Source organism: Nocardioides pollutisoli (assembly GCF_040045055.1).
Lineage (GTDB): Bacteria > Actinomycetota > Actinomycetes > Propionibacteriales > Nocardioidaceae > Nocardioides > Nocardioides tweenelious.
Map to the genome: position 1 here is coordinate 2,378,754 of NZ_JBDZDU010000001.1, position 109,383 is coordinate 2,488,136.

Genomic DNA, 109,383 nt, shown 5'->3' on the forward strand with positions numbered 1-109,383 from the left:
GGACGGCCTGTACGCCGTCGGTCCGCCCCGCAAGGGCACGCTCTGGGAGTCGACCGCGATCCCGGAGATCCGCACCCAGGCGGCCGAGGTCGCCCGCGTCGTACTCGCTCGCGAGCACGCGACCAACCGCTGACCAACCCCGCGCACCTAGCGTGCGCTGCATGACCCGGATCACACTGACCGTCGACGGCGCGAGCGTCAGCGACGACGTCGAACCACGACTCCTCCTGGTGCAGTACCTGCGCGAGAAGCTCGGCAAGACCGGCACCGTCATCGGTTGCGACACCAGCAACTGCGGCGCCTGCACGGTCCACCTCAACGGAACCAGCGTGAAGTCCTGCAACGTCCTGGCCGTCCAGGCCGATGGCGCGGAGGTCACGACGATCGAGGGACTCGCGCAGAACGGCGAGCTGCACCCCGTGCAGAAGTCCTTCCGCGAATGCCACGGACTCCAGTGCGGCTTCTGCACGCCGGGGATGATCATGCAGAGCGTCGACCTGCTGAACAACAACCCGAAGCCCTCCGAGGAGGAGATCCGCCTCGGGCTCGAGGGCAACCTCTGTCGCTGCACGGGCTACCACAACATCGTCAAGGCAGTGCAGCACGCTTCCGGTCAGGAGATGCACGCATGACCGCCACCCAGGAACGCCCGTCCGACGCCGTCGAGATGGAGATCGGCCGCGACCGGCGCCGCAAGGAGGACCAGCGGCTGATCACCGGTCGCACCCGCTGGACCGACAACATCACGCTGCCCGGGATGCTCCACCTCGCGATGGTTCGCAGCCCCTTCGCCCACGCGAAGATCGCCAGCATCGACGTGAGCGCAGCCAAGGCCTCGACCAACGTCGTCGACGTGCTGACCGGCGCCGACTTCGGTGAGGAGCTCGGTGCCTGCATCAACGCGTGGCCGATCACTCCCGACCAGGTCACGCCCGGCCACTCGCCGATGCCGGCCGACCGGGTCGCCTTCGCCGGCGAGATCGTCGCCGTGGTCATCGCCCGTACGGCGGCCGAGGCGCGCGACGCGGCCGAGCTGGTCGACGTCGAGTACGACGAGCTGCCGGCCGCCCTCGACCTCAAGAAGTCGGCCGCCGACGAGGTGCTCGCCCACCCCGACCTCGGCACCAACAAGTCGGCGCTGTGGGTCTTCGACTCCGGCGAGGCCGGCACCGGCGGCAACGTCGAGGACGCGATCGCGAAGGCCCGCACCGACGGCATCGTGATCGAGCGCGAGTACCGCCAGCAGCGCCTGATCCCGGCGTTCATGGAGCCACGGTCGGTGGTCGTCGACCCGACCGGCGAGCAGCTGACGATGTGGTCGGCCACCCAGATCCCGCACATCGTGCGGTTCGCGCTGGCCGCCACGACTGGAGTGCCCGAGTCGAAGATCCGCGTGATCGCGCCCGATGTGGGCGGCGGTTTCGGCGGCAAGCTCCAGGTCACGCCCGAGGAGTGGATCGCCTGGGCCGTCGGGCGCCGCCTCGGCAAGCCGGTGAAGTACACCGAGACCCGCTCCGAGTCGCTCATGAGCGCCCACCACGGCCGCGACCAGTGGCAGAAGCTCACGCTCGCGGCCGAGAAGGACGGCACCGTCACCGGTCTCAAGGTCGAGCTGCTCGCCGACCTCGGTGCGTACGTCGCCATCGTCGGCGGCGGCGTCCCGGTGCTGGGCGCCTTCATGTTCAACGCCATCTACAAGTTCCCGGCCTACCACTTCGCCGTCCAGACGGTGCTGACCAACAAGGCCTGGACCGACGCCTACCGTGGCGCCGGCCGCCCGGAGGCGACGTACGCCATCGAGCGGCTCATGTCGGAGCTCGCCGCCGAGGTCGGCGTCGACCCTCTGGAGATCCGCGAGAAGAACTGGATCAAGCACGAGGAGTTCCCGTTCACCACGGTGGCCGGCCTCGAGTACGACTCCGGCAACTACGAGGCCGCGACCGCGAAGGCCAAGGAGATGTTCGGCTACGACGAGCTCCGGGCCGAGCAGAAGCAGCGCCGCGACGCGGGTGACCCGGTCCAGCTCGGCATCGGCATCTCGACGTTCACCGAGATGTGCGGCCTGGCCCCGAGCCGGGTGCTCGGCCAGCTCGACTACGGCGCCGGTGGCTGGGAGCACGCCAGCGTGCGGATGCTCGCGACCGGCAAGGTCGAGGTGGTCACCGGTGCCTCGGCGCACGGCCAGGGTCACGAGACGGCCTTCAGCCAGATCGTCGCCGACCGGTTGGGCGTGGCCTTCGAGGACGTCGAGGTCCTGCACGGCGACACCGCGATCTCCCACAAGGGCCTGGACACCTACGGATCGCGCTCGCTCGTCGTCGGTGGCGAGGCCCTGGTCAAGGCGGCCGACAAGGTGATCGAGAAGGCCAAGCCGATCGCGGCGCACCTGCTCGAGGCCTCGGTCGACGACATCGAGTTCTCGGCCGGCCGCTTCTCGGTCCGCGGCACCGACCAGGGGATGGCGATCGGCGAGATCTCGACGGCCGTCTTCGCCGCGCACAACCTGCCGGACGGGGCGGAGCCGAGCATCGACGCGGAGGCGACGTACGACCCGGTCAACTTCAACTACCCGCACGGCACCCACCTCTGCGCGATGGAGGTGGACACCGAGACGGGCGCGGTGAAGATGCGCAAGTACGTCTGCGTCGACGACATCGGCAACATCGTCAACCCGCTCATCGTCTCCGGTCAGGTGCACGGCGGCCTGGTGCAGGGGATCGCGCAGGCGCTGTGGGAGGAGGCGGTGTACGACGACGCCGGGACGCTCGTGTCCGGGTCGTTCGTCGACTACCTGCTGCCGACCGCGGCCGACACGATCAGCTTCGACGTCGAGCACACCACGACCCCGTCGCTGACCAACACGCTCGGCACCAAGGGCGTCGGCGAGGCCGGGACGATCGCCTCGACGCCGGCCGTGGTCAACGCGGTCGTCGACGCCGTACGCCACCTCGGGGTCGACGACATCCAGATGCCGTGCACGCCCGAGCGGGTGTGGAAGGCGATCAACGGTCCCGGGTCCGGAGGCGCGACCGAGGGCGCGGCGATGCCGCACTTCGACGAGTCCGAACCCGGTCAGTCCTCCACGGAAGGAGCGGGCGCATGATTCCCGCAGCGTTCGACTACGTGGCGCCGACCTCGGTCGAGGAGGCGCTGGCAGCGCTGGCGCAGTACGGCGACGAGGCCAAGATCATCGCCGGCGGGCAGAGCCTGCTGCCGGTGCTCCGGATGCGGCTCAACGCGCCGGAGTGGATCATCGACCTCGGCAAGATCGAGTCGCTGCGGGGCGTCCGTGACGACGGTGACGCGATCGTGATCGGCGCGATGACACCGCACGTCGTGGTCGGCTCCGACGCACTCGTCGCCGAGCACGCGTCGCTCATCTCCAAGGCCGTGGAGCACCTGGCCGACGCCCAGGTGCGGCACCGCGGCACCTTCGGCGGCGCGCTCGCGCACGCCGACCCCGCGGGCGATCTCGGGGCGCCCGCGCTGGCGCTCGGCGCGGAGTTCGTGATCCAGGGACCCGGTGGCTCGCGGACCGTCGCGGCCGACGACTTCTTCGTCGACCTCTTCGAGACCGCGATCGGCGAGGACGAGATCCTCACCGAGGTCCGGATCCCGAAGCGGACCGGCTGGGGTTCGACGTACGAGAAGTTCGTGCGAGTCGCCCACCAGTGGCCGATCGTCGCGGTCGCGGCGACCGTGCGGGTCGAGGGCGGCACCATCGCCGAGGCGCGGATCGGGCTGACCAACATGGGCAACACGCCCCTACGGGCGCGGGCCGTCGAGGACGCGCTCGTGGGGCAGCCGGCCACGGACGACGCCGTACGCGCTGCTGCGGCGCACGCCGCCGACGGCACCAACCCGCCGTCGGACCTCAACGGTGACGCCGACTACCGGCGGCACCTCGCGACGGTGCTCACCCGGCGAGCGGTGCTCGCGGCGGCTGGCTGATGGACCTCACCCACCGCTTCACCGTCCCGACCTCGGTCGACGAGACCTGGGCGCACTTCCAGGACATCGCCTCCGTCGCGGAGTGCTTCCCGGGCGCCACGGTCACCTCGGCCGAGGGCGACACCTTCGCGGGGTCGGTGAAGGTCAAGCTCGGTCCGATCGCGCTGGTCTACAACGGCTCCGGGACCTTCGTGGAGAAGGACGAGGCGGCGCACCGCTTCGTCGTCGACGCGAAGGGCAAGGACAAGCGCGGCAACGGCACCGCCGGCGCCAAGGTCACGCTGACGATGACGTCTGCCGACGGCGGCGCGACCGACGTCGAGGTGATCACTGACCTGGCGATCACCGGCAAGCCGGCCCAGTTCGGCCGCGGCGTGATGCAGGACGTCTCCGACAAGCTGCTCGGCCAGTTCGTCGCCTGCCTCGAGCAGCGGCTCTCGGGTCCGGCTGCGCCGGAGGAGGCCGTCGTACCTGACGTAGATGTCGTCCCTGAGCCGAAATCGGAACCCGTACGTCAGGTGCGTGCGGACCCCCCGGCAGCCCCGGCCGCCCCGGCAGCCCCGGCGCAGGACGACGCGCTCAACCTGGGCTCGGCGGTGCTGCCGGTGCTGGCGAAGACCTACTGGAAGCCGGTGGCCGGCGTCGTCGCCGTGGTCGCGCTGGTCATCTGGTGGGTCAGTCGGTCTTAGGCGTCGGGAGGGGTACGGCGTCGGGGTCGGCCACGAGCTCCGGCTCGTGCACCCCGTTGACGCCGGCCGGCAGCTGCGGCTCGAGCCGCGCGACGGCGAGCACGGCGAGCAGGAGGCAGCCCGCGACCAGGGTGCCGATGTAGACGCTGTCGAGGTGGTGGCCGATCAGGAAGCCCGCGATCGGCGGCGCGATGATCTGCGCCAGCTGGAAGGCCGCGGAGCTCGCCGCGTTGTAGCGACCGCGCAGGTGGTCGGGCGCCAGGTCGTTGACCAGCGCCGGGATCGTCGGCTGGAGCAGGGTCTCGCCGAACGCGAAGACCGAGGCGCACGCGGCGACCAGCATCGTCGCGCCCCAGGTGCCGGACACCAGCCCGCTGGCGCCGAGCAGCAGCCACGACACGGCCCACACGCCCCCCATCACGGCGATGATCCGGGTCCGACGACGCCCCTCGATGCGCTGCAGCACCACCAGCTGGAGCAGCACGATCACCAACGTGTTGGCGGCGAACGCGAACCCGAGACCCTGCGTCGAGATCTCGCCGACCGAGCGGGCGTACGCCGGCATGCCCGCGTTGAGCTGGGAGTAGCCGACGTACGACGACACGAAGCTCAGCGCCAGCATCGAGGCGACCGCCGGCCGGCGTACGACGTCGAGGTAGCCGACCTTGGCGGCGGCCTCGGCGTGGTGCTCGACGCGTCCGGCGACGTGACGGAGCGGGACGAGCATCAGGAAGAGCGCGGGGAGGTAGCTGACGGCGTCGCCGAGGTAGATGAGCTGGAAGGTCGCGACGTGGTCGACGCGGACGATCACGCCGGCGACGAGGCCGCCGATGCCGATGCCGAGGTTGAGCAGGGTGAAGTTGACGCCGAAGTAGCGCTGGCGCAGCTCGGAGGGGATCACCGCCGCGATGAACGCCTGGAACCCCGGCCACGAGACCCCGAACGCGACGCCGCTGAGCAGGAGGGCCACCGCAGCGGCCGCCGGTGTGGAGGCGAAGGCCAGGATCACGTTGCCGATGACCTGGAGGACCAGCGCGCCGACCAGGATCCGCCGGGCTCCCCACCGGTCGATCGCGGTGCCTCCGGGGCCGACCACGAGGAAGCCGACCAGCGGCGGCAGTGCGAGCAGCAGGCCGGCGTCGCTGAGCGCGAACCCGCGCACCTCGTGGAGGTAGACGATGTTGAACGGCAGGACCAGGCCAGTGCCGATGAACTCGAAGACCACCACCGAGAGCAGCAGCTTGCCCTCGCGGGGCAGGTCGTGCCAGAAGGAGCGGAGCGTGAGGGGACTGGTGGTGTTCGACATCGCCGTGAGTGTCTCAACGGCCACCGACAGTGGGCGAATCCTTATTCGGCACTTCGCCCGGCCCGCGGAGCCCTAGGCTCCGGAGCATGAAGCGTCTGGTCGTGACCGTGGTGAGCCTGATCGTGGTGATCCTGCTCCTGCTGGCGCCGGGTCTGGTGTCGGACACCTCCGGCAGCACCACGGACTCCGACTTCACGATCTCGTCGTACAAGGCGGTCATGGACGTCGACGACAACGGCGATCTCAGCGTCGACGAGGTCCTCAAGATCGACTTCGTCGTCAGCGGGAAGCACGGCATCTTCCGGTTCTGGGACCGCAGCGACCCGTCGGCCTCGCACGCGCGACGCAACCCGCACGACGTCACGGTCACGATGGACGGCCAGGAGGTGCCGGTCGCCCTCTCGCACGAGGACTCCGGCCGCTACCTCGTCGCGAAGGTCGGGGACCCCGACCGCACCCTGACGCCCGGCGTGCACACCTACAACATCCACTACGAGATCGACGGCATCCTGGAGCCCGGCACCAACGGGCACGAGACCCAGTTCTACTGGAACCTGGTGCCCGACGGCCCGGAGATCGCGAAGGCGAACGTCGTCGTCAACCTCCCCGTCGAGGCCCAGGACGTCCAGTGCGCCCAGGGCGCCGGAGCGGCCAGCGGCTGCACCGCTACGGGCGAGGGCACCAAGACTCTGCAGGTGCAGACCGGCCCGCTGGCGCCCCACACGCCGGTGACCGTCAAGGCCGGCCTCGACATGCCGACCCCGCCGCCCGGCGACGAGCTCCCGTGGACCGCGAAGTGGGACCCGGTCTTCGGCACCAACGTGTTCCTGCTCGCGCTCGTCCTGCTGCTCAGCCTCGGCGCCGCGGTGCTCGGCTACGTGCTGGCCCGCCGCACCTGGGAGCGGGCCCCGCAGTTCCCGCTCATGTACACCCCGCCCGAGGGCGTCGGACCCGCACAGGCGGCCTACATCGTCAACGAGAAGGTCGATGACGAGCAGTACGTCGCCACGCTGATGTACGCCGCCGAGCACGGTGCCATCGACCTCGCCAACCAGGACAAGACCTGGACGATCACCGACAAGAACGGCGCGGCAGGCTGGGCCGGGCTGGACCCGGTCACGTCCGGCGTCGCCCACCTGCTCGGCGGACCCGGCACGTCGTTCACGGCCTCACCCAAGGACGTCGAGGCCGGGAAGCGGCTGAAGTCCGAGATCGACAGCTTCGAGTCGAGCACCACGTCGTGGGCCTCGAGCGAGGGTCTGATGACCTCCAGTGGCCTCGGAGGCCTCGGCAGCCTCGTGATCATCGGCTGCTTCATCGCGGTCCTCGCCTTCTCGTTCCTCAACCCCCTCAACATGTCGGCCATCGGTCTCATCCCCGGCGCCTTCGCGATCGCCGGTGGCTCGCTCGCGGCCCGTGGAGCCGGGACCAAGCGCACCAAGGCCGGACGTGACCTCTGGTCGAAGGCCGGAGGCTTCAAGCGGATCCTGTCGACGTCGTCGGCCGAGGAGCGTTTCGACTTCTCCGGCCGCAAGGAGCTCTACACCGCCTACATCCCGTGGGCTGTCGCGTTCGGCTGCGCCGACGAGTGGGCCGAGAAGTACCGCCTCGAGACGGCGTCCGAGCCGCCCGTCCCGTCGTACCTCGGTGGCTACTACGGAGGCGCCTACGCCGGCACGGCCATCAGCTCGATGGTCGACGACTTCCACTCGACCGTCAGCTCGGCCGTCTCCTCCTACGAGGCCACCCAGAAGTCGTCGTCCGGTGGCGGCGGTGGGGGCGGCTTCTCGGGTGGCGGCGGTGGTGGCGGTGGCGGAGTGGGCTCCTGGTGACCGCTGTACCTTTCCTGCACCTATGAACTGAGGAACTCACATGATCATCGCCATCATCGTCATCGTGGTGCTCGTCGCCCTGGTGGGCTTCGTCATCGTCGGCTTCAACAAGCTGCGCACCACCGACATCGGCGCCCAGGAGGCACTCGGCGGCATCGACGTGCAGCTGACCCGGCGCGCCGACCTGATCCCCAACCTGGTCGAGACCGTGAAGGGGTACGCCGCTCACGAGAAGGGCGTCTTCGAGGAGGTCACCAAGGCCCGCGCCGCGGTGAGCGCTGCCGCCAAGGGCGACGACGTCCCGGCCAAGGCCGCGGCCGACGCCGAGCTCAGCCAGGCCCTGGTCAAGGTCAACGCCGTGGCCGAGGCCTACCCCGACCTCAAGGCCAACCAGAACTTCCTCGAGCTGCAGTCGCAGCTGGCCGAGACGGAGAACCAGATCTCCTTCGCCCGGCAGTACTACAACGACGCCGTCGCCACGCTCAACAAGCTCACGCAGACGATCCCGTGGATGTTCCTCACGGGCATCGCCAACGTGCACAAGCGCGACTTCTACGAGGCCCCCGACGGCCAGGACGTCGCCCCGACCGTCCAGTTCTGAGTCGAGTCGGCGCAGTGTCAGGCTGACACTGCGCCGACTCGGCGGTCAGACGAGTGCGCTGAGCGCCTCGAACTCCTCGTCGGTCAGCTCGATGCCGGCCGCGGCGGTGTTGGACTCAAGGTGGTCGACGCTCGACGTGCCGGGGATCGGCAGCATCACCGGCGAGCGACGCAGCAGCCAGGCGAGCGCGAGCTGCGACGGGGTCGCGTCGTGGTGCTTGGCGGCCTCGGCGAGCGGGCCGTCCTCCTTGGAGAGCTCGCCGGTCGCGAGCGGGAACCACGGGATGAAGCCGATGCCCTCCGCCTCGCAGTAGTCGAGGACGTCCTCGGAGCTGCGGTTGCCGAGGTTGTAGAGGTTCTGCACGGTGGTGATCTCGGCGATCTCGCGAGCGGCCTTGATCTGGTCGACGCTCACCTCGGACAGTCCGATGTGGCGCACCTTGCCCTCGTCCTGCAGCTTCTTGAACTCACCCACCTGGTCCTCCAGCGGGTAGTTCTCGTCGATGCGGTGCAGCTGGTAGAGGTCGATCGTGTCGACCCCGAGCCGGCGCAGGCTGAGCTCGGCCTGCTGGCGGAGGTACGGCGGGAAGCCGAGCTGCGTCCAGACACCGGGTCCCTGCCGGGTGAGGCCGGACTTGGTCGCGATCACGACGTCGTCGGCGTACGGGTGCAGGGCGTCCTTCAGCAGCTGCTCGGCCGTCTCGGGGCCGTAGGAGTCCGCGGTGTCGAAGAAGGTGATCCCGAGCTCGACGGAGCGCCTCAGCACGGCCATCGCGGTGTCGTGGTCCTTGGCCGGCCCCCACACGCCCTCGCCGGGCAGCTGCATGGTGCCGTAGCCGAGGCGCACGACCGGGAGGTCGCCGCCGATCTGGAAGGTTCCGGAGCGGACTGCGATGTTGTCGGTCATGCCTGGCCCAACCGGGCTTGGCGGCGAGGCATTCCTTCGTCGTTGGTCGAGCAGCGAGCGCCAGCGAGCGTATCGAGACCCCTGGTGGGTCTCGATACGCCGGTCGCGACCTCGTTCCTCGGTCGCGCGGCTACTCGACCTGGCTGCTGGATCGTGGCCCTCGCGAGCTCGGGCCACGGCAGCTCAGAACACGTTGAGCGGGCGGAACTGCACCGAGATCCGCGGCCCGGCGTGGGCGACCTTCGGCACGGCGTGCTCCCAGGTGCGCTGGCAGGAGCCACCCATCACGACCAGGTCGCCGTGGCCCATCTCGACCGAGATCGAGGCACCGCCGATCCGCGGTCGCAGCGCCAGCCGGCGCGGGTCGCCGAGCGAGACGATCGCGACCATCGTGTCCTGGGTCCTGCCGCGCCCGATGGTGTCGCCGTGCCACGCGACGCTGTCGCGGCCGTCGCGGTAGTAGCAGCAGCCGGCCGTCACGAACGGCTCTCCGAGCTCGGGCCGGTAGTGCGCCGACAGCGCACCGCGGGCCCGGGCCAGACCCGGGTGGGGGAGCGGCTCGCCGACGCCGTACGTGTGCAGCAGCCGGGGTACGTCGACCTCGCGGTCGTACATCTGGCGCCGCTCGGCCCGCCACGGCACGTCGCGCAGCATCGTGGCGAAGACGTCGTCCGCCTCGGGGAGCCAGCCGGTCACCACGTCGACCCAGGCCCCGCGGGTCAGCACCCGTCGCTCGACGCCGTCGAATGTCGGGGTGCCGACCGGTGGTGCCTCGAAGAGCGAGCCCTGGATGTCCATGACGCGCATCCTACGCCGAGTTCGAACAGATGTTCGAGACCTATTCCGAGGCGATCGCGTCCAGCACGTTGAGCCGCGACGCCCGGACCGCCGGGAGGATCGCGGCGAGCACGCCGACCACGACGGCGATCACGAGGAACACCAGCAGCTGGCCGAGGGGCAGCCCGAGGCTGGTGAGGTTGCCCTTGAGCGACTGCCGCAGCAGTACGCCGATCACGAGGCCGAGCGCCATGCCGAGGACGGCACCGAGGACGGCGATCGCGACCGACTCCAGCGTGATCATCCGCCGCAGGCGGGACCGGCTCATGCCGATCGCGCGGAGCAGCCCGATCTCGCGGGTGCGCTCGATGACGGAGAGGCCGAGCGTGTTGACGATGCCGATGACCGCGATCACGATCGCCAGCGCCAGCAGGCCGTAGATCATGTAGAGCAGCTGGTTGACCTGGTCGCGGATCGACTCGGCGAACTCCTGCTTGTCGTAGACCGCGACGATCGGCGTCGACTTCACCGACTCGTCGAGCGCCTTGCCGACCGCCGCCGCGTCGGCGCCCGGGTCGAGCATGATGCTGAGGCTGGTGTCCTGGCGCGGCACGCCCGCGTCGGCGAGCAGGTCGAGCGGGACGCTGACGGTGCCGGTGGTCTGGCTGCCGTCGACGATCCCGGCGACCTTCAGGTCGAGGGCCTTCCCGGCGAGGAACGTCAGCTCGAGGGGGGACCCGACCTTCAGGTCGTGGTCGTCGGCGAAGCCCGTGCTCACCAGTGCCTCGTTGCCCTGCAGGGCCTGGTGGCCGTCGACGACGTCGAGGTCGTAGATGTCGTTGAAGGCGTCGTCGTTGCCGGTCACCAGGACCGTCGATCCGTCCACCTGCGCGCCGGTGTACTGCTGGCGACTCACGGTGGCGACGCCGTCGACCTTCGCCAGGTCGTCACCGACCGCGGTGGTGAACGGCAGGAAGTTGCTGCTCTGCACCAGGAAGTCCGACGTGAACTGCTCGTCGACGACGTCGTCGACCGACGCGTTGAGCGACGCGGCGAGCACGCCGATGCAGGAGACCAGGGCGAGGCCGATCATCAGTGCTGACGCCGTCGCGCCCGTACGGCGTGGGTCGCGCAACGCGTTCTCGCCGGCGAGGCGCCCGGTCGTGCCGAAGAGCCTGCTGAACAGGCCCCGGCAGACGACCAGCACGGGTCGCCCGATCACCGAGCTGATCGCGGCCGCGGTGAGGATCCAGATCCCGGCCGCGATGCCGATCCAGACCGAGTCGGGACCCGGGCCGCCCAGGACGCCGACGACCGCGAACACGACGCCGACGGCCATGATCACGCCGCCGATGATCGTGCGACGGCGCAGCGAGTCGCCCACGGGTGCCGAGTCCGCGCGCATCGCCGCGACCGGAGCGACCTTCCCGGCCCGCCGGGCGGGCAGGAAGGCGGCGACCAGGGTCACGCCGACGCCGACGGCGTAGCTGATGACCACCGACGAGACGTCGAGCGTCAGGGCGTCGCTGGAGATGTCGAGCCCGACGGCCCGGAACAGCGCGGCGAGGGCGCGCGCGAGCAACCACCCCAGGCCGATCCCGACCGTCGCCGCGACCGTCGACATGACGACCGCCTCGAGCAGCACGGACTGCGTGACCTGCCGGCGCGACGCCCCGAGGGCGCGCAGCAGCGCGAGCTCGCGGCTGCGCTGGGCGACCAGGATCGTGAAGGTGTTGACGATGATGAAGCCGCCCACGATCACCGCGATGATCGCGAACACCAGTAGGAACGTGGAGATCACGTCGAGGAACTGGCCGACGGCGTCCTGCGACTCCTCGGCGACCTGGTCACCGGTCACGGCCTCGAAGCCGTCGGGCGCGACCGTCGCGGCCGCCGCGGCCAGCTGCTTCTGGGAGACGCCGTCGGCAGCGGTGAGGGAGACCTGGTTGTAGGCGTCGGCGCCGTCCAGGAAGAGGTCCTGGGCGCCTTCGGTGCTGAAGACGAGCAGCGTCGCCCCGGCCGTACCACCGCCGTTGAACTCGGCGGTCCCGACCAGGGTGGCCGTGCGGTCGGGCTTGCCGAACGGTGCGAGCAGCTTGACCTCGTCGCCCAGCTGGTAGTCGCCGTTGTCCGCGGCGTCGTCGTCGAGGACGATCTCGTCCGGTGCCGTCGGCCACCGACCGCTGGTCAGGTCCATCGGCGACTCGCCCGCCATGTTCGGGCCACCGTTGTGGTTGAACGCGAGGGTCGGTGCGCCCGTGCCGCCCACGAGCGTGCCGTCGGAGGCGAGCAGGCTCATGCCCACGCCCTGCACGTCGCCGTCGGCGCGCGCCACCTCGGGCAGCGCGGCGAGCTGGTCGACCACCTCGGGCGAGATGGTCTGGTCGGTCTGCGTCGGGGCGGAGTCGAACGACGCCGACTGCTCCGCGCGCACGACGCCGTCCGGAGTGGAGCTGTAGATGATGCTGTCGAAGGTGGACGACAGGCCGTTGCTGAAGACGAGGACGCCGGACAGGAACGCCACGCCCAGCACGATCGCCAGGCCGCTCATCACCAGTCGCACCTTGCGGGCGAACAGGTTGCGCAGGGTCAGCTTGAACACGCCGTCCCCCTAGGCCTGGGTACGGCGAGCAGCGGCCAGGTCCTGCAGGCGGGTCATGTGCTCGAGGATCTGGTCGCGCTGGGGCTCGCGGATCTCGTCGACCACCAGCCCGTCGGCGAGGAAGACGACGCGGTCGCAGTAGGACGCCGCGACCGCGTCGTGGGTCACCATCACGACCGTCTGGCCGAAGTCGTCGACGCTGCGCCGCAGGAACGACAGGACCTCGGCCCCCGACGTGCTGTCGAGGTTGCCGGTGGGCTCGTCGGCGAAGACGATCGAGGGCTTGCTCGCCAGCGCGCGGGCGCACGCCACGCGCTGCTGCTGTCCTCCCGAGAGCTCGGTCGGACGGTGGCCGAGGCGGTCGCGCAGCCCCACCGCCTCGATCACGGTGTCGAGCCACTCCTGGTCGGCCTTGCGGCCGGCCAGGTCCAGCGGCAACGAGATGTTCTCCGCGGCGGTGAGCGTCGGGATCAGGTTGAAGGCCTGGAACACGAACCCGATCCGCTCTCGCCGCAGCGCGGTCAGCTCCTTGTCCTTGAGCCGGCTCAGGTCGGTCCCGCCGACCTCGACCGCGCCGGCCGACGGGGTGTCGAGCGCGGCCATGCAGTGCATCAGCGTGGACTTGCCCGAGCCGGACGGGCCCATGATCGCGGTGAACTGGCCCGCCTCGAGGTCGAGCGTCACCCCGGCCAGGGCGTGCACGGCGGAGTCGCCGGCGCCGTAGGTCTTGCGCAGGTCGATGGCGCGCGCGGCGGGAGCGGCGGGGGACGGCGAGACGGTCATGGCAGCAGCCTGCCGGACTGTGCCGACAGCCGCCATCGGGAACACCCCTGAGGCACCCCGACGTGCGCCGTACGATTTCGACGGGCTGAGTCTGAAATACACGGCGCGGCAACCGATTTCCTCAGGACGTCAACGCTTCGGTCGATTTGGGGACGCGGAGGTCTATACCTGCCTACAGTTCGACTCGTGGACGAGTTGCTGGTGACTGAGGGGCGTGCGCTCAAGCACGTCCAGGTGCGCGAATACGTGCGCACTCTCGTCACGGGGGCGGCACCCGGTTCACCGGCACCTTCTGAGCGTGAGCTGGTGCATCGGTTCGGGGTCGCCCGCATGACGGTGAGACAAGCGATGGATGCCCTCGTGGTCGAGGGCCTGTTGGAGCGCATTCCCGGGCGGGGCACCTTCGTGGCCCGCCCTCGACGCGCTGCGAGCCGACTGACGAGCTACACCGAGGAGATGTCGCGCCGCGGACTGCTGGCCGAGTCCCAGACCTTGGTGGCGCGCCGCGAGCAGGCCGGGCCGGGAGTGGCGCGGGCGCTCAACCTCACGGAGGGCGACGCGGTGATCCACTGGCGTCGGCTGCGGCGTGCCGACAGCACGCCGATGTGCGTCGAGGACGCCTACCTCAACGAGGTGCTGATCCCCGGCTTCCTGCAGAGCGGCATGCCGACCAGCCTGTACGACGCCCTCGAGTCGCGCGGCCTGCGACCGACCTGGGCCGAGGACTCCATCAACGCCGACGTCGCGAACGCGGAGGAGGCGGAGCACCTCGAGATCGCCGCCGGCGCCCCGGTGCTGCGGCACTCGCGTCGTGGGCTCGCCGGCGAGAAGGTCGTCGAGGTGTCCCGCACGGTCTACCGCGCGGACCGCTTCACGATGTGGCTGCAGGTCGGCTCGGAGAGCTAGAGCCCACCGAGGGGCGCGACGACGTCGCCGCTCTCCTCGCAGACCCACACCGGGTCAGGACCGCCGAGGTCCGGCTGGATGTACAGCGCGTGCACCGGTGCGTCGTCACCGCAGTCGAGGCAGACCGGCCACCGGCCGATGCTCTCGAACAGGGCGTCCTGGACGTCCTGGGCGACCAGTCCCGCGATGTACTGCGCTCCCTCGGGCCACTGCTCCGCCCACCACTTACGCTGCGCGACGGCGTCCTCGAGGGCTGAGACCGCGGCCGGGCTCGCGTGCTGACGGGCCTGCAGGTCGGCCAACACGCGGGCGCGCGCGTCGAACAGCAGGGTGTTGTCCATTCCCCCATCATGCCTCGCGGGCAAGGCGCGGCTCCCGCCTGCGGCGTACCTCCCGCCCTACCATCGGGACATGAGCACGGCGCTCCTCGAGGTGACCGTCCTCGGCCCGCGTGACGTCCCCGGCGCGGAGGAGGGCGGTGCCGACCGTCTGCACCTGGTGGCCACCGGGCCGGCAGTCGCACTGTCGCCCGAGCCCGCCGTCGTGTCGTCGGTGTGCCGCGAGACCGAGCTGCCGGTCTTCGTCCTGCTGCGGCTCAACGACACCTGGTCGACGACCGGGGGCGAGATGGCGCGGCTGGTCGGCCTCGCCGAGAGCTACCTCGGCTGCGGTGCCGCCGGCGTCTCGTTCGGCTTCCTCGACGGCGACCTCGAGATCGACACCGAGGTCTGCGCCTACCTCTGCGGGCTGCTGCCGGGGGTGCCCTGGACGTTCGGCAGGGCCATCGACGACACGCTCGACCCGCGTCGCTCCTGGCGTCGCCTGACGGACCTCACCGGGCTGGTGGGGGTGCGCTCCGCGGGCTCGCCGCGTGGACTCTCCGTCGGCTACGACGACCTGCTGGCCACCGCAGCCGATCCCCGGGTCGCCGCGCTGCTGATGCCCGGCGGGGGACTGCTGGCCGAGCAGGTGCCGTGGTTCGTGCGCTCGGGGGTCCGACAGTTCCACCTCGGTGCGCAGGCGCGCCCGGGGGCGTCGTACAAGGCCTACGTCGATGCCGCGCACGTCCGGTCCTGGCGGCTCCTGCTCGACGACGCGGTCGAGCGCGTGGCGCGCAGCGCTGGATGACGATCCTCATCGACCCGCCGCTGGTCCCGTCCCGCGGCCGCCTGTGGTCCCACCTCGCCAGCGACACGTCGTACGACGAGCTGCACGAGTTCGCCGGCCGTCTCGGCATCCCCGAGCGCGGCTTCGACCGCGACCACTACGACGTCCCGTCGGAGTGGTACGACGCCGTGGTCGATGCCGGTGCCGTCCCCGTCTCCTCCCGCGAGCTGGTCGCCCGGCTCATCGCGGCGGGCCTGCGCCGGCGGAAGGGGTCGGCGCCGTCGGGGTAGTCACGGACGTTGTGGTTGTGAAATCGGCCGCGGAACCACCAGAACGTCCGTGACTACCCCGCCAGATCGGGCCAGAGTCCCCGAGCCCGGCGAGCGAGATCGCGGCGCAGTTCGGTGAGGTCGGCGCCCACGAGGTGACCGTCGCGGACGACGTACTCCCCACCCACGAGCACGTGGCGGGCCGACCGCTCGGGGCCGAGGACCAGCGCGGCGAGCGGGTCGAGCACGTCGCCCACGTCGTCGCCCGGCCACACGACGACATCGGCCTTCAGGCCGGGCGTCAGCGACCCGATGTCCGAGCGGCCCAGGCAGGCCGCGCCGCCGGTGGTCGCGAGCGCGAGTGCGTCGGCGGGGGAGAAGGCGGTGGGGTCCATGGCGCGCTGCCGGGCGAGGTAGAGCGCCTGGCGCATCTTGGGCTGCAGGGTGCCGATCTCGTTGGACGCGACCCCGTCGACGCCGAGCCCGACCGGGGCGCCCGCGGCCACCAGGTCGCGCACCCGTGCGATGCCCGACCCCAGGCGGCAGTTGGACGACGGGCAGTGCGCGACCCCCGTACGCGTCGACCCGAGCCGAGCCACCTCGTCGTCGGAGAAGTGGATGCCGTGCGCCACCCACACGTCGGGCGCGATCCAGCCGAGCTCGTCGAGCAGCTCCATCGGGCGGCGGCCGAAGCGGGCGATGCTGTCGCGCTCCTCGTCGAGCGTCTCGGCGAGGTGCGTGTGCAGCCGCAGACCCAGCGACCGGGCGAGCGCCGCCGACTCGGTCATCAGGCGCGTGGAGACGCTGAACGGGCTGCACGGGGCCACCGTGACGACGATCCGGTCGCCGTCGTGCAGCCGGTCGTGCACGGCCACGGTGGACGCCAGGATCGAGTCCACGTCCTCGACGACCGAGTCGGGCGGCAGCCCGCCGGCCGACGCGCCGAGGTCCATCGACCCACGGGCGATGTGGGTGCGGATGCCGATCCGGCGGGCCGACGCCGCGATGGCGTCGAAGACGCTGTCGTCGCCGCCCGGGACCAGGTAGTGGTGGTCGGCAGCCGTCGTGCAGCCGGACAGCGCGAGCTCGGCGAGCGCCACCGCGCTGGCCGCCTCGACGTCCTCCGGGGTCAGCCGCGCCCACACCGGGTAGAGCGTGGTCAGCCACCCGAAGAGCCCCTCGTCGACCGCCCAGCCCCGCGTCAGCCACTGGTAGAAGTGGTGGTGGGTGTTGACCAGCCCCGCGGTGACGATGTCGCCCGAGCAGTCGACGACGACGTCCCCGTCGCGAGGCGGTACGACGCCCACCTCGGCGATCAGCCCGTCCTCGATCGCCACGTCGCCGGGCCAGCGGGCGCCGCGCAGGACGGTGCGGGTCATCCGAGCTCCGCGAGCTCGGCCTCGACGTTCGCCCGGGCCGCCGACTCCCAGGACGTGCGGGCGTACGCCGTGTGGAAGAGGTACGGCTTCGCCAGCAGGTCGCGCAGCACCTCGGCGCGGCCGAGGGCGAAGAGGTCGTCGGGCACGTGGGCGTACTCCTCCCGCACCGAGGCGACGTACTCCGCGTAGCGCTCGGGAGCGGCCGCGAGGATCGCCAGGTCGGCGTCGGAGAGCACGCACCCGTTGGGGTCGTCGTCCGCGGGCCGGTGCACCTCGGTGAGCAGCACCAGCCGCACCACCTCGTCGACGACGGCCTGGTCGACCAGCGTCGGCAGCGCCTCGGCCGCCCACGCGGCGGATCGCTTCTCGGCGTCCGGCTGCGCGTCGTACACGCTGTCGTGGAACCACGCCGCGAGCAGCACCGCCATCCGGTCGAACTCCACCCCGGCCGCGGACAGCTCGTGCACCCGTTCCAGCACCTCACCGAGATGACGACCGTCGTGGTAGCGCCGGTCCGGGTGGCCGTACGACGCGACCAGCTGGGCGCCGAGCGCTCGGGCCCCCGGGAGCGGCCAGGCGAGCAGCAGGTCCACGCCGCCCATTCAAGCCCATCGGGCGCGGCGGCGGTCGGCGGACGCTACGGTGACCTCAACAAGAACGTGTTCTAGAAATGGAGAAGTCATGGCCGCGAGCAACGAGCGGGTCCGCCAGGTCGTCGACGAGTACATCCGCCTGGTCGCCAACGGCAGTGCCGACGAGATCGTCGCGCTGTACGCCGAGGACGCCACCGTGGAGGACCCGGTCGGCACCGACGTACGCGCCGGGCACGCCGCGATCCGGGAGTTCTACGGCAGCCTCGAGGGGCTCGATGCGTCCACGCGGCTGCTCGCGGCCAAGATCGCCGGCGGGCAGGCCGCCTTCCACTTCGAGATCGCCACGAAGGCCGGCGACGCGACCTACACGGTCACGCCGATCGACGTGATGACCTTCGACGACGACGGTCGGATCACCACGATGCGCGCGTTCTGGGGCGACGCGGACATGGTGGTCTCGTAGGTCACCTCGTGACGGGGTCGCCCACCGGGATGTTGCAGGTACCGGGCGACTTGCGCGAGATCCCCACGACGCCGAGGTCACGCTCGACGTCGGCCTCGAGGACGATGCCGGCGTGCGAGGTCGAGACGTACTGACACGTCGCCGGGGCAACACCCAGGTAGGAGCTCGTGCCGGTCGGCGCGACGACGACGCTCACGCCGGTCTGGGGGAGCAGCTTCTTGTCGATCGTGAAGCTGCCGTCGGCCGCACTGACGGTGGTGCCGATGACGACGCCCTTGGCGTCCTTCAGCTGCACGGTCGCCCCACCGAGCGCAACCGCCTTGTTGGACGCGTCCACGACGGTGCCGACCACCGAGGCCGACGGCTTCGCCGGCAGCTCCAGGTCGCCGAGGTTCTTGGTCTCGCTGACCTTGATCGAGAGTGCGCGCAGCCGCAGCGTGTCGTAGTACTGCATGTTGGCGCCGTCGAAGGCGATCAGGCTGACCGACGTCATCGTGCCGAGGCTGCCGCCCACCCGGAAGGTGCCGTCCGCCGCCGTCGTGGTGACGGCGACGATGTCGCCGGTCGGGGCGTAGAGACGCACGGTGGCCTTGCCGACCGGTGTGCCGTCGTCGCCGGCGACCAGGCGGCCGGTGAAGGCGCCGCCGTGCTGGGTCAGCCGGAAGCTGCCGAACGCCGTACGGCCGGCGTGCACCTTGCCCCGGGAGACGGTCCCGGTCTTGCCGAAGAACTCCTGGTAGCCGGGCACGATCAGCGTGTAGCGACCGGGGTAGACGCCCTTGAACGCGGCGGTCCCGTTGCGGGCCTTCATGGTCCAGAACTGGCCGGTCTTCTTGCTGATCGCGGTGACCATCAGCGTCCCGTTGATCGGGCGGTCCCCGGCGTAGAGGTCGACGAGCAGGTTGCCGGCGCGCTTCTTCAGCTTGATGTCGACGTTCTGCGGGTGGCCGGGCTCGAGCTTCTTCACGAAGGTGCTCTTGGCGACGTAGGTCTTCTTGTGGTCGTAGGTGAAGACCGAGTAGCTGCCCTCGGGGAGGCCGCCGATGGCGAACTGGCCCTTGTCGTTGGCGATCGTCGTGAAGGACTGCTGCGCCTTGTTGGCCGCGGTCACGGTCGCGTGCGCGCCGCTGCCGCCGGCCGTGCGCACGGTCCCGGTGATGGCAGCCCCACGGTGCAGGCGGACGTTGCGGACGGCGGTGCTGCCGGAACGGACGGTGACGGTGGCGTCGGTCGGCGCGAACTTCGTGACGTCGTACGACGGCCGCTTGTCGGTGAACTGCAGCCGGTAGGTGCCGACGGGCAGGGTGAGGCTGTAGGCGCCGTTGCCGGACACCGACTTCGAGCCGAGGTACTTCCAGTCGGTCGTGAACCACGCCATCCGGAGCGGCACGCGGTCGTCGTGGGGAGCGACGACGTAGCCGCGGACGCGGCCAGCGGACGCGGCGTCGGCCGCGGGTGCCTGCAGCAGCACGAGGGCGGCCGAGGCGATCAGGCCGACGACGAGGAGCAGCACGCTGGTGGCGTGACGAGTCGTTCTGGGCATGCCACCAACGCTAGGCAGTCCACCTTGAGGTCCCCTCAAGATGGAACGAGGGTTTCCTCAAGTTCTGCCGAAGGCCTCAGCTGGGCTGGCAGCGCTCCGGTTGCCCGGTCGACCCGTCGTACGGCGCGTGCGGGAGTGGCACGCTGCCCACGTCGGTCTGCTGGCCGATGGTGATCGACACCGGCGTCTGCTCGCCGTGGGTGAACATGCAGTAGTTGCCCGGCGCCGCGGCCTGCATCCACCCGCCGCCGTTGGGGTCCGGGTCGACGGTCACGGTCAGCCCGCTCATCGTCGCGAACTGGCCGCTCAGCTTGAACGCGCCGCTCTGGTCCGTGACGGTGGAGGTGAGCTGGTTGCCGCTGGAGTCGTAGAGGCCGACGGCTGCGGCCTTCATCGGGAAAGAGCTGTCGTTGCCGTCGACGACCTTCCCGGTGATCCACCCGCCGCGCTTGGTGTAGGTGAACGTGCCGAAGTCGGTCTTGCCGGACTTCACCGTCGCGCCCTCGACCGACGCGGTCTTGCCGAACCAGATGCCGTAGCCGTTGGCGACCAGCTTGTACTTGCCGGGGTAGAGGCCCTCGAAGACCGCGTTGCCGCCCTTGACCTTCTTGCTCCAGAACTGGCCCGTCTTCTTGCTGACGGCGGTCACGGTCGGGTTGCCGGTGACCTGCTTCTTCTGGCCGTTGGCGGAGGTGAAGAGGTAGACGCGCAGGCTGCCGGCCTTCTTCCGCAGGTTGATCGCGAGGTTGGCCGACTTCCCGGGCTCGAGCTTGCCGGCGTAGGTGCTCTTGTCGACCCAGGCGTGCTTGTGGTCGTAGCTGAAGAGGGAGTACTTGCCCGCGGGCAGGCCGCCGATCGCGAACTGGCCCTTCTTGTTGGCCGTCGTCGTGAAGGACTGCTCACTCTGGTTGGCCGCCTTGACCTCGGCCTTCTTGGCCACCTTGCCGTGGGCCTTGACGGTGCCGGTGATGAAGGCGCCCTTGGTCATCGTGACGTTCTTGCGGGTGCCCTGACCCGAGTGGACCGTGACCTGGATGTCGGTGGGCGCGTACTTCGACGTGACGTAGGAGTCGCGCTGGTCGACGAACTGCAGGTGGTAGGTGCCGGGCGCGAGGTTGAGGGAGTAGCTGTCGCCCTGGGCGTTGGCGGTGCCGAGGTAGGCCCAGTCCCGGGTGAACCACAGGACCTTGACCTTCGGGCTGTCCTTCTGCGGGAACTTCACCGTCCCGTAGGCGACGCCCTTGGCCGGCGCGGCCTCCGTGGGGAGCGCGGCTCCGACCGTCAGCAGCACCCCGACGAGGCTCGCCAGAGCGGCGACGACGACGGACGTGCGGACGCGAGAACGGAACATGCATCCACTTTAAGCGCCATTGCTGAGCGAGTCCTGATTGTCGCGGGTCGGAGTCATCGCCCAGCGGATGGTGCCCGTCGCGAGGCCCCCGAGGGCGCGGACGACGGTGCGCTCGGACACCGGCAGCCAGGGCAGGCGCAGCGGCCGTCGGGTCCAGCGGGGCATCAGCCCGACCGCGGCGGCCGCGATCACGCCGTACGGCGCGCGTGCCAGCAGGGGCAGCGGCGGTCGGAGCAGGAGGTAGCCGACGGTCGCGCGTGCTTCCGGGGTGCTGCGCAGCTCGGGGCGGTAGGCGGCCAGCGTCGCCACGAGCTCAGCCTCGGTCGTCGGCGGGTCCACGACTCCCAGCCGTCGGGCGACCTCGGCGGTCTGGGCGACGTACTCGTCGCGCTCCGGGCCGACCAGCGGCGTCCGGCCGTAGACGGTGTGGGCGCGCAGGAAGCTGTCGATCTCCGCGACGTGCACCCAGCCGAGCAGGTGCGGGTCGGTGGCGGCGTACGACGAGCCGTCGGGCATGGTGCCGACGACCCGCTTGTGGATCGCACGGACGATGTCGACCGCCTGCTGGGCGTCGTCGGCCGTGCCGAAGGTCGTGACCGCGATGAACCGGCTGGTGCGGGCCAGTCGGCCCCAGGAGTCGTTGCGGAAGTCGGAGTGCTCGGCGACCCCGCGCATCGCTGCCGGGTGGAGCGTCTGCAGCAGGAGCGCCCGCAGGCCGCCGATGAACATCGACGCGTCACCGTGGACGCGCGCGATCGGGCTGTCGGCGTCGAACCAGCGCGGACCCGGCTGGAAGTGGATCCGCTCGGCGTGCTTCGGGCCGTCCGGGCCCGCGACGCGCGCGAACAGCTCAGTTCCGATCCGCTCGCGCACGTTGATCATGAGGCGTCCCAGGTCCTCAGCCAGATGGTGTGCTCGGACTCGGCCAGCTTGGCCAGGGAGTCGGCTGGCAGCGGGTCGAGGGTGTCGGTGACGACGTAGCCCTGCTCGCCGCGCGTCGAGAGGTACTGCCCCGTGATGTTGGCGCCGGAGTCGGCCAGGATCCCGTTGACGCTCGCGAGGACACCCGGGACGTTGACGTGGAGGAAGCCGATCCGGTGGCCGTCGTGCAGCTGCGGCGCGAGCACGGCGGGCACGTTGACCGACAGCTCGGTGCGGCCCTCGAGCGAGAAGCCCGCGAGCTTGCCGGCGACGAAGTAGCCGATCTCCTCCTGGGCCTCCTGGGTGGAGCCGCCGACGTGCGGCGTCAGGATCACGTTGTCGAGGCCGCGCAGGACCGACTCGAACTCGTCGCCCTGGGCCTTCGGCTCGACCGGGAAGACGTCGAGCGCGGCGCCCGCGATGTGGCCCGACAGGATGTGGTCGCGCAGCGACTCGTTGTCGACGACCATGCCGCGCGCGGCGTTGATGAAGATGCTGCGCGGCTTCATCTTCGCGAACTGCTCGGCGCCGAAGAAGCCGGCGTTGCCGGGCCGGCCGTCGACGTGGAGGCTGACCACGTCGGCCTTCGCGAGCAGGTCGTCGAGGCTCTTCATCCGCTGCGCGTTGCCGTGGGCCAGGCGGTCGGCGGTGTCGAAGAAGATGACGCGCAGGCCGAGGGCCTCCGCGAGGTTGGACAGCTGGGTCCCGATGTTGCCGTAGCCGACGATGCCGAGCGTCCGGCCGCGTACCTCGTGGCTGCCCTTGGCCGACTTGTCCCAGACGCCCTCGTGCATCTTCTGGGTCTTCTCCGGCAGGCGCCGCGCGAGCGCGATGATCTCGCCGATCACCAGCTCCACGACGCTGCGCGTGTTCGAGTACGGCGCGTTGAAGACCGCGATGCCCTGGTCGGCGGCCGCGACCAGGTCGACCTGGTTGGTGCCGATGCAGAAGCAGCCGACGGCGAGCAGGTCGCCCGCCGCGTCGAGCACGCGGGGCGTGATGTGGGTGTTGGAGCGGATGCCGAGCAGGTGGACGCCAGGGAGGGTCTCGACCAGCTCGTCCTCGGAGAGCGAACCCAGCCGCAGCTCGACCTCGAAACCTCGAGCCTCGAGGATCTCGACAGCGACCGGGTGGATGTTCTCGAGCAGCAACGCCTTCACGATCGACCAGCCTAGGTCGGCCGTGTGCGTCCGACCGAAACGCCGCCGCAGGGTGGACGGCCCCGGTGGTCGAGGAGGTCGCTCTGCGACCGTCTCGAAACCCCCGCAGCCGACAAGCGACCTCAGGTCAGGGGATCATCCAGTGCGGGTGGGTGTGGTCGCCCTTGCAGACGTAGCGGCGGCCGCGGGCATCCCACCCGCTGTGGCCGTAGCTCGCCTGCGGGCAGAACTGACCGCCCTGGATGCAGCTCCCGCTCGACGTGCGCGTGCAGGCGTGGTGGGGAGCCGCGACGGCCTGGCTGGCGGTGGGGACCGACACGAGGCCCGCGAGGGCGATGGCCAGGGCCGCGATGAACGTGCGCAGAGTCATCTCTGGAACGTAGGCGCGGCCCCGGCGCTCCATCGGTGATCAGACATTTCGGCTCGAGCGGACTGGACCGGCCCGTTGCGCCCCGCGCGCGCCCGCGGGACGGCATGATGCGCGGCATGGGAGCACCTCGCAGGACCGGCTGGTTCGCCGCCGCCGCACTCGTCTCGCTGGCAGCGTCGACGCTGATGCCCACCACCGTCGCGGCCGCGCCGGCCCACCCCGGAGCGGCAGCGTCCGTGATCGCGGTCAAGGGCGACCGCGGTGCCTGGCAGGTGCAGTCGCTCGGCTCAGGAAGGTACGCCGTCTCCTGGACGTCCCCGACGCGGTTCCCCCTGACCTCCGACCGGCCGACGATCGTCGGCCCGGCGGGCCTCGCGCTCGGTGCGCCGACCATCGGCGCCGACGGCCGCACGGTCAGCGCGGTGGTCACGTCGACGACCCGGCCCGACCCGGCCGAGCTCGACGTGCTCCTCTCCGGCGACCGGCTCGACACCAGCGGCGACGACCGGCTCCGCGCCGGGACCGCGCAGCAGAGCGCGCCGCTCGACCTGCCCGGGACCGTGACCCTCGCCGAGGACCCCGCGACGCCCGGTCCCTACGACGTCGTGACCAGTGACTACGAGCTCGCCCCGCTGCCGGTGGACGGCATGCCCGAACCGATCGAGATGCGCGGCCACGTGGTCGAGCCGACCGCGGACTCGGCGACCGGGCCGCGCCCCCTCGTGCTCTTCCTCCACGGTCGGCACGGCGTCTGCTACAAGCCCGGTCACCCGAACGCCTACACCGACACCTGGCCCTGCCCCGCGCCGTTCAAGGAGATCCCCAGCGACCTCGGCTACGACTACATCCAGCAGGTGCTGGCGTCGCAGGGCTACGCGACGGTGTCGGTCCGGGTCAACGGCATCAACGCGCAGGACTACCAGCTCGCCGACGGTGGTGCCGACGCCCGCGCGCAGGTCGTCGAGGCCCACCTCGACCACTGGGTCGGCCTCGCGGCCGCCCACCAGGTCGACCTGGGTCGCGTCGTCCTCGTCGGGCACTCGCGCGGCGGCGAGGGCGTCAACCGCGCCTCGATCCAGATCCCGCTGAGCGCGCCGTACCGCATCGTCGGCCAGGTCCTCATCGCGCCGACCGACTTCGCGAGCCAGACCGCGCCGTACGTCCCGACCGTGACGCTGCTGCCCTTCTGCGACGGCGACGTGAGTGACCTCCAGGGCCAGAAGTTCACCGACACCGCTCGCGACCTCGCGAGCGACGACACGTCGCTGAAGAGCAGCGTGCTGGTCATGGGGGCCGACCACAACTTCTTCAACACCGAGTGGACGCCCGGCATCGCGGCGGCGCCTGCGTCCGACGACTGGTACGGCGACGAGAACTCCACCTGCGGCACCAAGGACCCGGAGCGGTTGTCGCCGCAGGAGCAGCAGAACGTCGGTACGGCGTACGTCTCCGGTGCGGTGCACCTCTTCGCCGACGACGACCAGGCGATGCTGCCGCTCTTCGACGGCTCGCGTGCGCGCGTCGCCTCGCAGGGCTCGGCGCAGACGCTGAGCCACGCGATCGGCGGCGGTCGCGACCTCCGGCTGCCCGGCCTGACCACCGGCCTCTCGCTCGCGAGCGGGGCTCAGACGCGCTTCTGCCAGGGCGACGCGGACCCGCAGAAGATCGCGTCGTGCACGTACGGCGTGAACTACGCGTCGGTGCACCCGCACTGGCCCGAGTCCTACGAGAAGCTGCCCACCCGGCCGTTCTTCCAGATGACGTGGACGGCGACCGGTCAGACGGGTGGCCTGGTCCTCGACGACCCGCTCGACCTCACCGGCCGGAGCCTGGAGCTGCGCACGATCGTCGACCCGCGGTCGACCGACGTCGACCTGCGGGTCCGGGTCACCGACAGCCAGGGCGGCTCGGCGCTGCTCACCCCGGTCGGCGGCGGCACCCTGCCGTCGCTCGGCGACACGTCCGACACCGAGAAGCTGTGGGCGCAGACCCTGGTCGTCGACCCCTCCACCGCGAGCGGGGTCGACCTCACCGACATCGACCAGGTCGACCTGGTCTCGGCCAGCGACAGCGGCCGGATCTGGATCGCGGACCTGGGCTCCGCGCCGGCGACCCTGCCCGCCGTGCCCGGTGAGCGGTTGCCGACCATCGACTTCTCCGACGTCCGCATCGACGAGGGCGACGGCCCCGGCCAGACCACCGCGCGGGTCCCCTTCGAGGTCGTCGGCGACGTCGCGCGTCCGGCTCGCTTCGTGGTGCAGACGACCGGCCAGGCGCCCGGCGACGTCCAGCGGTTCACCGTCGACCTCGCCCCGGGCCAGACGAGCGGGAGCATCCCGATCGGCTACACGGCCGACAAGCGCGACGACTACCAGGAGCTGGTCACGCAGATCGTCGCGTGGCCCCTGCGTGGCGTGATGACCGACGACTACCTCGGCAGCCTCACCATCACCGACGACGACCCGCGCCCGGCCATCACGATCCGCCCGCTCCACCGCAAGGTCGCCGAGGGCGAGCCCGCGACGTGGCGGGTCCGGATCGCGCACAGCGTCGACTACGACCTGTTCGTCAACGGCAAGGTCGTCAAGGGCAGGACGCCGACGGTCAAGGTCGACGACATCGGCGAGAAGTGGATCAGTCTCCACACCGGCCCGGTCGACGAGCACAAGCCGTTGTGGTCCTTCGGGCCGATGGTCTACGAGCAGCTGCGCGAGGGTGCGCGCACCGTCGACATCTCGATCCCCACCCGTCGCGACCACCGCGACGAGCGTGCCGAGTCGTTGACCCTGCGCTTCGGCTTCAACGGCTACCACTCGACCAGCACGGTGAAGGTGGTCGACCCGCGACCGAAGGGCTGAGCGCACAAACGCCTTGCGCACCAGGTTTGGCGGGTGCGTGACTACCGGTCGTGACCCCGACCGCCGACGACTTCCACGCCCTGGCGCGCAGCTCGCCGTGGCGCTGGACGACGCTGCACCTGCGTGCCCGGTCGTCCCGGTGGCACGTCGAGGCGTGGCTGGCCCGGCCCGACGGCGTACGCATCGTCGACCCGGCCGGCGCGCCGGTGACGCTCAACCTCGAGGCGCAGCGCCCGGGCGGCTCGCCGACGCGCCCGTGGGTGCCGGCCTCCGGCGGCGACGGCCTCTACTGGGAGAACTACAGCTGGCTGGCGATGCTCGACCCGGTCGAGCTCAGCCACGACGTCGCGCTCGCCCGCCTGCGCGAGGACGAGGTCGCCGGCCGGCCGGTGTGGCGGGCCGACGTCACGGCCCTGCCCGGCTACGACCCGCGGTGCAGCTGCTGTGCCCTGATCTGGTGCGAGATAGCTGACGTCTACGAGTGGGGTGACACGCCGGGGTGGACGCCGCTCACAGATGCCTACCCGGATCACTACGACGTGGCCCTCGACGTACAGACCGGGATCGTGGTCCGCTGCCTGCCGGTCGGCGGCTCGTCGGACGCGTTCTGGCTCGAGAACGACATCCTCGAGGCGTGCTGACTTCTCGGGCTTTTCCATCGCTTCTCGGGTGTTGCAAACCCCGATAAGCGAGGGAATCCCCGGTGAACCGGGGATTCCGACATCCCCTAGGCCCCCACGTCCTCCGCGTCCACGATCCGGTAGGCGTAGCCCTGCTCGGCCAGGAACCGCTGCCGGTTCTGGGCGAACTCGGCGTCGACGGTGTCGCGGGAGACGATCGTGTAGAAGTGCGCGGTCTTGCCCTCGGACTTCGGCCGCAGCAACCGACCGAGGCGCTGGGCCTCCTCCTGGCGCGAGCCGAACGACCCGGAGACCTGGATCGCGACCTCTGCCGAGGGCAGGTCGATGGAGAAGTTGGCGACCTTGGAGACCACCAGCAGCCCGATCTCGCCCGACCGGAACGCGTCGAAGAGGCGTTGGCGCTCGCGCACCGGCGTCTCGCCCTTGATCACCGGGGCGTCGAGCGCTTCCGCAAGCTCGTCGAGCTGCTCGAGGTACTGCCCGATCACCAGCGTCGGCTGACCCGGGTGCGAGGCCACCAGCGACTTCACCACGTCGATCTTGTGGTGGGTGCACGACGCCAGCCGGTAGCGCTCCTCGGGCTCGGCGGTCGCGTAGGTGATCCGCTCCGACGACGGCAACGTCACCCGCACCTCGACACAGTCGGCCGGCGCGATCCAGCCCTGGGACTCGATGTCCTTCCAGGGGGCGTCGTAGCGCTTGGGCCCGATCAGCGAGAAGACGTCACCCTCGCGGCCGTCCTCGCGCACCAGCGTCGCGGTCAGGCCGAGCCGCCGCCGTGCCTGCAGGTTGGCGGTCATCCGGAAGATGGGCGCCGGCAGCAGGTGCACCTCGTCGTAGACGATCAGGCCCCAGTCCCGGGCGTCGAGCAGCTCGAGGTGCGAGTAGACGCCCTTCCGCTTGGTCGTCAGCACCTGGTACGTCGCGATGGTGACCGGCCGGATCTCCTTGACGGCGCCGGAGTACTCGCCGATCTCCTCCTCGGTCAGGGACGTACGCCGGACCAGCTCGTCCTTCCACTGCCGGGCGGAGACGGTGTTGGTAACCAGGATCAGCGTCGTCGCCTTGGCCTCGGCCATCGCGGCCGCACCGACCAGGGTCTTGCCGGCGCCGCAGGGGAGCACGATGACACCGGAACCCCCGTGCCAGAAGGAGTCCGTGGCCTCGCGCTGGTAGTCGCGCAGGTGCCACTCGGTCTCGTCGAGGAAGATCGGGTGGGCTTCGCCGTCGACGTACCCCGCGAAGTCCTCGGCCGGCCAGCCCAGCTTGAGCAGCGCCTGCTTGAGGTTGCCGCGCTCGGAGGCGTGCACCACCACGGTGTCGTCGTCGACGCGCTCGCCGAGCATCCCCGCGATCTTCTTGGCGCGGAGCACCTCCTCGAGCACCGGGCGGTCGTTGGAGACCAGCACCAGTCCGTGGATCGGGTTCTTCTCCAACCGCAGTCGGCCGTAGCGCGCCATCGTCTCGGCGACGTCAACGAGCAGCGCGTGGGGCACGGCGTAGCGGCTGAACTCCAGCAGCGTGTCGACCACCTGCTCGGCGTCGTGGCCGGCGGCCCGGGCGTTCCAGAGGCCCAGCGGCGTCAGCCGGTAGGTGTGGACGTGCTCGGGTGAGCGCTCGAGCTCCGCGAACGGCGCGATCGCCTTGCGGCAGTCGGTGGCGCGCTCGTGGTCGACCTCGAGCAGCAGCGTCTTGTCCGACTGGACGATCAGGGGGCCGTCATTCACCGGGCAAGCCTACGGACGGCGCGAAGGATCACGTGTAGAGGCAGAACGGGTGACCGTCGGGATCGAGCAGCACGCGCACGGAGTCCTGCGGCTGGTGGGGGTGTACGACGGCCCCGAGGTCGACAGCGTCCTCGACCGCCTCGTCGAGGTCGACGACCTCGAAGTCGAGGTGCATCATCATCTGCTGCTCGCGGCCCTCGGCCGGCCAGACCGGCGGCTGGTAGCTCGGCGAGAACTGGAAACCCAGGTAGGCGACGCCCTCGTCGGGACCGACCGTCACCCAGTGGTCCGTGTCGGTCGCGACCTTCCAGTCGAGAAGGTCGGCGTAGAAGTGCCCCAGCCGCGACGGGTCGGGGGTCTCCAGCACGACGCCCCACCAGTCCGACCGCTCCATCCGGTCGGTGGGCTTGTCGTACTCCGGCCGTCCACGCATAGCGGAACCCTAAGCCCCCGCGACGGCCTTGCGGCGAGCCCGGTAGGCAGCGACGTTGGCCCGCGAGGAGCAGCGCTCGGAGCAGTAGCGGCGGGAGTGGTTGGGGGAGGTGTCGACGAAGGCGTTGGTGCACGGGGCCGAGGAGCAGACCCCGAGCCGGTTGGGCCCCAGGTCGCACACCAGGGTCGCGAGTCCCAGCAGGGACTCGCCCGTGAGCAGCTCGGCCACGCTCGCCGAGTCCGTCGCGATGTGGAGGTGCAGGTGCGCCGCGTCGTGGTCGGAGATCCGCGGCGTGATCGGGTGACGGGCCATCAGCCCGTTGAGGCCGGCGACCACCGCAGACGTGTCCTCGGCCTCGCCGGCCTCGAAGACCGGGCGCAGCTCGCGCTGGAACTTCCGCAGCAGCATGCAGTCGCGGTCGGTCGCCTGCGCCTGCAGCCACGGCCGGTCCTCGAGGTGCGCCACCAGCCCGTCGACCTCGGAGAGGTCGGCGTTCAGGAGAGCCGCCGAGCTCTCGGCGTACCGCAGGAAGTCCACGTTTCAATCCTACGGAGGCCACCGAGCAACACGCTCTGCTGCGCGCCGCGCTGCACGCACGCTGGCGGCGTCCTCGTCGCTCGACGTGGCTCCGCCACGCCTTCGGCTCCTCGTCCTTGCCATCGCACGCACATCGCGACGCTCGCGACGAGCAGTTGCTCGGCGACCTCCTACGGAGCGGCGGTGACCGGCCGGACGGTCGTGATCCGGTGCACGGCGAAGCTGCGCAGGTCGTCGCTGCGGTGGTCGTGCGCGGTGAGCGACCCGGCGTCGAGCGTCAACGGGTCGACCAGCCGCTCGGTGCTGGTGCCGTGGTTGTCCACGTAGCCGATCAGCACGGTCGCGCGGGCGTCGATCGCCTCGCGCAGCGCTGCCATCGAACCGCTGGGGCTGAGCGACTCCGCGGGGGCGAGCGGCCGGCTGCTCGCGGCGCGGTCGCCGGCGCGGATCGCGGTCACGACGTGCGCGACCTGGGCGCTCGCCCGGGCGGAGCGGACCGCGTTGCCGCGGTGCTCGCGCGGCGTGCGCGCCCGGAGCACGTCGGGCCGCGCGACGTGCACCGTGCCGTCGGCGGCCTCGACCACGGGGGCGACGCCGAGGTCGCGCAAACGGGGGAGCAGCACGTCGAGGGGCGTCGAGCTGATCAGCACGGTCGGCGCCAGCCGCCGCAGGCCGAGCGTGCCGGCCTTCGGGTGGTGGAGCAGCTCGGTCAGGGCGGCCTCGTCGTCGGCGCGCAGGAACGCCTCGGCGTGTCCGACCCGGACGGTGCCGAAGGTCCGCGCGGTGTCGTCGACGAGGTAGGTCAGCGGCTGCGGGACCGGCGTCCGTGACACCGACGCGATGAAGTCCTGCACCTCCACGGCCGACCAGCCGGTGTCGAGAGCGCGGCGTACGGACCCGGGCGTGAACCGGTAGACGGTGGCCCCGCCGCGCGACTCCACGTCGGCGACCAGCTGCAGCTGGCGTGCGAGCTGGGACTCGAGCGGCCCGGGCGCGACGGCGGTGAGGTCGGCCTGCAGCAGCACGTGGTCGACCGGAGCCGGAAGCAGGTCGTCCAGCAGCGCGGTCGCGGCCGCCTCGTCGTCGCCGAGCAGGTCGCGGGCGTACGACGCGGCTCCGCCGAGCGCCGCCAGGCCGAGCGCCGTCGCCTCATCGATGGCCCACCCGACCTGGTCGGCCCGGGTGCGCGGGCGTCGCGGGCGCAGCCACTCGATCCGCTGGACCAGCGACGGGAGGCCGGTCCCGGTGGCGAGCACCTCGCCGGACGGGATCGCCAGCAGCTCGGCGAGGGTCATCCGCCGGGTCTCGACCTGGTGCGCGCCGGACAGCTCGGGGGCGAGGGCGTTCCACACCTTGCCGGCCGGGTCGCGCGATCCCACCAGGCCGGGCAGGCGGGGGCTCTCCAGCCAGGCCCGGACCAGCGCGACCCAGCGCTGCGACGTCGACCTGGTCGTCCACTGGTCGTAGGCATCGGTCGGGATCCAGAGCGGGCTGCCGTCGGGACCGGACGCGGTGGCGAGCAGGCCGGCGGCGGAGGCGGTCTCGATGAGCAGGGCGGTGGTCGGCTCGTCGACCTGCAGCTCGGTCGCGGTCGCTCGCAGGTCGCGGATGCCGAGACCGCCGGTGCGCAGGGCCGACGGCGGCTTGAGACCCCAGTGGTCGAGCAGCAGCTCGATCCGGCGTACGGCCTCGAAGGCGGCGCCCGCGGCAGCACGGTCGACGATCTCCTGCTTGCGTCCGGAGGTCGCGAGGGTCGGGGCGAGGTCCGCCGGCTCGGCGGTGGTCCGACCGCCCCGCAGGGCCATGCCCACCTCGCCGGGCAGCACGACGACGCCGCCGCTGCGAGGGACCAGCAGCTTGTGGGCGAGCAGCTCCTCGGCGGGGGTCTCAGCGTCTTCCGGCAGCACGGTGTGCCGGGCGGTGCCGGTCGTGGCGGTTCCACCGGAGGCCAGCACGTGCTCGAGCAGGGCCCGCGCGGGCTCGGACAGCTGGTCGAGGCGACGGCGTACCTCGGCCGGTGCCGGTGGCTCGGGCGACACCGGAAGCAGGCCGCTGACCCCGGGCGTGCCGGGGGTCAGGGCCTCGACCACCGTGCTCAGTGCCCGTACGCCCTGAGGGCTCTCCCAGGCGAGGGCGAGGTCGAGCAGCCGGCCGAGGGCGACGTCCACCGCCTCCGGCTCACCCGCGACGATGCTCGCGAGGTCGGTGGGGCTGGTTTGACCGACGACGACGAGGGCATCAAGGACGCAGAGCTCGAACCGGTTCAGCTGGTCGAGCGCGCGCACAACAGAGGACCGGGTGGCGGCACGAGACGCCAGCTGGCCAGAGTCATGAGGGGCCGGAGTGGCGAGATCGGGGCGTTCGTGGAGCAGGCGCGACAAACGGTCGTCCGGCCAGCTGCGCAGCTGGTCGGCGAGCGTACGGAACCCGGTCGCGGCCATCCCTCCTACGCTACCGGGCCACAGGAAGAGAGCAGTCGGGTGAACGCCGTCGAGCTGCACCACGGCGCCCACACCGACGTCGGCCTGGTGCGCGAGGTCAACGAGGACGCGTTCCTCGCCGCCCCGCCGGTCTTCGTCGTCGCCGACGGCATGGGTGGTCACGAGGGCGGGGATGTCGCGAGCGCGATCGTCATCGAGGAGTTCGGGCGGCTCGCCGAGGCCGGCTACGACCCGCGCGCCGGTGCCGACGTCGTGGCGACCGTGCTGCACACCTGCCAGGAACGCATCGCCGACTACGCCGTCACCCAACGGGCTCACGGCATCGACCCCCGGCGCCACGCCGGCACCACGGCCGTGGTCGCGCTGCTGGTCGAGGGCGACGACGGCCCGCAGTGGCTGCTCGCCAACGTCGGCGACTCCCGGATCTACCGGTTGACCGACGGGATCCTCGAGCAGGTCAGCGTCGACCACAGCCTCGTGCAGGAGCTCGTCGACGCGGGCAGCATCAGCGCCGACGACGCAGCCGTGCACCCGGAGCGCAACGTGATCACCCGCGCGCTCGGCAACGCCCACGCCGTCGAGGCCGACTACTTCCTGCTGCCGCTGCCGTCGGTCCAGCGGCTCCTGCTCTGCACCGACGGGATCAGCGGTCTCATCGACGACGACGCGATCGCCCAGGTCCTGACCGGCGTCCCGGACGCCCAGGAGGCTGCCGACCAGCTGGTGGCCGCAGCCCTGGCCGCGGGCGGCACCGACAACGCGACCGCGGTCGTCATCGACGTCAGGGGCGAGCGGTGACCGACGAGCCCGACCGCACGTGGTCCTACCGGCGAGGCGACTGGTTCGGGATCTTCGGGGCCCGCGCCGTGGTGGTGCTGCCGCCGTCCGAGAAGGCACGGGTGGCCCGGCTCTGGGAGCTCCTCGACGACGGCGCCGGCTTCGACGAGACACTCGACGCGCTGGTCTCCGCGGGACTGCGTGAGCTGCCCGGCTTCGTGCTGGTCAGCGAGCTCGACGACGCCACCAAGATCGTGATCCGCGGTGCCGCCCATGCCCACGTCGAGTCCGCCGGAGAGGTCGTCCACGTGCAGGGTGACCGCTCCACGACCTGGGTCGAACGCAGCCTGCCGTCCGTCACCCGGATCCGGGTGGAGGTCGGCGACGGCGTCGGCGACGACGAGCGTGAGATCGGCTGCGGACTGGTCCGGCTCGCGACCGCCGAGCTCGTGTCCCCGGCGCCGCCGGACGAGGTCGAGCACCACCAGTTCGTGCGCCACCACCCGGGGATCCCGGGACAGCCGCGGGCCCCGCAGGTCACCGCGCGGCCGGTCGCGCGGCTCGTCCTCTCCACCGGCGAGACGGTCGACGTCGACCGCGCCGTGCTCGTGGGTCGCGCCCCCGAGCCTCGACGGGACACGACGACCGAGCAGCCCCGGCTCGTGACCGTCGCCAGCCCCCAGCAGGAGATCTCGTCGACCCACCTCGAGGTCCGCCCCGGTTCGGGCGCCGACCACGGGTCGGCGATCGTCACCGACCTCGGCTCCACCAACGGCACCCAGGTGACCCAGCCCGGGCTCCCGGTCGACCAGCTCACCGCCGGAGTGGCCGTGCAGCTGATCCCGGGTGCGCTGATCGACCTCGGTGACGGCGTGACGATCGAGGTGGTCGACGTATGAGCACCGTCGATCCCGAGGTGACCCGGCCGGTCGCCGAGCTCGATCGACGGTTCTACGCGTTCGCGATCGACCGGGCGATCGCGTGGTCGCTGATCGGGGCGGCGGCGTACGCGTCGTACGTGCTCTTCCTCGAGCCGGGCCAGGTCCCCGGCGGGATCGCCCTGATCGTCGGAGCGGTGCTGGTCGTCGGTGCGGCCTTCGCCGTGCCGATCGGTCTCCGTGGCACGACTCCCGGCAACGCCGCGGTCGGCATCCGCGTCGTCGACGACGAGACCGGCTCGGTGATCGGGATCGGCCCGGCCCTGCTGCGCCAGCTGATCCTCGGCGTCGCCGGGCTCCCGACCTTCGGGCTGGGGGTGGCGACCCTGGCCTGGACCGCCGTGATGGACCCGACCGGTCGCCGCCGCGGCTGGCACGACCACGTGGCCGGCTCCGCCGTCGTCGACATCCGGCCGGTGCCGGTCGAGGAGCCCGAGACCGACCACGGGCCCCGCCACGTCGTGAACCTGACCGCCCTGCGCCTGGTCCCCGCCCCGCGTCGGGCGCCCGTGCCGGCCCCGACGCGGTCGCCCCGCCCGCCCGTCGGTCCGCCGCCGTCGAGCCCGCCTCCGCCTCCGCCAGTGCTGACCCCGGCAGCCGCCCCAGCCCCGGAGCCAGCCCCGGAGCCTGGCCTGGAGCCCGCCCCGGCGCCGGAGCGGCCGCCGGCCACGCCGCCGCGCCAGCAGCTGGGCTACCCGCTCGTCCCGGAGCCGGTGGTCGACCGTTGGCGGATCCGCTTCGACACGGGCGAGTCCTTCGTGGTCGAGGGCCTGGCGCTGGTGGGTCGCCGCCCGGAGGCTCGCCCGGGCGAGGAGGTGCGCCACCTGGTGCCGCTGCGCTCCGAGGACATGTCGCTGTCGAAGACCCACGCCCAGGTCGGGGTCTCCGCCCAGGGTGTCCTCGAGGTGGTCGACCGGGGCTCGACCAACGGCTCCATCCTGGTCCGCCACGGTGTCCCACGAGGTCTCGAGGCCGGTCAGCCCGCCACGCTCGTCGACGGCGACCTGGTCCGGTTCGGCGATCGCGAGATGACGGTCGCCCGCGACCAATAGATTGCCCCCATGACCTTCGAGTACGAGCGCACCGTCACCACCACCGCCTCCCAGGCCGATGTCTGGGCCGTCTGGAGCGACATCGGCACCTGGCACCAGTGGGACCCGTCCATCGAGTCCGTCGCCCTCGAGGGCCACTTCGCCGAGGGCGCCGCCGGCACCATGGGCCTCGTCGGCGGCATCGAGACGCCGTTCGTGCTCGAGATAGTGGAGCCGGGCACGCGCTTCCTCGACAAGCTCACCATCGGTGACCTCGTGATCCGCATCGACCACGTCGTCACTGCGACCGAGGGTGGCGCCGAGGTCCGGGTCAGCACGGTCGTCGAGGGCCCCGGCGCCGACGACATCGGCCCGATGGTCACCGGCGACACCCCGAAGGCGCTCGCCGCCCTCGTCGCGATGGCGGAGAACCAGTCAGCCTGAGGCTGACCTGTCGTATCCGGCCGACCGTGTTCGTGGTGTCGGTGACAGCACCCCACGAGAGGACCCCGCCATGCGCGACCTGATCACCACCCACTTCATCTCGCTCGACGGCGTCGCCGAGGCGCCGGGCGGCGAACCCGGCTACCTCCACTCCGGCTGGACCATGCAGTTCGAGCCGGACCCGGCGCAGTACGCCCGCAAGGGCGGCGAGCAGGAGGAGGCCACGGCGTTCGTCATGGGCGGTCGCTCGTACGACGCCTTCGCCGAGGTCTGGCCGACGATGGACTACTTCGCCGGCTGGAACGCCATGCCCAAGTACGTCGTCTCCAGCACGGTCACCGACCCGCAGTGGAACAACACCTCGGTGCTGTCTTCCCTCGACGACGTCGCCCGGCTCAAGGAGACCGGCGAGGGCCCGATCTTCGTGCAGGGCAGCATGCTGCTGACCCAGAACCTCCTGAAGGCAGGCCTGGTCGACGAGATGCGGCTGATGGTCTTCCCGGTGGTCCTCGGCACGGGTCGCGGCATCTTCCCGAGCGACGCCGCCGACAAGGTGACGTTCACGCTCACGGAGTCCACGACGTACGCGAACGGCGTGCAGTACCAGGTGCTCCGCACGGTCGGTGGTTGAGGAAGGACGAAGTCCTGTCTCGAAACCCCCGCAACCGACGCCGCTAGGTCGGCTGCGGGGTTTCGAGACGGTCGCTGCGCGACCTCCTCAACCGTCGGACGGGCGTAGGTTCGGACCATGGAGTCCTACGCCCAGGGAGAGACCAGCCCGCCGCTCCTCGAGGAGACCATCGGCGCCAACTTCGAGCGGACCGTCGCGGCGCATGCCGACCGCGAGGCGCTCGTCGAGTTCGCGAGCGGTCGCCGGTGGACCTGGGCCGAGCTCGACCGCGACGTCGACGCGGTCGCGCGCGGGCTGATCGCCGCCGGCCTCGAGAAGGGGGACCGGATCGGCGTCTGGGCGCCGAACTGCGCCGAGTGGACGCTCACGCAGTACGCCGCGGCCAAGGCCGGCCTGGTGCTGGTCAACGTCAACCCCGCCTACCGCACCCACGAGTTCGCCTACGCGGTCAACCAGTCCGGCATGAAGCTGCTCGTCGCGGCGACCCGCTTCAAGACCAGTGAGTACCGCCAGATGGTCGAGGAGACCGCGGGCGAGTGCCCCACGCTGACGCAGGCGGTCTACCTCGACACCGACGACTGGGCCGAGCTCGTCGCGAGCGGTGAGCAGCTGCCCGACGGTGTCCTCGCCGAGCGGATGGCGACCCTGGAGCCGAGCGACCCGATCAACATCCAGTACACGTCCGGCACCACGGGCCGCCCCAAGGGCGCGACCCTCAGCCATCTCAACATCCTCAACAACGGCTACTTCACGACCGAGCTGATCCACCTCACCGAGCAGGACCGGCTCTGCATCCCGGTGCCCTTCTACCACTGCTTCGGGATGGTGATGGGCAACCTCGGCTGCACCTCCCACGGCACCACGATGGTGATCCCGGCGCCCGGCTTCGACCCCGAGGTCACGCTGCGCGCGATCGTCGAGGAGCGCTGCACCGGCGTGTACGGCGTCCCGACGATGTTCATCGCGATGCAGAACCACCCGACCTTCGCCGACCACGACCTCAGCTCGCTGCGCACCGGGATCATGGCCGGCTCGATCTGCCCGGTCGAGGTGATGAAGCGCTGCGTCAACGACATGCACATGGCCGAGGTGTCCATCGCCTACGGCATGACCGAGACCTCGCCGGTCTCCTGCCAGACCCGCTCCGACGACGACCTCGACCGACGGACCGCCACCATCGGCCGGGTCCACCCGCACGTTGAGGTCAAGATCGTCGACCCGACCACCGGCGAGACCGTCGAGCGCGGCGAGCCCGGCGAGCTCTGCACCCGCGGCTACTCCGTGATGCTCGGCTACTGGGCCGACCCCGAGAAGACCGCCGAGGCGATCGACGAGCACGGGTGGATGCACACCGGTGACCTCGCCGAGATGCGTGAGGACGGCTACTGCAACATCGTCGGCCGGATCAAGGACATGGTCATCCGCGGCGGCGAGAACGTCTATCCACGCGAGATCGAGGAGTTCCTCTACCAGCACCCCGACATCGAGGACGTCCAGGTGGTCGGCGTCCCCGACGAGAGGTACGGCGAGGAGCTCTGCGCCTGGATCCGGATGAAGGCCGGCGCGGCGCCGCTCGACGCCGACGCGGTCCGCGCGTACGCCACCGGCAAGCTCTCGCACTACAAGATCCCGCGCTACGTCATGGTCGTCGAGGAGTTCCCGATGACCGTGACCGGCAAGATCCGCAAGGTCGAGATGCGCGAGGAGTCCGCGAAGACGCTCGGCCTCAGCGGCTGATCACGACCGGGATCCGGGTCATGGTGCCGGTGGCGCCGCGCCAGGTGACCCAGCCGTCGTCGAGCGGCTGCACCGACGTCCGTCCGACGGTGACCGTGTACGTCGCGCTCTCGCCCGGGCCGAGCCGGACCGCGGCCGGGGTGACACGGACCTGGTGCCGGCTGAAGCCCCGGGCGGACGAGGAGAAGTAGAGCCGACGGTCGGTGACGTTGGTGATCGTCCGCGTGGTGCTGTCGTCGTCGCCCGAGAGCAGGATCGACGGGGTGTTCAGGTCGCCCTGCAGGTCGCCCTCGAGCCAGGCTCGGTAGTCGCCGGCAGCCACGTCGTACACGAGACCCGGGCGGAGCGCGGCGTCCGTGTCGACCCGGCCGGCGCCGCTGCGGAGGACGGCGGTGCTGCCGAGCCGCCGCGCGGTCGTGGCCAGGGCGGAGCGCACCGCGTCCGCCGACCAGTCGGGGTGCCGCGAGACCAGCACGGCAGCGGCGCCACTGACGGCGGCCGTTGCCGCAGAGGTCCCGGAGGCGAGGTCCCAGTCCACGTCGGACCCGGTGGGGGGTACGGCGCCGAGCACCCCGCTGCCGGTGGCGACCACGTCCGGCTTCACGACGGCGCCCGCGAGGTCGCCGGGGCTCGACCAGGGCTCGACCCGCGGGGGAGCGGGCACCTGGCCGACCGGGTCCAGGCTCATCCGGGCGGTCGGGTGGTGCCTGACCCACCGCCGGAGCGAGTCGCCGTCGGCTCGGTCGACGTGCACGGTGGGGACGCTGTGGAAGTCGGCGGCGAGGTTGCCGGGCGCGACGTTCGCGAGCACCATCCCGACGCCGTCGGCGCGCGCCACGGCGGCCGACTTGTCGATGCGCCCGATCACGCCGCGGTCGCAGAGCACGATCCGACCGGCGACCCGGGCGGCGTCCAGGCTCCCGGGCGTGCAGACCCGGGCGTCGGCCCGGGTCGCTCCCTGGGCGGCGACGTCCGCCGCGAGCACCACGCGGGCCGGACCGACCGGCCGCGTGGCCGACATCGCGCCGGTGTAGCGACGTCCGTCCGCGCCCACCACGTCGCCCTCGCGTGCGGGGCCGGCGGCGGCGCCGACGGTGGTCACCCACGGGCTGGCGTGCGCAGCGTCCGCGGCGCGGTCGTTGCCGGCTGCGCCGACCGTCACGACACCTGCCTCGTCCGCGCCGAGCAGGGCCCGCTCGACGGTGTCGAAGCCGGCCGGGCCGCCGACGGACAGGTTGAGCACGTCGACGCCGTCCGCGGTCGCCGTGTCGATGGCGGTCACCAGGTCGGCGGTCGCGCAGCCGTCGTCGTCGGGGTCGGGCGCCGTCCAGCACGCCTTGTAGACCGCGAGCCGGGCCTGGGGTGCGACCCCGGCGTACCTCCCGAGGCGCTCGCCGTGCACCCGCACGGTGACGCCCGGGTTGCCCGCCGCGATCGAGGCGACCTGCGTGCCGTGGCCGTCGTCGTCGAGCGGAGAGAGCGATGCGGTCGACCGGAGCCGGTCGGCGCCGAAGCCGTCGACGAACCACCGGGCGCCGACCAGCTTGCGGTTGCAGGTCGTGGCGGGCCAGCCCTCGCCGGTGTCACAGCTGCCGGAGAAGTGGTCGGGTGCGCGGCCCAGGCCCGAGACGGCCGAGAGCACCGGCCGGTCGGGGGAGACCCCGGAGTCGACCACGCCGATCACGACACCGGCGCCGCCGCGGGTCTGCAACCGACCGGAGCTCACCGTGGCCGCCGACGGGTGACCGGCGAGCGGCCGGACGGCGTTCTTCTCCACCAGCGAGACGCGCGGGTCCGTGCCGATCCGGGTGGCCTGGTCGGCCGTGAGCCGGACCGCGAAGCCGTTCAGCGCGGTCGTCCAGCGGTAGACCGGCGCCGGCGCGTCGACGGCGGTGAGCACGGACTCCTGCTCGGCGCGCAGCTGCGTCGCGACCAACAGCTCGGGCAGGGGTACGGCGGCACCCGCGGTGCCCGGCCCCACGAGGGTGACCAGGTAGAGATCGTCGACCGGGGGCGCGGCCGTCGCCGGTCCTGCGGCCAGGACGGCGGCGGCGAGGACGGCGGCAAGCGCGCCGGCCACGGCGCGCTGACGCATCCCGGTCTCGCCCACGAATCCCCCAGATCTCTGACGGCGCACGAGGAACAGCCGTCGCACGAGTCACTCAGTGTGACAGGGGATGCGGCATCTTTCGACCGGATCCCTAGTCTTGGGGACATGTCCCAGTCGTCGTCGTCCGCGCCGCTCGTGGTCGGGTTCGACCTCGACATGACGCTCATCGACACCGCACCGGGCTTCCGGGACGTGCTCACCGCGCTCGGCGCGGAGCTCGGTGTCGACTTCCCGATCGAGGAGATGACCGCCAAGCTCGGCCCGCCCCTCGACCTGCTGCTCGAGCCCTACCTCGAGCCCGCGGCCATCCCACCCGCCGGCGACCGGTTCCGCGCGCTCTACCCCGACCACGCGATCGCCGGCACGCCCGCCTTCGCAGGCGCGCACGAGGCCATCGCCGCCGTACGACGCCACGCGGGCCGCGTCCTCGTGGTCACCGGCAAGTTCCCGGCGAACGCCCAGCTCCACCTCGACCACCTCGCCTTCGACGTCGACCACCTCGAGGGCTGGGTGTGGGGGGTCGGCAAGGCGGACGTGCTGCGCCGCGAGGGCGCCTCGATCTACGTCGGCGACCACGTGCACGACGTCGAGGGTGCGCTGGCCGCCGGTGCCGTCAGCGTCTCGGTCCTGACCGGGGGCTGCACCCGCGAGGAGCTCGAGGCCGCCGGCACCCACGTCGTCCTCGACGACCTGTCCGCCTTCCCCGCCTGGCTCGACGAGCACCTCCTCGACCTGCGGCTCGCGGCCCTCGAGGCCGACCTGCGTGAGCGCGGCTCGGTCCTCGTCGCCTACAGCGGGGGTGCCGACAGCGCCTTCCTGCTGGCCGCCGCGGTGCGTGCGCTCGGAGCGGAGAACGTCGCCGCCGCGACCGGCTACTCCCACTCGCTCCCGGAGTCCGAGCGCGACCCCGCCCGTGAGTTCGCGGAGTCGCTCGGCGTCGAGGTGCTGACGCCCGAGACCAACGAGATGGCGCGGGAGGGCTACCGGGCCAACGGTGCCGACCGGTGCTACTTCTGCAAGGCCGAGCTGATCGACGTGCTCGGTCCGATCGCCACCGAGCGCGGGCTCGCCGACGTCGCGACCGGCACCAACGCCGACGACGCGGTCGCCGGCTTCCGACCCGGCATCCGTGCCGCCGACGAGCGGGGTGCGGTCGCACCGCTGCGCGACGCCGGCCTCACCAAGCAGCAGATCCGGGCCGCCTCCCTGCGCTGGGGCCTGCCGACCTGGGACAAGCCGGCGGCCGCCTGCCTCTCCTCCCGGGTGGCCTACGGCATCGAGGTCACGCCGTACCGCCTCGGCCGCGTCGAGCGTGCCGAGGTCGCTGTTCGCGAGGCCCTCACCCACCTCGGCGTCGTGAACCTGCGCGTCCGCGACCTGGGTGACCGCGCCTCGATCGAGATCGACGGGGGGCTGCTCCCCCTGGCGTCCGACGTCGAGGACGGCCTGCTGGACGCCGTACGACGGGCCGGCTTCGACGCCGCCGTCGTGGACCCCCGAGGATTCCGGTCGGGATCCATGAACGAACGGCTATAGGCTGCGCCGCAGCATCCGCACCAGCAAGAAGAGGTCAGTCCCGTGCCCAGTGGCAAGGTGAAGTGGTACGACGCCGAGAAGGGCTTCGGTTTCCTGTCCCAGGAGGACGGCCCGGACGTCTACGTGCGTGCGGAGGCGCTCCCCGAGGGCACCGCCAGCCTCAAGGCCGGCACCAAGGTCGAGTTCGGCATCGCCCAGGGTCGGCGCGGTGACCAGGCACTCCAGGTGCGGATCATCGACGCCCCGGCCTCGGTCTCGCGCAACCAGCGCGACGCGCGCCGCAAGAAGCCCGACGAGATGGCTCCGATCGTCGAGGACCTGATCCGGCTGCTCGACGGCCTCGGTGAGGGCTACCGGCACGGCCGGCAGCCCGACCGGGCCATGACGAAGCCGGTCGCCAAGCTGCTCCGAGCGCTCGCCGACGAGCTCGAGCTCTAGCAGCCGGTCAGTTCCCCGTCCGCACCTCGCGCGACTCGCGTCGCGGGTGGCGGAGGAAGACGAAGAGCCCCCACGCGACCAGGACGGCGGTCGCGACGCCCATGCCGAGGCGCGGCGGGTCGAGCGGCATCGCGATGCCGATGAAGCCGCCGATGACCCAGGCCAGCTGGAGCGTGGTGTCGCTGCGCGCGAAGGCGCTCGCCTGCACCCGGTGCGGCACGTCGCGCTGGATCGTCGCGTCGAGGGAGAACTTGGCGAGGGCCTGACCGAGCCCGGCCACCAGGCCGAGCAGTGCGAGCGCCAGCACGCCGTAGAAGAGGAACCCGAAGACGACGACCCCGATGTCGACGAGGAGCACGGCCGAGACGGTGACCGAGGGGTTGATCTTCTTGAGGACCGAGGCGGCGATCACGCCGAGGAAGTTGCCCGCGGCCGCGCCGCCGACCACCAGCGCGGTGAGGACCTCGGTGCTCCACCCGTCGATCGGGTTCTCACGCAGCTGGAAGGCCATGAACATGATCAGGAAGCCCGACATCCACCGCGGTCCGCAGTTGGCGCGCAGGGCGTAGGCTACCCCGGGCGGGATCCGGACGCTGCCGCTGCGGCCCTTGCCGTCCCCGCGGAGCAGCAGGTCACCCTCGCCCTCGCTGGAGTCGACCCGCGACGGCAGCCGGATCGCACCGATGGTGGCCGCGACGAACAGCAGGAAGGCGTAGCGCAGCACCCACTCGGGTCCGGCCAGCGTCGCCAGGCCGGCGATCGGCCCCGAGACGGCGACGCCGACGATCCCTGACATCGAGACCCGGCCGTTGGCCTTGACCAGGGTGAAGTCCTGCGGCAGGAGGCGGGGTACGGCGGCCGCGCGCGTCACGCCGTACGCCTTGGACGCGACGAGGACGCCGAGCGCGGCCGGGAAGACCCACACCGAGTCGCTCACCACCGCGCCGGCGAGCACCCAGCACAGGAACGCCCGCACCGCCATGGTGGCGCCGATCGCCCACCGGCGACCGTGGGCGAACCGGTCGAGCGTCGGACCGATCAGCGGCGCCACGATCGCGAAGGGCAGCATCGTCAGGGCGAGGAAGAGGGCCACCTGCCCACGCGCCTCGCCCGACGGGACCGTGAAGAAGAGGGTGCCCGCGAGCGAGATCGCCACCGCGGCGTCCCCGGCGGTGTTGAAGAAGTGCATCTGGATCAGGCGCGACAGCCCGGACTCGCCGGCGCCCTGGGCCTCGGCCGCTCGGCGCGCCTGTCGCATCGTGAACTGACCGGCCCGGCCGGTCGCCCGCGCGGCGCCGCCGAGGCCGCGGCCGATCTTCGCGCCGCGACCGGAGCCCGACGGCTCGGGATGCGGGTCGCGCCAGCGCTGCTCGCCGGTCGACGAGTCCGGGGGCGGCGCGGTCATGGCCCCATCCTGCCCCGTCGACCCCCACCCGACCTGACATCGGCTTGCCGGATGAGTCATGATTCCGTGGTGATCACCTCGTTGCGCCCCAAGCCCGACTCCGCCACCGTGGCGGCGGTCGACCTGGCCCGCGCCGCGCTCGTCGAGGAAGTCGGCGCTGCCGACGTCGGCGACCACCTCGGCCACGTCGTCGAGGGGGAGCGCGTGGTCACCCACCAGTTCGCCTGCGAGCGTCCCGGCTACGTCGGCTGGGTCTGGTCCGTGACCGTCGCCCGCGCGAGTCGCAGCAAGGACGTCACGGTCGACGAGATCGTGCTCGTGCCCGGCGACGACGCGATCGTGGCGCCGCCCTGGATCCCCTACCGCGAGCGGCTCGCTCCGGGTGACATGTCGCCCGGCGACCTGCTGCCCGTCGACGACGACGACCCGCGGCTGGTCCCGACGTACTCCTTCGGCGACGACCCGCTCGACGCCGACGACAAGGCGCAGATCCGCGCCGTCGCCAAGGACCTCGGCCTGGGGCGCGTCCGCACCCTGTCGGTCGAGGGCCGCGATGCCGCGGCCCAGCGGTGGTACGACGGCGACGGCGGACCCGATGCGCCACTGGCCCGCTCGGCACCCGACCACTGCTCGACCTGCGGCTTCCTGCTGCGCATCGCTGGCCCGCTCTCCGAGACCTTCGGCGTGTGCGCCAACGGCGACGCCAACGACGACGGCCGCATCGTGACCTTCGACCACGGCTGCGGTGCCCACTCCGAGGTGCGACTGGCCAAGAAGCACGAGCCGCAGCCGGTGCCCGAGCACGTCTTCGACACCCTCACGATCGACGAGATCGAGATCCTGTGAGGTGCCGGTGTCGCCCGAGCTTGCTCGGGAGACACCGAATCTGCAGCCAGGTCGAGTAGCCGCACGACCGACGCAGGAGGTCGTGACCGGTGTATCGAGACCTCGGTGGTGGTCTCGATACGCTCGCTGGCGCTCGCTACTCGACCGACGAAGTCTCGAGGTCGCGCTCGACGCGGGCGCGACGCCGACGTCGGCAGTACTCCAGGCCGAGCAGGCCGAGCCCGAAGCCGGCCAGGCAGGTCCACAACCACCACAGGTTGCCCGACTCCTCGAGCCGTCCGTAGAACGGCAGCAGGCCGAGGAACCCGATCAGCCAGAGACCGGTCCCGATCTCGACCGTGCGGACTCCGTCGACGTCCAGCGGCGCTACGTCGGCGACGATGAACGTACGGTGGCCGATCTCGTGCTGCGTCGGCTGGTCGTCGCTGAATCCCACGACCCCCACGCTAGTCGACCGCTTGTGTCTCTGGGATGCTGCGGGCCGTGAACAACCAGACCACGGCCGCCTCGAGCGGCATCGATCGCTACTTCAAGATCTCCCAACGAGGCTCGACCGTCGGCCAGGAGGTGCGCGGCGGGGTCGTCACGTTCTTCACGATGGCCTACATCATCGTGCTGAACCCGCTCATCCTCGGCTTCGCGACCGACTCCGACGGCAAGGTCCTCGGGGGCGGCACCGCTCCCAACCTGGCGATGATCGCCGCCGGGACCTCCCTGGTCGCCGGCCTGATGACGATCCTCATGGGTGTCGTCGCCAACTACCCGCTCGCGCTGGCGACCGGTCTGGGGTTGAACGCGTTCGTGGCGTTCTCGATCGCCAGTCAGATGACCTGGGCCGACGCGATGGGTCTGGTGGTCCTCGAGGGCCTGGTGATCCTCGTGCTCGTGCTGACCGGGTTCCGGGAGGCGGTCTTCCACGCCGTACCCGCCCAGCTGAAGATCGCGATCTCGGTCGGCATCGGCCTCTTCATCGCGCTGATCGGCTTCGTCGACGCGGGCTTCGTGCACCGCATCCCCGACGCCGCCAACACGACCGTCCCGGTCCAGCTCGGAGCGACCGGGCAGCTCTCCGGGTGGCCGGTCGTGGTCTTCGTCGTCGGCCTGCTGCTCGTCATCGCCCTCTGGGTGCGCCACGTCAAGGGCGCGATCCTGATCTCGATCGTCGCGACCACGATCCTGGCGATGATCGTCGAGGCGATCGGCAGCCAGACCTGGAGCCTCACCACGCCGGCGTGGCCGGACAAGGTCTTCGACACGCCCGACTTCGGCACCATCGGCCACTTCAGCCTGCTGGGCTCGTTCCAGAACGTCGGCGTCGTCACCACGGTCCTGCTGATCTTCACGCTGCTGCTGGCCGACTTCTTCGACACGATGGGCACGATGACCGCGATCGGCGCCGAGGCCGGGTTGCTCCAGGAGGACGGCACCCCGCCGAACACCCGCAGCATCCTGGTCGTCGACTCCATCGCCGCGGCTGCCGGTGGCGCCGCAGGCGTCTCGTCGAACACGTCCTACATCGAGTCGGCCTCCGGCGTCGGCGAGGGGGCCCGCACGGGTCTCGCCTCGGTCGTCACCGGCGCGCTGTTCCTGCTGTCGATCTTCGTCGCGCCGCTGGTCGCGATCATCCCGTCGGAGGCGGCCGTCCCGGCGCTCGTCCTCGTCGGCTTCCTGATGATGCAGCAGGTCAAGGGCATCTCCTGGGACGACCTGGAGATCGCGATCCCGGCGTTCCTCACGATCGTGCTGATGCCCTTCACGTACTCGATCTCGGTCGGCATCGGGGCGGGCTTCATCGCCTACGTGCTGATCAAGGTCGTGCTCGGCAAGGCGTCGGCCGTCCACCCGCTCCTGTGGGTGGTTGCCGGCCTCTTCGTCGTCTACTTCGCCATCCACCCGATCACCGACTGGCTCAGCTGACGTCGACCCGCCCGTAACTGTGCGTTGACCCGCCCGAGAGTTTCGGGCGGGTCAACGCATTTCTCGGTGGGAATGCTTAGCAAGGGTAATGAGTTATGCTAACGAAATGCCTACCGTGCAGAAGGCCATCCGTACCGACGCCGGGCTCGCCTCCGAGCTCCGGCTCAGCGTCATGCGCCTGCGTCGCCGGCTCGCCAACGAGCGCCACCCCGACAACGAGCTGAGCATCAACCAGATGGGTGTGCTCGGCTGTCTCTTCCGCAACGGAGGCGCGCTGACGATCGGCGAGCTCGCTGCGGCCGAGAAGGTCCAGCCGCCGTCGATGACCCGCACGGTCAACTGCCTGGAGGGCAGCGGCGACGTCGTACGCCGTCCGCACGAGACCGACGGCCGCCAGGTCGTGGTCGAGCTGTCCGACGCCGGCCGCGCCCGCGTGCTCGCCGACCGCGACCGCCGCGACGCCTGGCTGGCCCAGCGCCTCCGCGACCTCACCGCCGAGGAGCGCGCCGTGCTCCGCCAGGCCGCCCCCATCCTCGAGAGCCTCGCCCAGAAGGACTGATCCGCCCTCCATGAGCCCCACGTTCCGCGCCCTCCGCAACCCCAACTACCGGCTGTACTTCGCCGGCAGTCTGGTGTCGAACACCGGCACCTGGATGCAGCGGGTCGCGCAGGACTGGCTCGTGCTCCACCTGCCCGGCAACAGCGGCGTCGAGCTCGGCATCACCACCGGGCTGCAGTTCCTGCCGATCCTGCTGCTCTCGCCGTACGCCGGCGTCATCGCCGACCGCTTCCCGAAGCGCCGGCTGCTGCAGGTCACCCAGGCGACCATGGCGATCGCCTCGCTCGTGCTCGGCACGATCGCGGTCCTCGGCGTCGCCCAGACCTGGCAGGTCTACGCGATCGCCTTCGTCTTCGGGATCGGCGCCGCCTTCGACGCCCCGGCCCGCCAGTCCTTCGTCTCGGAGATGGTCGGGCAGGACGACCTCACCAACGCCGTCGGCCTCAACTCCGCCGCCTTCAACGCCGCCCGGATCCTCGGCCCGGCCCTCGCCGGCCTGATGATCGGCGCCCTCGGCGGCGGCGCCGAGGCGACCGGCTGGGTGATCCTCATCAACGCCGCGTCGTACGGCGCGGTGATCTGGCAGCTGCAGCGGATGAACGTCGCGCTGCTCCAGTCGCCCAAGCTCCGCGGCCGTGAGCCCGGCGCCCTGCGCGAGGGCGTCCGCTACGTCCGCAGCCAGCCCAAGCTGATCCTGATCCTGATCATGGTGTTCTTCGCCGGCACGTTCGGCATGAACTTCCAGATCACCTCCGCGCTGATGGCGACCGAGGTCTTCGGCAAGGGCGCGGGGGAGTACGGCATCCTCGGTTCGGCCATGGCCGTCGGCTCGCTCACCGGCGCCCTGCTCGCGGCGCGCCGGGTGCGCATCCGGCTGCGCCTCCTCGTCGTCGCGGCGTTCGCCTTCGGGGTGGCCGAGATCATCGCCGGGCTGCTTCCGTCGTACGTCGCCTTCGCGGTCTTCTGCCCGGTCATCGGCTTCTGCACCCTGACCCTGCTCAACTCCGCCAACGCCACGGTCCAGCTCGAGACGCCGCCCGAGATCCGGGGCCGGGTGATGGCGCTCTACATGACGATCGTGATGGGCGGTACGCCGATCGGCTCGCCGATCATCGGCTGGATCGGGGAGACGTTCGGGGCCCGCTGGACCTTCGTGGTCGGTGGCGCGCTGACCATGATCGGCGTCCTGGTCGCCCTGATCGTCTACTCCCGCCTCCAGGGCGGTGCTCGCACCGTTTTGACCGGGGTAGAGGGCGCGGGTAATCTTTTTCCTCGTGTCTGGGACAACCAGGCCGTTGCGCGTGCCCGGGTCCCGTCGGAGGCCATTTCCTCCGGCTCCAGCACCGAAACCTCCATCACGACACGCTGACGATCACAGCACAGCGTGAGATTTGGGAGGGCGGCGACACGCCCGACCTCGGGGGTGAGCACGAAGCGGCTGATTGATCCAGATGAGCCGAGCACCATCGGACACAGAGCAACACCACCGTGCGAGCAGAGCGTTCGTACGTGAGAGCAACAAGAAGGGGAACCACCCGGTGCCCACGATTAACCAGTTGGTCCGCAAGGGCCGCCAGGACAAGGTGTCGAAGAACAAGACGCCTGCCCTGAAGGGTTCGCCCCAGCGACGCGGTGTCTGCACCCGCGTCTACACCACCACCCCGAAGAAGCCGAACTCCGCCCTCCGGAAGGTCGCCCGCGTGCGTCTCTCCAGCGGCGTCGAGGTCACGGCCTACATCCCGGGCGTCGGTCACAACCTCCAGGAGCACTCCATCGTGCTCGTCCGCGGCGGCCGGGTGAAGGACCTTCCCGGTGTCCGTTACAAGATCATCCGCGGCACGCTCGACACCCAGGGCGTCAAGAACCGTAAGCAGGCTCGCAGCCGCTACGGCGCCAAGAAGGAGAAGAGCTGATATGCCGCGCAAGGGTCCCGCTCCGAAGCGCCCTATCGACATCGACCCGGTCTACGGGTCGCAGCTGGTCTCCCAGCTCGTCTCCAAGGTGCTCCAGGACGGCAAGAAGCAGGTTGCTCAGCGCATCGTCTACACCGCGCTCGAGGGTTGCCGCGAGAAGACCGGTACCGACCCGGTCGTCACGCTGAAGCGTGCGCTCGACAACGTGAAGCCGGCCATCGAGGTCAAGTCCCGCCGCGTCGGTGGTGCGACCTACCAGGTCCCGATCGAGGTCAAGGGCACGCGTGGCACCACGCTCGCGCTGCGCTGGCTCGTCGGCTACGCCGCTGACCGTCGCGAGAAGACGATGCACGAGCGCCTCATGAACGAGATCCTCGACGCTTCCAACGGCCTCGGTGCCGCGGTGAAGAAGCGCGAGGACACCCACAAGATGGCCGAGTCCAACAAGGCCTTCGCGCACTACCGCTGGTGACCACGGGCGGCGGCGCACCCCGGTGCGCCGCCTGCTCCCACCGCATCCCACTTTCTTTCTAAGGAACGCTGACAACAGTGGCTGTCGACATCACCACGGACCTCAACAAGGTCCGCAACATCGGCATCATGGCGCACATCGACGCCGGCAAGACCACCACCACCGAGCGCATCCTGTTCTACACCGGCATCACGTACAAGATCGGTGAAGTCCACGAGGGCGCTGCCACGATGGACTGGATGGAGCAGGAGCAGGAGCGCGGCATCACGATCACGTCCGCCGCGACGACCTGCTGGTGGAAGAACCACCAGATCAACATCATCGACACCCCGGGTCACGTCGACTTCACCGCCGAGGTCGAGCGCTCGCTGCGCGTCCTCGACGGCGCCGTCGCCGTCTTCGACGGTGTCGCCGGTGTCGAGCCCCAGACCATGACGGTGTGGCGCCAGGCGAACAAGTACTCCGTGCCCCGGATGTGCTTCGTCAACAAGCTCGACCGCACCGGTGCTGACTTCTTCCGCTGCGTCGACATGATGGTCGAGCGCCTCAACTCCACCCCGCTGGTCCTCCAGCTCCCGATCGGTGCTGAGTCCGACTTCATCGGCGTCGTCGACCTGGTCGGCATGCGCGCGCTGGTCTGGCGCGGCGAGACCACCATCGGCGAGGACTACGTCGTCGAGGAGATCCCGGCCGAGCTCGCCGAGCAGGCCGCCGAGTACCGCGAGAAGCTGCTCGAGACGCTGGCTGACGCCGACGACGCGATCATGGAGAAGTTCCTCGAGGGTGAGGACTTCACCGTCGAGGAGCTCGAGGCCGCGATCCGTCGCGCCACCCTCGCCGACAAGCTCAACCCGGTCCTCTGCGGCACCGCGTTCAAGAACAAGGGCGTCCAGCCCCTGCTCGACGCGGTCGTCAAGTACCTGCCGTCGCCGCTCGACATCGACGCGATCATCGGTCACGACCCGCGCGACGAGGAGAAGGAGATCAAGCGTCTCCCCTCCGACGACGAGCCGTTCTCCGGTCTGGCCTACAAGATCGCGACCGACCCGCACCTCGGCAAGCTGATCTACGTCCGGGTCTACTCGGGCAAGCTCGAGGCCGGCTCGACCGTGGTCAACTCGGTCAACGGCCGCAAGGAGCGGATCGGCAAGGTCTACCAGATGCACGCCAACAAGCGTGAGGAGATCGCGTCGGTCGGCGCCGGCCAGATCGTGGCCGTCATGGGTCTCAAGGACACCAAGACGGGTCACACGCTGTCCGACCCCAGCAACCAGGTCATCCTCGAGTCGATGACGTTCCCGGCCCCGGTGATCGAGGTCGCGATCGAGCCCAAGACGAAGAGCGACCAGGAGAAGCTGGGCACCGCGATCCAGCGTCTCTCCGACGAGGACCCGACCTTCACGGTCAAGTCCGACGAGGAGACCGGTCAGACGATCATCGCCGGCATGGGCGAGCTCCACCTGGAGATCCTCGTCGACCGGATGAAGCGCGAGTTCCGCGTCGAGGCCACCGTCGGCAAGCCGCAGGTCGCCTACCGCGAGACCCTCCGCAAGGAGGTCAAGAACCACAGCTACACCCACAAGAAGCAGACCGGTGGTTCTGGTCAGTTCGCGAAGGTCGTCGTCTCGCTCGGCCCCAACATCGACCCCGAGACGGGCACCGGTGCGGGCTACGAGTTCGTCAACAACGTGTCCGGTGGTCGCGTGCCGCGCGAGTACATCCCGTCGGTCGACCAGGGTGGTCAGGACGCCATGGAGTTCGGCGTGCTCGCCGGCTACCCGATGGTCGACGTGAAGTTCTCGCTCGAGGACGGCGCCTACCACGACGTCGACTCGTCGGAGCTCGCGTTCAAGATCGCCGGCAACCAGGCCTTCAAGGAGGCCGCCCGCATGGCCAAGCCCGTCCTGCTCGAGCCGATGTTCGCCGTCGAGGTCACCACGCCCGACTCGTTCCTCGGCACGGTCATCGGCGACATCAACAGCCGTCGCGGACAGATCCAGGCACAGGAGGAGCGTCACGGTGACATGGTCATCAACGCCCTCGTGCCGCTCTCAGAGATGTTCGGGTACGTTGGCGACCTGAGGTCCAAGACCTCCGGTCAGGCTTCGTACTCGATGGAGTTCGACTCGTACGCCGAGGTTCCCACGAACATCGCCGACGAGATCATCAAGAAGGTCCGCGGCGAGTAGTACTCGTCCGGACCCTCGGCAAGCACAACTTGTACGAGTCAAGTTACAACCCACACAGGAGGAGCCCCAGTGGCTAAGGCGAAGTTCGAGCGGACCAAGCCGCACGTCAACATCGGCACCATCGGTCACATCGACCACGGTAAGACGACGCTGACGGCGGCGATTACCAAGGTGCTGCATGACAAGTACCCCGATCTCAACGCTGCTTCGGCGTTCGACGAGATCGACAAGGCTCCCGAGGAGCGTCAGCGCGGCATCACGATCTCGATCGCGCACGTCGAGTACCAGACCGAGGCGCGCCACTACGCGCACGTCGACTGCCCTGGTCACGCCGACTACATCAAGAACATGATCACCGGTGCGGCCCAGATGGACGGCGCGATCCTCGTGGTTGCCGCCACCGACGGTCCGATGCCGCAGACGCGTGAGCACGTGCTGCTCGCCCGCCAGGTCGGCGTGCCGGCCCTGGTCGTGGCGCTCAACAAGTGCGACATGGTCGACGACGAGGAGCTCATCGAGCTCGTCGAGATGGAGGTGCGCGAGCTCCTCTCCGAGTACGAGTTCGACGGCGACGACATCCCGGTCGTCCGCGTGGCTGCCTTCCCGGCGCTGCAGGGCGACGCCAAGTGGGGCGACTCGATCCTCGAGCTGATGAACGCTGTCGACGAGGCCATCCCGACCCCCGAGCGTGAGACGGACAAGCCGTTCCTCATGCCCGTCGAGGACGTCTTCACGATCACCGGTCGTGGCACCGTCATCACCGGTCGTATCGAGCGCGGCATCGTCAAGGTCGGCGAGGAGGTCGAGATCATCGGCATCCGCGAGGTTGCTCAGAAGTCGACCGTCACCGGCGTCGAGATGTTCCGCAAGCTGCTCGACGAGGGCCAGGCCGGCGAGAACGTCGGTCTCCTGCTTCGTGGCACCAAGCGCGAGGACATCGAGCGCGGCATGGTCGTCATCAAGCCGGGCACCACGACCCCGCACACCAACTTCGAGGCGAACGTCTACATCCTCTCGAAGGAGGAGGGCGGCCGTCACACGCCGTTCTTCAACAACTACCGCCCGCAGTTCTACTTCCGTACGACGGACGTGACCGGCGTCGTGACCCTCCCTGAGGGCACCGAGATGGTCATGCCCGGCGACAACACGGAGATGTCGGTGGAGCTGATCCAGCCCATCGCCATGGACGAGGGTCTCCGCTTCGCGATCCGCGAGGGTGGCCGCACTGTCGGCGCCGGCCGGGTCACCAAGATCACCAAGTGATCACCGCCGGTCACTGACCGGTTGAAGCACTCACCGATGGCCTCGAACCGCAAGGTTCGGGGCCATCGGCGTTGAGCGGCCACCCAGGGTGGCCGGCTCAGCCCGATGCCGGCCGGGTCACCAAGATCACCAAGTGATCACCGCCGGTCACTGACCGGTTGAAGCACTCACCGATGGCCTCGAACCGCAAGGTTCGGGGCCATCGGCGTTGAGCGGTCACCCAGGGTGGCCGGCTCAACCTGATGCCGGCCGGGTCACCGAGATCACCAAGTGATCACCGCCGGTCGATGACCGGTTGAAGCACTCACCGATGGCCTCGAACCGCAAGGTTCGGGGCCATCGGCGTTGAGCGGCCACCCAGGGTGGCCGGATCAGCCCGATGCCGGCCGGGTCACCGAGATCGCCAAGTGATCACCGCCGGTCACTGACCGGTTGAAGCAACCAGAACGGCCCCGGACCTCACGGTCCGGGGCCGTTCTGCATCCCCTAGGGTCGTCGGGTGAGCGAAGCGAGCGTGGACGCGGCAGCGGTGGAGGCGGCGGCCGAGGTGCTGCGCCCCGTCGTACGCCGGACCGAGCTCGAGCACAGCGTCCGGCTGAGCGACCTGATCGGCTCGACGGTCCTGCTCAAGCGGGAGAACCGCCAGCTGACCCGCTCCTACAAGGTGCGCGGCGCCTACCACCTGATCAGCGGCCTGACCGACGCCGAGCGCGCCCGCGGGGTGGTCTGCGCGAGCGCCGGCAACCACGGCCAGGGACTCGCGTGGAGCTGTGCGCAGCTGGGCGTCCAGGGTCGGGTCTACGTCCCGAGCAACACGCCCCGCCAGAAGCGGCAGCGGATCCTCGCGCTGGGTGAGGGCCGGGTCGAGCTGATCGTCGAGGGCAGCTCGTACGACGTCGCCGGCGCAGCGGCGCTCGTCGACTCGGAGCTGACCGGCGCGGTCTACGTGCCGCCCTTCGACGACCTGCGCACCATCGCGGGCCAGGGCACGATCGCGGTCGAGCTGATGGAGCAGGCGCGGACGCCGGTCCACACCGTGATCGCCCCGCTCGGCGGCGGCGGTCTGGTCGCGGGCCTCGCGGCGTGGCTGCGCGAGCGCCACCCGGGCGTCCGGATCATCGGCGTCGAGCCGGACGGCGCGGCCAGCATGACCGCGGCCCTCGCCGCGGGCGGACCGGTCCTGCTGCCCGAGGTGGACACGTTCGTCGACGGCGCGGCCGTCGGCCGGGTCGGCGACCTCACGTACCCGCTCGTGCGCGACCTGGTGGACGACGTCGTCACGATCGACGCGGGCGCGGTCTGCACGGAGATGCTCGACCTCTACCAGGTCGACGGGATCATCGCCGAGCCCGCCGGGGCGCTCGCCAGCGCCGCCGTACGCGAGCTGGCGGGCACCTTCCCGGAGGACGGCGCGGTCGTGTGCATCGTCTCGGGTGGCAACAACGACGTGAGCCGCTACGGCGAGATCGTCGAGCGCTCGCTGGTCCACCAGGGCCTGCGCCACTACTTCCTGGTGTCGTTCCCGCAGGAGCCCGGCGCGCTGCGCCACTTCCTCGACGACGTGCTCAGCGAGTCCGAGGACATCGTGGTCTTCGACTACGTCAAGAAGAACAACCGTGAGACCGGCCCGGCGCTGGTCGGCATCGAGCTCGAGAGCGCCGCCAACCTGGCCGGCCTGCTCGACCGGATGGAGACCAGCCCGCTCACCATCGAGCGGGTGCCGCCCGGATCGCCGCTCTTCACGTTCCTGATGTGAGAGCTGCGATCGCCGCGCCGAAGACCTCGGTGTGGCGGTCGACGTCGGCCTCGGAGTGGTGCGGGCTGAACAGCGCCATGTTGTGGAACGGCGTGAGCAGCACGCCCCGGTTGAGGCACCACAGGTGGAGGAAGGCCTCCAGCTCCTCGTCGGTCGCGGCCGCGGCGGCAGCACCGTCTCGAGGCGGCGGGCAGAACCAGTACTCCGCGCGGCAGCCGAGGCGCTGCACGTGCCAGTCGAGACCGTGCTCGGCGATCACGCCGGCGACGCCGTCGGTGAACCGCTCGGCCAGGGGTACGGCGACCGCGAAGTCCTCCTCGCGCAGGCAGGTCGACAGGGTCGCGCGGATGGCTGCCGTCGCGAGCGCGTTGGCGGTGAGCGTGCCACCGATGCCGGACACGTCGACCTCCGCCTCGACCATCGGGCCGAGGAGCCGGCCGGCGACCTCGGCCGACATGCCGTACGCCGCGCACGGGATGCCCCCGCCGATCGGCTTGCCGACCACGACGAAGTCCGGCTCCAGCCCCCACGCGGCCGTGCAGCCGCCCGGCCCGGCGCACAGCGTGTGGGTCTCGTCGATGACCAGCAGGACGTCGTGGCGCCGGGTCACCTCGCGCACCCCGGCGAGGTAGCCCTCGTCGGGCAGCACGATGCCGATGTTGGTCAGTGCCGGCTCCATCAGCAGGCAGGCCACGTCGCCGTGCGCGAGGCGACGGTCGAGCGCCTCGAGGTCGTTGAAGGGCACCACCGCGGTCGTCACCGCGACGTCGACCTGCGGTCCCATCGCGCCGGGCCGCGGCACGACCCGGTCCCCGTCGAGGATCGCGAGCGTCTCGTCGACCGTGCCGTGGTAGCACCAGTCGAACACCGCGATCCGCGGCCGGCCGGTCAGGTGACGGGCGAAGCGCAGCACGAACCGGTTGGCGTCGGTCGCCGACATCGCCAGCTGCCACGACGGCAGCCCGAAGCGGCGGGCCAGCTCCTCGCCGACCCACACGGCGTCGGCCGAGGGCAGCATCGTGGTGATGCCGGTGCGCGCCCGCGCGGCGATCGCGTCGGCGACCTGCGGGAGACCGTGTCCCGTCATCGCGCCGGTGTCACCGAGGCAGAGGTCGACGTACTCGATCCCGTCGACGTCGACGAGCCGGGCGCCGCTCGCGGACTCGAAGAAGAGCGGGAACGCCCCGGGCCACCGGGTCATCCAGGGCATCGGGACGCCGGCGAGGAGCGGGCCGCGAGCCTGCTCGGACAGCTGGGCCGAGCGGGGGTGGAGCGAGACGAAGCGCTCCTCCTCGGCCGCTCGCAGGGAGGTGAGTCGAGTCCGGTCGATCATGCTTGGGAAGATACTGCCCATGAGCGACGAAGGCGTCCGACCGGCGCGCCCGCACCACAAGCTGACCGACGACGGCCAGCGGGTGCGCGAGGTGCTGAGCTACTCCCGACGGGGGAGCCGGTTCACCCCGCGCCAGCAGGAGGCGTGGACGGCGTACGCCGAGCGGTGGTGGTTGCCCGACGAGGCCGTCGACGAGCCGGCGTTCTCGCTCGCGGGTGCGTTCGGTCGCGAGGCGCCGCTGATCGTCGAGATCGGCTCGGGCATCGGCGAGTCGACCGTCGAGCTCGCCGCCGCCCGCCCCGACCACGACGTCGTCGCCCTCGAGGTCTGGCGACCCGGCGTCGCCGACACCCTGGGTCGCATCGGCGCCGCCGGGCTCACCAACGTGCGGATGCTCAGCGTCGACGCCGTGTGGTCGCTCGAGCACCTCGTCGAGCCCGACACCCTGGCCGGGCTCTGGGTCTTCTTCCCGGACCCGTGGCACAAGAAGCGCCACCACAAGCGCCGCCTCGTCTCGCCCGACTTCGCCCGCCTGGCCGCGAGCCGGCTGGCGGTCGGCGCCGAGTGGCGCCTGGCGACCGACTGGGCCGACTACGCCGAGCAGATGGTCGAGGTGCTCGACGCCGAGCCGCTGCTGACCGGCGGGGTGGTGGAGCGCTGGGCCGAGCGGCCGGTCACGAAGTTCGAGCGCAAGGGGCTCGCCGCCGACCGGGAGATCACCGACCTGGCCTACGTGCGCCGCTGAGGCGCTGCCGTCGTACGACGCACGACCAGCTGGGTCGGCAGGATCACCTGCTCCGGCGCCCAGTCTCCGCCGGCGAGACCGGCCAGCACCTGGGTCGCCGCGACCCGACCCTGCTCGTGCACGGGCTGCGCGACCGTCGTCAGGTCGAAGTAGCTGGCCATCTCGTGGTCGTCGATGCCGACGACCGAGATGTCCTCGGGCACCCGGAGCCCGAGCTCCCGTGCGGCCCGCAGGACGCCGATGGCCATCTCGTCCGAGGCGGCGAAGACGGCGGTCGGGCGGTCGGCGCGCGAGAGCAGCTCGCGACCGGCGCGCAGGCCGCCCGCGACCGTGAACGCGCCGTCCGACTCGAGCGCCTGGTCGTGCGACAGCCCGGCGTGCTCGAGGGTGCGCCGGTAGCCCATCAGTCGCGCTGAGGGGGCGGTGAAGTCGAGGACGCCCTCCGTCGCGCCGCCCACGTAGGCGATGCGCTGGTGGCCGAGGTCGACCAGGTGCTGGGTGGCGGTGGACGCCGCCTCCTCGTCGTCGATCCGCACCGTCGACCAGCCGGGCAGGTCGGCGCCGACGATCGTCACCGGTCGGCCGAGCTCGGTCAGCCGCACCATCTCGTCGTGGCTGGGCTTGAGGCTCAGCACCAGGACCGCGTCGACGCGCTTGGTCAGCAGGTTGGTCTCGAAGACCCGGTGGCGTGCCGACGCGTCGCCGGCGAGGTTGTAGAGCAGCAGGTCGTAGCCCCGCTCGCGCAGGAGCTCCTCGGCTCCCTGGACGACGGCCGCGAAGAACCACTGGGTCACGAACGGCACGATCACCGCGACCGTCCGGGTCTGTCCGGTGGCGAGCCCGGCCGCGCTCGGCGACGGCACGTAGCCGAGCCGGCGTGCCACCTCCATCACCCGCTCCCGGGTCTCCTCGGAGACGCCGGGCAGGCCGCGCAGCGCGCGGGACACGGTCGCGGTGGACATGTCGACGTCACGGGCGACGTCCTTGATGCTGGTCACAGCGGGAGCGCTCCCACTTTCTCCTCCGAGCGACTACGGTGGTGCCCATGACTGTGCATCTCCCGGACGGCTCCACCCTGGCATTCGGTGCCGCGACCGCGGCGTACCAGATCGAGGGAGCGGCGGCCGAGGACGGCCGCGGCCCCTCCATCTGGGACACCTTCGCCCAGCGCCCGGGTGCCACGAAGGACGGTCGGGACGGCTCCGTCGCGTGCGACTCCTACCACCGCTACGAGGAGGACCTCGACCTCGTCGCCGGCATGAACGCCGCGTGGTACCGCTTCTCGGTCAGCTGGCCGCGGATCATGCCCGAGGGCACCGGCCGGGTCGAGACGCGCGGCCTGGACTACTACGACCGGCTGGTCGACGCTGCGCTCGCGCGCGGCATCAACCCGACCGCGACGCTCTACCACTGGGACCTGCCGCAGGCGCTGGAGGACCGCGGCGGCTGGCCGGTCCGCGAGACGGCCGAGGCGTTCGCCGACTACGCGACGGTGGTCCACGAGCGGCTCGGTGACCGGGTCAAGGTCTGGGCCACCCACAACGAGCCGTGGTGCGCTGCCTACCTCGGCTACTCCGCGGGTGTGCACGCCCCCGGCCGCAAGGAGGGTGGCGCCGGCCACCGCGCGGCCCACCACCTCAACCTCGGGCACGGCCTGGCGGCCGCTCGCCTCCACGAGGCCGGCGTGACCGACCTCGGCATCGTCCACAACCTCGCGCCGTTCTGGCCGGAGACCCCCGAGGCCGCCCAGGCGGCCGACGAGCTCGACGCCGTCCGCAACCGGGTGTGGCTCGGCCCCCTGGTCGACGGTGCGTACGACGAGGGCCTGCTGCGGGTCGCGCCCGAGCTGGCCGACCCCACGCTGGTGCGCGACGGCGACCTGGACCTGGTCCGCGGCTCGGCCGACTGGATAGGGGTCAACTACTACACGCCGTTCCGCCCGACGCTGGCCGACCCGACGCTCGCCCGGCACCCCGAGGTCGAGGCCTACCCGGGTGCGACCCCGGTCTCGTTCGTGGTCCGCGAGCCGCGCACCGACATCGGCTGGGAGGTCGACGCCTACGGGCTCGAGGAGCTCCTCGTCGACACCCACAAGCGCACCGGCCTGCCGATCATGGTGACCGAGAACGGCGCGGCCTACCCCGACACCTCGCTCGACGACCAGGACCGGATCGGCTACCTCGACGACCACATCGGCGCCACCCGTCGAGCCCGTGAGGCGGGCGCCGACGTGCGCGGCTACATCGTCTGGACGCTGCTCGACAACTTCGAGTGGGCCGAGGGGTACACGAAGACGTTCGGAGTCGTCCACGTGGACCCCACGGACCTCACCCGGACGCCCAAGGCGTCCTATCACTGGCTTGCCGCGCACATCGCCGCCTCTGTCTGAGTCGCCTCAGGGGCCCTAGCCCTTCACGCTTCCGGCCAGCAGGCCGCGCACGAAGTAGCGCTGCAGCGACAGGAAGACGACCAGCGGCACGATGAGCGAGACGAAAGCGCCCGCGGACAGCAGGAACCAGTCGCTGCCTCGCGTGCCCGAGAGCTCGGCGAGACGGGCCGTCACCGGGAACGTGTTCGGGCTACCGAAGGTGATGGCGACGAGCAGGTCGTTCCACACCCACAGGAACTGCAGGATCGCGAACGCCGCGATCGCCGGCGCCATCAGCGGCAGCATGATCCGCGTGAAGATCTGCACGTGACCGGCGCCGTCGACCCGCGCCGACTCGATCAGCTCGCCGGGGATCTGGCTCATGAAGTTGTGGAGCAGGTAGATCGCCAGGGGCAGCGCGAAGATCGTGTGCGAGAGCCACAGCGTGTAGAACCCACCGCCGGGCGCATCCGCTCCGGCGAGCGGCTGCAGGTTGAGCGGCGGCTGCACGTAGAGCTTGAGCAGCGGGATCAGCGTGACCTGGATCGGCACGATCTGCAGGGCGAAGATCGCCACGAACAGGAAGTCGCGGCCGGGGAACTTCATCCAGACGAAGGCGTACGCCGCGAGCGTGGCGATGCTGATCGGGATGATCACCGCCGGCAGCGTGATCACGATCGAGTTGACGAAGTACGTCGCGAAGTTGGTGTCGCTGCCGTGCAGCACCTCGTCGTAGTTGGACATCGTCACGTTGGGGTTGGTGAAGAAGGTCCACCAGCCGCTCGAGGTGATGTCGCTCTCCGGGCGGAACGACGTGATCAGCAGGCCGAGCGTCGGGATGGTCCACAGGACCGCGATCACGACGGCGGCCAGCGAGGCCCACGGGGAGCTGAGCGCCTTCCTGGCGCTGGTCGAGACCGGCTCGGGCCCGGGTGCGACGCCGAGGTCGCTGGGGTTGGGGGTCGCGGCGGTCATCGTGCCTCCAGCTTGCGCATCTGACGGACGTTGTAGATGACGATCGGCAGGACCAGCAGGAAGATCACGGTCGCGATCGCCGTGGCCAGGCCTTGGTTCGCCGACCGGAAGTACTCGGTGTAGAACTGGTAGGCGAGCACGCTGGTCTTGAAGTTGCCGCCCGTCATGGTGCGCACGACGTCGAAGGCCTTGAGCGTCGTGATGCTGATCGTGGTGACCACGACGATGAGCGACGGGCGGATGCTCGGCACGGTGATGTAGCGGAACTGCTGCATGCCGGTCGCTCCGTCGAGCCGGGCCGCCTCGACGATGTCGTCGGGGATCGCCTTGATCGACGCCGACAGGATCGTCATCGCGAAACCGACCTGCACCCAGATCATCACGATGATCAGGAAGATGGTGTTCCACGGGTCGTTGAGCAGGAACTTGTAGGTGTCGAAGCCGAGCCCCTTGAGCACGGCGTTCGCGATGCCGATCTGGTCCTGGGTCGGGTCGCGGTAGTCGTAGACGAACTTCCAGATGATCGACGCGCCGACCAGCGAGATCGCCATCGGCAGGAAGATGAGGGCCTTCGCGAACTTCTCGAAGCGGGAGCGGTCGATGAGGACGGCGTAGATGAGACCGATCGCGGTCGACACCAGGGGCACCAGGATGACCCAGGCGGCGGTGTTGCGCAGGACGGTCAGCTGCTCGGAGTCGGTGAAGATCGTCTTGTAGTTGTCCAGCCCGATGAACCCGTCACCGGTCCGGTCGAAGAACGACTGGTAGATGCTGGTCAGGGCCGGGTAGAGGAGGCCGATCGCGATCAGAGCGACGGCTGGCAGCACGAAGGCGGCGGCTTGGGCGACCTCTCCGCTGCGGCTCCGCATACGTTGGGTCGCCAGAAGGATCACCGAGACGACCGCGAAGAACAACGCGATCACGATGAACATCTGGATGAACTTCTCACCTGTCGACATACAGGCACTCCCGATGGCTCGGGCCGGTGAGCGGCGGCTCAACGACCGGGTGGATCCGGATGGTGGTACGACGGTGGCCGGGCCACGGGTGCGTGAGCACCCGTGACCCGGCCGTGGTCAGGCGTCGATCACGACGGCCAGGACGACTCGATGTTGTCGAGCGCGTCCTTCGTGCTCTCGCCGGTGATCCAGTTGGTCATCTCGGTCCAGAACGAACCGGCACCGACCTCGCCGGGCATCATGTCGGAACCGTCGAAGCGGAAGACCGCGTCGGGGTCCTGCAGGATCTCGCCGGACAGCTTGTCGATCGGGCTGGCCAGGTTGTTGACGTCGAGACCCTTGTTGGCGCTGACCCAGCCGCCGTTCGGGGAGGCCTTGGCCTTCTCGTTGGCCCACACGTCGGTCGACAGGTAGGTCTGGAACGCCTGCACCTCGGGGCGGTCGTCGAACGCGGCGACGAACTCGCCACCACCGAGGACCGGGTTGCCGAAGTCGGAGCTGATCGGCGGCAGGTAGAAGGCGAAGACGTCGCCGTTGTCGGAGACGTCGGTGCCCTCCGGCCAGTTGGCCGCGTAGAAGCTCGCCTGGCGGTGCAGGGCGCACTTGCCGTCGAGGATCGGCAGGCCGCCGTCCTGGAACGCCGTCGTGGCGATCGACGAGACGTCACCGATGCCGCCGTTGACGTACTTGTCGTTCTTGAGGATGCCGCCGACGGTGTCGAGGGCGTCCGCGATCTTCGGGTCGTTGAACGGGATGTCGTGCGAGACCCACTGGTCGTAGACGTCCGGGCCCGCCGAGCGGAGCAGGACGTCCTCGAGCCAGTCGGTGCCGGTCCAGCCGGTCGCCTCGCCGGACTCGAAGCCGGCGCACCAGGGCTTGATGCCCGACGCCGCGATCTTGTCGGAGAGGGCGATCATGTCGTCCCAGGTCTTGGGGATGTCCCAGCCGTTGTCGGCGAACATCTTGGGGGAGTACCAGACGAACGACTTCACGTTGGCGCCCAGCGGTGCGGCGTACAGCTTGTCGTCGACGCTGCCGTAGGAGCGCCAGTCGTCACCGAACCACTTGTCCACGTTGTCGGACACCTGCGAGGGCGCCTCGACGACCTTGCCCGTGCCGACGAGCGTCTGGAGCAGACCCGGCTGGGGGACGTAGGCGATGTCCGGCGGGTTGCCGGCCTGGACCCGCACCTGCAGCTGGGCCTCGAACTCCTTGGAGCCTTCGTACTTCGGAGTCGCGCCCGTGCAGGTGGTGAAGAGCTTCCACGAGTCGATGTGCGGCTGGTCCTCAGGGGCCACGATCGAGGTGTAGACCGAGATCGACTTGCCGGTCAGGTCGCCGAAGTCGGCGAGCTGCTGCAGGTCGGCACACTCGGACTTGCCCTCTCCGGGCCAGGTGCCACTGACCGTGCTGCTGCCCTCGCTGTCGCTGGCACAGCCAGCAAGAACGAGTCCCGCGCTCACGAGAGCGGCGGCAGCCGCCATCCCTCGGCGCGTGTTGCGTGATCGCATTCGTGCATTCCTCTCTGCGTTTTTCAGCAGGTCCGTCTAGGTCCGCGTGCCCGATAACCCGCTCCGTCGGTCCTGATGCAAACGTTTACGCAGGGTTACGTCAAGGCGGATCGGTAACGGTTCTGTAACGCGCGTCACATTTCAATGGGAACGCTCCCACTACCGGACGAACCGGGCCGTGTGCGGCTTCCGACCGGACGATCTCCACCCGCTCAGAAACGGACACCAGCCGGTCTCGACCGGTTCGCGCTCCCTAGACGTCCCGTTGAGGGCCTCCCGAACCGCAGAACTTGCGGTCCGCGTCAGTCCGCGAGCAGCTCCAGCTCGGCGTCCACGTGGGGGTCGGAGCGGCCCTCCGCGTCCAGCTCCGCCTTGATCTCGCGCTGCATCGCGAGCGCGTCGGAGGTCCGACCGAGGTTGCGCAGCGCCCAGGCGACCATCCACCGGGCGACCCGGGTCCGTTCGGGGTCGCCGATCCGCTCCCGAGCGGTCAGCGCCTGCTCGAAGTCCGACAGCGCCTCGGCGAAGTCGCCCGCGTCGGCGTGCACCATGCCGATGTTGTTGAGCAGGGACGCGTCCCAGTCGCGTGCCCCCTGGTCGCGCGAGTGCGACGCGACCTCGAGCGCTCGGTAGGTGAGGGCCAGCTGGTCCTCGGGGGCGGCGGCCACCAGCGCCTGCATGTGGATCGCGTCGACCCGCAGCGCGTCGAGCCCGGCCGTGGCAGCGGTCCGCTCGGCGGCGTCGAAGTGCGGTCGGGCGGCCTCGGCGTCACCAGCGGACCGGAACAGCCGTCCCCGCTCGAGAGACACCCGGACCACGACCTCGTCGTCGCTGACGGCGAGGTCGTCGAGCACGCCGTGCGCCTCGTCGTACCTCTCCTGGAGGCCGAGCGCCCGGGCGACCTGGGTCAGCAGCACCAACCGGTCCGTGCCCTCGGCGATGTCGGCCGCCTCTCGCAAGCGCGCCTCGGAGCCGGCCGGGTCGTCGAAGTCCCACAGGGTCTGCACGTCGGTCATGGATCCATGCTCCCCCATGAAAAGTCCTCGGGTGTGAACGCGCGGGTCGTCCTCATCGACGAGCGGTGAGCCGGCGGCGCAGCGCGTCCTCGCGCGCCAGCCTGGCCCCGTCGCGGTCGCGGCGAGCGGCCACCACCGCTGCGAGGTAGGCCTCCGGTGGCGTGCCGGGCGGCGGCGCGGGAGCGACGTACTCGCTCACGGCGGCCGCCAGCCGGCCACCGATCGCGGCGCGCGACGCCGGGTCGATCTGCGGGAGCCGACCCAGGAACTGGCGTACGGCGAGGGCGAGGCCGGTCGGCAGCGAGGCCATGTCGGCGGCGGCCGCCCAGTGCGCGAGCTGCGGCGGCATCGGGGTCGGCCGAGCCAGCTGGAGGCGGACCCGGTCGCGGACGACGTACGTGCCGGCCGCGAAGTCGCCGAGCCTCTTGCCGCGCGAGCTGAGCAGTGCGGAGAAGAAGGCCGGGCCGCCGAAGAACGCGTAGATCTCGACGACGCCGACCAACGCGCGCACGAACGCGTGCTGGAAGGAGATCGGCCCGGCGTCGTCGCGGACCGTGCGCAGCCCGAGCGCCATCTTGCCCACGGTCCGGCCCCGCGTCAGCGTCTCGAGTGCGGTCGGGAAGACGACCAGCGAGACGATGGTCGAGGCGAGGATCGCGACCTGGACCAGGGCCTCGTCGGTGTGCACCGCGGCGACGGCGAGGCCCAGGACGAGGGCGATCAGCAGGATGATCGTGAGGGTCACGTCGATGAGGCCGGACGCCATCCGCGGACCCAGGCTCGCCGGGGGCAGGTCGAGGGCGACCGCCTCGCCGGTGACGAGGTCGTCGGTCGTGAGGGTCGCGTACTCGTGAGCCGCCATCGAGGGTGAGTCTAGGGTCGGCGCATGGACCTCGACGCCTACGTCGCAGCGCACTCGCGCGAGTGGCAGCGGCTCGAGCAGCTGACCCGTCAGCGACGACTGACCGGCACCGAGGCCGACGAGCTCGTCGAGCGCTACCAGCAGGTCGCGACCCACCTCTCCGTCGTACGCACCTCGGCGCCGGACGCGTCGCTGATCGCCCACCTGTCCTCGCTCCTGGCCCGCGCGCGCAACCGGGCGGCCGGCACCCGCACCGGGACCTGGCGTGGCGTGCGGACCTTCTTCGTCGAGCGCTTCCCCGCGGCGCTCTACCGGCTGCGGTGGTGGTGGCTCGGCACGCTCGCGGGGAGCGTGCTCGTCACCGCCGTGATGATCCTGTGGCTGCTCGCGCATCCCAACGTGGAGCAGAGCCTCCTGTCTCCGCAGGAGGTCGACCAGCTCGTCAACCACGACTTCGAGGACTACTACAGCACCTACGCCGCCAGTCACTTCGCCGCGCAGGTCTGGGTCAACAACGCATGGGTGACGGCGCTCTGCCTGGCGCTCGGCGTGCTCGGCTTCCCGGTGATCTACCTGCTCTACTCCAACATCGCGAACCTCGCGATCATCGGCTCGATCATGATCCGGCACGGCCACGCGGGCCACTTCTGGGGCCTGATCCTCCCGCACGGGATCCTCGAGCTGACCGCCGTGTTCGTCGCCGGCGGCGTCGGGCTCCGGCTCTTCTGGTCCTGGGTCGAGCCCGGCGAGCTGACCCGGGCGCAGTCGCTGGCGCGCGAGGGGCGTACGGCGGGGACGGTCGCGCTCGGTCTGGTCGCGGTGCTGTTCGTCAGCGGTATGATCGAGGCGTTCGTGACCCCGTCGCCGTTGCCCACGTGGGCGCGGGTCGGCATCGGCGTCCTGGCCGAGGCGGTCTTCCTGGCCTACGTGTTCGTGCTCGGTCGCGCCGCGTTCCACCGCGGGGCCACCGGTGACATCGACGCGGCCCTGCTCGAGGACCGCGTCGCCACCCAGGCCTAGGTCGAATCGAGACTTCCGTCAGTCGAATCGAGACTTCCGTCGTACGAATGTCTCGATTCGACCGACGGAAGTCTCGACTCAACATTCACAGGAGCCCGCGGGCCTTGAGGCTGAGGTAGTGGTCGGCGAGCGCCGGCGGGAGTCGCTCGGCGTCGGCGTCGATCACGTCGACCCCGAGTGCGCCGAGGAGCCGTCCTGTGTGGCGGCGACGTCCGATGACCTGCTCGGCGGCCGCCGCGTCGTACACCTCGTCGAGGGTGTCGCGGGCGCCGGCCAGTCGCTCGAGCTCAGGGTCGCGCACCGAGGCGAGCACCACCCGGTGGTGCTTGGTGAGCGTCGGCAGCACGGGAAGCAGCCCCTCCTCGACCGCGGACGGCTCGAGCGGCGTCAGCAGCACGACGAGGGCCCGCTGCCGACCCAGGCCGGTGACCGCGCCGGCCAGCGCTCCCCAGTCGGCCTCGGCGATCACGGGCTCGAGGTCGGCCATCACGTCCTGGAGGGTGGCGGCGACGTCGCGCGCCCCTGCCGACCTCACCCGGCTGCGCACGCGCCGGTCGCCCGCGACGAAGTCGATCCGGTCGCCGGCCCGTGCGGCGAGGGCGGCCAGCAGCAGGGCCGCGTCCATCGCGGAGTCGAGCCGCGGCACGTCCCCGACCCGGCCGGCCGAGGTGCGCGAGGTGTCGAGCACCAGGACGACCCGGCGGTCGCGCTCGGGCTGCCAGGTGCGCACCACGACGTTGCGGTTGCGGGCGCTCGCGCGCCAGTCGATGGACCGTACGTCGTCCCCGCGCACGTACTCGCGCAGCGAGTCGAACTCGGTGCCCTGACCACGGACCCGGATCGCGGCCCGGCCGTCGAGGTCGCGCAAGCGGGCCAGCCGGCTCGGCAGGTGCTTGCGCGACTCGAAGGGCGGCAGCGAGCGGACCGTGCCGGGGACGACCCGGGTGCGCTGCCGGGCGGCCAGGCCGAGCGGACCGCGCAGCCGCAGGGTCACCCCGGTCGCCTGGAGGTCACCGCGCCGCCGGGGGAGCAACGGCGTCCGCACCACGAGCCGGTCGCCCGGCGACAGCGACAAGCGGTGCCGGTTGTCGCTCGCTCCGGCGCTCGGCTGCCAGGCGTCGCGCAGGACGCCTCGCACCCGCCGGCGCGACGGGTTCGACACCACCACGCGGGTCTCGGTCGGGTGGCCGAGCCGGACGGTGCCGACGGCCGGGCGCTCCAGGGTGAGCGCGGACGGCGACGGCGCGAGCAGGACGTCGACCGAGACGAGCAGCGCGATCGCCAGGACCCACAGCCACACCGTGCCCATCTCCGGGCGCAGCACGACCGGCACCACTCCCAGCAGGAGCAGCAGCGGGACGCGACCGGAGATCGACATGGACTATCTCGGCACCGGCACCGAGCCGAGCGCGGAGGCGAGCACCTGCGCGACGTCGACGCCCTCGAGCTCGGCCTCGGGCCGGAGCCCGAGCCGGTGCACCAAGGTGGCGTGGGCGAGCGCCTTCACGTCGTCCGGGGTCACGAAGTCGCGCCCGGTCAGCCAGGCCCAGGCGCGTGCCGACCGGAGCAGGGCGGTCGCGCCGCGCGGGCTCACGCCCAGGGAGAGGGACGGCGAGTCGCGCGTCGCCCGGGCGATGTCGACGATGTAGCCGGTGACCTCCGGGCTCACCTGCACCCGGCCGACCGCCTCGCGACCGGCCGCGATGTCGGCAGCGCCCGCGACAGGCTGCACGCCGGCCCCGGCGATGTCGCGCGGGTCGAAGCCGGCGGCGTGCCGGCGCAGGATCTCCATCTCGGACTCGCGGTCCGGGATCGGGAGCACGACCTTGAGCAGGAACCGGTCGAGCTGGGCCTCGGGGAGCGGGTAGGTGCCCTCGTACTCCACCGGGTTCTGCGTCGCCGCGACCAGGAACGGCTGCGGCAGAGGTCGCGAGACCCCGTCGACGGAGACCTGGCCCTCCTCCATCGCCTCGAGCAGCGCGGACTGGGTCTTCGGCGGCGTTCGGTTGATCTCGTCCGCCAGCAGCAGGTTGGTGAAGATCGGCCCCTCGCGGAAGCTGAGCTCGCCCTGCCGGCTGTCGATCACCATCGACCCCGTGATGTCCCCCGGCATCAGGTCGGGGGTGAACTGCACCCGGCGGGTGTCGACGGACAGCGCGCCCGCGAGGCTGCGCACCAGCAGCGTCTTCGCGACGCCGGGCACACCCTCCATCAGCACGTGCCCGCCGCAGAGCAGCGCGACCAGGAGGCCGGACACCGCGGCGTCCTGGCCGACGACGGCCTTGGCGACCTCGGTGCGTACGGCGGCGAGCCGCTCCCGTGCGTCTCCCGATGGAGTCTCGGTCATGGTCGGCGTACCTCTCTGTCGAGCTCGGCCAGGTGGCCGGCCAGGTTGATCAGGTCGTGGTCGGTGGCGGGAGGAGGGGCGCTGGTCCCGATCAGGCCCTCGATCTCCTCGACCGGGCGACCCGTGTGTCGGGCCAGGTCGCGCACGAGGGCCTCCGGGTCAGGTCGGGAGCCGAGCTGCAACCGGTCGGCCGCGCGCACCCGGGCAGCGGCGCGGAGGACAGCAGCAGCATGGGCGCGGTCGCCCGCCCTGCGGTAGAGCCGGCCGCGGCTCCGCGTCGTCTCGATCGCCTTCACGACGACCGGGAGCGGCTCGGTCGCCAGCGCGCCGAGCCGGCGCGATCGCCACACCAGCAGCGCGATCACGGCGAGAGCGAGGATCCAGAGCGAGGGCCTGAGCCAGCTCGGCAGCAGGGTCGCCAGGCTCACCCCGTCGTCGCCGGTGAGGTCGTCGAGGGAGGGGACGTACCAGACGAGGTGGTCGTCCTGGCCCAGCAGCCGCAGCGCCACGGCGGCGTTGTCGGAGCGCAGCACCTGGTCGTTGCTGAGCGCGTCACCCGCGCCGAACAGCACCACACCCGGTCGCGGCTCGGAGAGCAGCGCGCCCTCCTGGCCGCCGAAGCAGCCGTCGGCGACGGGGTACTCGACCGCGCGGTCGACCTGCACCGACAGCCCGTCGTACGTCGGGTCCGCGCAGTCGGCCGGCCGCGCCCCGTCGAACGTGACCGCGGAGGGCAGCTCGGTGATCCCGAACGCCTGCGTCGTGCCGGGGCCGGGCTCGACCAGGACCAGGCGTGCGCTGCCGACGCGCGCGAGCAGCCGGTCGATCGTGCTCTCGCCGAGAAGGTCGGTCGACGTCACGACGACCGTGGTGTCGGCGTCGACGGTCGCGTCGTCGAGCGCCTCCGCGCCGCGAGCGACGCTGACCTCGACCCCCTGGCCGTCCAGCACCCGGGCGAGGGCCTGGGCGCCGGACGGGTCCGGGTTGTCCGGGTCGAGCGGCACGCCCCGGTGCGCCGCCTGGTCGCCGAGCACCAGGACGACCACGACCGCGAGCACCAGTCCTCCGAGGATCAGCAACGCCGACCGGTGCCGGCGCAACCGGCCCTCGGTGGGCGCGGTCGTCGGGGCCGAGGTCGTCGCGCTCACGAGCGGCCCGCCAGCTGGTCGTCGAGCTCGAGGACGCTGGTCGCCTGGGCGCTAGACGCCGGGCGATCGCCGTACAGGACCGCGTCGAAGAGCGCCGCCGTGCCGTCGACGCGCTGTCGGGCGCTCGGGATCGCGACGGCCAGTGCGGCGGCCACCTCGTGGGCGGTCGCGCCCGGGAGGTCGTCGAGCCGGCCGCGCTCGACCTGGCGTACGGCGAGCGCGCGGAAGCCCTCGACCACGGCCTCCTCGTTGCGGCCCTCGGCGAGCGCGCGCTCGGCGCGGGCGCGCAGCTCGTCGGCACTCACGCTGTGGTCCTCGAGCACCGCACCGCGCTGCCGCGGTGCGCGGGCAGTACGTCGAGCGCGGGAGAGCAGCCAGGCGAGCCCGGCGAAGAGCAGGAGGAAGGCCACCATCGCGGCGAACGTCGACAGCGGTGGCGTGTGCGACGCGGCGTCGATCGTGCCGTTCACGAAGCGGTTGATCCAGGTCAGCAGCTGCTCGAAGAGGTTCTGCTGGTGGTACTCCGGTCGCACCAGCTCGCGCCCCAGCAGTCGCCGAGCCTCGTCCGACGACGGGTCGAGCGGCGGCGGCGCGATCACGAGGTGGTGATCCCGGCCTGCGCCATCAGCTCGACGTCGTACGCCTCCTTGCGCATCCGCTGGTCGAGGTACTGCAGCGACGTCACCGCACTGGTGAACGGCGTGACGAAGGCCGCCCCGATCACGGAGCCGACCGCCTGCGCCAGCACCACCAGGAGCACGGAGTAGCGCGACGACTCGGTGGCGGCACCGCCGATCGCGGCGACCAGGCTGAACGGGACGGTGATCACCTGGCTGGCGATCGAGGTGAGCACGACGGTGAGGAGCGCGATGCCGAAGGTCCGCCAGAACTGGCGCCGGGTGAGCCGGAAGCCGCGCCCGATCGCGGCGAAGACGCCGATCCGCTCGATCATCAGCGCCGGGACCGGCAGGTAGTAGACCCGCACCCAGAACCACACCGCGGTCGCGATGAAGAGCGGCACCGACACGATCCCGAACAGCACGATCGCCAGGGTGGGCAGCGTCAGCGCCACCACGACCCAGAGGACGACGTAGACCGTCAGTGCGGCGAGGCCGATCAGCGCGAGGAGCACGGAGAGCCCGACCAACCGCCAGCGCGAGCCCCGGGTCGCAGCCCAGGCCTCACCGAGGGTGAGCCGCCGGCCGATCGCCGCCGCCGCGGTGACGTGCGCGATCATCCCGGTCACGAAGAGCAGTCCCAGGCTCTGCAGCACGCCCCCGACCGCGAGGGTGCCGAACGACGCGATCTGGCCGAGCGCCTCGGCCGTCGACAGGTCGTCCCCGCTCTGGTCGAGCGAGACGTCGACCAGAGCGACGAGCACGGCCGTCACCAGGACGGGGATCGCCATCGCTACTGCGGCCACGAGCACGGCCGAACCGACGGTGGCCTTCGGGTTGAAGCGGATGATCTTGAACGCCGCGTCGTAGATGTCGCCGAGGCCGAGCGGCCGGAGCGGCAGGGCGCCCGGCTTGTGCGCGGCGCCGAGCATCCCGGGTGGGTAGGACCCCGGCGGTCCCGGCACCGGCGGTGGCGCCCAGACCGGAGGAGTCGGGGGAGGGGGCGGCGACCACCCGGGCGGCGGCGGACCGCCGGGCTCACTGCCCGGTGGTGGGTACCACTGGTTGCCCGACATGCGTCCTCCGTGGGTTGGTGGACGTCATCTTGTCAGGCTGCTGGGTCCGCCAGCCCGATCCGTCAGCCCGATCCGTCAGCGTTGGGCGAGGTGGCCCGGCAGCACGCACGCGGCGTCGAGCCCGAGCACGTGGTTGAGCCGGCCGAAGGCCAGCCACGACCCCAGGCACATCGAGAGCTCGACGATCTCCTTGTCCGTGTACGCCGCCTTCATCCGGGTCCAGAAGCCGTCGTCGATCCCGTGGTGGTCGAGGGCGTACCGCTCGGCGTACTCCGCCGCGAGCCGCGCGCGGTCGTCGAAGTCGGGTGTGGTCCGCCAGGCCTCGACGGCCTCGGCGAAGGTCTCCTCGACCTTCACGCCGTCGCGCTCGGTGCGCCAGTCCTGGCAGAAGAGGCAGCCGTTGATCTGCGCGATCCGCAGCCGGGCGGCCTCGAACTCGCGCAGCCCGAGCGTGGAGTGCTCGTAGACGGCCATCGAGAACTTCGAGGCGGGAACGCCGATGCCGGGGACCATCTCGCCCCAGACGTACATCAGCGGGTCCTTGCCCTCGGGGATGTCGACGATCACGGTGTGCTCCTTGTGTGGGTGAGGCGACCGGTTGCAGGTGAGAGTGGAACGTCGAGGCCGTCGTAGAGGCCGGGGTCCGCGGCGCGCAGCCACGGGATGGCGTTGACGAGACGGTTGGCGGCGGTGGCGTTGCCGCCGGCGGCACGGTTGCCACCCTCGTCGGTCGCCTCGAGGCTCACCTCGATCCGCGGGCGACCCTCGATCACGACCTTGTGCGCGCCGTCGCCTCCGTCGGGGGGCCGTGGCCAGTCGGGTGCGCAGTCGGGGCCGATCCGGGTCACGTGCTCGATCACTATGCGGGGCGCTCCGTCGACGATCCCCTGCACCTCGAACCGCAGGGCGCCCTGGGTGCCTGCCTCGAAGAGGCCCATCGCGTTGGTGACGTCCTCGTCGAGCGCCCGACGTTCGAGGGTCTCGCGGATCTCGTCGAGCTCGACCCCGAGGGCGCGGGCGATCAACCGCACCTGCCCGCCCCAGACCATCGTCGGTACGCCGGCCGCCACCATCGGCGGCTCGTAGTCCATCGGGTGGCCCATGCCGACGAGGTGGCGGACCGAGTCGGGCTGGTCGTAGGTCGAGTAGTCGAAGATCTCCTGGCAACGGATCTCGTCGACCGTGCCGGCCAGGCCGCTGACCAGCACCGGCAGCAGGTCGTTGCCCCAGCCGGGGTCCACCCCGCTGGCGAACAGCGCCGACCCGCCTTCCTTGGCAGCGTCGAGCAGCGGCTGGGTGAGCGCGTCCGGGGCGCTGCGATGGTCGTACAGGGCGTAGAGAGCAGGGGTGACGACCACGGCGCCGGCGCGCAGGCAGCGGGCGGCGTCGACGGCTGCATCGTCGGGTCGGAGGTCGCCGGAGGCCGTGTAGGCGACGGCGCCACCGCCATCAAGCGTCGCCAGGGCCGCCTCGACGTCCGTCGTCGCGGCCACACCGAGCAGGTGGTCGAGCCCGGCGAGCTCTCCGGCGTCACGGCCGACCTTGGCGGCCGACGAGACGACGACCGCGGCCAGCGCCAGGCCGGGGTGGGCGTCGATCGCGCGGATCGCGGCGCGTCCCATGTTTCCCGTTCCCCAGACCGCGACGGGTACCGTCGACCCCGGCGCCACCAGCCCGGAATAGAACGTGTTCTCGTCGCCCATGAGGGGACAGTAGCCGAGCCTCGACCGGTCTGGGAGGGCTCTGCGAAGGCCGATGGTCGACGGATTTGGCGTGCTGCCAGATCTCTGTCAAGATAGTTCGGTTGCTTCGGCGGGTTGCCGGGGTGCACCACATCTTGACTACTGAATCGCGTTTCCCGTTGTTTCAGTGGTCTGGCGTGTGGCCGCACCGAACCTGGAGACCCGATTCTGCTCGACGAACCGTCGGGCGTCACCCAACAACACCAGCGAGATCCCCGGTCTCGTGTTGTGCCCCAGGTTTTCGAACCAGGGGGTGCGACACGCCCGACCGCGGGGGTCGGCGCTGGGGGTGGGAAGCACAGGCGGGACCGACTCAAGCCGGAGGACGTCTCGGAACACGCACGCGGTACTGATCGAGAAGGTAGAGAGAGACAGATGGCGGGACAGAAGATCCGCATCAGGCTCAAGGCCTATGACCACGAGGTGATCGACACCTCGGCGCGCAAGATCGTGGACACGGTTACCCGTACGGGTGCGAAGGTCGCCGGCCCGGTGCCGCTGCCGACCGAGAAGAACGTGTACTGCGTCATCCGCTCGCCGCACAAGTACAAGGACTCCCGCGAGCACTTCGAGATGCGCACGCACAAGCGCCTCATCGACATCATCGACCCCACGCCGAAGACCGTCGACTCGCTGATGCGTCTCGACCTGCCTGCCGGCGTCGACATCGAGATCAAGCTCTGAGGTCGAGGACATGACTTTCGAACGCAATGTGAAGGGGCTGCTGGGCACCAAGCTCGGCATGACCCAGGTCTGGGACGAGAACAACCGGGTTGTCCCGGTGACGGTCGTCGCTGTCAACGCCAACGTGGTGACGCAGGTCCGCACGCCCGAGACCGATGGCTACAACGCCATCCAGGTCGGGTACGGCGAGATCGACGGCCGCAAGGTGACCAAGCCGAAGGCCGGTCACTTCGAGAAGGCTGGTTCGACCCCGCGTCGCCACCTGGTCGAGATCCGCACCGCGCTGGCCGGTGACTACACCGTGGGCCAGGAGCTGGCCGTCGACACCTTCGCCGCTGGCGAGGAGATCGACGTGACCGGCACCAGCAAGGGCAAGGGTTTCGCCGGTGTCATGAAGCTGCACGGCTTCCACGGTGTCTCCGCCTCGCACGGTGCCCACCGCAACCACCGCAAGCCGGGATCGATCGGCGCATGCGCCACCCCCGGTCGCGTGTTCAAGGGCACCCGCATGGCCGGTCGGATGGGTAGTGACACCGTCACCACCCAGAACATCGAGGTGCACGCCGTGGACACCGAGAAGGGCCTCGTTCTGCTCAAGGGCGCCGTTCCCGGCCCCAAGGGTGGTCTCGTGGTGCTTCGCTCGGCCGCCAAGAAGACGCAGGAGGTCTGAGCATGACTGAGAACACCGAGAACGCTGAGACCACCGAGTCCGTCGAGGCTGCTGAGAAGGCTCCGGCCAAGAAGGCTGCCGCGAAGAAGACGGCGACGAAGGCTCCGGCCAAGAAGGCTGCCGCCAAGAAGACCGCTGCGGTGAAGGCGACCAAGGTCGACCTCCCCGCCGAGATCTTCGACGTCGAGGTCAACGTCCCGCTGATCCACCAGGTCGTCGTGGCGCAGCAGGCTGCCGCTCGTCAGGGCACGCACTCCACCAAGCGTCGCGGCGAGGTCCGCGGTGGTGGACGCAAGCCCTACAAGCAGAAGGGCACCGGCCGCGCCCGCCAGGGCTCGACCCGTGCGCCGCAGTTCGCCGGCGGTGGCGTCGTCCACGGCCCCAAGCCGCGTGACTACGACCAGCGGACCCCCAAGAAGATGAAGGCCGCCGCCCTGCGCGGTGCCCTCTCCGACCGGGCCCGCAACGACCGCATCCACGTGGTCGAGTCGCTGATCAGCGCCGACAAGCCGTCGACCAAGGCAGCCATCACCGCCCTGGCGTCGCTCTCGGAGCGCAGCAACTTCCTCGTGGTCCTCGAGCGGACCGACTCCGTCACCTGGCTCTCGCTGCGCAACGCGCCGCAGGTGCACATCGTGGCCGTCGACCAGCTCAACACCTACGACGTGCTGGCGTCCGACGACGTCGTCTTCACGCAGGGCGCGTACGACGTCCTGGTGAACGGCACCGACAAGACGACCGAGGAGGCTTCCAAGTGAGCACCCTGCACAAGGACCACCGCGACATCCTGCTCGCGCCGGTCGTGTCCGAGAAGAGCTACGGCCTCCTCGACGCGAACAAGTACACCTTCCTGGTGCGCCCGGACGCCAACAAGACCGAGATCAAGATCGCGGTCGAGAAGGTGTTCAACGTCAAGGTGACGTCGGTCAACACGATCAACCGCCCGGGCAAGACCCGCCGGACCAAGAACGGCCTTGGCAAGCGCAAGGACACCAAGCGCGCCATCGTCAGCCTGGCCGAGGGCGACCGCATCGACATCTTCGGGGGTCCGGTCTCCTGACCGGGCACTGGATACGAGGACTGAAGACACATGGCTATCCGTAAGTACAAGCCGACCACCCCGGGCCGTCGCGGCTCGTCCGTGGCCGACTTCGTCGAGATTACCCGGACCACCCCGGAGAAGTCGCTGACGCGTCCGCTGCCCAAGAAGGGCGGCCGCAACAACCAGGGCCGGATCACCACCCGGCACCAGGGTGGCGGTCACAAGCGCGCCTACCGCGTCATCGACTTCCGTCGCTACGACAAGGACGGCGTTCCGGCCAAGGTCGCTCACATCGAGTACGACCCCAACCGCACCGCGCGCATCGCGCTGCTGCACTACGCCGACGGCGAGAAGCGCTACATCGTGGCGCCGAAGGACCTGACGCAGGGCACGCGCATCGAGTCCGGCCCCAACGCCGACATCAAGCCCGGCAACAACCTGCCGCTGCGCAACATCCCCGTCGGTACGACGATCCACTGCGTGGAGCTGCGTCCCGGCGGCGGTGCCAAGATGGCCCGCTCCGCTGGCAACAGCGCCCAGCTGGTCGCCCGCGAGGGTTCGCGCGCCACGCTGCGTCTGCCCTCGGGCGAGATGCGGTTCGTCGACGTGCGCTGCCGCGCGACCATCGGCGAGGTCGGCAACGCCGAGCAGTCGAACATCAACTGGGGCAAGGCCGGCCGTATGCGGTGGAAGGGCAAGCGCCCGACCGTCCGCGGTGTCGTCATGAACCCGGTCGACCACCCGCACGGTGGTGGCGAGGGCAAGACCTCCGGTGGCCGTCACCCGGTCTCCCCGTGGGGCAAGCCCGAGGGCCGTACGCGCAAGCGCAAGGCCTCCGACTCCCAGATCATCCGTCGCCGCAAGTCCGGCAAGGGTAGGAAGTAACTGAGATGCCTCGCAGCCTGAAGAAGGGCCCCTTCATCGACGACCACCTTCAGAAGAAGGTGGACGCCGAGAACGCCAAGGGCTCACACAACGTCATCAAGACGTGGTCGCGCCGATCGATGATCATCCCGGACATGATCGGTCACACGATCGCTGTCCACGATGGTCGCAAGCACGTGCCGGTCTTCGTGACCGACGCGATGGTCGGCCACAAGCTCGGGGAGTTCGCTCCCACCCGCACCTACCGCGGGCACGTCAAGGAAGACCGGAAGGGACGACGCCGATGAGCACCACTGAGCGCAGGCGCACCAGCGCCCGCCGCGAGTCGCTGCTCGGCGACCAGCCCGGAGCCTTCGCGAGCGCCCGCTACACGCGGATCACTCCGATGAAGGCCCGCCGTGTCGTCGACATGGTCCGCGGCATGCCCGTCGACGAGGCTCTGTCGCTGCTGCAGTTCGCGCCGCAGGCCGCCTCGGAGACCGTCTACAAGGTGCTCGAGAGCGCCGTTGCCAACGCCGAGACCACCGAAGGCCTCGACACCCACGACCTGGTCGTGTCGGTGGCGCAGGTCGACGAGGGCCCCACGATGAAGCGGTGGCGTCCGCGTGCGCAGGGTCGTGCGACCCGGATCAACAAGCGCACCAGCCACATCACGCTGGTCGTCCAGCCGGCCGAGGTCGTGGCTGCTGCGAAGGCGACCCCCAAGAAGAGGAAGAGTGCCTGATGGGCCAGAAGATCAACCCGAACGGCTTCCGCCTCGGCATCTCGACCGACCACAAGAGCCGTTGGTACGCCGACAAGCTGTACAAGGCCTACGTGGGCGAGGACGTCGCCATCCGCAAGCTGCTCTCCAAGGGCATGGAGCGGGCCGGCATCTCCAAGGTGGAGATCGAGCGCACCCGTGACCGCGTCCGTGTGGACATCCACACCGCGCGCCCGGGCATCGTCATCGGTCGCCGCGGCGCCGAGGCCGACCGCATCCGCGGCGAGCTCGAGAAGCTCACCGGCAAGCAGGTCCAGCTGAACATCCTCGAGGTCAAGAACCCCGAGGTCGACGCTCAGCTGGTCGCCCAGGGTGTCGCCGAGCAGCTCACCGGTCGCGTGCAGTTCCGTCGCGCCATGCGCAAGGCGATGCAGACCACGATGCGTTCGGGTGCCAAGGGCATCCGGATCCAGTGCTCCGGTCGACTCAACGGCGCCGAGATGTCGCGCACCGAGTTCTACCGCGAGGGTCGCGTTCCGCTGCACACCCTGCGTGCCGACATCGACTACGGCTTCTACGAGGCCAAGACGACCTTCGGCCGCATCGGCGTGAAGGTCTGGATCTACAAGGGCGAGGTCGCCGGCACCCGTGCCGAGCGCCAGGCGCAGGCTGCTGCCCGCGCCGGTGTCCCCGGCCGTGGCGGTGCGCGTGATGGCGCCCGTGGCGGTGCCCGTGGCGCCGACCGTCCGACCCGTGGCTCGCGCGGCGACCGTCCGGCTCGCAGCGACGCTGCCCCCGCCGCTGACGCTCCGGCCGAGGCTGCGGCTCCCGCCGCTGAAGCTCCGAAGGAGGCCTGAGCCATGTTGATGCCCCGTCGTGTCAAGCACCGCAAGCAGCACCACCCCAAGCGGACCGGTGCGGCCAAGGGCGGCACTCGTCTCGCTTTCGGTGACTTCGGCATCCAGGCGATCGAGGGTCACTACGTGACCAACCGCCAGATCGAGTCGGCCCGTATCGCGATGACCCGCCACATCAAGCGTGGCGGCAAGGTCTGGATCAACATCTACCCGGACCGCCCGCTCACCAAGAAGCCTGCTGAGACCCGCATGGGTTCCGGTAAGGGTTCGCCGGAGTGGTGGATCGCCAACGTCAAGCCGGGCCGTGTCATGTTCGAACTCTCCGGTGTGGACGAGGACGTTGCTCGCGAGGCCATGCGCCGCGCGATGCACAAGCTCCCGATGAAGTGCCGGTTCATTTCCCGCGAAGCTGGTGAATTCTGATGGTTACGACTGCTCACGAGCTCGACGAGCTGAACGCCGTCGACCTCGAGGCCAAGCTCCGCGAGGCAAAGGAGGAGCTCTTCAACCTCCGCTTCCAGGCGGCCACCGGCCAGCTGGAGAGCCACGGCCGGCTTCGCACGGTCAAGAAGGACATCGCCCGGATCTACACCGTGGTGCGTGAGCGCGAGCTCGGCATCCGGACCACCCCGGGTCAGGACAGCAACGAGGATGGTGACGCATGAGCGAGCAGACCGCTGAGCGGAACGCCCGCAAGACCCGTGAGGGTCTGGTCGTCTCCGACAAGATGGACAAGACCGTCGTCGTGTCCGTCGAGGACCGCGTCAAGCACGCCATGTACGGCAAGGTCCTTCGCCGGACCACGAAGTACAAGGCGCACGACGAGAACAACGAGTGCGGCATCGGCGACCGCGTGCTCCTCATGGAGACCCGCCCGCTGTCCGCCACCAAGCGTTGGCGCGTCGTCGAGATCCTCGAGCGCGCCAAGTAATTCCCCGGGCGAGCCCGAAATTCCGCAGAGAGTTCGGCCAGGCTCACCGCCTGCACGGCGTTGAGAACCGGCACGACATAGGAGAAATCAATGATTCAGCAGGAGTCGCGACTCAAGGTCGCCGACAACACCGGTGCGAAGGAGATCCTTTGCATCCGTGTTCTCGGTGGCTCGGGTCGTCGCTACGCCGGTATCGGCGACGTCATCGTCGCCACGGTCAAGGACGCGATCCCCGGCGGCAACGTGAAGAAGGGTGACGTCGTCAAGGCCGTCATCGTGCGCACCGTCAAGGAGCGCCGCCGTGCCGACGGTTCGTACATCCGCTTCGACGAGAACGCCGCTGTCATCCTCAAGGCTGACGGCGAGCCGCGAGGCACCCGCATTTTCGGCCCGGTGGGCCGCGAGCTGCGCGAGAAGAAGTTCATGAAGATCATCTCGCTCGCGCCGGAGGTGCTCTGACTCATGGGTAAGAGCCTGAACATCAAGAAGGGCGACACCGTCAAGGTGATCGCTGGCAAGGACAAGGGCGCCGAGGGCAAGGTGATCCAGGTGCTCCGCGAGGAGGACCGGGTCATCGTCGAGGGCGTCAACCGCGTCAAGCGGCACACCAAGGTCGTCAACCAGGGCGGTCGCGCCGGCACCACCGGCGGCATCATCACCGCCGAGGCGCCGATCCACGTCTCGAACGTGATGCTCGTCGAGGGCAAGGGCGTGACCCGGGTCGGCTTCCGCCGCGACGAGGTCGACAAGCGTCGCCCCGACGGCTCGACGTACAAGGCGGAGCGCAGCGTCCGCATCTCGCGCAAGACCGGCAAGGAAATCTGATGACCGAGACCCAGACGACGGCGTCGGCCGCGGTCACCCCGCGTCTCAAGACCCGCTACCGCGAGGAGATCCTCCCCGCGCTCAAGTCCGAGTTCGACATCGCGAACGTCATGCAGGTGCCCGGCCTGACCAAGATCGTGGTCAACATGGGTGTCGGCGAGGCCGCTCGCGACTCGAAGCTGATCGAAGGTGCGGTCAAGGACCTCACCGCGATCACCGGTCAGAAGCCCCTGGTCACCAAGGCCCGCAAGTCCATCGCCCAGTTCAAGCTGCGTGAGGGCATGCCGATCGGCGCGCACACCACGCTGCGTGGCGACCGGATGTGGGAGTTCCTGGACCGGCTGCTGTCGCTCGCGCTTCCCCGGATCCGCGACTTCCGTGGCCTGAACCCGGGCCAGTTCGACGGCCGTGGCAACTACACCTTCGGTCTCACCGAGCAGGTCATGTTCCACGAGATCGACCAGGACCGGATCGACCGCTCGCGCGGTATGGACATCACGATCGTCACGACCGCCACCAACGACGAGCAGGGTCGCGCGCTGTTGAAGCAGCTCGGCTTCCCGTTCAAGGAGAACTGACATGGCGAAGACCGCTCTCAAGGTCAAGGCCGCTCGCAAGCCGAAGTTCGCGGTGCGCGGTTACACGCGTTGCCAGCGCTGCGGCCGGCCCAAGGCCGTCTACCGCAAGTTCGGCCTGTGCCGCATCTGCCTGCGGGAGATGGCGCACCGCGGCGAGCTGCCCGGCGTCACCAAGTCCTCCTGGTAACCCACCTCAAACACGTTGAAGGTCGTCCTGCCATCGAGCGAGGGCGAAACCACGGCGAGAAAGAAATCCCATCATGACGATGACTGACCCGATCGCAGACATGCTCACGCGTCTGCGCAACGCCAACCAGGCGTACCACGACGCGGTGTCCATGCCTTACAGCAAGCTGAAGCAGGGCGTCGCCGAGATCCTCAAGCAGGAGGGCTACATCACGTCGTTCGACGTGAAGGACCCGACCGAGGGCGAGGTCGGCAAGACGCTGACCATCACCCTCAAGTACGGCCGCAACCGCGAGCGTTCCATCGCGGGCGTCCGTCGCATCAGCAAGCCCGGCCTCCGGGTCTACGCCAAGCACACGGGTCTCCCGAAGGTGCTCGGCGGTCTGGGCGTCGCGATCATCTCGACGAGCCAGGGCCTGCTGACCGACCGCCAGGCGAACCAGAAGGGCGTGGGTGGGGAAGTCCTCGCCTACGTCTGGTAACGACGAGACCGAGAAGGAGAAAACAAGCATGTCGCGTATTGGCAAGCTCCCCGTTGCGGTCCCGTCGGGTGTCGACGTCGCGATCGACGGCGCGCTGGTGACGGTCAAGGGCCCCAAGGGCACCCTGTCGCACAGCATCGCCGAGCCGATCACGGTCGAGAAGGGCGAGGGCGTCCTGGACGTCAAGCGTCCCGACGACGAGCGCCAGAGCAAGGCTCTGCACGGCCTGACCCGCACCCTGGTCAACAACATGGTCGTCGGTGTGACCGACGGCTACGAGAAGAAGCTCGAGATCGTGGGCGTCGGTTACCGCGTCCTGTCCAAGGGTCCGACCCAGCTGGAGTTCCAGCTCGGCTACTCGCACCCGATCACGTTCAACGCCCCCGACGGCATCACGTTCACCGTCGAGACGCCGACCAAGCTCGGCGTCCAGGGGATCGACAAGCAGCTCGTCGGCGAGGTTGCCGCGAACATCCGCAAGCTGCGCAAGCCCGAGCCCTACAAGGGCAAGGGTGTTCGTTACGCCGGCGAGCAGGTCCGCCGCAAGGTCGGAAAGGCTGGTAAGTGACCCATGGCGATCTCGCTTTCTAACAACAAGCACACCGCTGCGCGCACGAAGTCGCGTCTGCGTCGTCAGGTCCGCGGCCGGAAGAAGATCAACGGCACCGCCGAGCGTCCGCGCCTGGTCGTGACCCGCTCCGCGAAGCACATCACCGTCCAGGTGGTCGACGACATCGTGGGCAAGACGCTCGCGTCGGCGTCGACCATGGAGGCCGACCTGCGCGGCTTCTCCGGTGACAAGACCGCCAAGGCCAAGAAGGTCGGCGAGCTGGTTGCTGAGCGTGCCAAGTCTGCTGGTGTCGACGGCGTCGTCTTCGACCGTGCGGGCAACAAGTACCACGGCCGCGTCGCGGCCCTTGCTGATGGCGCCCGCGAGGGCGGCCTGACGTTCTGATCGCAAGACAAGCAAGAGAGAGAAGAGGAAAAGTCTCATGAGCGGAGCCCAGCGCGGACAGCGCAGTGGCGGGCGCCAGGGGGGTCGTGACGACCGTCGCGGCGGCCAGGGTGCTGACAAGACCGCCTACATCGAGCGCGTCGTTGCGATCAACCGAGTCGCCAAGGTCGTGAAGGGTGGTCGTCGCTTCAGCTTCACCGCCCTCGTGGTCGTCGGTGACGGCGAAGGTCTCGTTGGCGTCGGCTACGGCAAGGCCAAGGAAGTTCCGGCAGCGATCGCCAAGGGTGTCGAGGAGGCGAAGAAGAACTTCTTCCGCGTCCCCCGCATCCAGGGCACGATCCCGCACCCGGTCCAGGGTGAGAAGGCTGCCGGCGTGGTCATGCTGCGTCCGGCCGCGCCCGGTACCGGTGTGATCGCCGGTGGTCCGGTGCGTGCGGTGCTCGAGTGCGCCGGCATCCACGACATCCTGAGCAAGTCGCTCGGTTCGTCGAACCAGATCAACATCGTCCACGCGACGGTCGAGGCCCTGAAGATGCTCGAGCAGCCGGAGCAGGTCGCGGCTCGCCGCGGTCTCCCGGTCGAGCAGGTCGCTCCGGCGGCGCTGCTCAAGGCTCGGGCCGAGGTCCCCGCGGGTGTGTCGCAGGAGGTGTCCTCCTGATGGCTCAGCTCAAGGTCCAGCAGAAGAAGGGCACGGTCGGCATCAAGGCCAACCAGCGCGAGACCCTTCGCACGCTCGGTCTCAAGCGGATCGGTGATGTTGTCGTCAAGGAAGACCGTCCGGAGATCCGTGGCATGGTCAACACTGTTCGTCACCTCGTGACGGTCGAGGAGGTCGAGTGACATGACGCTCAAGCTGCACCACTTGCGCCCCGCCCCCGGCGCCAAGACCGCGAAGACCCGTGTGGGTCGCGGTGAGGGCTCCAAGGGCAAGACCGCGGGCCGCGGTACCAAGGGCACCAAGGCTCGCTACCAGGTTCCGGTCTCCTTCGAGGGTGGCCAGATGCCGATCCACATGCGGCTCCCGAAGCTCAAGGGCTTCAAGAACCCGTTCAAGGTGGAGTTCCAGGTCGTCAACCTCGACCGCATCAACGACCTGTTCCCCGATGGCGGCGCCATCACGGTCGACGACCTCATCGCCAAGGGAGCCGTCCGTGACGGTCACCCGGTGAAGGTCCTCGGCCAGGGCGACCTGTCGGTCAAGGTCCAGGTCTCGGCGAACGCGTTCTCGAACGCCGCCAAGGAGAAGATCGAGGCCGCCGGCGGCACCACCACCTTGGTGTGACCGGTTTCCATCACGCATCAGCGCTGAGGGCGCGGACGGTCCTGTCCCTGACAGGAGCGTCCGCGCCCGATGCGCATTCGGGGGGCTGTGTGCGGCCTGTTAGGCTTCCCCGGGTCCTCGCGAGTCAGTCGCGAGGGCCGCTTCACGCTTGGAGAAAGAGGATCTCGTGCTGAGCGCGTTCGCGAACGCTTTCCGGACCCCGGACCTGCGGCGCAAGCTGTTGTTCGTCCTGTTGATCATCGCGATCTTCCGGCTCGGATCCCAGATTCCGACCCCGGGCGTCGACGTGGCCAACGTCAAGGCCTGTGTCGACATCGCCAAGGAAGGCGACAGTGCCGGGCTCTACAACCTGGTCAACCTGTTCTCCGGTGGCGCCCTGCTCAAGCTGACGATCTTCGCGCTCGGCATCATGCCGTACATCACCGCGAGCATCATCCTGCAGCTGCTCGTCGTGGTGATCCCGCGGCTCGAGGCGCTGAAGAAGGAAGGTCAGTCCGGGCAGACCAAGATCACGCAGTACACCCGTTACCTGACGCTGGGCCTCGCGGTCCTCCAGGCGACCGGCATCGTGGCACTCGCCCGATCGGGCAACCTGCTGCAAGGCTGCAACGAGAACCTCCTGCACGACGACGGCACGGCCACCTTCTTGACGATGGTCGTCACCATGACCGCCGGCACCGCCGTGATCATGTGGCTCGGCGAGCTGATCACCGAGCACGGCATCGGCAACGGCATGTCGCTGATGATCTTCACGCAGGTCGTGTCCGGCTTCCCGGCCTCGCTCTGGGCCGTCCAGCAGTCCAAGGGCCCGTGGGTCCTCGGCATCGTCCTGGTCGTCGGCCTCGTCATCGTCGCCGCCGTCATCTTCGTCGAACAGGCGCAGCGCCGGATCCCCGTGCAGTACGCACGCCGGATGGTCGGGCGCAAGATGTTCGGTGGCAGCTCGACGTACATCCCGCTCAAGGTCAACCAGGCGGGCGTCATCCCCGTCATCTTCGCCTCGTCGCTGCTCTACCTGCCGGCGATGCTGGTGCAGTTCAACCAGAACGCCGACTCCAAGTGGGTCAGCTGGATCCAGTCCTACCTCGTGCGCGGCGACCACCCGCTGTACATGCTCCTGTTCTTCCTCCTGATCGTCTTCTTCACCTACTTCTACGTGTCGATCACCTTCAACCCGCAAGAGGTTGCCGACAACATGAAGAAGTACGGCGGCTTCATCCCCGGGATCCGGGCGGGCAAGCCGACCGAGGACTACCTGTCCTACGTCCTTTCCCGCATCACGCTGCCGGGTGCTCTGTACCTCGGCCTGATCGCCCTGCTGCCTCTGATCGCCTTCGCCGTGATCGGTGCCAACCAGAACTTCCCGTTCGGTGGCACCAGCATCCTGATCATGGTCGGCGTCGCACTGGACACGGTGAAGCAGATCGAGAGCCAGCTCCAGCAGCGCAACTACGAAGGATTCTTGCGCTAAATGAGGCTGATCATCATGGGCCCCCCGGGTGCGGGCAAGGGAACGCAGGCGAAGTTCATCGCCGAGCACTTCAAGATCCCTGCGATCTCGACCGGCGACATCTTCCGCGCCAACGTGTCCGAGGGCACCGAGCTCGGCCTCGAGGCCAAGCGCTTCATGGACGCCGGTGAATACGTCCCCGACGAGGTCACCAACCTGATGGTCCGCAACCGGATCGACGACCCCGACGCCGTCTCCGGGTTCCTGCTCGACGGCTACCCGCGCACCCTGTCCCAGGTCGAGGAGCTCGACGGGATGATCCGGTTCACCGGGCACCAGCTCGACGCCGTGGTCTGCCTGACCGTCGACCAGGACGAGATCGTGTCGCGGCTGCTCCAGCGCGCCCAGGTCGAAGGTCGCGCCGACGACACCGAGGACGTCATCCGCCGCCGGCAGGAGGTCTACCTCGAGCAGACCGAGCCGCTGATCGCGGTCTACAAGGACCGCGGGATCGTCTACGAGATCGACGGCCTCGGTGAGGTCGCCGACGTCACCCGTCGGATCTTCGAAGCCCTGGACGTCATCCCGGAGTCGTAGTGGGACTCCTCGACCGCGGCATCGAGATCAAGACGCCGGCGCAGATCGACTCCATGCGCCGAGCCGGCCTGGTGGTCGGCCAGACGCTCGAGCTGCTCCGCGGCAGCGTGCGCGCCGGCATCTCGACCGCCGAGCTCGACGCGATCGCCGAGGACAACATCCGCTCCTCCGGCGCGACCCCGTCCTTCCAGGGCTACCAGGGGTTCCCGGCCTCGATCTGCGCGTCGGTCAACGACGAGGTCGTCCACGGCATCCCGGGGGACCGGGTGCTCGCGGACGGCGACGTCATCTCGATCGACTGCGGTGCCATCGTCGACGGCTGGCACGGCGACGCGGCGATCACCGTCGCGGTCGGCGCCGTACCCCCCGAGGTGACCGAGCTGATGCGGGTCACCGAGCAGTCCATGTGGCGCGGGATCGCGGCCGCGCACCTGGGCGGGCGCGTCACCGACATCTCGGCCGCGATCGAGCGCTACGTCCGCGACCAGGGCCGCTACGGCATCCTCGAGGACTACACCGGCCACGGCATCGGCTCCGAGATGCACCAGTCGCCCAACGTGCCCAACTACGGCCGGCCGGGCAAGGGCCCCAAGCTGGTGGAGGGCCTCGCCCTCGCGGTCGAGCCGATGATCACCCTCGGCACCAAGGACACCGACCTGCTCGAGGACGACTGGACGGTCGTCACGACCGACGGCAGCTGGGCGGCGCACTTCGAGCACACCTTCACGCTCACCCCGACGGGCACGTGGGTGCTCACCGCGCTCGACGGGGGACAGGCGCAGCTCGCGGAGCTGGGCGTCGCATTCGGTGGTCGCTGACCTCGTGTGACAGGATGGGCCTCGCAGGGGGGAGTATTCCTTCGCTGTGGGCTCGTCAACACGTACGCGGTACCCGCGTTCCGGTCCCACAGGTCACCATCGGGTGGCGGAAGAGACCTCTGACGGTTCCCCGTCCCCCAGCACCAGGAGCAGTCCCGTGGAGATCTCCACCCTCGAATGGGCCATCACCATCGGCGTCACAGTGGCCGTGCTGCTGTTCGACATCGTCGTCATCGCCCGTGACCCGCACGAGCCGTCGTTCAAGGAGTGCGCGATCGCGCTCAGCGTGTACGTCGGCGCAGCCATTGTGTTCGGAGCCTGGATCTGGCTCGACCACGGCCACGACATGGGCATCCAGTTCTACGCCGGCTGGCTGACGGAGTACTCCCTCTCCATCGACAACCTCTTCGTCTTCATCATCCTGATGGCGGCGCTGCGGGTCCCGCGGGAGTACCAGCAGGAAGCGCTGATGGTCGGCATCGTGCTGGCGCTGATCTTCCGCGGCATCTTCATCGCCCTCGGCTACCAGCTCATCAACAACTTCAGCTGGGTCTTCTACGCGTTCGGCGCGTTCCTCGTCTACACGGCGTACACCCTGGTCAAGAGCTACCGGTCGCACGAGGACGAGCACCCGGAGAACAACCGGATCGTGCAGTTCGCACAGAACCACCTCAACGTCGGCGAGGAGTTCCGCGGGCTCAAGCTCTGGTACCGCGAGAACGGCGCCCGGGTCATCTCGCCGATGCTGATCGTGATCATCGCCCTCGGCACCACCGACCTGCTCTTCGCGCTCGACTCGATCCCGGCGATCTTCGGCATCACGCAGGAGCCCTACCTGGTCTTCACCGCCAACGTCTTCGCGCTGATGGGCCTGCGGCAGCTCTACTTCCTGCTCGGCGGACTGCTCGAGCGGTTGGTCTACCTGTCGCTCGGGCTGTCGTTCATCCTCGCCTTCATCGGCGTGAAGCTGGTGCTGCACGCCCTGCACGAGAACGAGCTGCCCTTCATCAACGGCGGTGAGCACGTCGACGTGCCGGACATCTCGTCGCTCTTCAGCCTCGGAGTCATCCTGGTGACCCTGGTCGTCACCGGGGTCGCGAGCCTCGCGAAGGACAAGAAGGACCAGGTCGCGGCGGCGGAATAGGAGGCCGCCGGCTCGGCGTTCTCCCAGTGATGTCTGACTACCCGAAGCTGTCCGTCCTCGACCTGGTCCCCGTGCGCAGCGACCAGTCGACCGGCGATGCCCTGGCCGCCACCCGCTCGCTCGCCCGCACCGCTGACGAGCTGGGCTACGAGCGCTACTGGGTGGCTGAGCACCACAACATGCCGGCCGTCGCCGCGACCAACCCGCCCGTCCTGATCGGCCTCATCGCCGCCGCGACGTCGCGGATCCGGGTGGGCTCCGGCGGCGTGATGCTGCCCAACCACGCGCCCCTGGTCGTGGCCGAGCAGTTCGCGCTGCTCGAGGCGGCGTTCCCGGGCCGGATCGACCTCGGCATCGGCCGCGCGCCCGGCAGCGACCCGGTGACGTCGTACGCCCTGCGGCACGGCGCCGGGGGCGTCAGCGACGAGGCGGTCACGCACTTCCCGGAGTACGTCGACAACGTGCTCGCCATGATGGAGCCCGACGGTGTCGGCCTCGCGGTCCAGGGCCGCACCTACCCGCTCAAGGCGACCCCGGTGGCCCGCTCCGTGCCGACCATCTGGCTGCTCGGCTCCTCGGACTACTCGGCCCGGCTCGCGGCCGAGAAGGGCATGCCCTACGTCTTCGCGCACCACTTCTCCGGAAGCGGGACCGCCGAGGCGCTCGAGCTCTACCGCTCGACCTTCCGGCCCTCGCCCGAGCTCGCCGAGCCGCGCACCTTCCTCACCGTGAACGCGTCTGTCGCGGGGACCGACGAGGAGGCTCGCCGGCTGGCCCTGCCGCAGCTGCAGGCGATGGCGGCGCTGCGCACCGGGGGTGACCTGGTGCCCCAGCGGCTGGTCGAGGAGGCGGAGAAGCTCGAGCTGCCGCAGGCCCACCTCGACCTGATGGACGCGATGTCCCAGCGCTGGGTGATCGGCTCGCCGGAGCGCGCACGCGCCCGGATCGAGGAGCTCGCGACGACGTACGGCGTGGACGAGGTGATGGTCCACCCGGTCGACGGAGCCTTCGTGGGGACCGAGCCGGGCGCATCGCCGGCTCGTGAAGAGACCCTGAGGCTGCTCGGTTAGGGATTCGCGCCGGTTTGCGACTAAACTGGCGTGTCGGCCCAACGTGGGTCTGCTTCGTGGTGCCTCGCGGCTGCCCGGACATCAACCGAATCGCTCTGCTGAGCGCTTCGGTCGTGCGCCCGGGATTGAGGACCACCAGGCGGCTTCATGAGGTCCACCGCCGTTCGCGGCGGAGGTTCGCGGGCCACCCGGAGTCGGACCATTCCGACCACCGGTGCACGACACGGTAGACAACCGACCGACAGATTGTGGAGGACATGCCGAAGAAAGAAGGCGTGATCGAGCTCGAGGGCACCATCACGGAGGCCCTGCCGAATGCCATGTTCCGCGTTGAGCTGAGCAATGGCCACAAGGTGCTCGCCCACATCAGCGGCAAGATGCGCCAGCACTACATCCGGATCCTCCCTGAGGACCGCGTGGTGGTGGAGCTCTCGCCGTACGACCTCACCCGAGGTCGGATCGTCTACCGCTACAAGTAGCCAGCCACGAAAGGACCTCCCTCCGTGAAGGTCAAGCCCAGCGTCAAGCCCATCTGTGACAAGTGCAAGGTGATCCGTCGCCACGGCCGCGTCATGGTGATCTGCGAGAACCCGCGCCACAAGCAGCGCCAGGGCTGAGCGCAGCTCAGCAGCACAACTGAAACTCACCTCAAACGTGATCGCTTAGCTGGAGACCAAGTCCAGCGAATCACCTCCGGAGCAGAAGGCCGGAGCCCGTCCGACGAGGGCCGGGACGCGTCACGACAGACACCTCTGTGAAACTGATAAGGAAACCGCCACATGGCACGCCTCGTTGGTGTTGATCTCCCGCGTGACAAGCGCATCGAGATCGCTCTCACCTACATCTACGGCATTGGCCGTACTCGCTCCCAGCAGCTGCTGGCGCTCACCGGGGTCGACCCGAACATGCGCGTCCACCAGATGGGTGACGAAGAGCTGGTCAAGCTCCGCGACGCGATCGAAGGCAACTTCAAGATCGAGGGTGACCTCCGTCGCGAGGTCCAGGCTGACATCCGTCGCAAGATCGAGATCGGCAGCTACCAGGGTCGCCGCCACCGCCAGGGCCTTCCGGTCCGCGGTCAGCGCACCAAGACCAACGCCCGTACCCGCAAGGGTCCGAAGCGCACGGTTGCCGGCAAGAAGAAGGCCAAGTGATCTGACGCTTCACCGCGTCTCACTGCCTTCCCACTCACAGACCAGCTACTTCAGGAGATAACTGCATGCCTCCCAAGAGCCGCACCGCGGCCGGCGCCAAGAAGGTGCGCCGCAAGGAGAAGAAGAACGTTGCCGTGGGCGAAGCCCACATCAAGAGCACGTTCAACAACACGATCGTCACGATCACCGACCCCACTGGGGCGGTCATCTCGTGGGCCTCGGCCGGCACCGTCGGTTTCAAGGGTTCGCGCAAGTCCACCCCGTTCGCCGCGCAGATGGCCGCTGAGGCTGCCGGACGCCGGGCGATGGAGCACGGCATGAAGAAGATCGACGTCTTCGTGAAGGGCCCGGGTTCGGGCCGCGAGACGGCGATTCGTTCGCTGGGTGCGATCGGCCTCGAGGTCGGCACCATCCAGGACGTCACGCCCACGCCCCACAACGGATGCCGCCCGCCCAAGCGCCGGCGCGTCTGACCGCCCGAACGGATTAGGAGACTTACGAAATGGCCCGTTACACCGGCCCCATGACCAAGAAGTCGCGCCGTCTCGGCATCGACCTCGTTGGTGGCGACTCGGCGTTCGAGCGTCGCCCGTACCCCCCCGGCCAGCACGGCCGCGCGCGCATCAAGGAGAGCGAGTACCGCTCGCAGCTCCAGGAGAAGCAGAAGGCTCGCTTCACCTACGGCGTGATGGAGAAGCAGTTCCACAACTACTACACCGAGGCGTCGCGCCGTTCCGGCAAGACCGGTGACAACCTGCTGCAGCTGCTCGAGTGCCGTCTCGACAACGTGGTCTACCGCGCCGGGTTCGCCCGCACGCGTCGCCACGCGCGTCAGCTGGTCTCGCACGGTCACTTCAAGGTGAACGGCAAGAAGGTCAACATCCCGTCCTTCCAGGTCACCGCTCACGACGTCATCGACGTCCGCGAGAAGTCCCTCGAGATGACGCCGTTCATCGTTGCCCGCGAGACCCACGGCGAGCGCGTCGTCCCCGCGTGGCTCGAGGCGATCCCGTCGCGCATGCGCGTGCTCGTCCACCAGCTCCCCGTCCGGGCCCAGATCGACCTCCCGGTCCAGGAGCAGCTCATCGTCGAGTTCTACTCGAAGAAGTAACACCCGGAGGGTGCCTCGGCCACTGGTCGGGGCGCCCACCACTCCTTCCGTCAACTCTGCAGTTCGGACCCGTCAAATAGCGGATGGGCCCGGAAAGGAAATAACCAGTGCTTATCGCACAGCGCCCCACTCTGTCGGAAGAGACCGTCGACGAGTTCCGTTCGCGGTTCGTCATCGAGCCCCTGGAGCCGGGTTTCGGCTACACGCTCGGTAACTCGCTGCGTCGTACGCTCCTCTCGTCCATCCCCGGTGCCTCGGTCACGAGCATCAAGGTGGACACCGTTCTCCACGAGTTCTCGACCATCGAGGGCGTCAAGGAGGACATCACCGAGGTCATCCTCAACCTGAAGGGCCTCGTCGTCTCCTCGGAGCACGACGAGCCGGTCACCATGTACCTCCGCAAGTCCGGCGCCGGTGCTGTCACCGCCGCCGACATCGCGCCGCCCGCCGGCGTCGAGGTGCACAACCCGGACCTGAAGATCGCCACGCTGTCCGACAAGGGCAAGCTGGAGATGGAGCTGGTCGTCGAGCGTGGCCGCGGCTACGTCTCCGCCGTCCAGAACAAGGGCGCGGACAACGAGATCGGCCGGATGCCGGTCGACTCGATCTACAGCCCGGTCCTCAAGGTGACCTACAAGGTCGAGGCGACCCGTGTCGAGCAGCGCACGGACTTCGACAAGCTCGTCATCGACGTCGAGACCAAGCCGTCGATCCGTCCCCGTGACGCGATCGCCTCGGCCGGCAAGACCCTGGTCGAGCTCTTCGGTCTGGCTCGCGAGCTGAACGTCGAGGCCGAGGGCATCGACATCGGCCCGTCGCCCGTCGACGAGCAGCTGGCTGCCGACCTCGCCCTCCCGGTCGAGGACCTGCAGCTGACCGTCCGTTCCTACAACTGCCTCAAGCGCGAGGGCATCCACACCGTGGGTGAGCTCATCAGCCGCTCGGAGCAGGACCTGCTCGACATCCGCAACTTCGGTGCGAAGTCGATCGACGAGGTCAAGGCCAAGCTGGTCGAGATGGGTCTGTCCCTCAAGGACAGCGCGCCCGGCTTCGACCCGCACGCTGCTCTTGCGGCGTACGGCGATGACGACGACGACGCCTTCGTCGAGGACGAGCAGTACTGATCGCAAATCGATCGGCCGACCGGCCGGTCGTCTACCCCGGTACCTAGTACGGCCGGAGAGAAAAGAGTGAAGCAATGCCCAAGCCCACCAAGGGTCCCCGCCTCGGCGGTAGCCCGGCTCACCAGCGCCTGATCCTCGCGAACCTGGCCACCCAGCTCTTCGAGCACGGCCGGATCACGACCACCGAGGCCAAGGCTCGCGCGCTGCGTCCGCACGCCGAGAAGCTGATCACCAAGGCCAAGAAGGGCGACCTGCACAACCGTCGCGAGGTCCTCAAGACCATCCGCGACAAGTCGGTCGTGCACACGCTCTTCACGGACATCGCTCCGACGTTCTCGGAGCGTCCCGGCGGCTACACCCGGATCACCAAGATCGGTCCCCGCAAGGGCGACAACGCGCCCATGGCCGTGATCGAGCTCGTGACCGAGGCGTACAAGCCGGCCGCTCCCAAGGCGAAGAAGAAGGCTGCTCCGGCTGCCGCTGCCCCGGCTCCGGTCGAGGAGGCCACGGTCGAGGAGACCGAGGTCGTCGCCGAGGAGACCACCCCCGAGGAGGCTCCCGCCGAGGAGACCACCGACGAGGTCGTCGCCGAGGAGGAGGCTCCCGCCGAGGAGTCCACCGAGGACAAGGCCTGATCCAGGCCACCAGCAACTGACGAAGGCCCGTCACCCGCGAGGGTGGCGGGCCTTCGTCGTTCTCCACAGATGCCGATCGGGCCGTTTCGGTTCGTCGGATCTCGGGGAATGATCGGCCTCGTGACCCGTACTCGGACGGTCCTCACCGCGCTGACGTGCACGTCGGTGCTCGCGCTCGGCGCGTGCTCCGGCGATGACCCCGAGCCCAAGTTCGAGCCGGCTCCGTCGGAGTCGCCGACTACGTCTGCTCCAACCAGCCCCTCCCCGACCGGACCGGTTGAACCGACGATGCCGGCCGCGGCAAAGGCCCGGTCGGACGGAGGCGCGGAAGCTTTCGTGCGCTATTGGGTTGCGATGGTGAATTTCGCCCAGAGCACTGGTGAGACCACTTCCTTGAAGTCACTCAACGAACCCGCGTGCAGTGGGTGTCGTGGACTGGTTAAGGCAATCGACTCTGCTTACGCCGAGGGCGGGCGAATCGAAGGCGGAGCTTGGTCGATCTCCAATCTACGCAAACTTCCGCTCGACTATGGCGCTGAGTGGGCAGCGTTCTCCGCGGCACGAACCCAGCCTCAGACGGTGGTCTCGGATCAGCAGACCAAGCACTTTGAGGGTGGGCCCTTCCAGTTCTATGCATACGTAGATTGGGATGACGGATGGAGAATGCGGTGGCTCCGCACGCCCACCCCTTCTTGAGGATCGCGGCGACTCTGCTCGTCGCAGCTTCCGCACTGACCGTCCTACCCATTGAGAGCGCGGCCTGGGGAGACTGCAGCGGCGACAGCGTTTCCTCGGCCAGTGCGTCTGCGAGCGTCGGAACCCTAGTCGTTGGAATTGAGCAGCAAGTCAGCGATGACACTTGTTCGACTTCGTCGCCCGGTTCGGCTGCGATCACTGTCCGCGACTCTGATCTGGACTCGATCTGTGTGCGTGAAGCTATCTCCCGTGGGTTCAACCCTTTCGGATATTGCGATCTAGAGCGGGAGGATCCGCCGGAACTGACAGCCGGCATGGTCGCCGCTGCATTCCGGCGCCTTTCTCTCCCGCCTTCGGACCTCCAGGTGGAGCCGCCGAACGGGCGGACGCTGGTGAACTTCGAGACGAACTTCTACACCGACGACGGCGGGTTCACCCGGACGGTGACGCTGCTGGGGCAGCGGGTGGAGCTGCGGATCTGGCCGGCGCGGTTCGGGTGGCGGTTCGGGGACGGGGCGTCGCGGTCGACGGCGAGCGGTGGGTCGCCGTACCCCGACCTCGACGTCACGCACCGCTACTTGTCGAAGGGGCGGGTGGCGCCGCGGGTGGACACGACGTACGCCGCGGAGTTCCGGGTGAACGGCGGACCGTGGCGTGACGTGGACGGGACGGTGACGATCCCGGGTGAGGCTCAGGCTCTGCGGGTGGTCGAGGCCCGTCCGGTGCTGGTCGGCGGCTGAGTCATCGGAGCCGGCGGTGGGCTGTCCACCGTTCCTGGGCGGGAAATCGGTGGATGGGGCACCGCTGAGTGGTCAGTCACCGGGAGCGGCCGACCAGCTCTGCTCGACGAGGCGGACGGCCTCGCGCAAGGTGAGGTCGAGACGCTGGGCGGTCGCGACGTACGCCGCCGCGGCGTCGCGGGCGTTGCTGCTGGCGCCCGAGACGAACGTCCCGCGCCGGCCCTCGGTCGTGATCACGCCGTCGGTCTCGAGGACGCGGTAGGCCTTGGCGACGGTGTTGACCGCGAGGCCGAGCTCGGCGGCGAGGGCGCGGACGGTCGGGAGGCGGGTGCCGGCGGGGAGGTCGCCGGACGCGGCGCGCGTGGCGACCTGGAGCCGGAGCTGCTCGAAGGGAGGGACCTCGGAGGTCGAGTCGAGCGGGTGCACGTCCATGCAGGCAAGATACGTCCCATGGAGAGCGCGCTGGTCGTGGGTGAGTCGCTGATCGACATCGTGCACGCGGCCGACGGCAGCACGGGGGAGTACGCCGGGGGCAGTGCTGCCAACGTCGCCGTCGCCCTGTCGCGGCTCGGTCGCGACGTGCGCTTCGTGACCGCGTGGGCCGACGACGACCGCGGCCGGGTGCTCGCGGAGCACCTCGCGAAGGACGCCGTCGAGCTGGCGAGCGACCCCGTCGTGCTGACCCGGACCGCGACGGCGGCAGCGACGATCGGGGCGGACGGCGCGGCGTCGTACGAGTTCGACCTCGAGTGGCGGATCGGCGCCGTCGACGCGGGTCAGCCGGTGGTGGTGCACGTCTGCTCGCTCGGAGCGGTCCTCGACCCGGGCGCCGAGCAGGTCCTCGAGCTCGTGAAGCAGCTCAGGGGGAGCGCGACGATCAGCTACGACGTCAACGCCCGCCCGGCGATCACCGGCACCGGTCCCGACCTCGTGGCGAAGGTCGAGCGGATGGTGGCGGTCACCGACCTGGTGAAGGCGTCCGACGAGGACCTGGAGAGCCTCTACCCGGACCTCATCCTGGCGGAGGCCGCCGCACACCTGCGCTCGCTCGGCCCCCGGGCTGTGGTCGTGACCCGCGGCGGTGACGGGGCGACGTGGTTCGGCGACACCGTCGTCGAGATCGCCTCGCAGCCGGTCGAGGTGGCCGACACGATCGGCGCCGGCGACACCTTCGGCGCCGCCGTCATCGACGCGGTCTGGGACCGCGGGCTCGACCTGACGCCGGCAGAGATCGCCGACGTGCTCGCCCACGCGGCCCGCGCCGCGGCCGTGACGGTGTCACGACCGGGCGCGAACCCGCCGTACCGCTCCGAGCTCTAGTCAGGAGCCGGCGCGAGCCACGCGTGCACGAGGGGTACGACGGACGCACCCTCGCCGCTCGCGGACGCGACCCGCTTCATGGAGCCCGAGCGGATGTCGCCAGCGGCGAAGATGCCGGGCACCGTGGTGGCGAGGTTCTCCGGGGGCAGTCCGTCGGTCCACCAGTCCTTGGGGACGTCGCGCCCCGTGAGCACGAAGCCGCGGTCGTCACGGCAGACCGAGGGCGGCAGCCAGTCGCAGTTGGGCTCGGCCCCGAGCAGCAGGAAGAGACCGTACGCCGGCACCTTCTCCTGCTCGCCCGTGCGCACGTCCTGGAGGCCGAGCCACTCGAGCCGGCCGTCGCCGCCACCGTCGACGACCGCGGTGCAGGTGCGGACGTGGATGCGCGGGTTGTAGCCGATCTCGTCGATCAGGTACTGCGACATCGTCTCGGCCAGGTCGGGCCGGCGGACCAGGATCGTCACGGACCGGGCGAACCGCGCGAGGTGGACCGCGGCCTGCCCGGCCGAGTTACCCCCGCCCACGACGAAGACGTCCTGCCCTTCCATCTCGCGGGCGGCGGTCATCGCGGCGCCGTAGTAGACGCCCATGCCGACCAGCTCCTCGACCGGCTCGACGCGCAGCTTGCGGTAGGCGACGCCGCTGGAGATCACGACCGAGCGAGCCCGCACCTCGCCGCTCTCGGTGCACAGGACGTGCGGCTCACCGTCCCGGCCAGGGCGCAGCTCGTCGACGACCTGCCCGGTGAAGAACTGGGCTCCGAACCGCAGCGCCTGGTTGCGGGCGCGTTGGGACAGCCGCATCCCGGAGATGCCGCGCGGGAAGCCGAGGTAGTTGCGGATCATCGAGCTGGTGCCGGCCTGGCCGCCGATCGCCTCGGCCTCGAGGATCACGGTCGACAGGCCCTCGGACGCGGCGTAGACCGCGGCCGCGAGACCGGCGGGACCCCCACCCACGACGGCGACGTCGACGACGTGCTCGAGGTCGATGGCGGTCGGCGCACCGTAGATCTGGACCGCGACGTCGCGGACGCTGGTGGCGTGGATGACCGTCCCGTTGGCGCGGCACACGAGGGGGTAGACCGGCTCTCCCTCCCAGAGGTCCAGGACGTAGCGACCCCCGTCGGAGTCGGGCTCGTAGAGCCTGCTCGGCATGCCCATCCGGTCGAGGAAGTCGCGGATCGCCAGGGTGAGTCCGTCGCGCACCGGGGAGACGATCTTGACGGCGACGACCTCGGGGTCCGCGACCGTCGAGCCCCAGTCGGAGAGCAGGTCGGTGATCGCGTTGTGGAACTCCTCGTCGCGGGTGCCGCGGGGCATCAGCAGGAACGCGTCGTACTTGCCCGCGGCCATGCCGGCCCGCAGGCCGGGGGCGTCGGTGAGGAACCGGTCCCAGTGGGCGGTGATCACCCGTCGCGCGGTCGGCACCTTCTCCCGGAGCTTGTGGAAGCAGTGCAGGACCTCGGCGTCGGGCAGCACCGACTCGCTGGCGAACATCGCGACGGTGCCGCCCTCGGCGACGATGTCGTGGGTGGTCTGCAGCGCGTCGCGGCAGGAGCGGGTGACGCGGACGTCGTACTCCGCGACGTAGCGGGCGAATCCGGCGAGCATCTCGTCGGGATGTTCCTCGGTGATGAGGACGATGGCGGGACTGGGCACGGATCCAGCCTAGGAGTCGAGGCAATAGGCTTCTTGACCGTGCGCCTCCGGATCGACCTCGCCTACGACGGCACCGACTTCCGCGGTTGGGCCGTCCAGCCCGGCCTGCGGACCGTCCAGGGTGAGCTGCAGGACGCGCTCGCGACCGTGCTGCGGATCGAGTCGGCTGCCGTGGTGTGTGCCGGGCGCACCGACGCCGGTGTGCACGCGCGCGCCCAGGTCGTCCATGTCGACCTCGACGACCCGCCCGCGCCGGAGTGGCTGCTGCGCCGGCTGAACGGCATCCTCCCGGCCGACGTGCGCGTACGACGCGTGGTCGCCGCGCCCGAGGGCTTCGACGCCCGCTTCGGGGCGCTGTGGCGGCGCTACGCCTACCGGATCGCCGACGACGCGGCGTACGTCGACCCGCTCATGCGCGCTCAGGTGCTGGCGTGGCCGCGGCCCCTCGACGAGCGCGCGATGAACGCCGCAGCACTGCTGCTGGTCGGGCGGCACGACTTCGCGTCGTTCTGCAAGCAGCGCGAGGGCGCGACCACGATCCGCACGCTGCTCGAGCTGTCCTGGACCCGGGACGAGACGGGGCTCCTGGTCGGCACCGTGGTGGCGGACGCGTTCTGCCACAGCATGGTGCGGGCCCTGGTCGGCTGCCTGATCTCGATCGGGGAGGGGCGCCAGCCGGTGGACTGGGCCGACGACGTCCTGCGCGCCGAGCTGCGCAACCCGGGGGTGGTCGTCGTGCACGCCCACGGGCTCACGCTCGAGGAGGTCGCCTACCCGGCCGACGACGAGCTCACGGCCCGGGCCGTGGTGACGAGGGCGAAGAGGGAGTCCGATGACTGAGCCCGAGGGCGAGCACTACTTCAGCGCCGACCCGTCCGTGCCGTTCGCGCGCGAGACCTTCACGTGCGAGGTCTGGGGTCACGAGCTGACGCTGGTCAGCGGCGCCGGCGTCTTCAGCCGCGGGCACCTCGACCACGCGACCGCGATCCTCTTCCGCGAGACGCAGCCGCCGGTCCAGGGCCGCTTCCTCGACCTGGGGTGCGGGTACGGCCCGATCGGGCTGGCGATCGCCGCCGCCGTCCCCCTCGCCTCGGTCACCGCCGTCGAGGTCAACGAGCGCGCGATCGCGCTCGCCAACGAGAACGCCCGGGCGATGGGCGTCCACGGTCGCTTCGTCGCGTGCCGCCCCGACCAGGTGCCGACGGGCGAGGTGTACGACGAGATCTGGTCGAACCCGCCGATCCGGATCGGCAAGGAGGCGCTGCACGAGCTGTTGCTCACCTGGCTGCCCCGGCTCGCGCCGGGCGGTCGCGCGGTGATGGTGGTCGGCAAGAACCTCGGCGCCGACTCGTTGCAGCGCTGGCTGGGCGAGCAGGGCTACCCGACCACGCGGCTCGCGAGCGCCAAGGGCTTCCGGGTGCTGGAGACCCGCCGAGCCCAGGACGCCTAGGGTGCGAACGGCAGCGCGAGCAACGCTGCCGCGGCGAGGTCCTCGCTGGTGCGCCGGTGCCAGAGCATCAGGAGCACGTCGACGGCCGGTGCGCTGACCTCGACCACCGGGTTGGCGTCGCCGATCACGATCGGGTCTGCGTCGGGCAGGTCGGTCGCGACCAGCCGGAGGCTGGCGGGCAGGGGGTCGCACCGGCCGAGGCGCAGCTGGCGCGGGTAGAACATCGTCGCCACCTCGTCGACCCCGTCCCACGCGAGCGCGGGGTCGAGGGTCCACTCGTCGGCGCGGCCGGTCGCCACCAGCAGGTCGCGCGTGTGCATCCGGGTCTCGTGCACCTGACGTCGCGACCACCAGCCCGCCGTACCCGGGCCGTCGCCGAAGATCCAGGCCGATCGCTCCGGGTCGGTGAGCTCGGCGCGCAGGGCAGAGGCGTGGGTGAGGTACCACCCCGCGAGCGCGTCGTCGTCGTCCGGTGCGGGTTCGGGCCGCCCCTCCGGGTTGCCCTCGACCACAGCGTGCCGCGCCCACTGGTGGATGCCGCCGAGGTGGACGATCAGCGACGCGACGTTCCAACCGGGGCAGTCCGGCACTGGAGCGTCGAGGTCGGCATCGGCCGCCAGGTCGGCGAAGTCGGCGGTCGCGTCGGCGAGGAGGAGGTTCCAGTCGTTCGGCACGCGCAGATTCTTGCAGTGGCACACTGGAGAGGTGACACCCGACGACAAGTTCCGTCAGCTCCCCGAGCCGGTGAAGCTCGAGGACACCGTCGCGATCCAGGAACCGCTGCCGCCCCAGGACCCCGAGGGCGGGCGCGACACCGACATCGAGTTCCTGCTCCGCTACAACTGACTCGTGACGACTCGGGCGACGGAGGCCGGATCGGGTGTGTCATCGCCCGCCCGCGAGCAGCGGTGGTCGGTGATGAGCCGTTCTCTCGCCTGGCTCCTGCTCGCCGGCTGCATGTCGATCGCCGTTGCCGCGCTGGTCGCCGGCGAGCACACGACGTCGTACAGCGAGCTTCGGGCTGCGGTAGCCGAGGGTGCCGTGGACGTCGTCACCATCTCGGGTGCGCTGCCACCTGGTGCCCGTGGTGCGGGCACTGTCCAGGTGCACTGGCGCTCGGGTCTGGTCGGCCACGTCTCCGAGGTCGTCGAGGCCCGCCCCATCCGTGCCCAACCGGCGATGCGGCACGGCCTGCCCGTCGTCGCGTCGGTCGAGGACGACCTGACCGCCTACGCCCCGGACCTGGCGGTGCACCACGACGACGGGTTGCAGGGCTACAGCGAGATCCATGGCTGGCACCTGCCGAGCTGGACGGGGTTCGTCGCCCTCGCGATCTTCCTCAGCGTCTTCATGCTCGTCGTCGGTGGACCCCAGCCGTGGCGGGCCAACCGGTGGGCGTGGTTCTGGTTGCTCGTGTTCGCGGCGCCTGTCGGAACGGTCGGCTTCCTGCTCCTCGGCGGCCCCTCGGGACTGCTGCCACCGCGCGTCGGTGCGCGTCGGATCCGGGGCGGGTGGGGGTTCCTGCTCGCCCTCGTCGTGGGTGCGGCGATCGGATCCAGCGCGGTCGTCGGCACCTAGCATCAGCGGATGCCCCCGCACTCCCCGCTGCCGCAGCGGCACGGCCTCAGCGCCGCCTGGGTGCGTACGCCGGACCGCGACCCGTCCGGGTCGGAGCCGTGGCCGACGTTGGGCGCGTGGCTGCGCGACAAGCTGGGCGAGCGTGTTGACGTCACGCGGCTGCTCGCCGAGGAGCGGTTCGTCCGCGACGACCTCAGCCCGGTGCGCGAGGACGACCCCTACGCGCCGTACACGTTCGTGTGGTTCCACCGCGACCTGCGCGAGGAGCCGGTGGTCCCGGGCGAGATGCCGGTCATCCACCGCGACGAGCGGCTCGTGGTGGTCGACAAGCCGCCCTTCCTGTCGAGCATCCCGCGCGGGGAGCACGTGCGCCAGAGCGTCGTCGTGCGGCTCCGCGACGAGCTCGGGCTGCCGGAGCTGTCGACGCTGCACCGGCTCGACCGGATCACCTCGGGCGTGCTGGTCCTCGCGACCGAGCAGCGGTGGCGCGGTCCCTACCAGGTGCTCTTCGAGCGGGGTGAGGTCCGCAAGACCTACCGGGCGCTCGCGCCGTACCTCCCGGAGCTGGAGGAGCCGGTCGTCGTGCGCAACCACATCCGCAAGGAGCGCGGCGACGTCCGCGCCGAGGTCGTGCCCGGTGCGCCGGTCAACGCCGAGACGCTGGTCGAGCTGGAGGAGCGTGTCGGCGACCTCGCGGTCTACCGGCTCACCCCGCGCACCGGTCGGACCCACCAGCTGCGGCTACACCTCCACGGGCTCGGTGCGCCGATCGTGGACGACCCGCTCTACCCCGTCCCGCGCGACGTCTCGATCGACGACTTCACCCGGCCGCTGCAGCTGCTCGCGAGCGAGCTCGAGCTCGACGACCCCGTCGACGGGACGGTACGGCGGTTCACGAGTGTCCGGCGGCTGCCGATCGGCTGACCCGTGGGAGGCTCCTCCCCGTGACGACCCACCCCAGGGCGACTCGGGCCCTGTGGCTCGGCGTCGTCGGACTCATCGGCAGCCCGCTCTTCCTGCCCCTCTTCCTCGGCCCGTTCGCCTGGGTCGCCGGCGCCCGCGCGCGTCGCGAGATCGCCTCGGACCCGCAGCGGTGGGGAGGCCGGGACCTGGCGACGGCCGGCATGGTGGTCGGCATCGTCGACACCGTGCTGCTGGCGATCACGCTGCTCGTCGGGGCCGGCTTCCTGCTGCTCGTCGTGATCTTCGGCGTGGCCGCGAGCGGCTCAGGTCACTGAGGTCCGTGGAGGAGGTCGCGGAACATCGCGACCGTCTCGTCGACCGCCGCCTGGCAGGCCGCGGAGTGTCGCCCCATGTCGACGAAGCCGTGGATCAGCCCCGGGAAGAGCCGTGACTCGACCCTGACGCCGGCTGCCTCGAGCGCCGCGGCGTAGGCGAGGCCGTCGTCGCGCAGCGGGTCGAACTCCGCGACCACGACCACGGCCGGGGCGAGCCCGGTGAGGTCGCCGTGCAGGGGAGCGAGAAGCGGGTCGTGGTCGTCGACGTCGGGGAGGTGCCCGACGTACTGCTGGTCGAACCAGACCATCGTGTCGACGTCGAGGAAGTAGCCGGTGGCGTTCTCGGTCTGCGACGGGTAGGTGCCGTGCCCGTCGGTGACGGGATAGAGGAGCAGCTGCCCCGCGAGCGGGATGCCCTCGTCGCGCATCACCTGCGCCACCACGGCCGAGAGGTTGCCGCCGGCGCTGTCGCCGGCGACCGCGAGCCGGTGGTCTCCGCCCAGCGTGGACAGGGACCCAGCGGCCCAGCGAGTCGCGGCGATCGCGTCCTCGACGCCGGCCGGCCACGGGTCCTCCGGCGCCAGTCGGTAGTCGACCGAGACCACGACCGCGTCGCAGCCGTTGGCGAGCGTGCGGGCGGTCAGGTCGTGGGTGTCGAGGTCGCCGATCACGAAACCGCCACCGTGCAGCAGCACGATGGTGGGGAGCGGCCCCGGCGTCGACGGGCGGTAGACGCGGGCCGGCCGGTCGCCGGCGCCACCGGGCACGGTGATGTCCTCCACCGCCGCGACCGGCGGCAGCAGGTCGGCAGGTCGGCTGTCGACGGTCAGTGCGCGAAAGCCCGCCCGGGCCGCCGCGGGCGTGCCCTCCGACATGGGCGGCAGACCGGCGGCGGCGAGGAACTCGAGGACTCCCGCGAGCTGGGGGTCGAGCGGCATGGACTCTCCTTAGACGAACGCGTTGATGCCGGTCTCGGCGCGGCCGATGAGCAGCTTCTGGATCTGGCTGGTGCCCTCGTAGAGCGTCATGACGCGCGCGTCCCGGAGGTACTTCTCGGCGGGGTACTCGTCGACGAAGCCCGAGCCGCCGTGGACCTGGATCGCGTTGTTGGCAGCGCGTACGGCGGCCTCCGACGCGAACAGCTTGGCCTTGGACGCGGCGGTGCCGAACGGCTCGCCGCGGTCGATGAGGTCGGCGCAGCGCCACACCAGCAACCGGGCCGCATCGGCGTCGACCGACATGTCGGAGATCAGCTCCTGCACCAGCTGGAAGCCGGCCAGCGGCCGACCGAACTGCTTGCGGGCGGTGGCGTACTCGACCGACGTCTCCAGGCAGCCCTGGACGATGCCCACGCACCCGGCGGCTACCGACACCCGGCCCTTGTCGAGCGTGGTCATCGCGATCTTGAAGCCCTTGCCCTCCTCGCCGAGCAGCGCCGACGCGGGCAGTCGCACGTCGGTGAGGAAGAGCTCGGCGGTGGCCTGGCCGCGCAGCCCGAGCTTGCCCTTGACCTCCCGGGCCTCGAAGCCCGGGGTGTCGGTCGGGACCAGGAACGCCGAGACGCCGCGTGGGCCGTCGTCGCTGGTGCGCGCGAAGACCAGGGCGACGTCGGCCCAGGTGCCGTTGGTGATGAAGAGCTTCTGGCCGTTGAGGACGTAGTCGTCGCCGTCCTTGCGGGCCCTCGACGTCAGGTTGCCGGCGTCCGAGCCCGTGTCGGGCTCCGTCAGGCCGAAGCAGCCGAGGGCAGTGCCGCTGGCGATCCGGGGCAGCCACTCCTGCTTCTGCTCCTCGGTGCCGAAGCCCAGCACCGACTTGCCGAAGAGGCCGTTGGAGACCGACACGATGCCGCGCAGGGCCGAGTCGGCACGACCGAGCTCCTCCATGCCGAGCACGTAGGTCAGGTAGTCGCCCCCGAGCCCGCCGTACTCCTCGGGGATGGTGAGCCCGAAGAAGCCGATCTCGGCCATCTTGGGGATGATGTCGAGGTCGACGGACTCGTCGCGGTCCCACTGGGTGCGGTGCGGGACGGCCTCGCGGTCGAGGAAGTCGCGAGCGAGGTCGCGGAAGGCCTGCTGCTCGTCGTTCAGGGTCAGGTCCATGTCATGCCTCTCACGTTCAATGGGGTGCAGGTAGGTCGACGAGCACGGCGAGGGCGGCACGGTGCGCCTCGGCGGAGCCGAGCAGCAGGGCGTCGGCCTTGGCCCGCTTGAGGTGCAGGTGGGCCGGGTGCTCCCAGGTCATGCCGATGCCGCCGTGCAGCTGGATCGCCTCCTCGGCCGCGTGGACCGCGACCTCGCTGCAGAAGGCGGCGGCGACGGCGACGGCGACGGGTGCGTCGGGGTCGTCGGCCGCGAGCGTGGCGACCGCATAACGGGCGGCCGCGTCGGCCTGCTCGACCTCGGCGTAGAGGTCGGCGAGCCGGTGCTTGAGCGCCTGGAAGCCACCGACCACACGGCCGAACTGACGCCGCTCCTTGAGGTAGGCGATCGTCGTTTCCAGCGCCCAGCGGGCCACGCCGACCTGCTCGGCCGTGAGCAGCCCGGCGCCGGTCAGCAGGGCCTTGTCGATCGCGGCCGTGGCGTCGTCGGACACCAGCGTGCGCTCGGCCCCGGTGACGTCGACCTCGGTGAGCGGACGGGTCATGTCGAGCGAGGGGACCGGCGTGAAGGTCGCACCGCGTACGGCGTAGAGCGAGTCGCCCTCGGGCAGCAGGAGCACGTCGGCGGGCGCGCCCACGACGGTCAGCGCGGCCGGCCCGTGGTGCAGCGCGGTCGGGCGGACCAGGAGCGCAGCCGTCTGCTCGCCGCTGGCCAGCAGCGGCAAGATCGTCTCGTCGCCGAGCGCGACGAGCGCGGTCGTCGCGACCACGCTCGAGGTGAGGTACGGCGACGGCGCGGCCGCCCGGCCGAGCTCCTCGAGCACCGCGGCCGCCTCGATCGCCGACGCGCCCGCGCCACCGCGAGACTCGGGGACGAGCAGGCCGGGCAGACCGAGCTCGGTGAACGCCGACCACAGCGGTGCGGTCACGTCGTCGGTGCCGTCGTAGATCGCGTTGACCCGGTCGGTCGGCGCGTGCTTGTCGAGGACCTTGCGCACCGAGGCGCGCAGGTCGGTCTCGACGTCGTCGGGCAGCAGCGAGACGTCAGCTGGGGCGCTCATCGGGGCAGGTCCTTCCAGGGGATGTCCTTGTCGACGCGGTGCTCGGTCGGGAGGCCGAGGATGCGCTCGGCGACCACGTTGCGCAGCACCTCCGACGTCCCGCCCTCGATCGAGTTGCCCTTGGCGCGCAGGTAGCGGAAGCCGGCGTCCTTGCCGAAGAAGTCCACGTGCGTGGGCCGGCGCATCTCCCAGCTCTCGTAGCGCAGGCCGTCGTCGCCGAGCAGGTCGACCTCGAGGGACGAGAGCTGCTGGTTGATCTTCGCGAAGGAGAGCTTCATGGCCGATCCCTCGGGGCCGGGTACGCCGACCGCCATCTTCTGCCGCAGGCGGGTGGCCGTGATGCGCGCGACCTCGGTGTCGATCCAGCCGCGCAGCAGGCGTTCGTGGGTCTCGGGAGTGCGCAGCTCGGGCCGCTCGCGCCAGGTCTTCGCGACGTTCATGACCATGCCGAACTCGCGCGGGAAGGCGCCGCCGCCGATCGCGACCCGCTCGTTGGAGAGCGTCGCGTTGGCGACCTTCCAGCCCTCGCCGACCTCGCCGAGCCGGTCGGCGTCGGGGATCCGCGCGTCGGTCAGGAAGACCTCGTTGAACTCCGCCTCGCCGGTGATCTGACGCAGCGGCCGGACCTCGACGCCCGGGTCGTGCATGTCGAGCGCGAAGTAGGACAGACCTGCGTGCTTCGGCTGGTCGGGATCGGTGCGCACGATCAGGATCGCGCGGTCGGCGATGTGGGCCGAGGAGGTCCACACCTTCTGGCCGTTGACGATCCAGGTGTCGCCGTCGAGCACTGCGCGCGACGACAGCCCCGCGAGGTCGGAGCCCGCACCCGGTTCGGAGAAGAGCTGGCACCAGACCTCCTCGCCGCACCACAGCGGCCGCAGGAAGCGCTGCTTCTGCTCGTCCGTGCCGAAGGCGAGGATCGTCGGTGCGGCCATGCCGAGGCCGATGCCGATCCTGCGCGGGTCGTTGTCGGGTGCGCCCGCCTGGTAGAGCGCCTTCTCGACGATCGGCTGCATGCCGCGGGGGAGCCCGAGGCCGCCGAGGCCCTCGGGGAAGTGCACCCAGGCCAGGCCGGCGTCGAAGCGCGCGTGCAGGAAGTCGAGCCGGTCGGTCGACGCCGGCGGGTGCTCCTCGAGCAGCGCGGCGACCCGCGACCTCAGCTCGGTCTCATCCATGGATGCTGTGCCTCGCGATCTCGTTCTTGGCCAGGGAGTTCTTGTGCACCTCGTCGGGACCGTCGGCGAAGCGCAGCGTGCGGATGCCGGCGTACGACGCGGCCAGCGGGAAGTCCTGCGACAGACCGCCGGCGCCGTGCACCTGGATCGCCTTGTCGAGGATCCACTGCACCGTCTGGGGCGTCGCGATCTTGATCGCCTGGATCTCGGTGTGGGCGCCGCGGTTGCCGACCGTGTCCATCAGCCAGGCGGTCTTGAGGACCAGCAGGCGCAGCTGCTCGAGCCGCACCCGCGACTCGGCGATCCAGTCGCGGACGACGCCCTGGTTGGAGATCGGGCGACCGAAGGCGACCCTTGCCTCGGCGCGCCGGCACATCAGCTCGATCGCCGCCTCGGCGACGCCGATCGACCGCATGCAGTGGTGGATGCGGCCAGGACCCAGGCGGGCCTGGGCGATCGCGAAGCCGGCGCCCTCCTCGCCGATCAGGTTCGAGGCAGGCACGCGCACGTCGGTGAACCGGAGCTCGGCGTGACCACCGTGCTCGTGGTCGTCGTAGCCGAAGACATGCATCGGCCGGACCACCTCGAGGCCGGGGGTGTCGCGCGGCACCAGGATCTGGCTCTGCTGACGGTGCCGCGACGCCGACGGGTCGGTCTTGCCCATCACGATCATGATCTCGGCGTCGGGGTTCATCGCCCCGGTGATCCACCACTTGCGGCCGTTGATGACGTACTCGTCACCGTCGCGCTCGATCCGCGTCTCGATGTTGGTGGCGTCCGAGGAGGCGACGTCCGGCTCGGTCATGGCGAACGACGAGCGGATCTCCGCACTGAGCAGCGGCTGCAGCCAGCGCTCCTTCTGCTCGGGGGTGCCGAAGAGCGACAGCACCTCCATGTTGCCGGTGTCGGGCGCCGAGCAGTTCAGGACGGCGGGCGCGAGGTGGCCGCTGCGGCCGGTGAGCTCGGCGAGCGGGGCGTACTGCAGGTTGGTGATACCGGGGCTGTCGGCGTGCTCCGGGGGCAGGAAGAAGTTCCAGAGCCCGAGCTCGCGGGCCTCGGCCTGCAGCTCCTTGAGCACGGGCGTGCGCGACCAGGCCCAGCGGTCGTCGGAGGCCGCCAGCTGGTCGTGGAAGGTCGCCTCGGAGGGCACGATCCGGTCGGCCATGAAGGTCGACAGGCGCTCGTGCAGCTCCTTGGTCTTGTCGTCGAAGTCGAAGTCCATGGGTGTCTCTCAGTCCTTCTGTAGTGCGTCGAGGCCGGCCGCGATCAACGGGTCGAAACCGGCGCCGATCTGGTCGAAGCCCTCGCCGACGGTCTGGCCCTGCAGGAAGCGGAAGTTGATGCCCTCGAGGATCACCGCGAGCTTGAAGTAGGCGAGCCCGAGGTGGAACCCCATGTCGCCGAGGTCGCGACCGCTCGCCGCGGCGTACCTCGCGAGCTGGGTGGCGGTGTCCGGGTAGCCGGGCGCGGTGCTGACGTCGGAGACCAGGCCGCTGCCCGGCAGGGAGGCGAGCCGGTCGTAGACCAGCAGCAGGGCGACGTCGGTGCGGGTGTCACCGAGGGTCGCCATCTCCCAGTCGACGACGGCCTTGATCTGGTCGTCGTCGCCGGTGAGCAGGTTGTCGAGGCGGTAGTCGCCGTGCACGATCCCGACGACCGACGGGTCGTCGGCGGGCACCCGCGCGGTGAGCAGCCGGTGCAGCTCCTCGGCGTCCGGGTGCTCCCGGGTCTTCGAGCCCTCGAGCTGCTTGCCCCACCGACGCACCTGGCGCTCCAGGAAGCCGGCCGGCCGGCCGAACTCGCCGAGCCCGACCGCCGCGGGGTCGACGGCGTGCAGCGTCGCGAGCACGTCGATCATCCGGCCGGCGATGGTGGCGGTGCGCTCGGGGCCGAGCGGCTCGAGCTGGGTGCGGGAGCGGTAGGCCGTGCCGAGGATCCGCTCCATCACGTAGAACGGCGCGCCCAGCACGTCGGCGTCGGTGCAGTGGGCGTACGCCGTGGGCACGGGCACGTCGGTGTCACCGAGCGCGCTGATCGCGGTGTACTCACGACCCATGTCGTGCGCGGTCGCCTGCACGTGGCCGAGCGGTGGCCGGCGCACGATCCACCACGAGCTGCCGTCGGTGACTTCGTAGGTCAGGTTGGACCGGCCGCCCGCGATCACCGTGGCGCGCAGGTCACCGGCGATCTCGCCGGGCCGCTGGGCGTCGTACCAGGTCCGGAAGGCGGTCAGGTCGAGGCCGGGGGTCTCTTCGGTCATCTCCCCTTGATTCAACTGAGTGCTCCGCTCTCGTCGACCTTCTGCTGGAGCCGGCGCATGCCGCCCAGCCAGCGGTCGGTGTCGGTGGCGCGGGCGACGTAGTAGCCCGCGACCTCGGGGTGGGGGAGGACCAGGAAGCGACCCTCCGCGATCGCGGTCATGACCGCGTCGGCGACCTGCTCGGGCTCGAGCGCGCTGTCGCGCGACAGCAGCGACTGGAGCCCGCCCGCCTCCTCGAGCATCTGGGTGCGGACGCCCTGCGGGCAGATCGCGTGCACGTCGACCCCCCGGGCGCCGTACGTCACCGAGAGCCACTCGGCGAAGCCGACGGCGGCGTGCTTGGTGACGGAGTAGGGCGCGCTGCCGATCATCGTGAGCAGGCCGGCCGCCGAGGCGGTGACGACGAAGCGGCCGCCCTGGCCGTCCTCGAGCCAGCGCGGGACGAGCTCGCGGGCGGCGCGGATGTGGGCCATCACGTTGACGTCCAGCACCCGCTCCCACACCTCGTCGGAGGCCTGGAGGCTGTGGGCGCCGCCGGCTCCGTCGATGCCGGCGTTGGCGAAGTAGACGTCGACCCGGCCGAGGGTGGCGGTGGCTTCCTCGACGAGGGCCGCGACGCCCTCGGGGGAGGCTGCGTCGCCCGGGACCGCCGTACCGCCGATCTCGGCGGCGACGGCCCGGGCGTTGTCGGCGTCCAGGTCGTTGACGACCACGCGTCCGCCCTCGGCGGCCGCACGGGTCGCGAGCGCGCGGCCGATGCCGCGGCCGGCCCCGGTGACGACGACGCCCTTGCCGTCCAGCTGGCCCATCAGTGACCGCCCGCCAGGGCCACGCCACCGTCGAGCGTGATCGTCTGGCCGGTCAACCAGCCTGCGTCGTCGGAGAGCAGGAAGGCGACCGAGCCGGCGACGTCCTCGGGGACGCCGAGCCGCTTGAGCGGGTAGGCCGCCGAGACCTCGGCCTCGCGGCCTTCGTAGAGCAGGCTCGCGAACTGCGTCTTCACGACCGCCGGGGCGACCGCGTTGACCCGGATGCCCGGGCCGAGCTCGACCGCGAGCGACTCGGTGAGGCTGATCATCATCGCCTTGGAGGCGCCGTACATCGCGATGCCTGGCGCGGGCTTGAGGCCGGACAACGAGGAGATGTTGACGATCGCGCCGCCGTGCTCGGCCATCCAGGCCCGGTGGGCCTCCTGCACCCAGGCGAGGGCGCCGAGCGCGTTGACCTCGACGATCTTGCGGGCGGCGCCGAGGTCGATCTCGACGAGCGGCCCGGCGACCGGGTTGATGCCGGCGTTGTTGACCAGCAGGTCGAGGCTGCCGAAGGTCTCGATGGTGCGGCGTACGGCGTCCGCGCGGTGCTCCGGGTCGTCCGCCTTGCCCGCGACCGCGATCGCGTTGTCTGCGCCGAGGGCCGCGACCGCCTCCTCCAGCGCCTCGGGCTTGCGGGCCGTGAGGCAGACCTTCACGCCTTCGTCGACGAGCCGCTGGGCGATGCCCAGGCCGATCCCGCGACTGGCTCCGGTGACGATGGCGACCTTGCCGTCGAGTCCTTGCACGCTTCTCGCTCCTTGCCGTTTGACTAAGCGCTTGCTTACCATGCCTCTCGTGACCGAGTCCAGCCCCGCTCTCGACGCCCGGACCCGGCTGGCCCGCGCCGCCGTCGAGGCGTTCGGGGCCAAGGGCTTCCACGGGACGACCACCCGCGACATCTCGATCGCCGCCGGCATGAGCCCGGCGGCCCTCTACGTGCACCACCGCTCCAAGGAGGAGCTGCTCTTCGAGCTCGCCCGGGCCGGCCACCTGCGCGTCCTCGACCTGGTGCGCGCCTCGGTCGCGCGGTCGAGCGACCCGGTCACCCAGCTCGGGGACGTGGTCGAGGACTTCGTGCGCGACCACGCGCTGGTCCACACCGGCGCCCGGGTCATCAACTACGAGCTCGCGGCCCTCAGCGAGGAGCACCTCGCCGAGATAGTCACCATCCGGCACGACATCGACGTGGTCGTGCGCGACGTCGTGGAGCGCGGTGTCGCGGACGGCGTCTTCGACACCCCGGACCCGCACATGACCACGCTCGCCCTGCTGTCGCTGGGCATCGACGTCGCCCGCTGGTTCCGCGACGAAGGTCGGTGGACCCCCCAGCAGGTCGCCACCCACTACCGGCTGCTGGCGCTCCGGATGGTCGGGGTGGCGGGGTAGTCACGGACGTTGGGGTGGGTCTGGGAACGCTCCCGACCCCCAGAACGTCCGTGACTACCCGGCCGCTGGCAGGATCGCCCCATGAGCTACGAAGCAGCCGAGAACCGTTACGACACCGACGCCACCGGGATGGGCTACCGGTTCACCGGGCGCAGCGGGCTGCAGCTGCCGGAGATCTCGCTGGGCCTGTGGCAGAACTTCGGCGACGACCGCCCCGAGGACAACCAGCGCGCGATCCTGCGCCGGGCCTTCGACCGCGGCGTGACGCACTTCGACCTCGCCAACAACTACGGCCCGCCGTACGGCCGGGCCGAGGAGAACTTCGGCCGCTACCTCAAGGACGACTTCGCGCCCTACCGCGACGAGCTGATCATCTCGAGCAAGGCCGGCTACGACATGTGGCCCGGCCCCTACGGCCAGGGCGGCGGCTCGCGGAAGTACGTCCTCGCCTCGCTCGACCAGTCGCTCACGCGGATGGGTCTCGACTACGTCGACATCTTCTACAGCCACCGCTTCGACCCGGAGACCCCGGTCGAGGAGACGATGATGGCGCTCGACCACGCGGTGCGTCAGGGCAAGGCGTTGTACGTCGGGATCTCGTCCTACTCCGCCGCGAGGACCCAGGAAGCCGCGTCGATCGCGCGCGAGCTCGGGACACCGCTGCTGATCCACCAGCCGTCGTACTCCATGCTCAACCGCTGGATCGAGGAGGACCTGCTCGACGAGCTCGAGGAGCAGGGGATGGGCTGCATCGTCTTCTCGCCGCTCGCGCAGGGCCTGCTCACCGACCGCTACCTCGACGGCGTGCCCGACGACTCCCGCGCGGCGCGCGACGGCTCGAGCCTGGGCGAGAACCACCTCGAGGAGTCGAAGCTGCGCCACGTCCGGCAGCTCAACGCGA

Annotated in this window: 122 protein-coding genes (2 of these 122 running past the window's edge); 77 read left to right on the top strand and 45 right to left on the bottom strand. The window is 70.3% G+C overall.

The window, feature by feature from the left end; translation table 11 throughout:
* The 5 genes in view from ABLE68_RS11580 to ABLE68_RS11600 are tightly spaced (at most 28 nt apart) and all read left to right on the top strand, a layout consistent with a single transcriptional unit that may run on beyond the window.
* A protein-coding gene (locus ABLE68_RS11580) for an FAD/NAD(P)-binding protein (protein ID WP_348871477.1) crosses the window boundary here: on the top strand, positions 1–133 show its 3' end. The gene continues 1,205 nt to the left of window position 1, outside the view; 133 of the gene's 1,338 nt are visible here — the last part of the coding sequence; the start codon falls outside the window, past its left edge; its stop codon occupies positions 131–133.
* A 28-nt stretch (positions 134–161) separates the two neighbouring features.
* Complete coding sequence (locus ABLE68_RS11585; RefSeq protein WP_348871478.1) at positions 162–632, top strand: (2Fe-2S)-binding protein; 471 nt, start codon at positions 162–164, stop codon at positions 630–632.
* A complete protein-coding gene (locus ABLE68_RS11590) occupies positions 629–3,103 on the top strand; it encodes a xanthine dehydrogenase family protein molybdopterin-binding subunit (protein ID WP_348871479.1) in 2,475 nt (824 codons plus the stop codon). Before ABLE68_RS11585 ends, ABLE68_RS11590 begins: the two co-directional genes overlap by 4 nt.
* Complete coding sequence (locus ABLE68_RS11595; protein WP_348871480.1) at positions 3,100–3,951, top strand: FAD binding domain-containing protein; 852 nt, start codon at positions 3,100–3,102, stop codon at positions 3,949–3,951. Before ABLE68_RS11590 ends, ABLE68_RS11595 begins: the two co-directional genes overlap by 4 nt.
* Entirely contained in the window at positions 3,951–4,640 is a 690-nt protein-coding gene (locus tag ABLE68_RS11600; RefSeq protein ID WP_348871481.1) for an SRPBCC family protein, read from the top strand. The genes ABLE68_RS11595 and ABLE68_RS11600 overlap by 1 nt, the downstream gene beginning before the upstream one ends.
* Here the strand turns inward: ABLE68_RS11600 and ABLE68_RS11605 are convergent.
* Positions 4,627–5,946 carry an MFS transporter gene (locus tag ABLE68_RS11605; protein WP_348871482.1) on the bottom strand — a complete coding sequence of 440 codons (1,320 nt, stop codon included), beginning with the start codon at positions 5,944–5,946 and terminating at the stop codon, positions 4,627–4,629. The genes ABLE68_RS11600 and ABLE68_RS11605 overlap by 14 nt on opposite strands.
* 86 nt (positions 5,947–6,032) lie before the next feature.
* Between ABLE68_RS11605 and ABLE68_RS11610 the strand changes: the two genes are divergently transcribed.
* Complete coding sequence (locus tag ABLE68_RS11610) at positions 6,033–7,778, top strand: DUF2207 domain-containing protein (RefSeq protein WP_348871483.1); 1,746 nt, start codon at positions 6,033–6,035, stop codon at positions 7,776–7,778.
* 40 nt (positions 7,779–7,818) lie between these two features.
* Positions 7,819–8,379 (top strand): LemA family protein, encoded by a 561-nt coding sequence (locus tag ABLE68_RS11615; RefSeq protein ID WP_348871484.1) that lies wholly within the window; start codon positions 7,819–7,821, stop codon positions 8,377–8,379.
* A 45-nt stretch (positions 8,380–8,424) separates the two neighbouring features.
* On the opposite strand, the gene ABLE68_RS11620 is transcribed toward ABLE68_RS11615, so the two are convergent.
* The 4 genes from ABLE68_RS11620 to ABLE68_RS11635 form a co-directional block, all read right to left on the bottom strand.
* Complete coding sequence (locus ABLE68_RS11620) at positions 8,425–9,285, bottom strand: aldo/keto reductase (protein ID WP_348871485.1); 861 nt, start codon at positions 9,283–9,285, stop codon at positions 8,425–8,427.
* Positions 9,286–9,468: 183 nt separating this feature from the next.
* A complete protein-coding gene (locus ABLE68_RS11625; RefSeq protein ID WP_348871486.1) occupies positions 9,469–10,083 on the bottom strand; it encodes an alpha-ketoglutarate-dependent dioxygenase AlkB in 615 nt (204 codons plus the stop codon).
* A 40-nt stretch (positions 10,084–10,123) separates the two neighbouring features.
* Positions 10,124–12,664, bottom strand: coding sequence for an ABC transporter permease (locus ABLE68_RS11630; protein WP_348871488.1), 2,541 nt, complete (start codon positions 12,662–12,664; stop codon positions 10,124–10,126).
* Between the two features lie 9 nt (positions 12,665–12,673).
* On the bottom strand, positions 12,674–13,447 hold the full coding sequence (locus ABLE68_RS11635; protein ID WP_348871489.1) for an ABC transporter ATP-binding protein: 774 nt from the start codon (positions 13,445–13,447) through the stop codon (positions 12,674–12,676).
* Between the two features lie 246 nt (positions 13,448–13,693).
* On the opposite strand from ABLE68_RS11635, the gene ABLE68_RS11640 reads away from it, so the two are divergent.
* A complete protein-coding gene (locus ABLE68_RS11640; protein ID WP_348873264.1) occupies positions 13,694–14,353 on the top strand; it encodes a GntR family transcriptional regulator in 660 nt (219 codons plus the stop codon).
* Here the strand turns inward: ABLE68_RS11640 and ABLE68_RS11645 are convergent.
* Positions 14,350–14,694, bottom strand: a complete 345-nt coding sequence (locus tag ABLE68_RS11645; RefSeq protein ID WP_348871491.1) for a hypothetical protein — start codon at positions 14,692–14,694, stop codon at positions 14,350–14,352. The two genes, ABLE68_RS11640 and ABLE68_RS11645, sit on opposite strands and share 4 nt — an antisense overlap.
* A gap of 70 nt (positions 14,695–14,764) precedes the next feature.
* Here ABLE68_RS11645 and ABLE68_RS11650 point away from each other — a divergent pair, with 70 nt between their 5' ends.
* Together ABLE68_RS11650 and ABLE68_RS11655 are read left to right on the top strand one after the other, a co-directional pair.
* Positions 14,765–15,481 (top strand): copper homeostasis protein CutC, encoded by a 717-nt coding sequence (locus ABLE68_RS11650; protein ID WP_348871493.1) that lies wholly within the window; start codon positions 14,765–14,767, stop codon positions 15,479–15,481.
* Positions 15,478–15,750 carry a DUF4031 domain-containing protein gene (locus ABLE68_RS11655; RefSeq protein WP_348871494.1) on the top strand — a complete coding sequence of 91 codons (273 nt, stop codon included), beginning with the start codon at positions 15,478–15,480 and terminating at the stop codon, positions 15,748–15,750. Before ABLE68_RS11650 ends, ABLE68_RS11655 begins: the two co-directional genes overlap by 4 nt.
* 53 nt (positions 15,751–15,803) lie before the next feature.
* Here the strand turns inward: ABLE68_RS11655 and ABLE68_RS11660 are convergent, their stop codons facing one another.
* Positions 15,804–17,108 (bottom strand): 8-oxoguanine deaminase, encoded by a 1,305-nt coding sequence (locus ABLE68_RS11660; protein ID WP_348871495.1) that lies wholly within the window; start codon positions 17,106–17,108, stop codon positions 15,804–15,806.
* Complete coding sequence (locus ABLE68_RS11665) at positions 17,105–17,701, bottom strand: HD domain-containing protein (protein ID WP_348871496.1); 597 nt, start codon at positions 17,699–17,701, stop codon at positions 17,105–17,107. Before ABLE68_RS11665 ends, ABLE68_RS11660 begins: the two co-directional genes overlap by 4 nt.
* 88 nt (positions 17,702–17,789) lie before the next feature.
* On the opposite strand from ABLE68_RS11665, the gene ABLE68_RS11670 reads away from it, so the two are divergent.
* Entirely contained in the window at positions 17,790–18,164 is a 375-nt protein-coding gene (locus ABLE68_RS11670; protein ID WP_348871497.1) for a nuclear transport factor 2 family protein, read from the top strand.
* 1 nt (position 18,165) lies between these two features.
* On the opposite strand, the gene ABLE68_RS11675 is transcribed toward ABLE68_RS11670, so the two are convergent.
* From ABLE68_RS11675 to ABLE68_RS11695, 5 genes are all read right to left on the bottom strand, one after another.
* Positions 18,166–19,707 (bottom strand): MSCRAMM family protein, encoded by a 1,542-nt coding sequence (locus ABLE68_RS11675; RefSeq protein ID WP_348871498.1) that lies wholly within the window; start codon positions 19,705–19,707, stop codon positions 18,166–18,168.
* Positions 19,708–19,783: 76 nt separating this feature from the next.
* Complete coding sequence (locus tag ABLE68_RS11680; RefSeq protein ID WP_348871500.1) at positions 19,784–21,058, bottom strand: carboxypeptidase-like regulatory domain-containing protein; 1,275 nt, start codon at positions 21,056–21,058, stop codon at positions 19,784–19,786.
* 9 nt (positions 21,059–21,067) lie between these two features.
* Positions 21,068–21,940, bottom strand: a complete 873-nt coding sequence (locus ABLE68_RS11685; RefSeq protein ID WP_348871502.1) for an oxygenase MpaB family protein — start codon at positions 21,938–21,940, stop codon at positions 21,068–21,070.
* The gene (gene serA, locus ABLE68_RS11690) at positions 21,937–23,139 is read right to left on the bottom strand and encodes a phosphoglycerate dehydrogenase (RefSeq protein ID WP_348871504.1); all 1,203 of its coding nucleotides are present in this window, start codon (positions 23,137–23,139) and stop codon (positions 21,937–21,939) included. The genes ABLE68_RS11685 and serA overlap by 4 nt, the downstream gene beginning before the upstream one ends.
* 127 nt (positions 23,140–23,266) lie before the next feature.
* On the bottom strand, positions 23,267–23,509 hold the full coding sequence (locus ABLE68_RS11695; protein ID WP_348871505.1) for a hypothetical protein: 243 nt from the start codon (positions 23,507–23,509) through the stop codon (positions 23,267–23,269).
* A 116-nt stretch (positions 23,510–23,625) separates the two neighbouring features.
* Here ABLE68_RS11695 and ABLE68_RS11700 point away from each other — a divergent pair, with 116 nt between their 5' ends.
* Positions 23,626–26,367, top strand: coding sequence for an alpha/beta hydrolase (locus ABLE68_RS11700; protein WP_348871507.1), 2,742 nt, complete (start codon positions 23,626–23,628; stop codon positions 26,365–26,367).
* Between the two features lie 50 nt (positions 26,368–26,417).
* Positions 26,418–27,008, top strand: coding sequence for a hypothetical protein (locus ABLE68_RS11705; RefSeq protein ID WP_348871509.1), 591 nt, complete (start codon positions 26,418–26,420; stop codon positions 27,006–27,008).
* 86 nt (positions 27,009–27,094) lie between these two features.
* Here the strand turns inward: ABLE68_RS11705 and ABLE68_RS11710 are convergent, their stop codons facing one another.
* From ABLE68_RS11710 to ABLE68_RS11725, 4 genes are all read right to left on the bottom strand, one after another.
* On the bottom strand, positions 27,095–28,735 hold the full coding sequence (locus ABLE68_RS11710; RefSeq protein WP_348871510.1) for a DNA repair helicase XPB: 1,641 nt from the start codon (positions 28,733–28,735) through the stop codon (positions 27,095–27,097).
* Between the two features lie 28 nt (positions 28,736–28,763).
* Positions 28,764–29,168 (bottom strand): VOC family protein, encoded by a 405-nt coding sequence (locus ABLE68_RS11715; RefSeq protein WP_348871512.1) that lies wholly within the window; start codon positions 29,166–29,168, stop codon positions 28,764–28,766.
* Between the two features lie 9 nt (positions 29,169–29,177).
* Positions 29,178–29,705, bottom strand: a complete 528-nt coding sequence (locus ABLE68_RS11720; RefSeq protein WP_348871513.1) for a CGNR zinc finger domain-containing protein — start codon at positions 29,703–29,705, stop codon at positions 29,178–29,180.
* Positions 29,706–29,875: 170 nt separating this feature from the next.
* Positions 29,876–32,146 (bottom strand): helicase-associated domain-containing protein, encoded by a 2,271-nt coding sequence (locus ABLE68_RS11725; protein WP_348871514.1) that lies wholly within the window; start codon positions 32,144–32,146, stop codon positions 29,876–29,878.
* Between the two features lie 39 nt (positions 32,147–32,185).
* On the opposite strand from ABLE68_RS11725, the gene ABLE68_RS11730 reads away from it, so the two are divergent.
* From ABLE68_RS11730 to ABLE68_RS11755, 6 genes are all read left to right on the top strand, one after another.
* Positions 32,186–32,944, top strand: a complete 759-nt coding sequence (locus ABLE68_RS11730; protein ID WP_348871516.1) for a PP2C family protein-serine/threonine phosphatase — start codon at positions 32,186–32,188, stop codon at positions 32,942–32,944.
* Positions 32,941–33,822, top strand: coding sequence for an FHA domain-containing protein (locus ABLE68_RS11735; protein WP_348871518.1), 882 nt, complete (start codon positions 32,941–32,943; stop codon positions 33,820–33,822). The genes ABLE68_RS11730 and ABLE68_RS11735 overlap by 4 nt, the downstream gene beginning before the upstream one ends.
* The gene (locus ABLE68_RS11740) at positions 33,819–34,913 is read left to right on the top strand and encodes an RDD family protein (protein WP_348871519.1); all 1,095 of its coding nucleotides are present in this window, start codon (positions 33,819–33,821) and stop codon (positions 34,911–34,913) included. Before ABLE68_RS11735 ends, ABLE68_RS11740 begins: the two co-directional genes overlap by 4 nt.
* A gap of 9 nt (positions 34,914–34,922) precedes the next feature.
* Positions 34,923–35,336: an SRPBCC family protein gene (locus ABLE68_RS11745; RefSeq protein WP_348871521.1), complete on the top strand. Its 414-nt coding sequence runs from the start codon at positions 34,923–34,925 to the stop codon at positions 35,334–35,336.
* Between the two features lie 70 nt (positions 35,337–35,406).
* Complete coding sequence (locus ABLE68_RS11750; RefSeq protein WP_348871522.1) at positions 35,407–35,967, top strand: dihydrofolate reductase family protein; 561 nt, start codon at positions 35,407–35,409, stop codon at positions 35,965–35,967.
* Between the two features lie 117 nt (positions 35,968–36,084).
* The gene (locus ABLE68_RS11755; RefSeq protein WP_348871524.1) at positions 36,085–37,704 is read left to right on the top strand and encodes an AMP-binding protein; all 1,620 of its coding nucleotides are present in this window, start codon (positions 36,085–36,087) and stop codon (positions 37,702–37,704) included.
* Here the strand turns inward: ABLE68_RS11755 and ABLE68_RS11760 are convergent.
* On the bottom strand, positions 37,694–39,859 hold the full coding sequence (locus ABLE68_RS11760) for a S8 family serine peptidase (RefSeq protein ID WP_348871526.1): 2,166 nt from the start codon (positions 39,857–39,859) through the stop codon (positions 37,694–37,696). The genes ABLE68_RS11755 and ABLE68_RS11760 overlap by 11 nt on opposite strands.
* Before the next feature lie 60 nt (positions 39,860–39,919).
* On the opposite strand from ABLE68_RS11760, the gene larE reads away from it, so the two are divergent.
* The gene (gene larE / locus ABLE68_RS11765) at positions 39,920–41,350 is read left to right on the top strand and encodes an ATP-dependent sacrificial sulfur transferase LarE (protein WP_348871528.1); all 1,431 of its coding nucleotides are present in this window, start codon (positions 39,920–39,922) and stop codon (positions 41,348–41,350) included.
* Between the two features lie 42 nt (positions 41,351–41,392).
* Positions 41,393–41,788, top strand: coding sequence for a cold-shock protein (locus ABLE68_RS11770; protein ID WP_348871530.1), 396 nt, complete (start codon positions 41,393–41,395; stop codon positions 41,786–41,788).
* 7 nt (positions 41,789–41,795) lie between these two features.
* On the opposite strand, the gene ABLE68_RS11775 is transcribed toward ABLE68_RS11770, so the two are convergent.
* Positions 41,796–43,193, bottom strand: coding sequence for an MFS transporter (locus tag ABLE68_RS11775; RefSeq protein ID WP_348871531.1), 1,398 nt, complete (start codon positions 43,191–43,193; stop codon positions 41,796–41,798).
* A 51-nt stretch (positions 43,194–43,244) separates the two neighbouring features.
* On the opposite strand from ABLE68_RS11775, the gene ABLE68_RS11780 reads away from it, so the two are divergent.
* On the top strand, positions 43,245–44,039 hold the full coding sequence (locus tag ABLE68_RS11780) for a DUF3027 domain-containing protein (protein ID WP_425475624.1): 795 nt from the start codon (positions 43,245–43,247) through the stop codon (positions 44,037–44,039).
* A 136-nt stretch (positions 44,040–44,175) separates the two neighbouring features.
* On the opposite strand, the gene ABLE68_RS11785 is transcribed toward ABLE68_RS11780, so the two are convergent.
* Complete coding sequence (locus ABLE68_RS11785) at positions 44,176–44,475, bottom strand: DUF2530 domain-containing protein (RefSeq protein ID WP_348871533.1); 300 nt, start codon at positions 44,473–44,475, stop codon at positions 44,176–44,178.
* 35 nt (positions 44,476–44,510) lie between these two features.
* On the opposite strand from ABLE68_RS11785, the gene ABLE68_RS11790 reads away from it, so the two are divergent.
* From ABLE68_RS11790 to ilvA, 8 genes are all read left to right on the top strand, one after another.
* Positions 44,511–45,956, top strand: a complete 1,446-nt coding sequence (locus tag ABLE68_RS11790; RefSeq protein ID WP_348871534.1) for an NCS2 family permease — start codon at positions 44,511–44,513, stop codon at positions 45,954–45,956.
* 106 nt (positions 45,957–46,062) lie between these two features.
* Positions 46,063–46,515 (top strand): MarR family winged helix-turn-helix transcriptional regulator, encoded by a 453-nt coding sequence (locus ABLE68_RS11795; RefSeq protein WP_348871536.1) that lies wholly within the window; start codon positions 46,063–46,065, stop codon positions 46,513–46,515.
* A gap of 10 nt (positions 46,516–46,525) precedes the next feature.
* Positions 46,526–47,884 (top strand): MFS transporter, encoded by a 1,359-nt coding sequence (locus ABLE68_RS11800; protein ID WP_348871537.1) that lies wholly within the window; start codon positions 46,526–46,528, stop codon positions 47,882–47,884.
* Between the two features lie 169 nt (positions 47,885–48,053).
* Positions 48,054–48,428, top strand: a complete 375-nt coding sequence (gene rpsL, locus ABLE68_RS11805; protein WP_028636428.1) for a 30S ribosomal protein S12 — start codon at positions 48,054–48,056, stop codon at positions 48,426–48,428.
* A gap of 1 nt (position 48,429) precedes the next feature.
* The gene (gene rpsG / locus ABLE68_RS11810; RefSeq protein WP_085873147.1) at positions 48,430–48,900 is read left to right on the top strand and encodes a 30S ribosomal protein S7; all 471 of its coding nucleotides are present in this window, start codon (positions 48,430–48,432) and stop codon (positions 48,898–48,900) included.
* A 77-nt stretch (positions 48,901–48,977) separates the two neighbouring features.
* Positions 48,978–51,089, top strand: coding sequence for an elongation factor G (gene fusA / locus ABLE68_RS11815; RefSeq protein WP_348871539.1), 2,112 nt, complete (start codon positions 48,978–48,980; stop codon positions 51,087–51,089).
* A 69-nt stretch (positions 51,090–51,158) separates the two neighbouring features.
* The gene (gene tuf / locus ABLE68_RS11820) at positions 51,159–52,352 is read left to right on the top strand and encodes an elongation factor Tu (RefSeq protein WP_348871541.1); all 1,194 of its coding nucleotides are present in this window, start codon (positions 51,159–51,161) and stop codon (positions 52,350–52,352) included.
* A 499-nt stretch (positions 52,353–52,851) separates the two neighbouring features.
* Complete coding sequence (ilvA, locus tag ABLE68_RS11825) at positions 52,852–54,108, top strand: threonine ammonia-lyase IlvA (protein ID WP_348871543.1); 1,257 nt, start codon at positions 52,852–52,854, stop codon at positions 54,106–54,108.
* Here ilvA and ABLE68_RS11830 read toward each other — a convergent pair.
* Entirely contained in the window at positions 54,092–55,441 is a 1,350-nt protein-coding gene (locus ABLE68_RS11830) for an aspartate aminotransferase family protein (RefSeq protein ID WP_348871545.1), read from the bottom strand. The genes ilvA and ABLE68_RS11830 overlap by 17 nt on opposite strands.
* A 19-nt stretch (positions 55,442–55,460) precedes the next feature.
* Here ABLE68_RS11830 and trmB point away from each other — a divergent pair, with 19 nt between their 5' ends.
* Complete coding sequence (gene trmB / locus ABLE68_RS11835; protein ID WP_348871546.1) at positions 55,461–56,186, top strand: tRNA (guanosine(46)-N7)-methyltransferase TrmB; 726 nt, start codon at positions 55,461–55,463, stop codon at positions 56,184–56,186.
* On the opposite strand, the gene ABLE68_RS11840 is transcribed toward trmB, so the two are convergent.
* Positions 56,171–57,184, bottom strand: a complete 1,014-nt coding sequence (locus ABLE68_RS11840; RefSeq protein WP_348871547.1) for a LacI family DNA-binding transcriptional regulator — start codon at positions 57,182–57,184, stop codon at positions 56,171–56,173. The genes trmB and ABLE68_RS11840 overlap by 16 nt on opposite strands.
* A 47-nt stretch (positions 57,185–57,231) precedes the next feature.
* On the opposite strand from ABLE68_RS11840, the gene ABLE68_RS11845 reads away from it, so the two are divergent.
* Positions 57,232–58,575, top strand: a complete 1,344-nt coding sequence (locus ABLE68_RS11845) for a GH1 family beta-glucosidase (protein ID WP_348871548.1) — start codon at positions 57,232–57,234, stop codon at positions 58,573–58,575.
* 15 nt (positions 58,576–58,590) lie between these two features.
* On the opposite strand, the gene ABLE68_RS11850 is transcribed toward ABLE68_RS11845, so the two are convergent.
* From ABLE68_RS11850 to ABLE68_RS11870, 5 genes are all read right to left on the bottom strand, one after another.
* The gene (locus ABLE68_RS11850; protein WP_348871549.1) at positions 58,591–59,529 is read right to left on the bottom strand and encodes a carbohydrate ABC transporter permease; all 939 of its coding nucleotides are present in this window, start codon (positions 59,527–59,529) and stop codon (positions 58,591–58,593) included.
* A complete protein-coding gene (locus ABLE68_RS11855) occupies positions 59,526–60,488 on the bottom strand; it encodes a carbohydrate ABC transporter permease (RefSeq protein ID WP_348871550.1) in 963 nt (320 codons plus the stop codon). The genes ABLE68_RS11850 and ABLE68_RS11855 overlap by 4 nt, the downstream gene beginning before the upstream one ends.
* 128 nt (positions 60,489–60,616) lie before the next feature.
* Positions 60,617–61,999: an ABC transporter substrate-binding protein gene (locus tag ABLE68_RS11860; protein ID WP_348871551.1), complete on the bottom strand. Its 1,383-nt coding sequence runs from the start codon at positions 61,997–61,999 to the stop codon at positions 60,617–60,619.
* Between the two features lie 302 nt (positions 62,000–62,301).
* Positions 62,302–63,015, bottom strand: a complete 714-nt coding sequence (locus ABLE68_RS11865; protein ID WP_348871552.1) for a tetratricopeptide repeat protein — start codon at positions 63,013–63,015, stop codon at positions 62,302–62,304.
* A 52-nt stretch (positions 63,016–63,067) separates the two neighbouring features.
* Entirely contained in the window at positions 63,068–63,877 is an 810-nt protein-coding gene (locus tag ABLE68_RS11870) for an RDD family protein (RefSeq protein WP_348871553.1), read from the bottom strand.
* Positions 63,878–63,901: 24 nt separating this feature from the next.
* On the opposite strand from ABLE68_RS11870, the gene ABLE68_RS11875 reads away from it, so the two are divergent.
* Positions 63,902–64,897 carry a stage II sporulation protein M gene (locus tag ABLE68_RS11875; protein WP_348871554.1) on the top strand — a complete coding sequence of 332 codons (996 nt, stop codon included), beginning with the start codon at positions 63,902–63,904 and terminating at the stop codon, positions 64,895–64,897.
* Between the two features lie 85 nt (positions 64,898–64,982).
* On the opposite strand, the gene ABLE68_RS11880 is transcribed toward ABLE68_RS11875, so the two are convergent.
* The 7 genes from ABLE68_RS11880 to ABLE68_RS11910 all read right to left on the bottom strand — a co-directional run bounded on the left by ABLE68_RS11880 (position 64,983) and on the right by ABLE68_RS11910 (position 71,788).
* Complete coding sequence (locus ABLE68_RS11880) at positions 64,983–66,275, bottom strand: DUF58 domain-containing protein (RefSeq protein ID WP_348871555.1); 1,293 nt, start codon at positions 66,273–66,275, stop codon at positions 64,983–64,985.
* 3 nt (positions 66,276–66,278) lie between these two features.
* Positions 66,279–67,244, bottom strand: coding sequence for an AAA family ATPase (locus ABLE68_RS11885; RefSeq protein WP_348871556.1), 966 nt, complete (start codon positions 67,242–67,244; stop codon positions 66,279–66,281).
* A complete protein-coding gene (locus ABLE68_RS11890; RefSeq protein ID WP_348871557.1) occupies positions 67,241–68,392 on the bottom strand; it encodes a DUF4350 domain-containing protein in 1,152 nt (383 codons plus the stop codon). The genes ABLE68_RS11885 and ABLE68_RS11890 overlap by 4 nt, the downstream gene beginning before the upstream one ends.
* Positions 68,389–68,991, bottom strand: coding sequence for a DUF4129 domain-containing protein (locus ABLE68_RS11895; protein WP_348871558.1), 603 nt, complete (start codon positions 68,989–68,991; stop codon positions 68,389–68,391). The genes ABLE68_RS11890 and ABLE68_RS11895 overlap by 4 nt, the downstream gene beginning before the upstream one ends.
* A complete protein-coding gene (locus ABLE68_RS11900) occupies positions 68,988–69,941 on the bottom strand; it encodes a hypothetical protein (protein ID WP_348871559.1) in 954 nt (317 codons plus the stop codon). Before ABLE68_RS11900 ends, ABLE68_RS11895 begins: the two co-directional genes overlap by 4 nt.
* A gap of 219 nt (positions 69,942–70,160) precedes the next feature.
* Positions 70,161–70,652: a carboxymuconolactone decarboxylase family protein gene (locus ABLE68_RS11905; protein ID WP_348871560.1), complete on the bottom strand. Its 492-nt coding sequence runs from the start codon at positions 70,650–70,652 to the stop codon at positions 70,161–70,163.
* Positions 70,649–71,788 (bottom strand): NAD(P)H-dependent amine dehydrogenase family protein, encoded by a 1,140-nt coding sequence (locus tag ABLE68_RS11910; RefSeq protein ID WP_348871562.1) that lies wholly within the window; start codon positions 71,786–71,788, stop codon positions 70,649–70,651. Before ABLE68_RS11910 ends, ABLE68_RS11905 begins: the two co-directional genes overlap by 4 nt.
* Positions 71,789–72,202: 414 nt before the next feature.
* Here ABLE68_RS11910 and rpsJ point away from each other — a divergent pair, with 414 nt between their 5' ends.
* The 35 genes from rpsJ to ABLE68_RS12080 all read left to right on the top strand — a co-directional run bounded on the left by rpsJ (position 72,203) and on the right by ABLE68_RS12080 (position 92,446).
* Positions 72,203–72,511 (top strand): 30S ribosomal protein S10, encoded by a 309-nt coding sequence (rpsJ, locus tag ABLE68_RS11915; protein WP_008360994.1) that lies wholly within the window; start codon positions 72,203–72,205, stop codon positions 72,509–72,511.
* Positions 72,512–72,521: 10 nt separating this feature from the next.
* Positions 72,522–73,181, top strand: a complete 660-nt coding sequence (rplC, locus tag ABLE68_RS11920) for a 50S ribosomal protein L3 (RefSeq protein WP_348871563.1) — start codon at positions 72,522–72,524, stop codon at positions 73,179–73,181.
* Between the two features lie 2 nt (positions 73,182–73,183).
* The gene (gene rplD, locus ABLE68_RS11925) at positions 73,184–73,939 is read left to right on the top strand and encodes a 50S ribosomal protein L4 (protein WP_348871565.1); all 756 of its coding nucleotides are present in this window, start codon (positions 73,184–73,186) and stop codon (positions 73,937–73,939) included.
* Positions 73,936–74,241 carry a 50S ribosomal protein L23 gene (rplW, locus tag ABLE68_RS11930; RefSeq protein WP_348871566.1) on the top strand — a complete coding sequence of 102 codons (306 nt, stop codon included), beginning with the start codon at positions 73,936–73,938 and terminating at the stop codon, positions 74,239–74,241. Before rplD ends, rplW begins: the two co-directional genes overlap by 4 nt.
* Before the next feature lie 30 nt (positions 74,242–74,271).
* On the top strand, positions 74,272–75,108 hold the full coding sequence (gene rplB, locus ABLE68_RS11935) for a 50S ribosomal protein L2 (protein ID WP_348871567.1): 837 nt from the start codon (positions 74,272–74,274) through the stop codon (positions 75,106–75,108).
* Between the two features lie 5 nt (positions 75,109–75,113).
* Entirely contained in the window at positions 75,114–75,395 is a 282-nt protein-coding gene (gene rpsS / locus ABLE68_RS11940; RefSeq protein WP_056151906.1) for a 30S ribosomal protein S19, read from the top strand.
* Positions 75,392–75,832, top strand: coding sequence for a 50S ribosomal protein L22 (rplV, locus tag ABLE68_RS11945; protein WP_348871569.1), 441 nt, complete (start codon positions 75,392–75,394; stop codon positions 75,830–75,832). Before rpsS ends, rplV begins: the two co-directional genes overlap by 4 nt.
* Positions 75,832–76,668: a 30S ribosomal protein S3 gene (gene rpsC / locus ABLE68_RS11950; RefSeq protein ID WP_348871570.1), complete on the top strand. Its 837-nt coding sequence runs from the start codon at positions 75,832–75,834 to the stop codon at positions 76,666–76,668. Before rplV ends, rpsC begins: the two co-directional genes overlap by 1 nt.
* A 3-nt stretch (positions 76,669–76,671) precedes the next feature.
* Entirely contained in the window at positions 76,672–77,091 is a 420-nt protein-coding gene (gene rplP / locus ABLE68_RS11955; protein WP_243058882.1) for a 50S ribosomal protein L16, read from the top strand.
* On the top strand, positions 77,091–77,333 hold the full coding sequence (rpmC, locus tag ABLE68_RS11960) for a 50S ribosomal protein L29 (protein WP_348871571.1): 243 nt from the start codon (positions 77,091–77,093) through the stop codon (positions 77,331–77,333). The genes rplP and rpmC overlap by 1 nt, the downstream gene beginning before the upstream one ends.
* The gene (gene rpsQ, locus ABLE68_RS11965; RefSeq protein WP_348871572.1) at positions 77,330–77,599 is read left to right on the top strand and encodes a 30S ribosomal protein S17; all 270 of its coding nucleotides are present in this window, start codon (positions 77,330–77,332) and stop codon (positions 77,597–77,599) included. Before rpmC ends, rpsQ begins: the two co-directional genes overlap by 4 nt.
* Before the next feature lie 90 nt (positions 77,600–77,689).
* Complete coding sequence (gene rplN / locus ABLE68_RS11970) at positions 77,690–78,058, top strand: 50S ribosomal protein L14 (protein ID WP_091109706.1); 369 nt, start codon at positions 77,690–77,692, stop codon at positions 78,056–78,058.
* Positions 78,059–78,061: 3 nt separating this feature from the next.
* Entirely contained in the window at positions 78,062–78,424 is a 363-nt protein-coding gene (gene rplX / locus ABLE68_RS11975) for a 50S ribosomal protein L24 (protein ID WP_348871573.1), read from the top strand.
* Positions 78,424–79,002 carry a 50S ribosomal protein L5 gene (rplE, locus tag ABLE68_RS11980; protein WP_348871575.1) on the top strand — a complete coding sequence of 193 codons (579 nt, stop codon included), beginning with the start codon at positions 78,424–78,426 and terminating at the stop codon, positions 79,000–79,002. Before rplX ends, rplE begins: the two co-directional genes overlap by 1 nt.
* A gap of 1 nt (position 79,003) precedes the next feature.
* Entirely contained in the window at positions 79,004–79,189 is a 186-nt protein-coding gene (locus ABLE68_RS11985; RefSeq protein WP_011757321.1) for a type Z 30S ribosomal protein S14, read from the top strand.
* Between the two features lie 73 nt (positions 79,190–79,262).
* Positions 79,263–79,670: a 30S ribosomal protein S8 gene (gene rpsH, locus ABLE68_RS11990; RefSeq protein WP_348871576.1), complete on the top strand. Its 408-nt coding sequence runs from the start codon at positions 79,263–79,265 to the stop codon at positions 79,668–79,670.
* Between the two features lie 28 nt (positions 79,671–79,698).
* Positions 79,699–80,238, top strand: a complete 540-nt coding sequence (rplF, locus tag ABLE68_RS11995) for a 50S ribosomal protein L6 (protein WP_348871577.1) — start codon at positions 79,699–79,701, stop codon at positions 80,236–80,238.
* A gap of 3 nt (positions 80,239–80,241) precedes the next feature.
* The gene (gene rplR / locus ABLE68_RS12000) at positions 80,242–80,625 is read left to right on the top strand and encodes a 50S ribosomal protein L18 (RefSeq protein ID WP_348871579.1); all 384 of its coding nucleotides are present in this window, start codon (positions 80,242–80,244) and stop codon (positions 80,623–80,625) included.
* Positions 80,626–80,662: 37 nt separating this feature from the next.
* Complete coding sequence (gene rpsE, locus ABLE68_RS12005) at positions 80,663–81,283, top strand: 30S ribosomal protein S5 (protein ID WP_348871580.1); 621 nt, start codon at positions 80,663–80,665, stop codon at positions 81,281–81,283.
* Complete coding sequence (rpmD, locus tag ABLE68_RS12010) at positions 81,283–81,465, top strand: 50S ribosomal protein L30 (protein ID WP_085873116.1); 183 nt, start codon at positions 81,283–81,285, stop codon at positions 81,463–81,465. Before rpsE ends, rpmD begins: the two co-directional genes overlap by 1 nt.
* Before the next feature lies 1 nt (position 81,466).
* Positions 81,467–81,907 carry a 50S ribosomal protein L15 gene (rplO, locus tag ABLE68_RS12015; protein ID WP_348871583.1) on the top strand — a complete coding sequence of 147 codons (441 nt, stop codon included), beginning with the start codon at positions 81,467–81,469 and terminating at the stop codon, positions 81,905–81,907.
* A gap of 166 nt (positions 81,908–82,073) precedes the next feature.
* Positions 82,074–83,378: a preprotein translocase subunit SecY gene (gene secY / locus ABLE68_RS12020; protein ID WP_348871584.1), complete on the top strand. Its 1,305-nt coding sequence runs from the start codon at positions 82,074–82,076 to the stop codon at positions 83,376–83,378.
* Positions 83,379–83,954: an adenylate kinase gene (locus tag ABLE68_RS12025; RefSeq protein ID WP_348871586.1), complete on the top strand. Its 576-nt coding sequence runs from the start codon at positions 83,379–83,381 to the stop codon at positions 83,952–83,954.
* Positions 83,954–84,772, top strand: coding sequence for a type I methionyl aminopeptidase (gene map / locus ABLE68_RS12030; RefSeq protein WP_348871588.1), 819 nt, complete (start codon positions 83,954–83,956; stop codon positions 84,770–84,772). The genes ABLE68_RS12025 and map overlap by 1 nt, the downstream gene beginning before the upstream one ends.
* A 157-nt stretch (positions 84,773–84,929) precedes the next feature.
* The gene (locus ABLE68_RS12035; protein WP_348871589.1) at positions 84,930–85,916 is read left to right on the top strand and encodes a TerC family protein; all 987 of its coding nucleotides are present in this window, start codon (positions 84,930–84,932) and stop codon (positions 85,914–85,916) included.
* A 29-nt stretch (positions 85,917–85,945) separates the two neighbouring features.
* Positions 85,946–86,986: an LLM class flavin-dependent oxidoreductase gene (locus ABLE68_RS12040; RefSeq protein WP_348871590.1), complete on the top strand. Its 1,041-nt coding sequence runs from the start codon at positions 85,946–85,948 to the stop codon at positions 86,984–86,986.
* A 257-nt stretch (positions 86,987–87,243) separates the two neighbouring features.
* Positions 87,244–87,465, top strand: coding sequence for a translation initiation factor IF-1 (infA, locus tag ABLE68_RS12045; RefSeq protein WP_026145687.1), 222 nt, complete (start codon positions 87,244–87,246; stop codon positions 87,463–87,465).
* Positions 87,466–87,489: 24 nt separating this feature from the next.
* Positions 87,490–87,603 (top strand): 50S ribosomal protein L36, encoded by a 114-nt coding sequence (rpmJ, locus tag ABLE68_RS12050; RefSeq protein WP_011757308.1) that lies wholly within the window; start codon positions 87,490–87,492, stop codon positions 87,601–87,603.
* A 162-nt stretch (positions 87,604–87,765) separates the two neighbouring features.
* Positions 87,766–88,140: a 30S ribosomal protein S13 gene (gene rpsM / locus ABLE68_RS12055; protein WP_056151969.1), complete on the top strand. Its 375-nt coding sequence runs from the start codon at positions 87,766–87,768 to the stop codon at positions 88,138–88,140.
* A gap of 65 nt (positions 88,141–88,205) precedes the next feature.
* Entirely contained in the window at positions 88,206–88,613 is a 408-nt protein-coding gene (rpsK, locus tag ABLE68_RS12060; RefSeq protein WP_028644819.1) for a 30S ribosomal protein S11, read from the top strand.
* A gap of 29 nt (positions 88,614–88,642) precedes the next feature.
* Complete coding sequence (gene rpsD, locus ABLE68_RS12065) at positions 88,643–89,251, top strand: 30S ribosomal protein S4 (protein WP_348871594.1); 609 nt, start codon at positions 88,643–88,645, stop codon at positions 89,249–89,251.
* A 107-nt stretch (positions 89,252–89,358) separates the two neighbouring features.
* Positions 89,359–90,375 (top strand): DNA-directed RNA polymerase subunit alpha, encoded by a 1,017-nt coding sequence (locus ABLE68_RS12070; protein WP_348871595.1) that lies wholly within the window; start codon positions 89,359–89,361, stop codon positions 90,373–90,375.
* Positions 90,376–90,449: 74 nt separating this feature from the next.
* Positions 90,450–91,010, top strand: coding sequence for a 50S ribosomal protein L17 (gene rplQ, locus ABLE68_RS12075; RefSeq protein ID WP_348871596.1), 561 nt, complete (start codon positions 90,450–90,452; stop codon positions 91,008–91,010).
* Positions 91,011–91,298: 288 nt separating this feature from the next.
* On the top strand, positions 91,299–91,706 hold the full coding sequence (locus ABLE68_RS22315) for a DUF6318 family protein (protein WP_425475650.1): 408 nt from the start codon (positions 91,299–91,301) through the stop codon (positions 91,704–91,706).
* Between the two features lie 392 nt (positions 91,707–92,098).
* Positions 92,099–92,446, top strand: a complete 348-nt coding sequence (locus tag ABLE68_RS12080; RefSeq protein WP_348871598.1) for a hypothetical protein — start codon at positions 92,099–92,101, stop codon at positions 92,444–92,446.
* A 72-nt stretch (positions 92,447–92,518) separates the two neighbouring features.
* On the opposite strand, the gene ABLE68_RS12085 is transcribed toward ABLE68_RS12080, so the two are convergent.
* Positions 92,519–92,878: a GntR family transcriptional regulator gene (locus tag ABLE68_RS12085; RefSeq protein WP_348871600.1), complete on the bottom strand. Its 360-nt coding sequence runs from the start codon at positions 92,876–92,878 to the stop codon at positions 92,519–92,521.
* A gap of 18 nt (positions 92,879–92,896) precedes the next feature.
* Between ABLE68_RS12085 and ABLE68_RS12090 the strand changes: the two genes are divergently transcribed.
* Complete coding sequence (locus ABLE68_RS12090; protein ID WP_348871603.1) at positions 92,897–93,766, top strand: PfkB family carbohydrate kinase; 870 nt, start codon at positions 92,897–92,899, stop codon at positions 93,764–93,766.
* Here the strand turns inward: ABLE68_RS12090 and ABLE68_RS12095 are convergent.
* A complete protein-coding gene (locus tag ABLE68_RS12095) occupies positions 93,763–95,424 on the bottom strand; it encodes an NAD(P)/FAD-dependent oxidoreductase (protein ID WP_348871605.1) in 1,662 nt (553 codons plus the stop codon). The genes ABLE68_RS12090 and ABLE68_RS12095 overlap by 4 nt on opposite strands.
* 39 nt (positions 95,425–95,463) lie before the next feature.
* Between ABLE68_RS12095 and truA the strand changes: the two genes are divergently transcribed.
* Positions 95,464–96,264 (top strand): tRNA pseudouridine(38-40) synthase TruA, encoded by an 801-nt coding sequence (truA, locus tag ABLE68_RS12100; RefSeq protein ID WP_348871606.1) that lies wholly within the window; start codon positions 95,464–95,466, stop codon positions 96,262–96,264.
* Complete coding sequence (locus ABLE68_RS12105) at positions 96,257–96,874, top strand: class I SAM-dependent methyltransferase (RefSeq protein ID WP_348871607.1); 618 nt, start codon at positions 96,257–96,259, stop codon at positions 96,872–96,874. Before truA ends, ABLE68_RS12105 begins: the two co-directional genes overlap by 8 nt.
* On the opposite strand, the gene ABLE68_RS12110 is transcribed toward ABLE68_RS12105, so the two are convergent.
* Positions 96,871–97,548, bottom strand: coding sequence for a maleylpyruvate isomerase family mycothiol-dependent enzyme (locus ABLE68_RS12110; RefSeq protein WP_348871609.1), 678 nt, complete (start codon positions 97,546–97,548; stop codon positions 96,871–96,873). The genes ABLE68_RS12105 and ABLE68_RS12110 overlap by 4 nt on opposite strands.
* A 31-nt stretch (positions 97,549–97,579) precedes the next feature.
* Between ABLE68_RS12110 and ABLE68_RS12115 the strand changes: the two genes are divergently transcribed.
* The 4 genes from ABLE68_RS12115 (at position 97,580) to ABLE68_RS12130 (ending at position 99,690) form a co-directional block, all read left to right on the top strand.
* Positions 97,580–97,720: a hypothetical protein gene (locus tag ABLE68_RS12115; protein ID WP_348871610.1), complete on the top strand. Its 141-nt coding sequence runs from the start codon at positions 97,580–97,582 to the stop codon at positions 97,718–97,720.
* A gap of 72 nt (positions 97,721–97,792) precedes the next feature.
* On the top strand, positions 97,793–98,452 hold the full coding sequence (locus ABLE68_RS12120) for a hypothetical protein (RefSeq protein ID WP_348871611.1): 660 nt from the start codon (positions 97,793–97,795) through the stop codon (positions 98,450–98,452).
* A gap of 108 nt (positions 98,453–98,560) precedes the next feature.
* Complete coding sequence (locus tag ABLE68_RS12125) at positions 98,561–99,376, top strand: pseudouridine synthase (RefSeq protein WP_348873265.1); 816 nt, start codon at positions 98,561–98,563, stop codon at positions 99,374–99,376.
* Positions 99,377–99,396: 20 nt separating this feature from the next.
* Complete coding sequence (locus ABLE68_RS12130) at positions 99,397–99,690, top strand: DUF4190 domain-containing protein (RefSeq protein ID WP_348871613.1); 294 nt, start codon at positions 99,397–99,399, stop codon at positions 99,688–99,690.
* Here ABLE68_RS12130 and ABLE68_RS12135 read toward each other — a convergent pair.
* Genes ABLE68_RS12135 through ABLE68_RS12170 form a run of 8 tightly spaced genes read right to left on the bottom strand, consistent with a single transcriptional unit; the run spans position 99,684 to position 107,842 of the window.
* Entirely contained in the window at positions 99,684–100,628 is a 945-nt protein-coding gene (locus ABLE68_RS12135; protein WP_348871614.1) for an alpha/beta hydrolase, read from the bottom strand. The two genes, ABLE68_RS12130 and ABLE68_RS12135, sit on opposite strands and share 7 nt — an antisense overlap.
* A gap of 9 nt (positions 100,629–100,637) precedes the next feature.
* Entirely contained in the window at positions 100,638–101,789 is a 1,152-nt protein-coding gene (locus ABLE68_RS12140) for an acyl-CoA dehydrogenase family protein (protein WP_348871616.1), read from the bottom strand.
* Positions 101,790–101,805: 16 nt separating this feature from the next.
* Positions 101,806–102,849, bottom strand: coding sequence for an acyl-CoA dehydrogenase family protein (locus ABLE68_RS12145; protein WP_348871618.1), 1,044 nt, complete (start codon positions 102,847–102,849; stop codon positions 101,806–101,808).
* Complete coding sequence (locus tag ABLE68_RS12150) at positions 102,846–104,024, bottom strand: acyl-CoA dehydrogenase family protein (protein WP_348871620.1); 1,179 nt, start codon at positions 104,022–104,024, stop codon at positions 102,846–102,848. Before ABLE68_RS12150 ends, ABLE68_RS12145 begins: the two co-directional genes overlap by 4 nt.
* Complete coding sequence (locus ABLE68_RS12155) at positions 104,017–105,246, bottom strand: acyl-CoA dehydrogenase family protein (protein ID WP_348871621.1); 1,230 nt, start codon at positions 105,244–105,246, stop codon at positions 104,017–104,019. Before ABLE68_RS12155 ends, ABLE68_RS12150 begins: the two co-directional genes overlap by 8 nt.
* Before the next feature lie 9 nt (positions 105,247–105,255).
* Positions 105,256–106,284, bottom strand: a complete 1,029-nt coding sequence (locus tag ABLE68_RS12160; protein ID WP_348871622.1) for a phosphotransferase family protein — start codon at positions 106,282–106,284, stop codon at positions 105,256–105,258.
* A gap of 11 nt (positions 106,285–106,295) precedes the next feature.
* Positions 106,296–107,093 carry an SDR family oxidoreductase gene (locus ABLE68_RS12165; RefSeq protein ID WP_348871623.1) on the bottom strand — a complete coding sequence of 266 codons (798 nt, stop codon included), beginning with the start codon at positions 107,091–107,093 and terminating at the stop codon, positions 106,296–106,298.
* Positions 107,093–107,842 carry an SDR family oxidoreductase gene (locus ABLE68_RS12170; RefSeq protein WP_348871624.1) on the bottom strand — a complete coding sequence of 250 codons (750 nt, stop codon included), beginning with the start codon at positions 107,840–107,842 and terminating at the stop codon, positions 107,093–107,095. The genes ABLE68_RS12165 and ABLE68_RS12170 overlap by 1 nt, the downstream gene beginning before the upstream one ends.
* A gap of 40 nt (positions 107,843–107,882) precedes the next feature.
* On the opposite strand from ABLE68_RS12170, the gene ABLE68_RS12175 reads away from it, so the two are divergent.
* Entirely contained in the window at positions 107,883–108,482 is a 600-nt protein-coding gene (locus tag ABLE68_RS12175; protein WP_348873266.1) for a TetR/AcrR family transcriptional regulator, read from the top strand.
* An 81-nt stretch (positions 108,483–108,563) separates the two neighbouring features.
* Positions 108,564–109,383 carry the 5' portion of an L-glyceraldehyde 3-phosphate reductase gene (gene mgrA / locus ABLE68_RS12180; protein WP_348871626.1) on the top strand. It continues 224 nt past the right edge of the window, so only the first 820 of its 1,044 coding nucleotides appear in the window; its start codon is at positions 108,564–108,566; its stop codon lies off the right edge, out of view.

Excerpts from the sequence above, each read along its gene's own strand:
- ABLE68_RS11645 (WP_348871491.1), bottom strand. The coding sequence starts at position 14,694 with ATGGACAACACCCTGCTGTTCGACGCGCGCGCCCGCGTGTTGGCCGAC.
- ABLE68_RS11985 (WP_011757321.1), top strand. The coding sequence starts at position 79,004 with ATGGCGAAGACCGCTCTCAAGGTCAAGGCCGCTCGCAAGCCGAAGTTC.
- ABLE68_RS11610 (WP_348871483.1), top strand. The coding sequence starts at position 6,033 with ATGAAGCGTCTGGTCGTGACCGTGGTGAGCCTGATCGTGGTGATCCTG.
- ABLE68_RS11745 (WP_348871521.1), top strand. The coding sequence starts at position 34,923 with ATGACCTTCGAGTACGAGCGCACCGTCACCACCACCGCCTCCCAGGCC.
- ABLE68_RS11585 (WP_348871478.1), top strand. The coding sequence starts at position 162 with ATGACCCGGATCACACTGACCGTCGACGGCGCGAGCGTCAGCGACGAC.
- ABLE68_RS11855 (WP_348871550.1), bottom strand. The coding sequence starts at position 60,488 with ATGTCGACAGGTGAGAAGTTCATCCAGATGTTCATCGTGATCGCGTTG.
- ABLE68_RS11715 (WP_348871512.1), bottom strand. The coding sequence starts at position 29,168 with ATGCGTGGACGGCCGGAGTACGACAAGCCCACCGACCGGATGGAGCGG.
- rplD (WP_348871565.1), top strand. The coding sequence starts at position 73,184 with ATGACTGAGAACACCGAGAACGCTGAGACCACCGAGTCCGTCGAGGCT.
- ABLE68_RS11880 (WP_348871555.1), bottom strand. The coding sequence starts at position 66,275 with ATGTCGATCTCCGGTCGCGTCCCGCTGCTGCTCCTGCTGGGAGTGGTG.
- ABLE68_RS12155 (WP_348871621.1), bottom strand. The coding sequence starts at position 105,246 with ATGGACTTCGACTTCGACGACAAGACCAAGGAGCTGCACGAGCGCCTG.
- rpsJ (WP_008360994.1), top strand. The coding sequence starts at position 72,203 with ATGGCGGGACAGAAGATCCGCATCAGGCTCAAGGCCTATGACCACGAG.
- rplX (WP_348871573.1), top strand. The coding sequence starts at position 78,062 with ATGGGTAAGAGCCTGAACATCAAGAAGGGCGACACCGTCAAGGTGATC.
- ABLE68_RS11830 (WP_348871545.1), bottom strand. The coding sequence starts at position 55,441 with ATGATCGACCGGACTCGACTCACCTCCCTGCGAGCGGCCGAGGAGGAG.
- ABLE68_RS12165 (WP_348871623.1), bottom strand. The coding sequence starts at position 107,093 with ATGGGCCAGCTGGACGGCAAGGGCGTCGTCGTCACCGGGGCCGGCCGC.
- rplN (WP_091109706.1), top strand. The coding sequence starts at position 77,690 with ATGATTCAGCAGGAGTCGCGACTCAAGGTCGCCGACAACACCGGTGCG.
- ABLE68_RS12040 (WP_348871590.1), top strand. The coding sequence starts at position 85,946 with ATGTCTGACTACCCGAAGCTGTCCGTCCTCGACCTGGTCCCCGTGCGC.
- rplO (WP_348871583.1), top strand. The coding sequence starts at position 81,467 with ATGACGCTCAAGCTGCACCACTTGCGCCCCGCCCCCGGCGCCAAGACC.
- ABLE68_RS12140 (WP_348871616.1), bottom strand. The coding sequence starts at position 101,789 with ATGGACCTGACCCTGAACGACGAGCAGCAGGCCTTCCGCGACCTCGCT.
- ABLE68_RS11870 (WP_348871553.1), bottom strand. The coding sequence starts at position 63,877 with ATGGCGGCTCACGAGTACGCGACCCTCACGACCGACGACCTCGTCACC.
- rplF (WP_348871577.1), top strand. The coding sequence starts at position 79,699 with ATGTCGCGTATTGGCAAGCTCCCCGTTGCGGTCCCGTCGGGTGTCGAC.
- ABLE68_RS11790 (WP_348871534.1), top strand. The coding sequence starts at position 44,511 with ATGCTGCGGGCCGTGAACAACCAGACCACGGCCGCCTCGAGCGGCATC.
- ABLE68_RS12090 (WP_348871603.1), top strand. The coding sequence starts at position 92,897 with ATGGAGAGCGCGCTGGTCGTGGGTGAGTCGCTGATCGACATCGTGCAC.
- rplC (WP_348871563.1), top strand. The coding sequence starts at position 72,522 with ATGACTTTCGAACGCAATGTGAAGGGGCTGCTGGGCACCAAGCTCGGC.
- rpsE (WP_348871580.1), top strand. The coding sequence starts at position 80,663 with ATGAGCGGAGCCCAGCGCGGACAGCGCAGTGGCGGGCGCCAGGGGGGT.
- ABLE68_RS11875 (WP_348871554.1), top strand. The coding sequence starts at position 63,902 with ATGGACCTCGACGCCTACGTCGCAGCGCACTCGCGCGAGTGGCAGCGG.
- rpsD (WP_348871594.1), top strand. The coding sequence starts at position 88,643 with ATGGCCCGTTACACCGGCCCCATGACCAAGAAGTCGCGCCGTCTCGGC.
- ABLE68_RS11685 (WP_348871502.1), bottom strand. The coding sequence starts at position 21,940 with ATGATCAACGTGCGCGAGCGGATCGGAACTGAGCTGTTCGCGCGCGTC.
- ABLE68_RS11650 (WP_348871493.1), top strand. The coding sequence starts at position 14,765 with ATGAGCACGGCGCTCCTCGAGGTGACCGTCCTCGGCCCGCGTGACGTC.
- rpmD (WP_085873116.1), top strand. The coding sequence starts at position 81,283 with ATGGCTCAGCTCAAGGTCCAGCAGAAGAAGGGCACGGTCGGCATCAAG.
- ABLE68_RS11860 (WP_348871551.1), bottom strand. The coding sequence starts at position 61,999 with ATGCGATCACGCAACACGCGCCGAGGGATGGCGGCTGCCGCCGCTCTC.
- ABLE68_RS11775 (WP_348871531.1), bottom strand. The coding sequence starts at position 43,193 with ATGACCGCGCCGCCCCCGGACTCGTCGACCGGCGAGCAGCGCTGGCGC.
- ABLE68_RS12145 (WP_348871618.1), bottom strand. The coding sequence starts at position 102,849 with ATGAGCGCCCCAGCTGACGTCTCGCTGCTGCCCGACGACGTCGAGACC.
- ABLE68_RS11595 (WP_348871480.1), top strand. The coding sequence starts at position 3,100 with ATGATTCCCGCAGCGTTCGACTACGTGGCGCCGACCTCGGTCGAGGAG.
- ABLE68_RS11780 (WP_425475624.1), top strand. The coding sequence starts at position 43,245 with ATGAGTCATGATTCCGTGGTGATCACCTCGTTGCGCCCCAAGCCCGAC.
- rplE (WP_348871575.1), top strand. The coding sequence starts at position 78,424 with ATGACCGAGACCCAGACGACGGCGTCGGCCGCGGTCACCCCGCGTCTC.
- ABLE68_RS12105 (WP_348871607.1), top strand. The coding sequence starts at position 96,257 with ATGACTGAGCCCGAGGGCGAGCACTACTTCAGCGCCGACCCGTCCGTG.
- rpsS (WP_056151906.1), top strand. The coding sequence starts at position 75,114 with ATGCCTCGCAGCCTGAAGAAGGGCCCCTTCATCGACGACCACCTTCAG.
- ABLE68_RS11865 (WP_348871552.1), bottom strand. The coding sequence starts at position 63,015 with ATGACCGACGTGCAGACCCTGTGGGACTTCGACGACCCGGCCGGCTCC.
- ABLE68_RS11625 (WP_348871486.1), bottom strand. The coding sequence starts at position 10,083 with ATGGACATCCAGGGCTCGCTCTTCGAGGCACCACCGGTCGGCACCCCG.
- rplQ (WP_348871596.1), top strand. The coding sequence starts at position 90,450 with ATGCCCAAGCCCACCAAGGGTCCCCGCCTCGGCGGTAGCCCGGCTCAC.
- ABLE68_RS11695 (WP_348871505.1), bottom strand. The coding sequence starts at position 23,509 with ATGACTCTGCGCACGTTCATCGCGGCCCTGGCCATCGCCCTCGCGGGC.
- ABLE68_RS11885 (WP_348871556.1), bottom strand. The coding sequence starts at position 67,244 with ATGACCGAGACTCCATCGGGAGACGCACGGGAGCGGCTCGCCGCCGTA.
- ABLE68_RS11615 (WP_348871484.1), top strand. The coding sequence starts at position 7,819 with ATGATCATCGCCATCATCGTCATCGTGGTGCTCGTCGCCCTGGTGGGC.
- ABLE68_RS11755 (WP_348871524.1), top strand. The coding sequence starts at position 36,085 with ATGGAGTCCTACGCCCAGGGAGAGACCAGCCCGCCGCTCCTCGAGGAG.
- rplV (WP_348871569.1), top strand. The coding sequence starts at position 75,392 with ATGAGCACCACTGAGCGCAGGCGCACCAGCGCCCGCCGCGAGTCGCTG.
- rplR (WP_348871579.1), top strand. The coding sequence starts at position 80,242 with ATGGCGATCTCGCTTTCTAACAACAAGCACACCGCTGCGCGCACGAAG.
- ABLE68_RS11740 (WP_348871519.1), top strand. The coding sequence starts at position 33,819 with ATGAGCACCGTCGATCCCGAGGTGACCCGGCCGGTCGCCGAGCTCGAT.
- rpsH (WP_348871576.1), top strand. The coding sequence starts at position 79,263 with ATGACGATGACTGACCCGATCGCAGACATGCTCACGCGTCTGCGCAAC.
- ABLE68_RS11800 (WP_348871537.1), top strand. The coding sequence starts at position 46,526 with ATGAGCCCCACGTTCCGCGCCCTCCGCAACCCCAACTACCGGCTGTAC.
- ABLE68_RS11605 (WP_348871482.1), bottom strand. The coding sequence starts at position 5,946 with ATGTCGAACACCACCAGTCCCCTCACGCTCCGCTCCTTCTGGCACGAC.
- ABLE68_RS11910 (WP_348871562.1), bottom strand. The coding sequence starts at position 71,788 with ATGGGCGACGAGAACACGTTCTATTCCGGGCTGGTGGCGCCGGGGTCG.
- ABLE68_RS12025 (WP_348871586.1), top strand. The coding sequence starts at position 83,379 with ATGAGGCTGATCATCATGGGCCCCCCGGGTGCGGGCAAGGGAACGCAG.
- ABLE68_RS11600 (WP_348871481.1), top strand. The coding sequence starts at position 3,951 with ATGGACCTCACCCACCGCTTCACCGTCCCGACCTCGGTCGACGAGACC.
- ABLE68_RS11680 (WP_348871500.1), bottom strand. The coding sequence starts at position 21,058 with ATGTTCCGTTCTCGCGTCCGCACGTCCGTCGTCGTCGCCGCTCTGGCG.
- larE (WP_348871528.1), top strand. The coding sequence starts at position 39,920 with ATGTCCCAGTCGTCGTCGTCCGCGCCGCTCGTGGTCGGGTTCGACCTC.
- rplP (WP_243058882.1), top strand. The coding sequence starts at position 76,672 with ATGTTGATGCCCCGTCGTGTCAAGCACCGCAAGCAGCACCACCCCAAG.
- ABLE68_RS12175 (WP_348873266.1), top strand. The coding sequence starts at position 107,883 with ATGCCTCTCGTGACCGAGTCCAGCCCCGCTCTCGACGCCCGGACCCGG.
- ABLE68_RS11750 (WP_348871522.1), top strand. The coding sequence starts at position 35,407 with ATGCGCGACCTGATCACCACCCACTTCATCTCGCTCGACGGCGTCGCC.
- rpsK (WP_028644819.1), top strand. The coding sequence starts at position 88,206 with ATGCCTCCCAAGAGCCGCACCGCGGCCGGCGCCAAGAAGGTGCGCCGC.
- rpsQ (WP_348871572.1), top strand. The coding sequence starts at position 77,330 with ATGAGCGAGCAGACCGCTGAGCGGAACGCCCGCAAGACCCGTGAGGGT.
- ABLE68_RS11845 (WP_348871548.1), top strand. The coding sequence starts at position 57,232 with ATGACTGTGCATCTCCCGGACGGCTCCACCCTGGCATTCGGTGCCGCG.
- ABLE68_RS11850 (WP_348871549.1), bottom strand. The coding sequence starts at position 59,529 with ATGACCGCCGCGACCCCCAACCCCAGCGACCTCGGCGTCGCACCCGGG.
- ABLE68_RS11655 (WP_348871494.1), top strand. The coding sequence starts at position 15,478 with ATGACGATCCTCATCGACCCGCCGCTGGTCCCGTCCCGCGGCCGCCTG.
- rpsC (WP_348871570.1), top strand. The coding sequence starts at position 75,832 with ATGGGCCAGAAGATCAACCCGAACGGCTTCCGCCTCGGCATCTCGACC.
- ABLE68_RS12120 (WP_348871611.1), top strand. The coding sequence starts at position 97,793 with ATGAGCCGTTCTCTCGCCTGGCTCCTGCTCGCCGGCTGCATGTCGATC.
- ABLE68_RS12150 (WP_348871620.1), bottom strand. The coding sequence starts at position 104,024 with ATGGATGAGACCGAGCTGAGGTCGCGGGTCGCCGCGCTGCTCGAGGAG.
- ABLE68_RS11795 (WP_348871536.1), top strand. The coding sequence starts at position 46,063 with ATGCCTACCGTGCAGAAGGCCATCCGTACCGACGCCGGGCTCGCCTCC.
- ABLE68_RS12135 (WP_348871614.1), bottom strand. The coding sequence starts at position 100,628 with ATGCCGCTCGACCCCCAGCTCGCGGGAGTCCTCGAGTTCCTCGCCGCC.
- trmB (WP_348871546.1), top strand. The coding sequence starts at position 55,461 with ATGAGCGACGAAGGCGTCCGACCGGCGCGCCCGCACCACAAGCTGACC.
- ABLE68_RS11725 (WP_348871514.1), bottom strand. The coding sequence starts at position 32,146 with ATGGCCGCGACCGGGTTCCGTACGCTCGCCGACCAGCTGCGCAGCTGG.
- ABLE68_RS11590 (WP_348871479.1), top strand. The coding sequence starts at position 629 with ATGACCGCCACCCAGGAACGCCCGTCCGACGCCGTCGAGATGGAGATC.
- ABLE68_RS11670 (WP_348871497.1), top strand. The coding sequence starts at position 17,790 with ATGGCCGCGAGCAACGAGCGGGTCCGCCAGGTCGTCGACGAGTACATC.
- ABLE68_RS11900 (WP_348871559.1), bottom strand. The coding sequence starts at position 69,941 with ATGCTCGGCGCCGCGCACAAGCCGGGCGCCCTGCCGCTCCGGCCGCTC.
- rpsM (WP_056151969.1), top strand. The coding sequence starts at position 87,766 with ATGGCACGCCTCGTTGGTGTTGATCTCCCGCGTGACAAGCGCATCGAG.
- rplB (WP_348871567.1), top strand. The coding sequence starts at position 74,272 with ATGGCTATCCGTAAGTACAAGCCGACCACCCCGGGCCGTCGCGGCTCG.
- infA (WP_026145687.1), top strand. The coding sequence starts at position 87,244 with ATGCCGAAGAAAGAAGGCGTGATCGAGCTCGAGGGCACCATCACGGAG.
- ABLE68_RS11700 (WP_348871507.1), top strand. The coding sequence starts at position 23,626 with ATGGGAGCACCTCGCAGGACCGGCTGGTTCGCCGCCGCCGCACTCGTC.
- ABLE68_RS12085 (WP_348871600.1), bottom strand. The coding sequence starts at position 92,878 with ATGGACGTGCACCCGCTCGACTCGACCTCCGAGGTCCCTCCCTTCGAG.
- ABLE68_RS11660 (WP_348871495.1), bottom strand. The coding sequence starts at position 17,108 with ATGACCCGCACCGTCCTGCGCGGCGCCCGCTGGCCCGGCGACGTGGCG.
- ABLE68_RS11635 (WP_348871489.1), bottom strand. The coding sequence starts at position 13,447 with ATGACCGTCTCGCCGTCCCCCGCCGCTCCCGCCGCGCGCGCCATCGAC.
- rpsG (WP_085873147.1), top strand. The coding sequence starts at position 48,430 with ATGCCGCGCAAGGGTCCCGCTCCGAAGCGCCCTATCGACATCGACCCG.
- ABLE68_RS12160 (WP_348871622.1), bottom strand. The coding sequence starts at position 106,284 with ATGACCGAAGAGACCCCCGGCCTCGACCTGACCGCCTTCCGGACCTGG.
- ABLE68_RS11675 (WP_348871498.1), bottom strand. The coding sequence starts at position 19,707 with ATGCCCAGAACGACTCGTCACGCCACCAGCGTGCTGCTCCTCGTCGTC.
- ABLE68_RS11620 (WP_348871485.1), bottom strand. The coding sequence starts at position 9,285 with ATGACCGACAACATCGCAGTCCGCTCCGGAACCTTCCAGATCGGCGGC.
- ABLE68_RS22315 (WP_425475650.1), top strand. The coding sequence starts at position 91,299 with ATGCCGGCCGCGGCAAAGGCCCGGTCGGACGGAGGCGCGGAAGCTTTC.
- rpmC (WP_348871571.1), top strand. The coding sequence starts at position 77,091 with ATGGTTACGACTGCTCACGAGCTCGACGAGCTGAACGCCGTCGACCTC.